At 39.4% G+C, this 115343-nt stretch carries 100 protein-coding genes and 1 other RNA gene (1 of these 101 cut by a window edge); 48 read left to right on the forward strand and 53 right to left on the reverse strand.

What is annotated here, in order from left to right; translation table 11 throughout:
* The first annotated feature begins 117 nt into the window (after window positions 1-117).
* From ABJN95_RS18130 to ABJN95_RS18145, 4 genes are all read left to right on the forward strand, one after another.
* The gene (locus ABJN95_RS18130) at window positions 118-1083 is read left to right on the forward strand and encodes a sugar phosphate isomerase/epimerase family protein (RefSeq protein ID WP_348372507.1); all 966 of its coding nucleotides are present in this window, start codon (window positions 118-120) and stop codon (window positions 1081-1083) included.
* Between the two features lie 22 nt (window positions 1084-1105).
* Window positions 1106-1822 (forward strand): ribonuclease activity regulator RraA, encoded by a 717-nt coding sequence (locus ABJN95_RS18135; protein WP_348372509.1) that lies wholly within the window; start codon window positions 1106-1108, stop codon window positions 1820-1822.
* Between the two features lie 124 nt (window positions 1823-1946).
* Window positions 1947-3689 (forward strand): PQQ-dependent sugar dehydrogenase, encoded by a 1743-nt coding sequence (locus tag ABJN95_RS18140; RefSeq protein WP_348372511.1) that lies wholly within the window; start codon window positions 1947-1949, stop codon window positions 3687-3689.
* 55 nt (window positions 3690-3744) lie between these two features.
* A complete protein-coding gene (locus ABJN95_RS18145; RefSeq protein WP_348372513.1) occupies window positions 3745-4377 on the forward strand; it encodes a 7-carboxy-7-deazaguanine synthase QueE in 633 nt (210 codons plus the stop codon).
* Between the two features lie 171 nt (window positions 4378-4548).
* Here ABJN95_RS18145 and ABJN95_RS18150 read toward each other — a convergent pair whose 3' ends face one another.
* Window positions 4549-5421, reverse strand: a complete 873-nt coding sequence (locus ABJN95_RS18150; RefSeq protein WP_348372515.1) for a hypothetical protein — start codon at window positions 5419-5421, stop codon at window positions 4549-4551.
* A gap of 44 nt (window positions 5422-5465) precedes the next feature.
* A complete protein-coding gene (locus tag ABJN95_RS18155; protein WP_348372516.1) occupies window positions 5466-6173 on the reverse strand; it encodes a class I SAM-dependent methyltransferase in 708 nt (235 codons plus the stop codon).
* Window positions 6174-6252: 79 nt separating this feature from the next.
* On the opposite strand from ABJN95_RS18155, the gene ABJN95_RS18160 reads away from it, so the two are divergent.
* The 3 genes from ABJN95_RS18160 to ABJN95_RS18170 all read left to right on the forward strand — a co-directional run bounded on the left by ABJN95_RS18160 (window position 6253) and on the right by ABJN95_RS18170 (window position 8054).
* Window positions 6253-6456: a hypothetical protein gene (locus tag ABJN95_RS18160; protein ID WP_348372518.1), complete on the forward strand. Its 204-nt coding sequence runs from the start codon at window positions 6253-6255 to the stop codon at window positions 6454-6456.
* 125 nt (window positions 6457-6581) lie between these two features.
* On the forward strand, window positions 6582-7082 hold the full coding sequence (locus tag ABJN95_RS18165; protein WP_348372520.1) for a YkgJ family cysteine cluster protein: 501 nt from the start codon (window positions 6582-6584) through the stop codon (window positions 7080-7082).
* Window positions 7083-7211: 129 nt separating this feature from the next.
* The gene (locus tag ABJN95_RS18170) at window positions 7212-8054 is read left to right on the forward strand and encodes a sterol desaturase family protein (protein ID WP_348372521.1); all 843 of its coding nucleotides are present in this window, start codon (window positions 7212-7214) and stop codon (window positions 8052-8054) included.
* Here ABJN95_RS18170 and ABJN95_RS18175 read toward each other — a convergent pair.
* Window positions 8051-9289, reverse strand: a complete 1239-nt coding sequence (locus ABJN95_RS18175) for a DUF1343 domain-containing protein (protein WP_348372523.1) — start codon at window positions 9287-9289, stop codon at window positions 8051-8053. The two genes, ABJN95_RS18170 and ABJN95_RS18175, sit on opposite strands and share 4 nt — an antisense overlap.
* Window positions 9290-9292: 3 nt before the next feature.
* On the opposite strand from ABJN95_RS18175, the gene ABJN95_RS18180 reads away from it, so the two are divergent.
* From ABJN95_RS18180 to ABJN95_RS18225, 10 genes are all read left to right on the forward strand, one after another.
* Window positions 9293-10531, forward strand: a complete 1239-nt coding sequence (locus ABJN95_RS18180) for an FtsX-like permease family protein (protein ID WP_348372525.1) — start codon at window positions 9293-9295, stop codon at window positions 10529-10531.
* 55 nt (window positions 10532-10586) lie between these two features.
* Window positions 10587-11948, forward strand: coding sequence for a pyridoxal-phosphate dependent enzyme (locus tag ABJN95_RS18185; RefSeq protein ID WP_348372527.1), 1362 nt, complete (start codon window positions 10587-10589; stop codon window positions 11946-11948).
* Between the two features lie 55 nt (window positions 11949-12003).
* Complete coding sequence (locus ABJN95_RS18190; RefSeq protein WP_348372528.1) at window positions 12004-13404, forward strand: CotH kinase family protein; 1401 nt, start codon at window positions 12004-12006, stop codon at window positions 13402-13404.
* Between the two features lie 8 nt (window positions 13405-13412).
* Window positions 13413-14189 carry an aldose 1-epimerase gene (locus tag ABJN95_RS18195; RefSeq protein ID WP_348372530.1) on the forward strand — a complete coding sequence of 259 codons (777 nt, stop codon included), beginning with the start codon at window positions 13413-13415 and terminating at the stop codon, window positions 14187-14189.
* A 39-nt stretch (window positions 14190-14228) separates the two neighbouring features.
* On the forward strand, window positions 14229-14861 hold the full coding sequence (locus ABJN95_RS18200; protein ID WP_348372532.1) for a Crp/Fnr family transcriptional regulator: 633 nt from the start codon (window positions 14229-14231) through the stop codon (window positions 14859-14861).
* 158 nt (window positions 14862-15019) lie between these two features.
* Complete coding sequence (locus ABJN95_RS18205; protein WP_348372533.1) at window positions 15020-15610, forward strand: DinB family protein; 591 nt, start codon at window positions 15020-15022, stop codon at window positions 15608-15610.
* Between the two features lie 97 nt (window positions 15611-15707).
* Complete coding sequence (locus tag ABJN95_RS18210) at window positions 15708-16886, forward strand: cytochrome-c peroxidase (protein WP_348372535.1); 1179 nt, start codon at window positions 15708-15710, stop codon at window positions 16884-16886.
* 120 nt (window positions 16887-17006) lie between these two features.
* The gene (sulP, locus tag ABJN95_RS18215; RefSeq protein WP_348372536.1) at window positions 17007-18737 is read left to right on the forward strand and encodes a sulfate permease; all 1731 of its coding nucleotides are present in this window, start codon (window positions 17007-17009) and stop codon (window positions 18735-18737) included.
* A gap of 55 nt (window positions 18738-18792) precedes the next feature.
* A complete protein-coding gene (locus ABJN95_RS18220) occupies window positions 18793-20202 on the forward strand; it encodes an MBL fold metallo-hydrolase (RefSeq protein ID WP_348372538.1) in 1410 nt (469 codons plus the stop codon).
* A gap of 145 nt (window positions 20203-20347) precedes the next feature.
* On the forward strand, window positions 20348-20476 hold the full coding sequence (locus ABJN95_RS18225) for a hypothetical protein (protein WP_348372540.1): 129 nt from the start codon (window positions 20348-20350) through the stop codon (window positions 20474-20476).
* Window positions 20477-20833: 357 nt separating this feature from the next.
* On the opposite strand, the gene ABJN95_RS18230 is transcribed toward ABJN95_RS18225, so the two are convergent.
* Complete coding sequence (locus tag ABJN95_RS18230; RefSeq protein ID WP_348372541.1) at window positions 20834-22216, reverse strand: exonuclease domain-containing protein; 1383 nt, start codon at window positions 22214-22216, stop codon at window positions 20834-20836.
* A gap of 107 nt (window positions 22217-22323) precedes the next feature.
* On the opposite strand from ABJN95_RS18230, the gene ABJN95_RS18235 reads away from it, so the two are divergent.
* From ABJN95_RS18235 to ABJN95_RS18250, 4 genes are all read left to right on the forward strand, one after another.
* Window positions 22324-23931 carry an arylsulfatase gene (locus tag ABJN95_RS18235; protein WP_348372543.1) on the forward strand — a complete coding sequence of 536 codons (1608 nt, stop codon included), beginning with the start codon at window positions 22324-22326 and terminating at the stop codon, window positions 23929-23931.
* A 1-nt stretch (window position 23932) separates the two neighbouring features.
* Window positions 23933-25477 carry a sulfatase gene (locus ABJN95_RS18240; RefSeq protein ID WP_348372544.1) on the forward strand — a complete coding sequence of 515 codons (1545 nt, stop codon included), beginning with the start codon at window positions 23933-23935 and terminating at the stop codon, window positions 25475-25477.
* A complete protein-coding gene (locus ABJN95_RS18245; RefSeq protein ID WP_348372546.1) occupies window positions 25464-27551 on the forward strand; it encodes an alpha-L-fucosidase in 2088 nt (695 codons plus the stop codon). Before ABJN95_RS18240 ends, ABJN95_RS18245 begins: the two co-directional genes overlap by 14 nt.
* Before the next feature lie 518 nt (window positions 27552-28069).
* On the forward strand, window positions 28070-28756 hold the full coding sequence (locus tag ABJN95_RS18250; protein ID WP_348372547.1) for a helix-turn-helix transcriptional regulator: 687 nt from the start codon (window positions 28070-28072) through the stop codon (window positions 28754-28756).
* Between the two features lie 193 nt (window positions 28757-28949).
* On the opposite strand, the gene ABJN95_RS18255 is transcribed toward ABJN95_RS18250, so the two are convergent.
* Window positions 28950-33320 (reverse strand): hypothetical protein, encoded by a 4371-nt coding sequence (locus ABJN95_RS18255; protein ID WP_348372549.1) that lies wholly within the window; start codon window positions 33318-33320, stop codon window positions 28950-28952.
* 15 nt (window positions 33321-33335) lie between these two features.
* Window positions 33336-38777 (reverse strand): hypothetical protein, encoded by a 5442-nt coding sequence (locus ABJN95_RS18260; RefSeq protein ID WP_348372551.1) that lies wholly within the window; start codon window positions 38775-38777, stop codon window positions 33336-33338.
* Between the two features lie 888 nt (window positions 38778-39665).
* Here ABJN95_RS18260 and ABJN95_RS18265 point away from each other — a divergent pair.
* Genes ABJN95_RS18265 through ABJN95_RS18275 form a run of 3 tightly spaced genes read left to right on the forward strand, consistent with a single transcriptional unit; the run spans window position 39666 to window position 44790 of the window.
* Window positions 39666-42440, forward strand: a complete 2775-nt coding sequence (locus ABJN95_RS18265; RefSeq protein WP_348372552.1) for a S8 family serine peptidase — start codon at window positions 39666-39668, stop codon at window positions 42438-42440.
* A gap of 12 nt (window positions 42441-42452) precedes the next feature.
* Complete coding sequence (locus ABJN95_RS18270) at window positions 42453-44279, forward strand: hypothetical protein (RefSeq protein ID WP_348372554.1); 1827 nt, start codon at window positions 42453-42455, stop codon at window positions 44277-44279.
* 34 nt (window positions 44280-44313) lie between these two features.
* The gene (locus tag ABJN95_RS18275) at window positions 44314-44790 is read left to right on the forward strand and encodes a hypothetical protein (protein ID WP_348372556.1); all 477 of its coding nucleotides are present in this window, start codon (window positions 44314-44316) and stop codon (window positions 44788-44790) included.
* Between the two features lie 163 nt (window positions 44791-44953).
* On the opposite strand, the gene ABJN95_RS18280 is transcribed toward ABJN95_RS18275, so the two are convergent.
* The 5 genes from ABJN95_RS18280 to ABJN95_RS18300 all read right to left on the reverse strand — a co-directional run bounded on the left by ABJN95_RS18280 (window position 44954) and on the right by ABJN95_RS18300 (window position 52533).
* Complete coding sequence (locus tag ABJN95_RS18280) at window positions 44954-45721, reverse strand: matrixin family metalloprotease (RefSeq protein WP_348372557.1); 768 nt, start codon at window positions 45719-45721, stop codon at window positions 44954-44956.
* A gap of 69 nt (window positions 45722-45790) precedes the next feature.
* On the reverse strand, window positions 45791-49744 hold the full coding sequence (locus ABJN95_RS18285; protein WP_348372559.1) for a hypothetical protein: 3954 nt from the start codon (window positions 49742-49744) through the stop codon (window positions 45791-45793).
* A gap of 380 nt (window positions 49745-50124) precedes the next feature.
* Entirely contained in the window at window positions 50125-50424 is a 300-nt protein-coding gene (locus ABJN95_RS18290) for a hypothetical protein (RefSeq protein ID WP_348372561.1), read from the reverse strand.
* A gap of 29 nt (window positions 50425-50453) precedes the next feature.
* Window positions 50454-50714 (reverse strand): hypothetical protein, encoded by a 261-nt coding sequence (locus ABJN95_RS18295; protein ID WP_348372562.1) that lies wholly within the window; start codon window positions 50712-50714, stop codon window positions 50454-50456.
* 67 nt (window positions 50715-50781) lie between these two features.
* The gene (locus tag ABJN95_RS18300; protein WP_348372564.1) at window positions 50782-52533 is read right to left on the reverse strand and encodes a S8 family peptidase; all 1752 of its coding nucleotides are present in this window, start codon (window positions 52531-52533) and stop codon (window positions 50782-50784) included.
* Window positions 52534-53613: 1080 nt separating this feature from the next.
* On the opposite strand from ABJN95_RS18300, the gene ABJN95_RS18305 reads away from it, so the two are divergent.
* A complete protein-coding gene (locus ABJN95_RS18305; protein ID WP_348372566.1) occupies window positions 53614-55233 on the forward strand; it encodes an MBL fold metallo-hydrolase in 1620 nt (539 codons plus the stop codon).
* Between the two features lie 308 nt (window positions 55234-55541).
* On the opposite strand, the gene ABJN95_RS18310 is transcribed toward ABJN95_RS18305, so the two are convergent.
* Genes ABJN95_RS18310 through ABJN95_RS18330 form a run of 5 tightly spaced genes read right to left on the reverse strand, consistent with a single transcriptional unit; the run spans window position 55542 to window position 60370 of the window.
* Entirely contained in the window at window positions 55542-57074 is a 1533-nt protein-coding gene (locus tag ABJN95_RS18310; RefSeq protein ID WP_348372567.1) for a LytTR family DNA-binding domain-containing protein, read from the reverse strand.
* A gap of 8 nt (window positions 57075-57082) precedes the next feature.
* Window positions 57083-57676, reverse strand: a complete 594-nt coding sequence (locus ABJN95_RS18315; RefSeq protein WP_348372569.1) for a hypothetical protein — start codon at window positions 57674-57676, stop codon at window positions 57083-57085.
* A gap of 30 nt (window positions 57677-57706) precedes the next feature.
* Entirely contained in the window at window positions 57707-59014 is a 1308-nt protein-coding gene (locus ABJN95_RS18320; protein WP_348372571.1) for a hypothetical protein, read from the reverse strand.
* A 15-nt stretch (window positions 59015-59029) separates the two neighbouring features.
* The gene (locus tag ABJN95_RS18325; RefSeq protein ID WP_348372572.1) at window positions 59030-59512 is read right to left on the reverse strand and encodes a hypothetical protein; all 483 of its coding nucleotides are present in this window, start codon (window positions 59510-59512) and stop codon (window positions 59030-59032) included.
* A gap of 3 nt (window positions 59513-59515) precedes the next feature.
* Window positions 59516-60370, reverse strand: coding sequence for a trypsin-like serine protease (locus ABJN95_RS18330; protein WP_348372574.1), 855 nt, complete (start codon window positions 60368-60370; stop codon window positions 59516-59518).
* Between the two features lie 1169 nt (window positions 60371-61539).
* Between ABJN95_RS18330 and ABJN95_RS18335 the strand changes: the two genes are divergently transcribed.
* Entirely contained in the window at window positions 61540-62352 is an 813-nt protein-coding gene (locus tag ABJN95_RS18335; RefSeq protein ID WP_348372576.1) for an endonuclease/exonuclease/phosphatase family protein, read from the forward strand.
* Window positions 62353-62410: 58 nt separating this feature from the next.
* Here the strand turns inward: ABJN95_RS18335 and ABJN95_RS18340 are convergent, their stop codons facing one another.
* From ABJN95_RS18340 to ABJN95_RS18400, 13 genes are all read right to left on the reverse strand, one after another.
* Window positions 62411-63550 (reverse strand): DUF4236 domain-containing protein, encoded by a 1140-nt coding sequence (locus ABJN95_RS18340; RefSeq protein ID WP_348372578.1) that lies wholly within the window; start codon window positions 63548-63550, stop codon window positions 62411-62413.
* 109 nt (window positions 63551-63659) lie between these two features.
* Entirely contained in the window at window positions 63660-63932 is a 273-nt protein-coding gene (locus ABJN95_RS18345; protein ID WP_348372579.1) for a CRISPR-associated protein Cas2, read from the reverse strand.
* Between the two features lie 13 nt (window positions 63933-63945).
* Window positions 63946-64887: a hypothetical protein gene (locus ABJN95_RS18350; RefSeq protein ID WP_348372581.1), complete on the reverse strand. Its 942-nt coding sequence runs from the start codon at window positions 64885-64887 to the stop codon at window positions 63946-63948.
* A gap of 4 nt (window positions 64888-64891) precedes the next feature.
* On the reverse strand, window positions 64892-66154 hold the full coding sequence (locus ABJN95_RS18355; protein ID WP_348372583.1) for an ABC transporter permease: 1263 nt from the start codon (window positions 66152-66154) through the stop codon (window positions 64892-64894).
* A 1-nt stretch (window position 66155) separates the two neighbouring features.
* Window positions 66156-66560, reverse strand: a complete 405-nt coding sequence (locus ABJN95_RS18360; protein WP_348372585.1) for a hypothetical protein — start codon at window positions 66558-66560, stop codon at window positions 66156-66158.
* Between the two features lie 4 nt (window positions 66561-66564).
* On the reverse strand, window positions 66565-66858 hold the full coding sequence (locus ABJN95_RS18365; RefSeq protein WP_348372586.1) for an excalibur calcium-binding domain-containing protein: 294 nt from the start codon (window positions 66856-66858) through the stop codon (window positions 66565-66567).
* A gap of 20 nt (window positions 66859-66878) precedes the next feature.
* The gene (locus ABJN95_RS18370) at window positions 66879-67064 is read right to left on the reverse strand and encodes a YegP family protein (protein ID WP_348372588.1); all 186 of its coding nucleotides are present in this window, start codon (window positions 67062-67064) and stop codon (window positions 66879-66881) included.
* A 131-nt stretch (window positions 67065-67195) separates the two neighbouring features.
* The gene (locus ABJN95_RS18375) at window positions 67196-67411 is read right to left on the reverse strand and encodes a hypothetical protein (RefSeq protein WP_348372590.1); all 216 of its coding nucleotides are present in this window, start codon (window positions 67409-67411) and stop codon (window positions 67196-67198) included.
* Between the two features lie 14 nt (window positions 67412-67425).
* On the reverse strand, window positions 67426-67644 hold the full coding sequence (locus ABJN95_RS18380; protein ID WP_348372592.1) for a hypothetical protein: 219 nt from the start codon (window positions 67642-67644) through the stop codon (window positions 67426-67428).
* 27 nt (window positions 67645-67671) lie between these two features.
* Complete coding sequence (locus tag ABJN95_RS18385) at window positions 67672-67821, reverse strand: hypothetical protein (RefSeq protein WP_348372593.1); 150 nt, start codon at window positions 67819-67821, stop codon at window positions 67672-67674.
* Window positions 67822-67940: 119 nt separating this feature from the next.
* Window positions 67941-68606 (reverse strand): DNA-binding response regulator, encoded by a 666-nt coding sequence (locus tag ABJN95_RS18390; protein ID WP_348372595.1) that lies wholly within the window; start codon window positions 68604-68606, stop codon window positions 67941-67943.
* A gap of 11 nt (window positions 68607-68617) precedes the next feature.
* Complete coding sequence (locus ABJN95_RS18395) at window positions 68618-70561, reverse strand: hypothetical protein (protein ID WP_348372597.1); 1944 nt, start codon at window positions 70559-70561, stop codon at window positions 68618-68620.
* Between the two features lie 84 nt (window positions 70562-70645).
* Window positions 70646-70801, reverse strand: coding sequence for a hypothetical protein (locus ABJN95_RS18400; protein ID WP_348372598.1), 156 nt, complete (start codon window positions 70799-70801; stop codon window positions 70646-70648).
* A gap of 333 nt (window positions 70802-71134) precedes the next feature.
* Between ABJN95_RS18400 and ABJN95_RS18405 the strand changes: the two genes are divergently transcribed.
* On the forward strand, window positions 71135-72019 hold the full coding sequence (locus ABJN95_RS18405) for a hypothetical protein (RefSeq protein ID WP_348372600.1): 885 nt from the start codon (window positions 71135-71137) through the stop codon (window positions 72017-72019).
* A 100-nt stretch (window positions 72020-72119) separates the two neighbouring features.
* Here the strand turns inward: ABJN95_RS18405 and ABJN95_RS18410 are convergent, their stop codons facing one another.
* On the reverse strand, window positions 72120-72404 hold the full coding sequence (locus tag ABJN95_RS18410) for a DUF2188 domain-containing protein (RefSeq protein WP_348372602.1): 285 nt from the start codon (window positions 72402-72404) through the stop codon (window positions 72120-72122).
* Window positions 72405-72541: 137 nt separating this feature from the next.
* Here ABJN95_RS18410 and ABJN95_RS18415 point away from each other — a divergent pair, with 137 nt between their 5' ends.
* Window positions 72542-72988, forward strand: coding sequence for a hypothetical protein (locus ABJN95_RS18415; RefSeq protein WP_348372603.1), 447 nt, complete (start codon window positions 72542-72544; stop codon window positions 72986-72988).
* Between the two features lie 43 nt (window positions 72989-73031).
* On the opposite strand, the gene ABJN95_RS18420 is transcribed toward ABJN95_RS18415, so the two are convergent.
* From ABJN95_RS18420 to ssrA, 3 genes are all read right to left on the reverse strand, one after another.
* Window positions 73032-73283 carry a GIY-YIG nuclease family protein gene (locus ABJN95_RS18420; RefSeq protein ID WP_348372605.1) on the reverse strand — a complete coding sequence of 84 codons (252 nt, stop codon included), beginning with the start codon at window positions 73281-73283 and terminating at the stop codon, window positions 73032-73034.
* Between the two features lie 22 nt (window positions 73284-73305).
* Entirely contained in the window at window positions 73306-73548 is a 243-nt protein-coding gene (locus tag ABJN95_RS18425) for a hypothetical protein (RefSeq protein ID WP_348372607.1), read from the reverse strand.
* A 22-nt stretch (window positions 73549-73570) separates the two neighbouring features.
* Window positions 73571-73967, reverse strand: a transfer-messenger RNA (tmRNA) gene (gene ssrA, locus ABJN95_RS18430).
* Window positions 73968-74403: 436 nt separating this feature from the next.
* On the opposite strand from ssrA, the gene ABJN95_RS18435 reads away from it, so the two are divergent.
* The 3 genes from ABJN95_RS18435 (at window position 74404) to ABJN95_RS18445 (ending at window position 78325) form a co-directional block, all read left to right on the forward strand.
* On the forward strand, window positions 74404-75609 hold the full coding sequence (locus ABJN95_RS18435; RefSeq protein WP_348373219.1) for an NAD(P)-dependent oxidoreductase: 1206 nt from the start codon (window positions 74404-74406) through the stop codon (window positions 75607-75609).
* Between the two features lie 51 nt (window positions 75610-75660).
* Window positions 75661-76755 (forward strand): AraC family transcriptional regulator, encoded by a 1095-nt coding sequence (locus tag ABJN95_RS18440; protein WP_348372608.1) that lies wholly within the window; start codon window positions 75661-75663, stop codon window positions 76753-76755.
* An 88-nt stretch (window positions 76756-76843) separates the two neighbouring features.
* The gene (locus tag ABJN95_RS18445; protein ID WP_348372610.1) at window positions 76844-78325 is read left to right on the forward strand and encodes a serine hydrolase; all 1482 of its coding nucleotides are present in this window, start codon (window positions 76844-76846) and stop codon (window positions 78323-78325) included.
* A 37-nt stretch (window positions 78326-78362) separates the two neighbouring features.
* On the opposite strand, the gene ABJN95_RS18450 is transcribed toward ABJN95_RS18445, so the two are convergent.
* From ABJN95_RS18450 to ABJN95_RS18490, 9 genes are all read right to left on the reverse strand, one after another.
* Window positions 78363-78740 carry a DUF2809 domain-containing protein gene (locus ABJN95_RS18450; RefSeq protein WP_348372612.1) on the reverse strand — a complete coding sequence of 126 codons (378 nt, stop codon included), beginning with the start codon at window positions 78738-78740 and terminating at the stop codon, window positions 78363-78365.
* 61 nt (window positions 78741-78801) lie between these two features.
* Entirely contained in the window at window positions 78802-79482 is a 681-nt protein-coding gene (locus ABJN95_RS18455) for a DUF1361 domain-containing protein (protein ID WP_348372614.1), read from the reverse strand.
* A gap of 4 nt (window positions 79483-79486) precedes the next feature.
* Complete coding sequence (locus tag ABJN95_RS18460; protein WP_348372615.1) at window positions 79487-79783, reverse strand: hypothetical protein; 297 nt, start codon at window positions 79781-79783, stop codon at window positions 79487-79489.
* On the reverse strand, window positions 79780-81192 hold the full coding sequence (locus ABJN95_RS18465) for a DUF4173 domain-containing protein (RefSeq protein ID WP_348372617.1): 1413 nt from the start codon (window positions 81190-81192) through the stop codon (window positions 79780-79782). The genes ABJN95_RS18460 and ABJN95_RS18465 overlap by 4 nt, the downstream gene beginning before the upstream one ends.
* Window positions 81193-81320: 128 nt before the next feature.
* Window positions 81321-81611, reverse strand: coding sequence for a hypothetical protein (locus ABJN95_RS18470; protein WP_348372618.1), 291 nt, complete (start codon window positions 81609-81611; stop codon window positions 81321-81323).
* A 6-nt stretch (window positions 81612-81617) separates the two neighbouring features.
* The gene (locus tag ABJN95_RS18475) at window positions 81618-82070 is read right to left on the reverse strand and encodes a Coq4 family protein (protein ID WP_348372620.1); all 453 of its coding nucleotides are present in this window, start codon (window positions 82068-82070) and stop codon (window positions 81618-81620) included.
* Window positions 82071-82126: 56 nt separating this feature from the next.
* Window positions 82127-82417, reverse strand: coding sequence for a transcriptional regulator (locus ABJN95_RS18480; RefSeq protein ID WP_348372622.1), 291 nt, complete (start codon window positions 82415-82417; stop codon window positions 82127-82129).
* Window positions 82414-83031 (reverse strand): hypothetical protein, encoded by a 618-nt coding sequence (locus ABJN95_RS18485; RefSeq protein ID WP_348372623.1) that lies wholly within the window; start codon window positions 83029-83031, stop codon window positions 82414-82416. Before ABJN95_RS18485 ends, ABJN95_RS18480 begins: the two co-directional genes overlap by 4 nt.
* Before the next feature lie 147 nt (window positions 83032-83178).
* Window positions 83179-84294, reverse strand: coding sequence for an Sb-PDE family phosphodiesterase (locus ABJN95_RS18490; protein ID WP_348372625.1), 1116 nt, complete (start codon window positions 84292-84294; stop codon window positions 83179-83181).
* Between the two features lie 91 nt (window positions 84295-84385).
* Between ABJN95_RS18490 and ABJN95_RS18495 the strand changes: the two genes are divergently transcribed.
* Window positions 84386-84745 carry a DUF1801 domain-containing protein gene (locus ABJN95_RS18495; protein WP_348372626.1) on the forward strand — a complete coding sequence of 120 codons (360 nt, stop codon included), beginning with the start codon at window positions 84386-84388 and terminating at the stop codon, window positions 84743-84745.
* 49 nt (window positions 84746-84794) lie between these two features.
* Here ABJN95_RS18495 and ABJN95_RS18500 read toward each other — a convergent pair whose 3' ends face one another.
* Genes ABJN95_RS18500 through kdsA form a run of 3 tightly spaced genes read right to left on the reverse strand, consistent with a single transcriptional unit; the run spans window position 84795 to window position 89280 of the window.
* Window positions 84795-86396: a sulfatase/phosphatase domain-containing protein gene (locus ABJN95_RS18500; protein ID WP_348372628.1), complete on the reverse strand. Its 1602-nt coding sequence runs from the start codon at window positions 86394-86396 to the stop codon at window positions 84795-84797.
* 49 nt (window positions 86397-86445) lie between these two features.
* Window positions 86446-88413 (reverse strand): DUF3857 domain-containing protein, encoded by a 1968-nt coding sequence (locus ABJN95_RS18505; RefSeq protein WP_348372629.1) that lies wholly within the window; start codon window positions 88411-88413, stop codon window positions 86446-86448.
* Between the two features lie 45 nt (window positions 88414-88458).
* Complete coding sequence (gene kdsA, locus ABJN95_RS18510) at window positions 88459-89280, reverse strand: 3-deoxy-8-phosphooctulonate synthase (protein WP_348372631.1); 822 nt, start codon at window positions 89278-89280, stop codon at window positions 88459-88461.
* 76 nt (window positions 89281-89356) lie between these two features.
* On the opposite strand from kdsA, the gene ABJN95_RS18515 reads away from it, so the two are divergent.
* Both ABJN95_RS18515 and ABJN95_RS18520 read left to right on the forward strand, forming a co-directional pair.
* Window positions 89357-89680, forward strand: coding sequence for a hypothetical protein (locus ABJN95_RS18515; RefSeq protein WP_348372633.1), 324 nt, complete (start codon window positions 89357-89359; stop codon window positions 89678-89680).
* A gap of 57 nt (window positions 89681-89737) precedes the next feature.
* Window positions 89738-89947, forward strand: coding sequence for a hypothetical protein (locus ABJN95_RS18520; protein ID WP_348372634.1), 210 nt, complete (start codon window positions 89738-89740; stop codon window positions 89945-89947).
* 4 nt (window positions 89948-89951) lie between these two features.
* Here the strand turns inward: ABJN95_RS18520 and ABJN95_RS18525 are convergent, their stop codons facing one another.
* Window positions 89952-90674, reverse strand: coding sequence for a LytTR family DNA-binding domain-containing protein (locus ABJN95_RS18525; RefSeq protein ID WP_348372636.1), 723 nt, complete (start codon window positions 90672-90674; stop codon window positions 89952-89954).
* Complete coding sequence (locus ABJN95_RS18530; RefSeq protein WP_348372638.1) at window positions 90671-91729, reverse strand: histidine kinase; 1059 nt, start codon at window positions 91727-91729, stop codon at window positions 90671-90673. The genes ABJN95_RS18525 and ABJN95_RS18530 overlap by 4 nt, the downstream gene beginning before the upstream one ends.
* A gap of 187 nt (window positions 91730-91916) precedes the next feature.
* Between ABJN95_RS18530 and ABJN95_RS18535 the strand changes: the two genes are divergently transcribed.
* The 6 genes from ABJN95_RS18535 (at window position 91917) to ABJN95_RS18560 (ending at window position 98708) form a co-directional block, all read left to right on the forward strand.
* Complete coding sequence (locus ABJN95_RS18535) at window positions 91917-94316, forward strand: outer membrane beta-barrel family protein (protein ID WP_348372639.1); 2400 nt, start codon at window positions 91917-91919, stop codon at window positions 94314-94316.
* A gap of 150 nt (window positions 94317-94466) precedes the next feature.
* Window positions 94467-95024, forward strand: coding sequence for a hypothetical protein (locus ABJN95_RS18540; RefSeq protein ID WP_348372641.1), 558 nt, complete (start codon window positions 94467-94469; stop codon window positions 95022-95024).
* Between the two features lie 117 nt (window positions 95025-95141).
* Window positions 95142-96941 (forward strand): translational GTPase TypA, encoded by a 1800-nt coding sequence (gene typA / locus ABJN95_RS18545; RefSeq protein ID WP_348372643.1) that lies wholly within the window; start codon window positions 95142-95144, stop codon window positions 96939-96941.
* A gap of 107 nt (window positions 96942-97048) precedes the next feature.
* Window positions 97049-97864 carry an RNA polymerase sigma factor gene (locus tag ABJN95_RS18550; protein WP_348372645.1) on the forward strand — a complete coding sequence of 272 codons (816 nt, stop codon included), beginning with the start codon at window positions 97049-97051 and terminating at the stop codon, window positions 97862-97864.
* Window positions 97861-98301, forward strand: a complete 441-nt coding sequence (locus tag ABJN95_RS18555; protein ID WP_348372646.1) for a hypothetical protein — start codon at window positions 97861-97863, stop codon at window positions 98299-98301. The genes ABJN95_RS18550 and ABJN95_RS18555 overlap by 4 nt, the downstream gene beginning before the upstream one ends.
* Window positions 98298-98708, forward strand: a complete 411-nt coding sequence (locus tag ABJN95_RS18560) for an MGMT family protein (RefSeq protein WP_348372647.1) — start codon at window positions 98298-98300, stop codon at window positions 98706-98708. Before ABJN95_RS18555 ends, ABJN95_RS18560 begins: the two co-directional genes overlap by 4 nt.
* On the opposite strand, the gene ppgK is transcribed toward ABJN95_RS18560, so the two are convergent.
* The 5 genes from ppgK to ABJN95_RS18585 all read right to left on the reverse strand — a co-directional run bounded on the left by ppgK (window position 98705) and on the right by ABJN95_RS18585 (window position 102928).
* Window positions 98705-99454 carry a polyphosphate--glucose phosphotransferase gene (gene ppgK, locus ABJN95_RS18565; protein ID WP_348372649.1) on the reverse strand — a complete coding sequence of 250 codons (750 nt, stop codon included), beginning with the start codon at window positions 99452-99454 and terminating at the stop codon, window positions 98705-98707. The genes ABJN95_RS18560 and ppgK overlap by 4 nt on opposite strands.
* Window positions 99455-99518: 64 nt before the next feature.
* Window positions 99519-100946, reverse strand: coding sequence for a sulfatase (locus ABJN95_RS18570; RefSeq protein ID WP_348372651.1), 1428 nt, complete (start codon window positions 100944-100946; stop codon window positions 99519-99521).
* 126 nt (window positions 100947-101072) lie between these two features.
* Window positions 101073-101888, reverse strand: coding sequence for an NUDIX domain-containing protein (locus ABJN95_RS18575; RefSeq protein ID WP_348372652.1), 816 nt, complete (start codon window positions 101886-101888; stop codon window positions 101073-101075).
* A 39-nt stretch (window positions 101889-101927) separates the two neighbouring features.
* Complete coding sequence (locus ABJN95_RS18580) at window positions 101928-102635, reverse strand: ATP-binding cassette domain-containing protein (protein WP_348372653.1); 708 nt, start codon at window positions 102633-102635, stop codon at window positions 101928-101930.
* Window positions 102636-102640: 5 nt separating this feature from the next.
* Window positions 102641-102928, reverse strand: a complete 288-nt coding sequence (locus ABJN95_RS18585; protein ID WP_348372655.1) for a hypothetical protein — start codon at window positions 102926-102928, stop codon at window positions 102641-102643.
* Window positions 102929-103236: 308 nt separating this feature from the next.
* Here ABJN95_RS18585 and ABJN95_RS18590 point away from each other — a divergent pair, with 308 nt between their 5' ends.
* The 8 genes from ABJN95_RS18590 (at window position 103237) to ABJN95_RS18625 (ending at window position 114751) form a co-directional block, all read left to right on the forward strand.
* The gene (locus ABJN95_RS18590) at window positions 103237-106260 is read left to right on the forward strand and encodes a tetratricopeptide repeat protein (protein WP_348372656.1); all 3024 of its coding nucleotides are present in this window, start codon (window positions 103237-103239) and stop codon (window positions 106258-106260) included.
* A 58-nt stretch (window positions 106261-106318) separates the two neighbouring features.
* Window positions 106319-108103: a TonB-dependent receptor gene (locus tag ABJN95_RS18595; RefSeq protein ID WP_348372658.1), complete on the forward strand. Its 1785-nt coding sequence runs from the start codon at window positions 106319-106321 to the stop codon at window positions 108101-108103.
* A 91-nt stretch (window positions 108104-108194) separates the two neighbouring features.
* Complete coding sequence (locus tag ABJN95_RS18600; protein WP_348372660.1) at window positions 108195-109238, forward strand: heparin lyase I family protein; 1044 nt, start codon at window positions 108195-108197, stop codon at window positions 109236-109238.
* Between the two features lie 182 nt (window positions 109239-109420).
* The gene (locus tag ABJN95_RS18605) at window positions 109421-110857 is read left to right on the forward strand and encodes a hypothetical protein (protein WP_348372661.1); all 1437 of its coding nucleotides are present in this window, start codon (window positions 109421-109423) and stop codon (window positions 110855-110857) included.
* Between the two features lie 151 nt (window positions 110858-111008).
* Window positions 111009-112139 (forward strand): OmpA family protein, encoded by a 1131-nt coding sequence (locus ABJN95_RS18610; RefSeq protein ID WP_348372663.1) that lies wholly within the window; start codon window positions 111009-111011, stop codon window positions 112137-112139.
* Window positions 112140-112292: 153 nt separating this feature from the next.
* Window positions 112293-112484: a cold shock domain-containing protein gene (locus tag ABJN95_RS18615; RefSeq protein WP_348372665.1), complete on the forward strand. Its 192-nt coding sequence runs from the start codon at window positions 112293-112295 to the stop codon at window positions 112482-112484.
* 145 nt (window positions 112485-112629) lie between these two features.
* Window positions 112630-113886, forward strand: coding sequence for an MFS transporter (locus ABJN95_RS18620; RefSeq protein WP_348372666.1), 1257 nt, complete (start codon window positions 112630-112632; stop codon window positions 113884-113886).
* 106 nt (window positions 113887-113992) lie between these two features.
* Window positions 113993-114751 carry an NYN domain-containing protein gene (locus tag ABJN95_RS18625; RefSeq protein WP_348372668.1) on the forward strand — a complete coding sequence of 253 codons (759 nt, stop codon included), beginning with the start codon at window positions 113993-113995 and terminating at the stop codon, window positions 114749-114751.
* 48 nt (window positions 114752-114799) lie between these two features.
* On the opposite strand, the gene mqo is transcribed toward ABJN95_RS18625, so the two are convergent.
* Window positions 114800-115343, reverse strand: the final stretch of a protein-coding gene (mqo, locus tag ABJN95_RS18630) for a malate dehydrogenase (quinone) (protein ID WP_348372670.1). The gene runs 944 nt beyond the window's last position; 544 of the gene's 1488 nt are visible here — the last part of the coding sequence; its start codon lies off the right edge, out of view — the gene reads right to left on this strand; the stop codon is at window positions 114800-114802.

Below are 115343 nucleotides of genomic sequence, written 5' to 3' on the forward strand. Positions count from 1 at the left end.
TCGTTTACTTTAATTAAATTGGTTTACCAGTTTGGTTTACCAAAAATACATATATTTGTAAGACAGGCAAGTTTTTAACACAAATTCTATCAACATAACATAATTCAGTACGCAACTATGAAGGAAAATAAAATAGGATGGTCAAGAAGGAATTTCACGAAGATATCCGCTACCGCTATGGGAAGCATACCCATATTAGGGTATGCTAATCCTCTTTTTAAAACGAACCAACTGCCAAATGATGATATCAAGATCAATTTATTCTCAAAACACTTACAATTTCTTGATTATAGTGAGATGTCGGAAGCAGCTGCCGAAATTGGTTTTGATGGTCTTGACCTAACCGTAAGACCTAAAGGTCATGTTTTGCCAGAACGCGTAACTGAAGAATTACCGAATGCCGTGGCAGCAATGAAGAAATTCGGCCTACAAACTACGATGATGACCACCAATATTATCGATGCTAGCGACCCTCAAAGCAAACAGGTATTGGAAACGGCAAGTAGCTTGGGGTTAACACATTACCGTACGGGTTGGTTGACTTATCCTGAAGAAAAAACGATTAAAGAGAGTATTGAAGTCCATGCACAAAAACTAGCAGCTTTGGAGGCATTAAATAAAGAATTGGGCTTGTATGGCGGATATCAGAATCATGCAGGAAATCATGTTGGTGCCCCTATTTGGGATATTCCTCAAATTTTGAAAAACACCTCTTCCTTACATATGGGTTGTCAATACGACATACGGCACGCGATAGTGGAAGGAGGTGGCAGTTGGCAACTTGGGCTTCGCCTTGTTCATTCCTTTATCAATAGTATCGACATCAAAGATTTTAGATGGGGGCAGAAAGATGGAAAATGGCAACCAATAAACGTTCCGCTGGGAGAAGGCATGGTCGATTTTGACACCTATTTCAAACTGCTAAAAAAGTATAAAATTAACGTTCCAGTGTCGCTTCATTTGGAATATGATTTAGGTGGCGCTGAACATGGAGCTTCCAAAATAAGTATCCCTAAAAAGGAAGTATTTGCGCAAATGAAGAAAGACTTGACGTTTTTAAGAGAAACCTGGCAAAAGGCCTAAACCCTGAAGAAAAATAAGAAACATGACCAAGCTATCAGAAAGCACTAGGGAAAAACTGAAAAAATTGAGTACCGCTACGGTGGCTACTTTTCTATTTAAAAAAGGATTGAAAAATCAGTTTATTCAAAGTGTTGTTCCGCTAAAAAAAGGAAGGCCCACCATGGTAGGTGAAGCCTTTACCTTGCGATACATACCCGCGAGAGAAGATTTAAACTCCATCGAAGTTTTCAGAGACCCAAAGCACCCTCAGCGTGTTGCGGTGGAAACCTGTACAGCAGGCTCGGTATTGGTTATCGATAGTAGAAAAGATGCACGGGCAGCTTCTGCAGGTTCTATTTTAGCCACCCGATTAATGGTTCGAGGGGCTGCGGGAATAGTAACCGATGGTGGTTTTCGCGATTCTGCTGAGATAGCGGAGCTCGATTTTTCGGCATACCATAAAACTCCTTCGGCACCAACAAATCTTACCCTGCACCAAGCCATTGCCATAAACGATCCAATCGCTTGTGGTGATGTTGCCGTTTTTCCGGGCGATATACTTTTGGGCGATGACGACGGCGTTATGGTCATCCCGGCTAAGATGGTCGAAGAAGTTGCAGATGAATGTGTACAAATGACTTTGTACGAGGAGTTTGTCATGCAAAGAGTTCGAAGTGGCCAAGAGATTATTGGGCTTTATCCACTTGTCGATGAACAAATCAAAATAGAGTTTGACAAATGGAAGGCAAAATTTGAATAACGAACACAATCGAATTACTTAGAAAAAAAGACTAATTTGTAGGGCATTAATAACAATCAGCAGTGCTATGCCATTATCGCAAATATGGAGTTATTTCTATTCTTTCAGATCAAGTGCAGCAAGAATGGGCAATTATTTATTTTATGCCCTTCTTATAATTTTTCTTTCCAATTGTAATCAGAAGAAACAAGGCGATATATCAAAAGGCAAGGTCAACGCAGACGTCTATGATACATCCGAACTTGCTATTCAACGCGGAATGGTATTGTTCAACCAGCATTGTGCAAGCTGTCATAATTTTAACGAAACGGTAATCGGGCCCAACTTGGCTGGCGTTACCTTAAATGTTTCCAAAGAATGGTTGGCCAATTTTATTAAAAACCCCAAAGAAAGCATTGATAGTGGTGATGAAAGAGCAATGGAGCTGTATGCCAAATACAAGGTATATATGCCATCTTTTCAAACGTTGAAAGAAAACGAAATAGATGATCTTTTAGGTTTTATACACAAGTTTTCAGAAGCCGAAAAGCGCAGTCAGAATAAAAGACCAGGTGGAATTCTAGATCCAATACCTGAAAAAATACCTGATTCAGATTTGACCTTAGTAATTGAAGAGTTTTTAACCGTTCCTCCAAGCTCCGAATCAGCTCCCAAAGCGCGAATAAATAAACTTTCAGCTGTTAAGACAAAAGATGGTGAACGCTTATTCATTTCCGATTTGCGCGGAAAACTCTATGAAGTGGTCGATGCTGAAGTGCATACGTATCTTGACCTTAAAGTAGAAATGGGCGATTTTATTGATAACCCAGGTTGGGGTACGGGATTGGGTAGTTTTGACTTTCATCCTGAATTTGAAAAAAACGGACTGCTTTATACCACCCACACTGAAGAAGCTAAAAAGGCGCCGGCTGATTTTGCCATTCACGACAGTATTAATACGAGGCTGCAATGGGTCTTAACAGAATGGAAAACCAAGGACCCGAAGACGGAAAAATTCTCCGGTACCAATAGGGAAATCTTGCGTGTTGACTTTGTGAGTTATGGGCATGGCTTTCAAGAGCTTACTTTCAACCCACTCGCCATTAAGGGAGATTCTGAATACGGACTTTTGTATTTATGTATTGGTGATGGTTCCGCTGCCTTAAGAGGATACGCATTTCTATGTGATAACCCTGGAAAAATATGGGGCAGTATCATCCGAATTGACCCCTCTGGAAGCGATAGTAAAAATGGAAAATACGGTATTCCAAAAGATAACCCTTTTGTTAATGACGCTGGTAAACTAGGCGAGATTTGGAGTTACGGTTTTCGAAACCCGCATCGTATTTCTTGGGATACGAGCGGTTCGGGTAAGATGTTGGCTACTAATATCGGGCAGCATAGTCTTGAAGAAGTTAATCTTGTAAAAAAGGGAGCCAATTATGGATGGCCAAATAGAGAAGGCACGTTCTTGTACGATGTGAATGCAAATACCGAAATTGTATATGCGCTACCAGAGGATGATTCTGGTTATACTTACCCCGTAGTTCAATTTGATCATGATGAGGGTAATGCTATTTCTGGAGGTTATGCCTACGGGGGTGCTAAAATTCCGCTCCTAAAAAATAAGTACATCTTTGGTGACATTCCCAACGGTACAATTTTTTATGCTAAACTATCAGAAATTATTGAAGGCGAGCAAGCTCCGATGTATAAAATAGGCCTTGAATTAGATGGGAAACAGACCAGTTTCGGCGACATAGTGGCGAATGAACGTGTTGATCTGAGATTCGGTAAAAATGGTACAGGTGAATTGTTCATTTTTACCAAGAGTGACGGCAAGGTTTACAAGATAGTTGGTTGTAAAATTCGCAACGAGTTACTATGAGAAATATACAGCCATTCCTAGTAGCTATTGCAATGGTCTTTTCTATCTTTGCCAAATGGTCAAAGATGATGTTTTAGCATTAGTTGATAATGGTGAAATGCTTCCCTTGATGGAGGAATTTTATACCATTCAAGGCGAAGGTTTTCATAAAGGAACAGCCGCTTACTTCATTCGGGTCGGAGGTTGCGATGTGGGTTGTCACTGGTGCGATGTAAAAGAGAGCTGGAATGCAGAACTGCACCCACCTACAGCCATATCACATATAGTTGCCAATGCGGCAAAGTATTCCGATACCATTGTAGTAACAGGCGGAGAGCCATTGACTTGGAATATGACTCCATTGACCAAAGCCTTAAAAACCAAAAATCTCCAAACGCATATAGAAACTTCTGGGGCCTACCCATTAACTGGAATATGGGATTGGATTTGTCTCTCTCCCAAAAAAAATAAGCTCCCTGTGGGAAACATTTATGACAAGGCCCACGAATTAAAGGTGATTGTGTACAACAAACACGATTTGATTTTTGCCGAGGAGCAGGCAGCAAAAACAAATAAAGACTGCATTTTATATTTACAACCTGAGTGGAGCGTATCTGAAAAGGTTACTCCTCTAATAGTAGACTACGTAATGCAAAACCCGAAATGGAAAGTATCTTTACAGACCCATAAATATTTGAACATACCTTAAGTTTTTAGGGTCTAAGCTGTAGAAGATATAAAAGAAAAGGAAGCTTCTTTAATTAAGAAATTTGACCTCTACAAGTTGCGATTATCAATTGGTGGGCAGAATGACCAGTATGGTCTAACTATTTTCCGTACCGAAAAAGCCATAAATACTTTCAACTGCTCGTGCTAAGCATTACTTGCCACCGTTGGACTTCAAATCCAAAAGGCATTCAGCATCTAAAGGAACAGCATTTATACTTCCCTTTGACGTGCTATGCTCTAACATTTTTAGCACACTTTTTCCGCTGAGCGAGCAACTTGACTTGAGCTCATTTTTAGCGGTCAAATCAAAAGACTTTCCAACAGGGCCAAATTGCAGTTCAGCCCGCATTAAACATCCCGGTACGTTGCAGTGATTTTCGGCATCCGCATCTTCGTGATCATTCACCGGGGTTGTACCTAAATTTACCAACCCAAACAGATGGCCAAACTCATGATTTATAGTTGCTGTTTCAACATCTGCATACGAAATCACAGCACTTAGATCGGCTAGTTTTCTAACCGTAACTTCATGAATAACCATGGTTGTATTTCGATATACAGCTCCTAGTGTAACCAAACCTTCCTCCTCATCATCGTCCTCAGCCGGAGCGTCTGCAAAATAGAGGTAAACACCCAAGGTCTCTCCATCGTTGTAAACCGTTCTGTTTTCAGATTCAAGATCGGCAATCTCTTGAATAGTTAAGGTTTCTTCTCCTGGTGATGGCAGTTCGTTAAACACCATTTCAATATCCTCTTTAAAGGTATGGGTGGTTAGATAGTCTACAAATTCGTTCATCGCTTCTTGCGTGGGTCTAAAACCAGTGACATAGGCGATTTCTACCTTAAGCTTGGTGAATTCGTCATTAGAAAGAATATCATTGGCAGATGCGCCAGCGGCGAGCAGGTTCGCTGATTTATCAACTTGTACGGGGGGTTCTTCAGTAATAGGCTCATCAGAATTTTTAGAACATGCAAAGAAAAGTCCCAAACAAAGCAATGGCAACCAAACACGCAGATGTTTCATCTTCATAGTTTTTTTCTAAAATAACGCAAAAATCATACCTTCTATTATGTTAAGAGGCTTAATCTCGCTAAATAGTCGAAATGTTCGCCCAAACTTACGATTTCACAATTTAAATCGTTGACATATGCCGCTTGTTGCAAGGTGTTTTGATCTAAGTATAACCAAGAAAACGGTTTGCTTTTTGCACCTTTATAGCTCATGGTAAAGCTTACCTCGCCATAGTATTCTTGATCTGCCGGAAGCCATCTGCCCCCATCATCATCTTCCTCGAACATATATATAATATCGCTGGAATCTAGTAAAATTTGTCCCTTTGGTTTGAGCAGTTTTTTTAAATGGGAGAGAAATTTGCCAAGACTCTTGAGTTCCCCTGCAAGGCCGATACCGTTCATGAGTAAAAGGAGTGTATCAAATTGACCTGCTGTAAAATGCATGATGTCTGATTGGATACATTTTTCAATTCCGCGTAGCAGGCAGGTTTCAATGGCTCCTTTCGATTCGTCTAAGGCAGTTACTTCAAAACCTTTGTTTTGTAGGTATAGACTATGGCTTCCAGCCCCACATCCAATATCAAGTATCGTTCCCCTGCATAGTTTCAAAGCTTTTTGCTCCAAAGCGGGCATTGCTTTGAAGTTTCTAAAAAGATAGGGTAGGGGTATTACATCTTCCTCGTCAAGAGAAGAGTTGGTAAGAATATCTTCAGTATATGATCCGCGCTGGTAGTCGAAAAGGGCATCCCCAAAAACATCCATGGAAATATTATTTGTAATTTGTGCAAATGTGGTAATTTTTACCCTTACCCCATAAATCAAGAGAGCTATAAATTTTTTTTTGTCTTTTTTAGTGATTACCGGAAATGGATTATCGCAAAAGATGGGTTTTTCCTCAGAGGTTGCAGTTTATTTGGAACGTAATGGTACCCTAAACCAGTACAGATGTGCCTATGATGCACTCCTAAAAATGTTAGTGAAGCAGTTAAGCACAGACTGCTCTTCAATGACGGAAGGGCAAAAAGAACAAATAAATGTCTTTTAAAATACTGAATTGGGTAAAAAAATTAGTGGAAAACAAGCAATCTTCTCAAAGGCTATTGCAGCGGTTTAGGAATGTTGGCGTGGCGATTTGTATGAAACTGCTATGAGCTTGTTGAAAGAATAAAAATGAAGAAAATCTTAAAAGACCTTCCCGCAAAAGCGAAAGAAAAGCATGCTGAAAACAGAAAGTATTTTGCTAAACTTCGTAAAAAGCCACCAAAACGGCTTGACTATTTGATGCGCGAATTACACGAGGCGGAATTCGAAAGAACAGATTGTCTATCATGCGCGAATTGCTGTAAAACAACCGGGCCCTTATTTATGAATGCCGATGTGGAGCGCATAGCCAAACACTTTAAGCTGAAGCCCCAACAGTTTATTTTAGAATACCTGCAGATTGATGAAGACAATGATTATGTGCTTCAACAAGTTCCTTGCACGTTTCTAGACGCCGACAATTTCTGTTCGATTTACGATGTGCGACCAAAGGCCTGTCGCGAGTTTCCACATACAGATCGAAAGAAGTTCCATCAAATCAGTAACCTAACCTTAAAAAATGTGGCCATTTGTCCTGCTGCCTTTAACATTGTTGAAGAAATGAAGAAAGTAGTAAATAGCAAACGTTAGCAGTGTACACTTTTCATAGCCAAATGGAGCAGTACGGCAGTATTTTTAAACTGCAAAAATTCACAAGTGATGGAAAACTGCATACTGAAAACTATTACTGCCAACTAAAGTTTTTTATATTTAGGGCCTATGGAAGAAATAATTAAATACTTCGAAAGTATTCCCCCCTTACATAGATCTTTGATTTTGGTGGGAGGAATTACCTTTTTTTGGGTTCTTGAAGGCATTTTGCCGCTATTTAGATTTAAATACAAAAAATGGAAGCACGCCTTGCCGAACTTCTTTTTTACCCTTACAACAATTATCGTAAATTTTCCGTTGGCGTATCTATTGCTGAAAACTTCAGATTGGACCATCGCGAATGATTTCGGCATTATTAATTGGCTGCCTCAAATGCCTTTTTGGTTGTATGTTGTATTGGGTCTGATGCTTTTAGACTTTATAGGGGCTTATATGGCTCATTTGGTTGAACACAAGGTTAAACCGCTATGGATGATACATTTGGTGCATCACACAGATCATAATGTTGATACCACCACCGCCAATAGACACCATCCATTAGAAAGTGTGATACGGTATTTGTTTACATTATTTGGAGTTTTTATCGTGGGTGCCCCGATCGGTCTGATTATGCTGTATCAAAGTTTATCTGTGGTATTATCGCAATTCAACCACGCTAATATTCAATTGCCGAGAGCGGTAGACAAGGCATTAAGTTATATTATTGTCTCCCCTGATATGCATAAGGTGCACCACCACTATAAATTACCTTACACCGATTCCAACTACGGTAATATTTTCTCTTTTTGGGATCGATTATTCGGCACCTTTCTATCATTTGACCGAGACAAAATTGTTTATGGGGTAGATACTTTCTTTAATGAGGAGGAGAATGGTAAAATCGGAGTACTTTTAAAACAACCATTTCATAAATACAAGAAACCTACAGGTTATGAGGAAATAACAAATTAGTTATATAGCAAATATTTCTCGCGAACCATTTTAAATTTTTCCAAATCTGTTTGCCATGAGGCTTTGATTTCTTTTTCCGATAATCCTGCCTCAATTTGTTGCTGTAAATTTTTGGTTCCAGCGTGCTTTGTAAATCCTGTTCTGTTGAAGAATTTTGATTTATCGGTTGAATTGTTATAAGCGTCGATTATCCATTGCAGGGTGACGTGGTTCATTCTTGAAATTTTAGACAAGTCTTTACCAAAGCAGATTTTTCCTTTTTCCTTTGGGTTTTTTGAGCCAAAATTAGGTTTAGGCGTATAGGTAAAACTGTATTGCGTACTATCTAAAAACGAGGCGCCATACCGTTGAAATTGAAATTCGGTACCACGGCCTGCATTGGCATTGGTACCTTCAAATAGCCCCAAACTCGGATACAGATTTATGGCCTGATCATTGGGTAAATTGGGCGAAGGGCGTATGGCCAATTGATACGGTGAAGTATAGGTCCAATTTTCAAGTGGAATGATCATAAGGTTTGCCTTTAACCCGTCTTTGAGCCATTTTTCTTCGTTAATCATTTTAGCGTATTCTCCAATCGTCATTCCGTAGACCAAGGGTATTTCATTCATCCCCAAAAAGCCGGTATGTTCAGCTTCCATGGTCGGGCCGTCTACATAATGGGCATTGGGGTTTGGTCGGTCTAAAACCATAATAGGAATATTGTTTTCCGCACAAGCTTCCAATACCAGTTGTAAGGTTGCGATATAGGTATAAAAACGTACTCCAACATCTTGAATGTCAAAGAGCACTATATCCAAACCCTGTAGCTGTTCCGCCGAAGGCTTTCTATTTTTCCCATACAGTGAAATCAAAGGGAGACCGGTTTTTAAATCGACGCCATCTTTCACTTTTTCACCGGCATCAGCTTGTCCTCGAAAACCGTGTTCGGGGGCAAATACTTTTTTAATGTCAACATCTGAAGCGATTAATGAATCTACCAGATGGGTATGTTTATCCGTATCAAAAATTACACTGGTTTGATTGGCAACGATACCCACAGATTTGCCCTTGAGCATCGGAAGGTATTTTTCGGTTCGATTCGCAGCCACCACAATAGGTTTTGGAGCAATAGACGTTTCCTTGGCTTTAGCTATATTCTGATTAGTCTTTTCCATTTTTTGAGGGCTTCCGCAAGCGGATAGGACCAAAAACCAAATGAAAACTGTACTTTTATAACTGGAAAAAAAAGCCATAGATTGAATTTAGAATACTTTATTGCCAAACGACTAATTCGCGGTGGTACCGATAAAATTAGTATTTCCGCGCCAATAATAAAAATAGCTATTGCGGCTATTGCCCTTGGTATTCTAATGATGCTTATTGCCATAGCAACAGGTGATGGCCTAAAGGTGAAAATTCGTGAAAAAGTAACGGCCTTCAACGGGCATATTCAAATTTATAACTACGACAACAACAATTCTGATGTATCAGTGGTGCCCGTATCTTTGGAACAAGATTTCTATCCTGAATTTACTAGCGTCGATGAGGTGGCCCATGTGCAAGCTGTGGCGAGCAAAGCGGGTGTGATTCGTACTGAAAATACCTTTGAAGGCATGATTGCAAAAGGGGTAGGGAAGGACTACAATTGGAAAGTTCTCGAAGAATATCTGGTCGCTGGTCAGTTGCCGAAATACGATGGAGACTTGAATGACCAAGTACTCATGTCGCGAATTATGGCAAGTCGCCTACAATTGAAAACCGGAGATTCATTTTATGCTGTTTTTTTTAAAGATGAGGCAGATAAATTACCAAATCAAAGAAAGTTTGAAATTACAGGTATTTATGACAGTGGTTTTGAAGAAATTGATGGGGTATTGGTATTTGTTGATATTCGGCACATTCAACGAATGAACAAATGGGAGGCCGATCAAGTTGGCAATTTTGAAGTGTTCTTGACCGATTTTGATGCGATTGAGGAGAAGACCAAGGAAATCTACGGTAAAACACTTTCCGATTTAGATACGCAAAACATTCAGAATAAATATTTTAGAATCTTTGAATGGGTTGGTCTTTTTGATTTTAATATTGCTTTGATAATAGGAATTATGATTATTGTTGCTGGTATCAATATGATTACCGCATTGTTGGTTCTGATCTTAGAGCGCACCCAAATGATAGGAATCTTAAAGGCATTGGGTTCTGCCAATTGGAGTATTCGCAAAGTGTTTTTGTACAATGCAACCTACCTCATAGGAATTGGTTTGTTGTGGGGAAATGCAATTGGTCTTGGTATTATCTGGTTGCAGAACAAATACCGATTGTTTAAATTTCCAAACCCCAAAGAATACTATGTTGAATATATACCCGTACATATTGATATTTTTACGGTCATCATATTGAACATCGGTGTTTTATTGCTTTGTTTGTTAATGCTCTTGCTTCCGTCTTATATTATCACGAAAATCACTCCCGTAAGGGCAATCAAGTTTGAATAAAACTTGAAACAATTACCGCCTTCTATATGGTGCAAATCCATAACTTTGCAAGCATATGAAATATGCAGAAAATATCCTTGAGACCATAGGAAATACCCCTTTGGTTAAATTGAACAAACTCACCGCAGAACTACCTTGCTTAGTATTGGCGAAATACGAGACCTTTAACCCAGGTAACTCGGTTAAAGATCGCATGGCCGTGCAAATGATCGAAGATGCTGAGGCGGCAGGAATTCTAAAGCCTGGAGGTACTATTATCGAAGGTACCTCAGGAAATACAGGAATGGGTTTAGCCCTTGGCGCGGTAGTGAAGGGTTACAAAATGATTTGTGTAATTAGCGACAAACAATCAAAGGAAAAAGTAGATATTTTAAAAGCCGTTGGTAGCGAGGTATATGTATGCCCCACCGACGTGGCTCCAGATGATCCAAGGAGTTATTACTCAACGGCCAAAAGACTGGCAAAGGAGATTCCCAATTCTTGGTATGTCAATCAGTATGACAACCCCTCAAATACCAAGGCACATTATATAAGTACCGGGCCTGAGATTTGGGAGCAAACAGAGGGTAAAGTAACGCATTTTGTTGTAGGTGTTGGCACAGGAGGAACCATCTCGGGAGTGGGGCGGTATTTGAAGGAGCAAAATCCAAATGTAAAAGTTTGGGGCATAGATACCTACGGTTCGGTTTTTAAAAAATACCACGAAACAGGCATTTTTGATGAGAACGAAATCTATCCGTATATCACTGAGGGTATAGGAGAGGATATTTTACCTAAGAATGTAAACTTTGATATTATCGACGGTTTTACAAAGGTCACAGATAAGGATGCCGCCATCTACACCCAACGCTTGGCGAAAGAAGAGGGGATGTTCTTAGGTAATTCTGCTGGTGCGGCCATTAAAGGATTACTGCAGCTTAAAGAACATTTTACTAAAGATGATGTGGTAGTTGTACTCTTTCATGATCATGGCAGCCGGTATGTTGGTAAAATGTTTAATGATGATTGGATGCGTGACCGGGGCTTTTTAGATGCTAAGATTACCAAGGCCATAGATTTGATTAAAAATCATATTGAAGAGCCCTTGGTAACCGTGAAAACTGAAGAATTGGTCATGCACGCGATAGAGCGGATGAAGAATTTCAATATATCTCAAATTCCTGTAGAGGATATAGATGGCTTCGTAGGTTCTGTCGATGAGGCTATTTTGTTTCACGCCATTATGGACGATGCTTCCGTATCTACAAAACCCATAAAGGAATTTATGCAGAAACCTTTTCCCATTGTTGATCGCAATACGTCAATCGATCATGTGGCAAAATTGATCAACAAAGATGTGCATGCTGTTTTATTAGATTTAGGCGACGGAAAGCACCATATCATTACCAAATACGACATTATTAGCGGACTGCATTGACTTGATAGGAAATAAATTTGAAATTAGTTTCGTTATCTTAGAGAAAAATTGTTCCATGTTGAAAAAGAGAAACCTGCGACGATTGTCGTCTCGCAGCTATTTGTTTGTATTGGTTTTTTTGGTTATTGTCGCCTCATGCAGTAGTGACAATAATCCTACCGACATTCCAGAAGAAGGTCAACCTGAACCTCCTGTTACCGGTTCAGAACCTGCGCTTACGCGTTTTTCAGTGAATACAAGCAACATTCAAATACCTGATGAACCTAAAATAGACGCAACTCTAACAATTACCGATGATGGGCAAGTAGTACATACTGGCGATATCGGTATCGAATTACGGGGTTCGTCTTCGCTATTCTTTCCAAAAAAATCATACGGCGTGGAAACTTGGGACGCCGAGGGGATGGACATAAACGTTTCTCTCTTAGGAATGCCATCAGAGGAAGATTGGATTTTATACGGCCCGTATAGCGATAAAACTCTTATTCGTAATATGCTGATTTATGATTTGGCTAGAGACATGAACCGTTATGCAAGTCGAACTAAGTTGGTTGAATTGAATATCAATAGCTTATACGTTGGGGTTTACGTTTTTATGGAGAAGTTAAAACGCAATGAACAACGCATTAATATCAGTAGACTAAAACCAGATGAGAACGTCGGTGAAGATCTCACCGGGGGCTATATTATTAAAATAGATAAAAATGATAAAGGCGGATATACTCCGCAAAATTCTTTTGAGTCTGCCTACCCTCCTAATAATGCTACAATGGAGCAAAAAATCAGGTTTTTATATGAATATCCTGACGCCGATGAAATTACCACAGCGCAAAGAGACTACATTTCAACCTATGTAGCGAACTTTGAGAATGCTCTTGCATCTGATAATTTTACAGATCCTGTAAATGGATATGCCGCCCACATTGATGTAGACAGTTTCGTCGATTTTTTCATTTTAAATGAATTATCAAATAACGTAGATGGATATCGCATTAGTACCTATTTAAACAAGGATAAGAATGGAAAATTGAAGATGGGGCCTATTTGGGATTTTAATTTAGCCTTTGGAAATGCAGATTACTGTAGTGGTGGAGAAACTAACGTATGGGCCTATAGGTTCAATGAAAGATGTCCGGGTGATTTTTGGGCGGTACCTTTTTGGTGGGAAAGACTATTAGAAGACCCGGCTTTTGTAACACTTGTACAAGAACGTTGGAACTCTTTAAGGGGGAGCACACTTTCAGATGCTACAATACTAAGTAAGGTCGATGCATACGTAAAGACCTTGAACGATGTAGGTGCCGTAAAATCAAATTTTGATACGTGGCCCATTTTCGGAACTTATGTTTGGCCTAACAATTTTGTGGGTAACGGTTATAATGATGAAATAGGATATCTAAAGCAATGGATTTCTAACCGTACCATATGGTTAGATGATGCCATTGGTAGCCTTTAATTTTTTTTATGGTTTTAAAACTCGGTGCTCAAGTATTGCAGATTGATGCTGGCGAATTAATAGGTTACGAGGTAAACGGACACCAATACATTCACCAAAAAGGAAACCCTGGATGGCGAAACTCCGATACCGAAATGTTTCCGATCATAGGCCCTACAGCCGAAGCTGGTTTTCAAGTAGAAACTCCTAAAGATATTGCCGTTCAAGATCAGCATGGATTGCTACGAGAAATGGATTATGAATTGATTTCCCAAACTGATGTAGAAGCAGTATTTAAGAAAAGTTACACCTCCAGAAGTCCTATTAAAAATTCTAAATTCCCCGAGAAATCGAACAAACAGTTTTTATATTGGACTTATGATTTCGAATTCGAAAAGAAGTTCAAACTCAAAGACGATGGACTCGAAATTTCCTTTGTAGTTTCTGGCGATATAGATACTCCTTTCATGCTGGGGTATCATCCGGCATTTAACCTGGTTACCAAGAACCCGGTGGTAATTGCTGAAGAACACGGCATTACCCTTCGGCAGGTGCTCGCTGTAGGTAGTAAAGCCTTTAAAGTCAAGGGTTATGATGAAGTTGTTTTAAAGGACAAAAACGAACTTCGAATTCGTACTGAAGGATTTGGTAATTTTATGTTATGGACAGAAGTTCCGAATATGATTTGTATTGAGCCTATTACTTTTTATCCTTACGAGGTAGCTCAAACTAACTTGCACGACGGGTTTCAGTATTTACAAGATACTTCCGAGACTTTTAAAGTTCACATCTCCGTTAATGATTAAAATTGCTGTCACCACGGAAATAAAAAAAGATTGCTAATTATGAGAGCGTTGCTAGAGCAACATTATGGATATCTTTTTGAAGATGCGCTATTGGCCGAAATTGAAGCAAGCAGCACGTATAAGCGTATTCCACAAGGGCAGACCATTTTGGATATTGGAGAACCTATCACGCACATGCCTTTACTGCTCAATGGTGCCATTAAGATCTTAAGGGAAGATGATGAAGGCGATGAACTCTTATTATATTTTTTGGAAAAAGGAGATACCTGTGCGATGACCTTTAGCTGCGGAATGGGAAAGACAAAAAGTGAAATTCGTGCGGTAACAGAAAGTGATACAGAACTTTTAATGGTTCCTGCTGCAAAGATGAAAGTATGGATGGCCAAATATCCAACCTGGCAGCAATTCATTTTAGATAGCTACCATACACGAATGATGGAGCTTTTGGAAACAGTTGATACCCTTGCATTCCTCCGAATGGATGAACGCCTCTTAAAGCACTTGCAAGATAAAGCCAAAGTCACGCATGACGATAGCATTTATACTACACATCAAGACATTGCTTATGACCTACACACCTCAAGAGTAGTTATTTCACGCCTACTTAAAAAACTAGAAAAAGAGGGTAGAATAGAAATGCACCGCAATCATATCAAAGTGTTCGATTTATAAATCAAGGTGCTAGTTCCACACTCAGAAGCAACGAGGTGGCAAGTATCAGCTTTCCAGCATATGAAAAAGTGTTGCGCTGTGATAACCCGAACTGCTATTACAACTCCCAAACCAAAATCTTTCTTCGTAATTTAACGCTGAAAACTAAAATCAACCAGATGAAAATGTTCTTTGCAAGTCTAGCTCTTTTACTATCGCTAACCCTACAATCGCAAAACGCTATGAATGATTCTCTACCCTATGCAACAATCCCAGAAGCACACGAAACCTTTACCCCAGGTACTGTAATAGCTCGGGTTATTGACGGACTCGGTTTTCGTTATTATTGGGCGTCTGAAGGATTAACGGAGGATAATTTACACTATGCTCCGGGCAATGAAGGAAGAGACATCAAACAGACTCTAGAACATATCTACGGACTATCGGCAGTCATTCTAAATGCTGCTAAGAAACAACCCAATGATCGTACCACCAGTCCCAAAAAATTGGAACCTATTGCGCAACGCAAGAAAACTTTAGAGAACCTAAAGGAGGCTAGTGAACTGTTTTCAAATTCCACTGACTTAAACGAACATAAGATCATTTTTGAAACTAAAAACGGTACGGCAAACTACCCTTTTTGGAACGGTATCAACGGTCCTATTGAAGATGCCCTCTGGCACGCCGGCCAAATTGTGGTTATGCGTCGTTCCGCAGGTAATCCTATCAACCCGAAAGTAAATGTGTTTTTGGGGAAATTAAATGATTGAGTTGAAATAAAGCCATTATTCATAATACGAAAAGAGTGTTATGACGAGAATCATAAAATGATCTATTGGGTTTAACTATTTTTGTGCAGTTCAAAGCATGCGCATTCTGCTAAAATATATACCAGTTTTAATTTTATTCGTTTTCGTAGCTGGTTGCGGAGAGGATAAATATGTTAAAACCACCAACAGGGTCTCAAAGGTTTCCACGACAATTACAGCCCTTCCCAAAAATGTAAAATTCCCAAAAGACAATCCGCCTTCCGCAGAGAAAGAACGATTAGGCAGGTTTTTGTTTTTCGACCCTATACTTTCAGGTAATAAAGATGTGGCATGTGCCAGCTGTCATCATCCGAATAATGGATACGCTGAGTTTTTAGACATTTCCATCGGAACCAACGCCCATGGTTTTGGTAGCAAAAGAAAGTTTAATTCACCAAATGATATTCCCTTTGTAAAACGTAATGCACAAACCGTTATCAATACGGCTTTCAACGGCATAGACACCCGCGAAAGATACCGTCCTGAAAATGCTCCCATGTTTTGGGATGATCGTGCGAAAAGTCTAGAAATGCAAGCTTTGGAGCCCATTAAAGCATTTGAGGAAATGCGAGGTCATGGTTTTTCGGAGACAGAAATATTGGAGGTGGTAGTGCAGCGCCTAAACGATATTCCTAAATATCAAGAATTGTTTGTTGACGCTTTTGGTAACGATAATCCAATAACTATTGAAAACCTCGGAAAGGCGATTGCTGCGTTTGAACGAACTCTGGTGACCAATAATTCACGCTTTGATAAATATATGCGAGGTGATGCCACGGCCATTCTACTTTCTGAAAAAGATGGGTTCGAGCTATTTAAATCCGTTGGTTGTGTGAATTGTCATAACGGCCCTATGTTTTCTGATTATAAAGTGCACGTTTTAGGGGTTCCAGAAAATAAAAAGCTTCCAGTCGCTGATGCCGGTGTAAAAGATAGTTTTGGTTTTCGCACTCCCACTTTGCGTAATCTTCGTTTTACCGCACCATATATGCATAACGGTAGCCTTAAAAACCTAAAACAGGTGTTGGAATTCTATGAGGATATATCTAATGGAAAGGAAAGAAACAAGCTGGTTTCGAAGGATAGGTATGACCCTTTCGTTCGCGAATTGAATTTGAGTGTAAAAGAAATGTCACTGATTATTTCATTTTTAAACACCTTGAATGATGATAGTTTTGACAAAACCATTCCTAAAGCTGTGCCTAGTGGATTGTCGGTAGGTGGTAACATTCAATAAATACGATGTAGTGCGAGCATCAACTTTAAATACGATAAATGGCTTGAGCCTGAATTTTGAACTTGCGCCAATTAGGCAACTGAGCTTAGTTATTTACACATTTAAACGTAAATTTGAGCAATGCAAAATTTTTTTCCCTTTCTTCAATGGCTAACCAAGTATAATAAAACCTACTTTATAAGAGATTTGGTCGCCGGCCTTATTGTGGGAATCATTTTGATTCCTCAAGGTATGGCCTATGCAATGATTGCTGGTCTTCCACCTGTATACGGATTGTATGCAGCAATTTTTCCGGTATTGGTTTACATGCTTTTGGGTACTTCGAAGCACCTCGGTATAGGGCCGGTAGCGATTGATTCCTTATTGGTAGCGGCTGGCTTGGGCGCCATGGCAATTTCAGGAATTGAAAACTATATCGCTATGGCTATTTTTTTGGCCTTTATGGTTGGCGTAATTCAATTGTTTTTGGGTCTTAGCCGTATGGGTTTCTTGGTTAATTTTTTATCAAAACCCGTAATTAGCGGCTTTACCTCTGCTGCAGCCTTAATCATTATTTTTAGCCAATTGAAGCATTTGTTAGGAGCCAATATTGAGCGGAGTAGTAAATTTCATGAATTGATTTTAAATGCTGTTGCAAAGGTATCTGAAACCAACCTTATTGATTTTGTCATTGGCTTGGTGGGTATTTTGATTATCATAGGTCTGAAAAGGTGGAGTAAAAAGATACCGGCTATACTGTTGGTTGTGGTGTTGGGAATTCTTGCGGTTTACTTTTTGAATCTGGAAAGCTACGGCGTTAAAATCGTGGGCGCAATTCCTACAGGATTGCCTAGTTTTCAAGTCCCGAATATTAGCTTGGAGAATGCATTGGGCATATGGCCAATTGCATTGACTTTGGCCTTGGTTGGGTATTTAGAAGCCATATCTATAGGTAAGGCTTTGGAAGAAAAAGAAGATATAGAAACCGTTGATGCCAACCAAGAGTTGGTTGCTTTAGGAAGCGCGAATATTGTGGGTTCTTTTTTCCAATCGTATGGCACAACAGCAAGTTTCTCGCGCTCAGCAATCAATTTTGAAGCAGGAGTAAAAACAAATTTAGCCGCAGTATTTGCCGTTATTCTCGTAGTGCTTACACTTTTATTTCTAACACCACTATTCTTCTATCTGCCCAAAGCCGTTTTAGCAAGCATTATAATGGTTTCGGTTTTTGGCTTAATCGATTTTTCATATGCCAAAAACCTTTGGAATAATCGTAAAGACGAATTTGTTGTGCTACTAGTTACCTTTTTGGTAACCTTATTTATAGGCATTCCACAAGGCATATTACTTGGGGTTTTATTTTCACTCTTACTAATGGTGTACCGCACGTCAAACCCTCATTTTGCAGTATTGGAAAATATCAAGGGTTCAACCTATTACAGAAATGTAAAACGTTTTGGCAAGGAGGTGATTCCGCGTGAAGATTTGCTCATTGTGCGTTTTGACGCTCAGCTATATTTTGGCAATGCAGGTTTTTTTAAACGACAGTTGTTTAAGGAAATTGATGCAAAGGGAACTGCACTCAAAGGCGTGATCTTAAACGCAGAGGCGATTAACTACATAGACAGCAGTGCAGCGCAAATGCTTATTAAGGTTATCAAGGAATTACGCAGCCGAGATTTACAGTTTTATGTTGCCGGTGCCATTGGGCCAACACGTGATATTATTTTTAGTAGTGGTATTATTGAAGAATTGCGAAAGGAGTACCTTTTTGTAAAGACCAACGAAGCGGTTGCCTACTTTGAAAATCCTGGCTGTCTTTCTGTTTTACAGGAAAAGGTGGCGAATCAAAATCGTACAGTCGGTAACTAAAGTTACCTAAGATGAAGGTTATAAGTCTTATTTTTGTACCGTTAAAGATTAAATTATGAACGTAGAACAAATATATACTGGATGCCTTGCTCAAGGCGCATATTACGTTGAAAGCAATGGCGAAGTAGCTATCATAGACCCACTTCGTGAAGTACAGCCTTATTTGGATCGTGCTGAACGTGATAATGCCAAAATCAAATATATTTTTGAAACTCATTTTCATGCCGATTTTGTTAGCGGACATGTAACACTTTCAAAGCAAAGTGGAGCGCCAATTGTTTATGGGCCAAATGCGAATCCTTCCTTTGAAACTATAATTGCTGAAGACGGGCAAGAATTCAAAGTGGGTGATTTGACCATCAAAGTCTTGCATACACCCGGTCATACTATGGAAAGTACCACATATCTGTTGAAAGATAAGAATGGAAAAGACCACGCAATTTTCTCTGGAGATACGCTGTTTTTGGGAGACGTTGGCAGACCCGATTTGGCCCAAAAGGCTGCGGATACAACTCAGGAGGATTTAGCCGGTATTTTATATCATAGCTTAAGGACTAAGTTAATGCCCCTGGCGGATGATGTTATAGTTTATCCGGCCCATGGTGCAGGTTCGGCTTGCGGTAAGAACATGATGAAAGAGACCGTTGATACCTTAGGGAATCAAAAACAGGTGAACTATGCCCTGCGGGCCGATATGACGAAAGAGGAGTTTATTAAAGAGGTTACAGACGGACTTTTACCTCCCCCCAAATATTTTCCTTTGAATGTGAAGATGAATAAGGAAGGATATGAAGATATCGCGGATGTTTTAGATAGAGGTACTACAGCCTTGTCACCAAATGAATTTGAAGTTGCAGCCAATGAAACTGCTGCCTTGGTATTGGATGTGCGTCACCAGAACGACTTCGTAAAAGGACATATTCCGCGTTCTATTTTTATTGGGTTAAATGGAGATTTTGCGCCTTGGGTTGGGGCGTTAATCGCTGATGTAAAACAGCCTATTTTATTGGTAACTCCTGAGGGAAAGGAAGAAGAAACGATTACGCGTTTATCAAGGGTAGGATTTGACGGAACTATCGGTTATTTAGATGGAGGTTTTGAGGCTTGGACTGTTGCCGGAAAGGAATTCGATACGATTACTTCCCTATCAGCCGAAGAAGTTACGCCTGATATAAATGCAAAGAACGTTGCGGTTTTTGATGTGAGAAAGGAAGGGGAGTTTCAATCAGAGCATATCGCAGAGGCGAATCACACTCCCTTAGGAATGTTAAATGATCATTTGGCTGAATTTCCAAAACAAGAAACCTTCTATGTGCATTGTGCCGGAGGGTATAGATCGGTCATTGCGGCCTCTATCTTAAAGAGTAGAGGTATTCACAATTTGATTGATATTGCCGGAGGTTTTGGAGCACTTAAAAAGTCGGGTGCCGAGGTCACCGACTATGTTTGCCCTTCTACATTGTAGCAATTATACAGCCATAGTATTTCGAAACGCTTTCTCTATTACAGGAAGCGTTTTTTAGTGCCAATTCCTAAAGAACCTCATGATATAAGTCATATTTTAAGGGGTTCAGACCACTTAATTTAGCGTTGTTAAATACATCTAAATTATGAGTAATTACATGCTTCCCTTAGTAGACTGGAGCAATGGTATCATTATGATTGGCATCTTTGCCGCAGTAGTTGTTCTGTTGATCATTGTATTATTGAACCTTATGAATAGCGGTAAGAAGAGATAAATCTATGCTACTATGACCTATAATTAGTGCTATAAAGGGTCTTTTCTTTGTATATACCGCAGTTTTACCCATCTTTTTGAATTAAATATGTAAATGTTAATGAAAACTTAAATTTTCACCAGCCTTCCCGTTAATTTTAACTATCTTTAATAAGAATTGCTTTACGCGCAATGTCAAAAATTGAGCGAACTTAAAAGGCAATTTATCTTCCCCCACCTTGCTAGGTCTCTTGAACTGCCTAAAGTATATGTCGTTATGGATTTGATATTGCTATATTCCATTTTAGTTGGTGCTGCTTTTACTATCTGGCTGGTGTTCATTATACGTATGTATAAAAAACTCAATGATTAGCTGATATCAAAGAATAGGATTTGTTAAAAGAAACTTTTCCTTTTTAGGATTTTTCAACAAATAAGATTGTACTATACGCTGTGTTTCAAGCGTATTTTTTTTGCGAATTAGGAACGTATCTAGGTCTTCATAAGAATGTATGGTTTCTTCTTTCTGCACAAAGCCGTAACCGGCATATCTGCCATTTTCTATCCATATAAAGGCTTGTTCCTCTATAGTTCTACCCCTTTCTTGTACAACAAAATTTTGGTGTTGCCCCTTTAAGTCCGCTATGGCGTCCGCAACCTTGGAATTGTAGCTATCGACTTCTTCTTTTCCTCTGCATATGCCCCCGCAGGTTTGAATATCGTAATGCGAACAGTGTTCAACGCCTTCCTGAAGATGACAGTATTTGGGGCAGAGAGTGAAGGTTTTGCATATTTCCTGAAGTGCGGTGCGACAGTCGGTAGTACTATAATAAATGGTTATAGGATTTGGTGCCGCCTTCAACTTGTTATGCGCTAAATGCAGTATGCCGTTGCGGTCCTCGTAGGAGAAAATAGCATATTGCTGAACAGTTCGCTTTTGGGCCCTATTAAAAGGAGGGTAATGATGCTTGATAGCATCTGATTCCATGAGTAGGGCAACCAGTTCGCTTCCAGAAAGTTCAAAGTCGATATCTGCCGTTTCTTGGCACATTTGTATTTCCTTGGTCGATTTGTCATAAAAATGACTCAATACCCGCTTTTTGATATTGATAGCTTTGCCAACATAGATAATGGCACCTTTTGCATTTTTAAAATAGTAAATGCCTGGCGCTGTCGGAAGACTTTCATAGACCTCGCGTGACAAGGCGGGGGGTAGGGTAGCCTCTTGCGAACGAGAGTTTAAGAATTTTTTAAACACAGCTTCAGACCCATCTGTTCGCAATAGTTTCTGAAATAAAAGTGTAGTTGCATGTGCGTCGCCTCGAGCACGGTGTCTGTCGGTTAAGGGAATATTCAAAGCGGAACACAGCTTCCCTAAGCTATACGAGTTGTATCCAGGAATTAATTTACGCGATAAGCGAACCGTACAAAGTTTTTTCCGAATAAATTCCTTACCCAAATTCTTAAATTCATTTTTAATGACATTGTAGTCAAAATTAACACTGTGTGCTACAAAAATGGTGTCTTTTGTAATTTCTAGAATTTGGTCGGCGATTTCATCAATGGTGGGCGCATCTCGTACCATTTGATTATCAATACCAGTCAAACCCGTAATAAAGTAGGGTATATCACATTCAGGATTGACCAAAGAAGTATATTCTTCAACAATTTCATCGCCATCGTATTTAAAAATGGCAATTTCTGTTATCTTGTTCCCTTTGATACCGTTTCCGGTGGTTTCTATATCAACAATGGTATACAATGGTGTTCTTTGTTGCTGTGGAGGATAAAGATAACTTCTTTTTTCAACTGCTACCAGCTAGTGTTTCAAATTGCTTATTTTTAGATTTCTCAACTGGAATTAAATCTATGAGAACAACAAAATTTTACTATAGTTTCCTTCTATTATCTGGTTTGCTTTTCAATTCTTGCGGAGATCAAGAGGTAGCGCCAAGGGTTGAAAAAAAACTGCCGAACATTATTTACATTTTGGCTGATGATTTGGGCTACGGTGATATCAGTTCGTTTAATGTTGATGGAAAAATAAATACCCCCAACATTGATAAATTAGCCAAAGGCGGAATGAAATTTACAGATGCCCATAGTCCGTCTGCGGTATGCACTCCCACGCGTTATGGCATCCTTACAGGTCGTTATAGCTGGCGAAGCAATTTAAAGCAGGGCGTTCTCACTGGAAAGTCAAAAGCGCTTATTCCAAAAAGTAGAACAACAGTGGCCTCTTTGCTCCGAAAAGCCGACTACCACACGGCCTTTGTTGGTAAATGGCATTTGGGCTGGGATTGGGGTCAAAAAGACACGACAAACTTTGGCGGCGAGGGTTGGAACTCTCAAGATTTCGATAACCTTGATTTTACCAAAACTGTTACCCACACCCCAAATGATTTAGGATTTGATTATGCCTACGGACATTCGGGATCATTAGACATGGCGCCGTATGCCTATGTGGAAAATGGAAAAGTAACCTCGGCCGTGAATCATGTTACCGAAGATACTGGAAAATATACCTGGTGGCGCAAGGGCCCAACGGCGGCTGATTTTGTACACGATGATGTGACTCCAAATTTTTTTAGGAAGTCTATGGCCTATATCAAAGAGAGATCGAAGGAAGATGAACCCTTCTTTTTATACTTGGCGTTGCCTTCACCACATACCCCCATATTACCAACAGCAGAGTGGCTTGGCAAAAGTAGATTAAACCCCTATGGCGATTTTGTGCTTATGATCGATGACTATGTGGGTCGGCTAATGCAAATAGTAGAAGAGCAGGGTCTTACAGAAAACACCCTACTTATTTTTACCAGTGATAATGGTTGTTCCCCTGAAGCTGATTTTGAAGTGCTACTGGAAAGCGGTCATGATCCTAGCGGGAAATTTAGAGGTCATAAGGCAGATATTTATGAAGGGGGTCATCGGGTGCCTTTTATAATGAAGTGGCCAGGAAGAATACAGGCGAATTCGGTTTCCAACCAAACCATTTGCCATACCGATTTATTGGCGACCTGTGCAGATATTGTTGGTCTCGACTTGGCAGACAACGAAGGCGAGGATAGTTTTTCTTTAAGGCCGTTGTTTGATGATCAGGCGCCAACAGCTTACACTAGAGAAGCTACAGTACATCATTCCATAAATGGCAGTTTTGCTGTTAGAAAAGACAATTACAAACTTATCTTTTGTAAGGGTTCTGGCGGATGGAGCTATCCAAAACCTGGCCAAGATGACATGGAGAATCTGCCAAAATTCCAATTGTATGATTTGAACGCAGACCCTTCAGAAGAGCAAAACCTTTTTGATACACATCAGGAAAAAGCAAATGAATTGGCTAGTCTCATGAAGGCATATATCAATGATGGTAGAAGCACACAAGGAACGAAACAAACCAATGCATCATTGGGTTTGACCGGAAAGGAATGGAATCAAATAGCACCTATTTTGTCGCACGAAATTATGAAGAAATAAGATGGAGAAGCTGCGCCTATTGTTAGTCGGATTTGTGTTGATTTTTATGTCATGTCAACCTGAAGAATTGGAGGAACCACCACCAAATATTGTATTGTTTTTGGTAGATGATATGGGATGGCAAGATACTTCAGTTCCTTTTTGGGATGAACGTACGGCTTTTAACGATCTGTATCATACTCCAAATATGGAGCGTTTGGCTAAGGAAGGTATGAAGTTCACCCAGGCCTATGCCACGCCAGTATGTTCGCCGACAAGGGTAAGTCTAATGACAGGTATGAATGCTGCCAGACATCGTGTTACGAATTGGACGCTACGAAAAGATGCTATTCAGCCGATGGAGAAGAACCATCAATATTTAATTTTTCCAGAATGGAATGTGAATGGAATGAGCCCGATTGGAGGAGATGCCAAAGCGGTTCATGCCATGGCGTTGCCTCAAGCTTTACACGATGTAGGATATTTTACCGTTCATGCTGGAAAAGCGCACCTTGGCGCCATAGGAACGCCAGGTGAAAACCCATTAAATTTAGGTTTTGATATCAATATTGCAGGTCATGCAGCTGGAGCGCCCGAAAGCTATTTTGGTACAGAGAACTTCGGAAATGGGAAGGAAGGCAAGGAAGTTTGGGCCGTTCCTGGATTAGAAAAGTACCATGGCAAAGACATCTTTCTTACCGAAGCCATCACCAAGGAAGCCTTAATAGCCCTAGATTCAGCCGTAACAGGTCAGCAACCTTTCTTTTTATACATGTCGCATTACGCTATTCATACACCAATAATGCATGACAAACGCTACTATCAGAAGTATTTGGAAAAAGGAATGGATTCTGTTGAGGCTAAATACGCATCAATGATAGCGGGTATGGATAAGAGCCTAGGAGATATAATGAACTATGTAGAGCAGAAGAATATTGAAGACAATACGATAATTTTATTCATGTCTGATAATGGTGGATTGAGCGCTCATGCTCGGACCGGAGAACCCCATACCCACAATGCGCCATTGTCTAGCGGAAAAGGATCGATGCGTGAAGGAGGTATTCGTGAACCAATGTTGGTCAAGTGGCCAGAGGTAGTAGAGAAAGCTTCCCTAACAAATCATCAAGTAATTATCGAAGATTTCTACCCCACTATTCTTGAAATGGCAGGTATTGATAGCTTAGAGACGATTCAAAAGGTAGATGGAGAAAGCTTTGTGCCCATTTTAAAAGGAGGAAATTACGATGGAGTACGACCTTTATTTTGGCATTACCCTAACGAATGGGGTCCTACCGGGCCTGGTATAGGGGCGGCAAGCACGGTGCGCAAAGGTGACTGGAAATTGATCTATTACCATGCTGACCGAAGTATGGAACTCTTCAATATAAAAGAGGATATTGGGGAAACGAAAAACCTAGCCGATGAAAATGCGGATACGTTAAAAGAATTGGCCACTACCTTGTCTGATTATCTAAAGGGTGTAAATGCCCAAATGCCTATTGATAAGGCAACAGGAGAAGTTGTAGCATATCCAATAGAAATCTTGACAGATGAGAAAGAGTAGCGTTTATTTCTTTCTGTTCATTGTCATGGTTTCTTGTCAGCAAGCTGAACCACCAAATGCTATTGGTCCGGTTCCTACAGAAAGACATCTCGCTTGGCATGAATTGCAGTACTATGCCTTCATTCATTTTAATATGAACACCTTCACCGATATGGAATGGGGTACAGGTGGCGAAAAACCAGCGCAATTTAATCCTACCGAATTAGATGCCCGTCAATGGGCTCGCGTCGCTAAGGAGGCTGGAATGAAGGGCATTATCATTACAGCAAAGCATCATGATGGATTCTGTTTGTGGCCGACCAAAACCACCGAACATTCGGTTAAGAATTCCCCATGGAAAAATGGTAAAGGTGATTTGCTCAAAGATTTATCAGAGGCTTGCAAAGCGTTCGGACTCAAATTCGGAATTTACCTTTCTCCCTGGGATAGAAATCATAAAGACTATGGGAAGCCAAAATATGTAGAAGATTTTCATGAACAACTTCGCGAGCTGCTAAGCAATTACGGAGAAATCTTTGAAGTTTGGTTTGATGGAGCCAATGGCGGTTCTGGTTATTATGGAGGTGCCAATGAAACCCGAAAAATCGATAATAAAACCTATTACCAATGGGATAAAACAACTGAAATCGTGCGCGAATTGCAACCCAAGGCCGTGATTTTTAGTGATGGAGGCCCTGATATTCGATGGGTGGGCACGGAGGAAGGCTGGGCAAATGAAACCAACTGGAGTGTCATGCGACGCGATGAAATTTACCCGGGTTGGCCAAGATATGTGGAACTACGCTCGGGCCATGAAGATGGAACCCATTGGTTGCCCGCCGAAGTGAATACCTCCATTCGACCGGGTTGGTATTATCACCCACGAGAAGACCATCAGGTAAAAACTTTACCGAGACTGGTGCAGACCTATTACGAATCAATAGGCAGAAACGGCAATTTCCTATTGAACCTTCCTGTAGATACAAGAGGTTTAGTACATGAGAATGATAAGAAACAACTACTGGCTTTAAAAAAACAGATTGATGCTGATTTTGAAACAGAATTGGGAAAGGGATTGAAGGTGACGGCCTCCGACGAACGCGACCCAAGTCGAACTTACAGTGCTTCGAAAGTAAATGATGGAGCCAATGACACCTATTGGGCAACAAAGGAAGGCGTAACAACTGCGACCCTCACTTTCGAATTCGATACCCCAACAGAAGTCAATCGCATCGTGCTGCAAGAATATATTCCACTAGGGCAACGGGTTCAAAGCTTTAGCATCGAAGCGGAGATAAATGGGAGGTGGTCAGCATTGGATATGCAAACCACTATTGGTTATAAACGCATTTTAAGATTTGAAACGATCAGCGCAAGCCAAATTCGCATCAACTTTTTAGCGTCAAAAGGCCCATTGGCGATTTCAAATATCGAACTTTATCGAGCGCCTAATTTTTTAGTAGAACCAAAAATGAAACGGAATAAGGAAGGGTTGGTGACACTCTCCGTTCCTGATGAAACTGTTGAAATTTTCTATACCACCGATGGAAGTCAACCATCACCTACTTCCCAGCGCTACACAACTCCCTTTTTGGTAAAAGATCCGACAACGCTAAAGATGGTAAGCTTTGACAGCCTAAGCGGCAAGCAAACTGAATCCGTAAGTCGTGATATTGACATTCCTAAAAGAGATTGGAAAGTAATTGAGGTAAGTACTGGTGAAATTGAGACTGCTGACTTTATGATTGATGAAAACCCAGATACATTCTGGTCGACAAATAAAAATCGTAGCACCCCCCAAGAAGTGGTAATCGATTTGGGCAGTCGTTACAATTTAAAGGGTTTCACCTATTGGCCCATTCAAGAGCGCTATCCCTTTGGCATCATCACCAAATACGAATTTTCTGTTAGTACCAATGCACGAAATTGGAAATCGGTGTCCAAAGGTGAATTTGCTAACATTGTGAATAGTCGCTTGCAACAAAAGGTAGCCTTCCCCACAACCAAAGCGAGGTATATTAAACTAAGGGCTTTACAAGTAGATGGCAAAGATATGCAAGCGTCATTCGCAGAAATTGGTGTGATTACAGAATGAGGCTCTGGTTAACATGCTAAAACCCGTTATGAAAGTCCATTATACGTTGGATAAAAAATATAGCGATTGATAGAATCAAACAGCTAATCACAGCCAATGTTTTTTCTTTATTTAATTCCTTCTTTAGGTTTAGTAAGATGACCTTCATATCGAGTTATTTTAGGCAAAGCTCTTGTTTAAGCAAGCAAAACCTAAAAAAAGTCTTTGAAATACGCTTACTATTAGTTTAAGGGTTGCTACCTAAGCATTGAGCGATAGAAAGTGAGTTTTGACGAGTTTTATGGTGAACTCTTCCAAATACAATTTTGGCATCCTACAGAATGCTAATTTTCAGTTAGAAGTTGGTCCAAATCAGGTCATTGAGGCGCTCTTTATCGATAATAAGCTCGCTCCAACAAAGGCACTTAGCATGGCAATCTTAAAGTATACCGTTTGTACAATTAAACCTACCATTTATACAATACCGTACAAAGGGCCATCTAGGTTTGGTTACATTTAAGAAACCAATTCAGCCCCAAATGAAAAGGTCCCACAACTTTTCCTTATCGCATTCGGCGGCTCAAGTAAAAAAGGGCTGCCAGACAAGGCTCTCAGATATTATGAAGGAGGCCGATGGGGTAAAGAACCTTATTTTGGCCATTTATCTGGTTGAGCAGAAAAACTTTCTCTATTGTAATGAAAACTTTGAAACTTTATTGGGGTCGAAGATGCCCAAGCTCTATGCACAGGGATGGGAGTATTGGTTAACCAATATATGCCCTAAAGAGCGGTTGCTTGTTAAGAATAGGGTAGGTAAGTTTCTTATCGACGCCTATGATGGCAATCCTTTGGTTTTACGGTATCATATCTTGAACAGCAAGGGCGAAAGTATCTATCTTCAACACGAGATGGTACTGCATAAAAAGAGAGGCTTACTTTTTACTTTGAACTACTTTTTTGATATTTCTGGTAAAGAACGTATAGAACATTTTTTGGGTGATCTTTCGAGTAATCTATGGTTTAAAGAGCAACCCAAACCCATTTCTAAGCGTGAAAAGCAAGTTTTGCATCTAATAGCTGATGGATATTCATCTAAAGAAATCGCAGATACACTATTCATAAGCAACCATACCGCAATCTCTCACAGAAAGCACTTGATAGAAAAATTTCAAGTTAAGAATACCGCACAACTTATCAAGAGAGCTTCAAAGATTATCGATCTTTAATTCTACCACTTCTGGCCCGAGTATACAAATGACTGTTACCGAATCGATCAACTTAAGCCGTACTCATTTTAAAGCTATTTTCTTTATTAGTACGGCTAAAGTCACTTTGAGAATTCAAGGATATCTCCTTTCTATCTAAAAGCTTTTATACTTTCGTCTATTGATTGCCAGTTTGTGATCTACCTTTTTCGTGCTAACATTTCGTACAACAAACTTCGGGTACTTTGGTCAGAGGAGAAGTGCGCATAATACGGTGATGTCCTAGCTGATCACTTACCGGACTAGGTTTTCTTGGTACTTGGGCTGCCGCCGTATTTGTACTTTGCCTTGCTCCAAATCTTGTATTGTGCTCTTTGCTAAAGGCCACTCTCTGTTTGTCATCCATCAAATCGACTGCGGCTTTTGCCGTAGTCGGTTTTTGCAAGTCGGTCATATGCTCGAAGATATTGTTTATCTGTGGAAGTGTTTCCACTACTACGATACTTAAAGAGGCATCATCAGGTAGACCACATGTTGCCAACAGCTGTATTACTTCTTGATTGCTCCATACTGTAGTTCCGTATTTGGTGGAACTTTTATTCTTTTTACTGAAATCAACCAATTTTAAGAAGTTGCCGGTCTGTGTTGCTGTGGCCTGACCTTTGAGTGTTTTTAAGGTAATGGCGTTTAAAAGATCTAATTCATTTGCAGAATAGCGTTCAAAAACATTGACCTCCTTTTTGGTTTCTATCTGAACGCGCCAATCTAATGGTCTGTCATCCAAAAGTATATTTCTATAATCCTTATTATCTGCTTGTTTAACCTGTGCGTATAATAAAGCCCACAATTCGGTTCGTGGCGGATTGGCCGTAACGTTTTTGCCATCGTGAACGGCAACCGCGTATGGCGCCGTTACCCATAGTTTATCTTCATCTCTATTGGGCATACAGGTAAGGGTCGGTGCTGGATGCTGAATGCCATTAGACTTCAATCGTCTTCCAAAGCGACCTTGTGCAGTGGCCCATACTTTCTCTGGAAGCGCGCCCTGATTTTCCGGCGGACGTTCAAAATGGCCCACTCGGAATTCGTATGTAAAAAAGCCGAACATTTCGTCACTGTTAGCATGTAATCCCGGTGGTAAGGGTAATATATAGTGACGATCACTCGAGGTACTTTTGATCATGGGTTGCATGGCATTAAGACCAGCCAAATCATTGGTGGAGGCTGGAGAGATAACACGCAGTAGTTCTGGGTCAATCGGTAAGGGCGGTTCATCCGGTGCTACGAACAATGAAGGGTGATTGTTACTTATCAATTGATCTGGTGAATTGGCCAGAACTCTGGCAAAGTAAGTGTCCTGTGAATCTTGTACAGGTTCATCGAACTCAATCCAAAGGAAGCGCTTTCTTGATTCGGAGCTGCTATATTTTTCATCCCGTACATATGGAGACAGCGCCATACCGGCCGAAGCGATTTTTGGAACCTGAGCAGGGGGGGTGGTAATGGGCAATGTCATTGCTAGCACTTCTGGATTATCTTGCTGTACGGCATGATTATCCTTGAACTGTGTTTCCAAAGTATAGCTAAGGTCGATGGTATCTGGAAATACCGGTTGAGGACCTAACTGTTCTTTTTTAGGTTCTACCGCATCGATAAAAATAATACGAGTAGAATTGCGCTGTGATTCGTCTAAGGCTTCAAAAGAAGCGGTTCTAATCATTTTTATACGCCCAATTTCCGCATCAATGGCCTGTTGTTGGTCGTCATGGGTAAAGCCATAAGTTCGTTTTACGATAAAACCATCTGTTTTTAAGGCATCCCACATCCAATCGCGATCAATTTCTAAGCTGACGCAGCAAAGCCAATGATTGATAAGGTCGCTTTTAGAGGCAAACGTTATTGATGATCCGTCGGGGGCTAGGGTATGACGAATTCTGCTCGAACAGGCAAAAACGGCCCTTTTCCCTTTAGGGGCGTTTAAGGTGAGTCCGGTACTTTCCAAATCCAATTGGTCTGCCAGCCGCTGCACATTGTTGAGCGTAGTATTATTTTGTTTGCCGAAAAGTAAGGTGCTTGCCTTGCCATCAAATACTGTTTGCACATCAGGCTGCATATAAATACCCTGTAATTGTGGTACGCCGGGTGTTTGCACCAACAAACCAGTCTCGTCATCGGAAGGTTTATATAATTGAATGCTAAAGGCTTCCCCATAGCGAATATCTAACTGCTTATCTGCTGCGTTGATTACGCCGTAATAGGCATTGGTTTCTCCTTCCGTTTCTTTATCCTCGCATACAGCTCGAATGGTCAAACGTGCCATTCGCGCTGTAGGCAATACCAGCTGAGTTAGATTGTCAATATCATCTGACAGCCCTAAATCTTGGGCCAGGTTTAGTTCATTCCCAAGATTTAAAACTTTATCAGGCCCTTGAACGTCTACATATTCTATTGGGATGTTGAGATTTGCTTCATAGTTGTCTTCATTTCCTTCGATAGCTGGGAAGGCCCTTCTTGTAGTGTACAGATGTACATAATTCTCTTTTCCATTAACGCTATCGAGCATGTCAAGCTTTAAAGTTTCAATTTCTACCACAATTTCTATTGCCATTACATCGGGATCGGCAATTCCGAGCCCCACACGATGTTCCGCATTGGCCAAATCGGGTTGCAATCCAAGATTGGATTGATTCAAAAGACGCTCTATAGGATTTGTATATTTATTGGTATAAACGACTGCGGGATACCCAAGTTTTGGTCTTCTGATATTCAGTTCATTGAGTTCTGAAGGGCCATCGGTACTTAAAATGGGATGTTCCTCATTTTCATCATCGGTTTGGAGCGCCTCTATTTCCTGTATACGGGGTTGAATGGGCGTAATATAACGTTTGAAAGCACAGGTCGCGATGTCGGAGGAAGTTTCGTTGATAGGTTCCAAGTCAATACTGGGTGAACCCCCGCTGATATCTTGCATGCGAACCCTAAATTGATAACTACTTCCGTATCGCAACTGCGAGTTTAAGGCCCCTGCGATGTACATTTGATTTAATTGATTTTGTGCGGCTCCTGTCACACCTGTTCCAGTAGTTCTTTGAATACCATTTTCGTCTAGAACCGGATTACCGTCTTTATCGAAAACGGGCACCCCATACGGATCAATATCTACATTAGTATTGGTCGTCTGATATACCGTTGCGGCATCTGCATTCGGCAAAACCATGCTATGACCATTCCAGTTGGCAAAGTACATCGGTAGCCAATAGGTTTGTTGCTGCCCTGTTACCTGTTCCGTACCATCGAGTTGTGAGGGGTAGACCTGATAAGGCAATTCTCCTTCAAAGTCACCCAGTTCGATGACTTCCCCTGACGGATCTGCGGGATTACGTGCTAGCGTCAGGGGTTGCCTGCTTGTTACCCTGTTCAATGATTCCCATGGATTTTGTGGATCTCCCGCATCTGCTAATTCTCTTACATCTATATGATATCCCCATATACCCAATGGAGCATCCAATCGTTTTGATGCATCGGTTACCGAATCATCTTGCATTAGTTGACGCATATACCATATCAAGATTTGTTCATCGTTCCAAGAGCAATGAATACCGGTCTCTTTGGTAGGATAAGAGCCATCTGCTTCTTCCTCTATGGGATTACGATGCGGCGGTTGGTGGCAATGCACTATTTTTGCGAAACCATCATCGAATTCCGCAGTTTCTTGAAATAGTTCGTCATAATTGCCATCATGTGTAGTTAAAACAGGATATAAGAGCGGTGCAAAAACATGACGTGGTTCTCCCGGTGTTAAAGCCGGAATTCTAGCTGCATAATTTTTAATGAAGTTTGGGTCAGCTGCGTTTTGAGGATTATAACTACTGCTCTCTGCTAAGTCAATATACAAATAGCCACCCTCTGGAAAGGAATCTGCTTCTATTGAAAGGGTAGTGGAGTAAATAAAGCCTGCCGCCCTAGCCAATAAAGGCTGACGTAAAATATGGGCGTAAACCTTGCCCCAGCTTACAATGTCGGAGCTTCTCTTAAAACCCGTGTAGTACTTAGCCGCTTTTACAGCACAGTGATAACTGTCATCGGTCACCGCATTTTTGGTGCGCGGTGTTGTAAAATTAATGGCGTTTCTATAACTTTTTGGTAAATACTTACTTACAGAAACTGCTCTAGGTCTAGCTTCTTGAAATTGTCTTTCCTTCGGAATATTTTGGAGATTAGCATTGGAATTCTCCATATTCGAATCGAAAATTTGCATGTGATTCGCCATGGCCTCAAAAATTTCTCGAGGATTTTCAGGGGAGACCGTACTTAACGGAGTACCAAGATTCAAGGGTTGAGGCTGCGGTAAAGGGTTTGTGCCAAAACCTTGCAGTAACTGTGCCGAAAACGAAAATTCCGCATCGGCAAAAGCAATCTCAGAATCGGGAATTGGTGGATCTCCAGGTTGCGGTGGCGCCCCTCCGATTAGTATCGGATTGAGTGGGTTATGGTCGCGCGGAAGGACCACTATATTCAAGTGTAGTTCGTTTCCATCAAAGAATTGTGGAAATGTCATTATCGATAATCGCTGATTGGGTTGCATAATACATTTCTTTAGTTAAGCGATCTGGCGTTGCTCGGACCAGGATTCTGAAAAACTTATATTAATAATAAAGGCGATGCTGATATCTAGTCCAAAAGTGACTTGACATTCCAGATCGGTACGAGAACCTTCTCCGATGGCCTTCTTGGTATATGTGCCTTTGGCTTCAATGCGTATGGTGATGGCTACAATACCACCTAAGATTTCTGCATGGCCTTCAAACAGCATAAAGGCGGAAACTTCTACAATACCGGCAGCGATGAAAATTTCGGCGCCGACCACAAAGAGAACACTCACGTTACCAGCCACAGGAAGTCCTACCACGATTTGGGCACCAAAGCCAAATTTCATTCTTAGTGACGGACCAATTTTAGTATCTGCTGCTATATCTACATTCGCTTGCCCGATTGCGTAAATCGTTGCAGCGGATATCGAAACACACATGACAGACAAGCGGGCATAGAACCCAAGAGATCCACCAGCGCTGGGCAATAACTCATTGGCATCGGTGGTCACTTTTAGCGCTGCATTGAAATAGGCCTTCAAGTTTAAACCACATTCAAGCTTAAATGGAGTGTTGGGGTCATTGTATACGGCGTCGGGTACGGGGAAACGCAGTACAGGAATCTCTTTGGAGGCTTCGAATTTATACTCCCAACTTCCAGCTTTGTTACTCATCGCGAGTTTTAGACCCTTGCCTATAGCGGCACCATAGTCTCCACTTTGCAGACTTTGTAAAATTTCGAGGAGATCCACCAGAGGTTGTAGTTCGGGTGAAAATTTAAGTTCTGGTTCTGGATAAGTCGCTTCTTCTCCATTTTTTGAATCCCAATTCCCACGAATGGTCATAAGACGTTCGATGCCCGCTAAATCAATAACCAGACCAATATTGTTCATTTTGCTTTTCCAGCTCTTGGCTACGGAATTAATATCAAATTCCAATTCCCCGGCATCTTCTACATTTCCATCATTATCGGTTTTGGCATATTCAATGTAGATTCTAAAATTACCGTCACCCACATCAATAAGTTCAAATTCCGTGGGTAAATCGAAAAGTTCTTCAGGATTATGCAGCAATTGCAAACCCTGCTGCTTGACACTATCAATAGTGTCTTGTATGTCCATAAGTTCAAATACATCTTGACCAAGGTCTTTTAGACTACTGGTATCAAACGGAAATGATCCATTTTTTTTCATGAGAATTGCCTCTCCAATAGTATCATTAACGAAGTTCTCGGCGTCTCCTATGTTGGGAAAAATACCTTTTGAATTCACAATGCGAAAAGCGTCGACAAAAAGGGGTGGGGTTTTACTTAATAACTTCGTATCCCCTTTTTTAAAGGAAGGTGTCAAGAACAACGCTTTTTGTGTATCTGTACTTTGTAAGAATCCGTAGTTTAATGTCGTATCTGTGGGTTGACGCAGCAATTCAGTAGGTTCTGCGATGCGGGTAAGAGCTCCGCCTACAGGCTCTTGTACTTTTACCGTATCATTGACCGTATCTTTAACGATTTTACCTTCCCGGATAACAGGAACACTTAAATCTGAAGGAACCGGACTCACATCTCCGTTGCTGCGTTCATGTTTTACCATGCTCCAGCTACCGTCTTTCGGAAGCAGTACGTTTCCGCGACCCGCAACCGCGAAGGTGGGGTCGATGCCATTATCGGCAAAGGAATTGCTAAAATCAAATCGACTAATGCGCATTTTCTGTGAACTACGCGCAACATCTACTTCGCAATCTAATGGTCCACCTATGGTACCTTGGCGCAGCACAAGGCGTTTTAGGGCCTCCTCGTTTAGCGGCAATCCTTTAGGAGCTAATTGCACAAAGCCCACAATACGTTTTGATGGAACCACATCTTTTTCACCGTCGGCTGTTTTCTTAGTTACAAAACCAGTGGTTGTATGTTCCAATTCGACATCAGCGTCAAAATACAAGGGTTGTAATTTTACATCAAAAATGATATCGCTACCCGTGTTATTGGTTAGTTCCTCACCGTCTTCATCTACATAAAGTTCCCCAGGTGCGATACGAATTTGATCAACGAAAGGTTCAATTTCTACGGTTTCTACTATATTATTTATATTGAATAAACCCTTTACCAAACCTGGGTGTATTTCATAATCAGGAGACCTTTCCGCTGCTATTAATGGAGGAACTGGTGGATTGGCCGGATTTGGCACAAAGACAAAATACCTGAAATCAAACTTGCCATCACTTTCAGCACGCCATCCAGAATCAAATCGGTAGGTATAGCCACTGGCGACTCTAAAAAGGGTGATGGTGCGTACTACTTTTATGGCCCATGGATAAACTATACTCTTCACTTGTATAACTTCATGGGCGCATCTGCCCATAAAAATGTCGAACTTCGCTTGACTGGTTTCCGCCAAGGCCGCTTTTGAATTTAGCCAGTTGCTGAACATATTTGCTCCGTATCCGCTCATATCCATTCTAGTCACAGGTACCCCACGATTCTTCAAAAGGTTAAAAGGGCCAGGCTGAGGATTAAAGAATTCCCCATTAAATATTTCCGTCACACTAGCACCTAATGTGCTATTGCCCGTTACTCCACCGAATAAGTTTAAGATGTTGTTGATTTGCACGGTAGTGCCCATAAACATTTTGCTGTCTCCCTCGCGCAGGGGCATTCCAGCATCCAATCGAAGCTGTAGCCCACTTTCAGTGTTATTTTCAAAGGTTATTGCGTCGCGATTGATATCGGCTCCTTCACGACTTTCACTACCTGTTCCATAAGTTTTTTCCATGGAGGCCAAGGCTTTTAGACCAAAAGGAAGTGTGAAAAACGAAAAAGCCATAAACTCTTCGTCTTCTTCACGATTTTTGACCAAAAATTCGGTAACAGGAAGTGGGGCCAGAGCCACTTGCTTCATACTATTGTTAAGGATATGTGACGGACCGCCATCATTGGGATAATAATTGAAGCCCCAATCTGGGTCGCCCGGAATGGGCCCGGGAGGTGTAAGGTTAAAAACGGGCTCCCAAGATACCTGAGGTACCGTAAAGGCTTTGACATTGGCACCAGTACTAACTACCTCCATACCATCAACCTGCACTGGAAAGAAATTTGCGGTTGCTTCACCACTAGTGTTTACAGTAGTAGATACCCGAAAATCTCGTTGGGTCAATAGATCAAAGCTAATACCGAAGAGATCAGCATTGGTACTTACATCTAGCAAGGCGAAAAGGTCTCTTCTGTAGCGGGATGTCTCTTTGTCCCATTCCGATTCATAGTGTGGAAGATCGGGAAGGTCGGGGTTAAATGCTGCTGCTGCTGTGGTATGTATTGGAGCAGCAACCTTAGTGGTGCTTCGAGAAGAAGAAGGTGTGGTAGTACCTCTAACGGTCTTTGATATATTTTGTATTCCCAAATCAGACGATGGAGCACTGATTTTAGTCAGATTACCTAAGCTTGGCTTAAAACTTACATTGGTATCAGTGGTGGATATAGTTCCAACACTTTCCTCAGATTCCTCCTCCTGAGGGTTGTCAAGGGATACACTGCCGAACGGATTATTGAGCGGTGCAAAATGGAATGATACGGCAACATTGTCGTTTTCAGTAGTATCCGAAGGAGCATCCCAAGCAATTCTACAAACCAACCATGCTGTAAATTGTTGCTGTGAAACTGCTGTAGCACCTACAGATCGGTTGGCATATTTACCTCGTATTTGCCTGTTCAATATTCCTAAATTTGCGGCATAAGGATCGGGCAGGGTTGGTATATAGGCCAATAGGCCAAAGGTGATGAAAAAGAAGCCTTTTTCTACTTTTTGAAGATCCTCTGAAAGCGAACCAAAAAATAAGCAGCCGTTGGGTTGTAGTACTTTGAATAGGGCGTTGGTAATGGCAAAGGCCATTCGGTCTGGTATTGCGGGGTCTTCATTATTGATTTCAGCATCGTCAAGTATCAGGTTGTCATCAAACAAGTAAATAAGCCTATTCGTTTTACTTACTGCAATCAACAAAAGCGAATTTAGAGATCTAATCATTGGAGGTTCTCCATTGACCCTAACTGGTCGGTCTATTTCGAAGTTCGCATTGGTCAAAGCCATCAGCAATTCATTGCCATTGGCATTACTGACATAATAAAATGGCATAAGCGAACCCTGATTTGAAAAGCTGAGTTGCACCTTGGTACCGAATGGATTTAGTTCATCTTTCCATAGGTCTAGTGTCTGACTTGCATGTGGATTTCCGGCCTGAAAATCGATCAGGAAAATTTGTCCCGGGCCTACTAAGAAACCTGGGTTAGACAAAGCAAGACCTCCACCTTCAAGTCCATTCCAAGTAGAATGTATTCCTTGGTCTTTGCAGATGACGTACATTTGTCCGATGCCCTCTGCAGCTATAGGTTGTGATACATCTATGGTTGCGACCGGAAGTAACCATCCACTGCTATTTATAGGGGCCTGACCGTTGAGACGATTGAATTGCGATTCGCTTTTTTGTACAATAAGTTCTTGTGAAGAAGCATTAAAGCCAAAAACAATGCGTTGAAGATTGGCATCGTAATCGGTCTGCAGCGATGCATTCCATTTAAACTGCATCTTCTGTCCGTAAAGCGCCCAATTGGCGTTTGATACTTGATCAATAGTTCTACCGTTTCCTGTGAAATGAAATTTTAAAACGTCTGGCATATTCAGAACCATATTGCGTGCATCCTGCCCATAGGGGCTGTTAGGATCGGAATCGTTCACTTCGGGTTGATTTAATTTTAGATCAACCGAAATTTTTGTGCTGCTGGTAACGGTCAGCTTTCCACCAATATTTTTGGGAATGGAACTCAAGGTAATTTTTCCACCATTAATGCTAAGACCTGTATAGGCATCAGCGGGAGCATTTGGAGCGAGAAATTTGGAGCTTATCCAAATACTTCCATTGGCAAGAGTATAGGTCTTTGTCGGTTTAATTCTCAGAACCGAATCGGAGGTGTCATTAAGGCCTCCGCGTAGCTTTATCTTGAATAACAAAACCGCTTGGGGTTCTCCTTGCATATAGAGCTTTATCAATTTCTCTATCGGGAAAAAGTCATACCAGAATTGACGACCGTCTTTGTTTTTAAAAGGCCCTATGGAGTGATCTACTTTGGCCCCTACTGCCCAGTCGGCAATGGAGTTGTGAAGTAAGTGTTCGCGAATCGGAGCTTCCCTTCTAAATACTTTATATTGTGTTTCACTATTTTTCTTTGTCCTGTTTTTTCTAATGTCTGCAATGACCTTTTTCTGTGTATTTTCAATTTTATTCTCAAAAAAAAGATCTGACTTTTCAAAATTGAATCCGGTTTTAATAGGAGAATGAATTTGGGATTCTAATGAGGATTTGGATAACGATTTACCAAGTTGGCTGAATTGTTTTTTGTCCTTGGGATTATCTAGAACCAAGTGGCCCACAAGACTATGTAGGGTTTCATTAAGTCGCTTTGTTTCCATCCTGTTGTTTTTAAGTTTATGGATGTCCGTACAGATTTGAAGTATGGAACTGAAATACAAAAAGTGTATTTCTTCTTCAGGAGGAAACTTTCAATAATGATCTCTTGATGATGCTATAAAACTATCCAAAATGGGTACAGGGCACAATCCCCATTTTTGGTGATTTTGATTTTAAGAGTAACAACTGAGGTGTGGTTTTGAAGTACTTAATTTCATGAAATTCGATGCGAAGGAAAACCTGTAGAGATCTCCTATTTGAAAAAAATAGAAAAGAGGCCCGTCTTGTAGTTTGTAGTGATTGAGCCGTTCATCTGAAATTCGATAACGCAATGGTCTAGGGCTGTATGAATTACTTCAACATGATTAAAGAAGGCAATAGTATCGAAAATAAAATCTATTTTCCTACATAAACTGTGCATAAAAAGGAACAATCTACACATGATTAGGTACCGCTGATACATATATCCTTGCATGATTTGAGGAATTGTCATAATGTTAAAGAACAAAATCTGTATTAAGCATTTATGCGGTTTTGTAATTGATGTTCCCCGTTGCGATTGTTAGGCCAATTAAGATGACAACGTTATGGCAAATCTTGGGTATTGGGAACGTATGGCGTACTCTCGGAAATTCTATTCCGAGCCTACTCAAAACGTGGTTTATTTTCCTTTTCATCGCACGATCACTTATCGCTTTTTATTTCTTAACAAATTCTTGAATCCTCTAGGTTACTGGAATTCCAACAAAGGAACTCCAATCTTGGGGAGACATTACACTTCCATAATCTTTTAGGTAATGGAGAGCGATTATAAAGTACGCTCGAAAGCATGGGTTTTCTGCGAAATATGACAACCAAGACAAAATATTAAATATTCAAAGCAAGTCATTATGGAAGAGATTTACAAAGACCTGGCCGAACAGGCCTATTCTAATTATTCCAGTGTCCTAGGTGACATTGACCGAATAAAAAACGACATAACCCAAGTGCGACAGGGGAAACTGGAACTGTCAGAAATACAGACTGACGAAGAAAGACTTAACAATAGAATTTCACGTGAAGGAACTGCAGAATTACAAGCACTGGAGCGTATTAATGGAGAAGCTAATTTTCAAGACATCCGTATTATTGAAAGAATAGTGGAGTTGTCAAAAGCGGTAGTACGAATTACTACTACTTCAAGACTTGGAAACACAGGTTATGGAACGGGTTTTTTGATTACACCAAACTTGATGATTACCAACAATCATGTACTTTCTAGCCCTGAGGCGGCCCGCAATTCAACCATTCAATTCAATTATGAGCTAGATCAGCAAGGTAATCCGAACAAGACAGAAAGCTTCAATCTGCTACCCGAAGAATTCTTTATAACCTCGAGTTATAAAAAAGACCCTGACAACCCGTATAGTGGTCTTGATTTTACTGTAGTCGCCATTGAGGAAGTGTCAAAAAGTGGAACAGCAATTACTGATTTTCCTGTTGCCCGTTTAGATAAAAAAGTTGGAAAGATTATCGACGGTGAAAACTGTATTGTGGTACAACATCCCAAAGGAGATTACAAAAAAATTGTCATGAAGGATATTCGGATGTTGGTTCTAAAAGATGATTTTCTCATCTACGAATCTGACACCTTACCTGGTTCTTCGGGCAGTATGGTTCTAGGGCTTGGTACGGGAGAAGTTGTCGCCCTGCACCATAGTGGTGTGCCGAGAAAGAATAGACATGGGCAATGGCTGAGAAAAGATGGATCAGTAGTACAACCAGGAGACCCTGACAACTCGATTGACTGGATTGGCAATGAAGGGATTCGCATTAGCAGTATTTTAAATATGATAGAGCGCATGCCCGTGGCCTCGTCTATGGAAAAGTACAAGGCTACCTTGGTTGGTGTTCAAAGTACCAATACAAATACAATAGCACCAACGACGGAAAATAAAATAAGCTCAACTAATCAATATCAGATGAACCATTCAAATCGTAACAGTTCAAAAACGCTATATTTTGAGATTCAACTTTCTGAGGTCAAGGAAATGCAAAACGACTGGAAAGCAAATGCAAGCAGTTTGGTACCTGGGTTGGTTTTAAGTGAGCCCTTATACCCTATGTCTACAGAAAAGTCGCACCGTAACTTCTTTTACATTCATGTCGAATCTGATAAAAGCCCATGGGAAATTGCGGCCGATCTAGAAGGCCTTCCGCAGATTGAGACTTGCACTCCAGACCTGGAAATGTCTACTGATATAAAACCAGGCCATTATGGCAGATGGACCGGTAATGAAAGTCTTGAATCATTGGACGACGGCACTGCAGATTGGGATAAGAGCGAAGGTGATTTTAAAATTAAATGGGCCAATGCAAGTATGATTAAAAAACATCTTGAGGATGGAGCGCAAGGACGTCAGGCTTATAGAGCTTGGAATAGGGAAGTTGTGAAGGCTACCAACCTTAAGAAGGAGGATTATGTTCAATTAGGTAATACAGCTGCAAACATACGGCTGGTACAACTTGACACGGGTTATACAGATCACTCCAAGGTCTTGGGTGGATACGATCTATTGCAAGATGAAGACTTTATAGATGGTGATGACGCCCGTGACGAAATGAGTGTTGGTATTCTGAAACAACCCGGACATGGTACGCGAACTGCCAGTATCATAGTAGGAAAACAATCCAATGGAACTATCGAAAATGATGGCAATAGGGGTATTGTAATTAATGAGGAAGACAAACCTCTGGTAAAGGTGATACCCTATCGAATTTCCAAATCAGTCATTTTAATCGGTAGAGGCCGTAATCTGTTCAATGCGGTTTCGCAAGCCATAAACTCACAGGCAGATATTATCTTTATGTGCATGGGCAGTTATCCCCGGCCAATGATTTATAGTATTGCCAAAACAGCCTATGAACGTGGCATAATTTGGGTATGTGCGGCAGGTAATATGGTAGAATCAGTAATAGCTCCAGCCGTATATCCTGGTACTATTGCCGTGGCAGCCTCTAACCCTAATAACGAACCTTGGAGACATACTTCATATGGTCCAGCAGTTGACATTACCGCACCGGGGGAGGATGTTTATGTGCCGTTCAAAAGTAAGAAGCAAGAAGACATTATGGTCTTCGGATCTGGAACCAGTTATGCCACTCCACATGTGGCCTCTGCAGCGGCTTTGTGGAAAGCTAAACATATCAACTTCCTAAATCAATACATTAAAGAACCTTGGCAAATCGTCGAACTCTTTCGAGAACATTTGAAGGCTTCTGCAAATACCGATCCCAACGAAAATGGAGGCCATTGGGACCAAGAGCGGTTTGGTGCGGGCATTTTAAATATAGAAAAATTACTTCGTCAAGAAATGCCTAGAACAGAGGTGAAAATCAAAGCCTTATTAGCGGGTTTGAAGCACGCCTACAAGGGCAAGGAAAAACCCGCGCAGTGGGACTTAGGTGTTCGCGAAACTGTACATTTTTTATGGAACACGGCAAGAAAAAAACTCACCCCTGGCTTTGAGAGCGCCACTCTTCATGAATCACTCACTGAGCGGGCACGAATAAGTGTTGCAGCAATGACGGGGCGACCTGTGAATAAGGTGTTTGAAAGCTATGATCAGTTTGACGAAGATCAAACAGAAAGGCTTTTAAAAGTATATTTTGAAAGTTTCAATTAAAAACTGAATATCATGAACAAGAATTACTTCGATCTTCATTTTCACCCATTGGCCAAGAACCATTTAGCGCCACAGTCTAAAGACACCTATAAAGATGGTCATCTGACCAAACCTATAAATATGTCAAAGGCTTTTAAGGATTATACAGAAGAAACCATCCTTAGACGGCTTGAAAGCCAGAGTTGCATCGCTTATTTGAGAGAGGGCCACGTCGGTCTTGGAGTGGCTGCAATAGCAGCTTTGGAGTTTGGTTTGGCAGCAAGTAAAGGATTCGTGGCTGATATATTAGAAAGCAATCTGAAAAAACCTTTTGATCTTGAATATTTTGAAGCTGTAAAGGAAGGGGAACTGTCCTACCTCAATTTGTTCTTGCAGGAAGTCGAATTGTATAGAAAACTTCGCGATGAAGCCATGCCGAAACTGCAACAAGCGGGAAGCTTGAACCTTATAAAACGCTACCCGGATAAGCAAGATCGCAAATCTGATAGCCGTCCAAAATTGGTTTTTGCCATTGAAGGGGGGCATAACCTTTGCATGAAGAAAATAGGAAACACTTTAGAATATGACGAATTCACAAGTTTTAATAATAATTTTTTCGACCCCAGCACTGTCATTTCCCGAGAGCGCAAGGATCCTGCAATGCTACTTCAAAAATTGGTCGGTTCTTTTCGAGAATCCGGCATGGACATTTTATACCTTACGTTGACCCACTTAACACATATTCCTGAACAGCATTTGGCGACTCACGCCTTTGGCTTAAAGACATTGAAACACCCGTCTTTTTATCCATTTGGCAATGGGTTGACCGCATTAGGGAAAGAGGTTATAAAACGTGCCTACGAGCTTAAAATTCAGAATGGGCAACATAAAACGACTTCAAAACAGTCTAACGGTAAAGACACTGACCTTGCGGCCCCCGTTCTAATAGATATTAAACATCTGAGCCTGAAATCACGTGAGGATTTGTACGAATTTCGTAAAAAAAACAAATACAATTCGATTCCGTTGATCGCTTCTCACGTTGGTGTAACTGGCTATTCAATACATGATTGGAAAGACAATTTGATGCTTAAAAAATGTGTAAATCATGTAGATCAGGGTATAAAAACTGTAAAGATTTACACCCAACCCAAAATGGCAGGCTATTGGGGCGGTAATATTAAAAAGGAATTTACATTTAATCCCTGTACCATCAATTTAATGGATGAGGATATTATTGAGGTTGCCAATAGTAAAGGATTGATTGGTTTAACCTTGAATATGGACTTGCTGGGAGATGAATTGAACTCCTCGAAACAAGATGACAATTACGAATTCATGACAACCGCTGATTTTATCTCTTATTTCCCTTATAACAGTCTAAAAGCGCTTGACTATGCAGGCAAAGAAGAAATGCAGGCCGAAGAAGCTTGGTTAAGTCCCCCACGTCGAGATTTACACCCTTTAAATCTTTGTTATAACATTCTACATATCATGGCGGTTATTGGGATGAAAACCATAGGCAATGATAAGCCAGAAAAATTTATTTGTATCGGCAGTGATTTTGATGGCTTTATTGAAACCACTAAAATTTGTAGCGATAGTAGACGTATGAAAGATTTGGAAGCCAGTTTATTAAAATGGCTCCCGGTTGCTGCTGTGAAATATCAAAAAGTAAATGGGGGTACCAAAGACTTGTTTGAATTTACAAAGAAAAAGAAGGTGTTAGACAAGGTGGTTGCAGCCATACTTTATGAAAATGGGAAAAACTTTTTAGAGCAGCAGGGTTTTATGGTGGCGTCTAGTGAAAATTCTGAAACTCCCCAAAGTAGTAAAAAGCAAGCCGTGGCAGCGGTATGATTGAATTGGTTAATCTATAAAAACGCAAAAAGAAATGGCAAATGATAGCATTGAAACTTCACTTACAAATACCAAAGACGGAGTAAACTACGCACCTTATGTTTTGGCTGCTGGGGTTCTTGTGGCCTACGGCTTTTTTGTTTATTATCTGATCGGAAAGGTCAATGCCGAAGATCCTGATTGGAGTAGGCTGATTTATCTGTTTTCTGGCGTTGAAGCCATAGTTTTTGCTGCTGCAGGATTTTTGTTCGGCAAAGAGGTAAACCGAAAACGGGCTGAACGAGCTGAAAAGGATGTAAAGCAAGTTGAGAAACAGAAAGATGTGGCCCAAGAGGAAGCCGTGGAAGAACGAAAGAAAGCACTCATTCTAGGAGCTATGGCCATTCAAGCAGAACAAACCGCTACTATAAATTCTGACCAGGGTTCTTTGGAAATGGCGTCAATCAAAACTCCTGTGAACAATATCGCAGAAAAGGCCAGAAGGCTATATCCCGAACTGGAAAAGTTGTAGACGGTTAAGTTTTGTACCTACAAGGATAATCCTTTATAGTACGTATCCAAACCGTACCGCTTAATTGGTTCTCGTAGTACTCCGTAGAAGAAGTTCACGCTGGGTAATACGAGAACCATTTTTTAGTTGATTCAGATAAGTTTGATGCAGATGCTACTGGGTACTATACTACAACGCCTGCTGTGTGAAAGGGCATTACCAAATGAATGGGAGTTTCGTTAATAGACAGAAGTTCTCCACTCCAAGCCAATTGATAGAGTTGTCTCAAATCTCGTATATCCGCTTCGGTCATGACACTTTTGGCGCCGTAATTCATAATGGAAAAGGGCTTGTGCTCGCCAAAGATTTCAGATGGCCATGCCTTTTCACTAATCTTTGCAAAAAAGTGGCGTAACCCAAAAATATGCCCCAATTCATGCATCATGGTCTCCACTTGCTCTTTTCTTGATTGACTGAACATTTTCGGATAGATTACCAACTGATGTCTTCCGCTGTCTGGGAAAAAGGCACTGGCCAAAACACATCCGTGCGCGTTGCATTTGTCAGAGGAAGCCACATGTATCTGAAAATCGGAATTGTCTTGGTTTTCACAAAAACGCACTGGAACGGCATCTCCCCAACCGAGTAGGGCCTCACCAAATAATTCTCTGATATAGGTTTTAATCCCTTCCGTGTTTTTATAATAATGTAAGGCTACTTCATCAAAAGTCCATCGCAATACTTGATGTTGTGCCCAAAGGGGAATAAACCCTTCACTAGCATCTACAAGTATTTCCAAAGGTGATTTATTGCCGGGTGTTTTGTGACCGGTTCGATCTGTGGTACAGATAAATGATTCACCATATCGGTGTACCCCTGACTCTGAATTTTCTAATAGCTCTTCCTTACTTTTTAAAGCGAACAAATCTGTTGATTTCGTTTTTTTTCCCATGATATTATTTTTTTAAGATTAAACTTTGTTGATACGTATTATTTGCGTTGACTGTTGCACAATTTTACGCTACTTATTACCCCCAGAGGCCAATAGTTTGCTGATTAATGGTATTACAACACCTAGACCACCTAAGGTGCCGACTAGTGTTTCAAAGTCTTTTAATAGTTCTGGTTTGCCCATGGCAATGAAAGCGATGGTGGTTAGAATGATGAGGTAAAATAAAATTCTGGTGCTTCCCCATGAACCTTTACCTCTATTCTTTTTTTCTAGTCGAAGCGCCTCGTTCAACGATACCGATGTGATAATGAAGTTTTTAAAACTAAAGTTGAAAATCGCGGGGCGATCTCTCCATACGATCAAACCTTTTTTCATTAGGGAGAAGAGTGAGTTGCGGTTTTTAATGTTGAGAAAGCCATCTTTGGCCAAATCATAGAGCAGGTAACGTTCTCTTGTCGGTAAGGCGTTCCAGATGTCGTTGTAATAACCATGACCCAGGTTTTGGGTGTGCATCACCATGCGTTGACGGTCTAATTGTTGCCCAGGTTCGTCAGGATTTTCTGTGGTGTACAACGTTTTTGACAATATGATTGGGGCCAATGTTGGCAGAAACTTACTGTGCCCTAATTCCGCTATTAACGGAGCAATGGTGCGTTCAAATTTGGTCGGTTTATCTGTGGGTGTAATTCCTAATATTCGGTATACTTTTTTCTTATTGCTGGTTATGCCGATCAATACCTGCGGGAAGGCACTTAGAATATTTCGCCAGGAGTTAAAATCATCCTCATAACTTCCTAGGGGTAAGTTGTGATCCTCCGGAGGATTTTCGTAAAATGCGAAAATCTGACTCGGGTATACTTCAGATACAAGTATGACCCTTTTCCGCTTGGAAATCAAAAATGAAATGACATTTAGTTTTATGTGATTGGCATCATATGATTTTATATTATGTTCTAGGTGTTCGATGATAAATGCCTCATGCGCTTCCAAGTTGAATTCGTCTCCATTTTTTAGATCGAAGCCGGCCAACACTGCTAAAATATCCGAAATATCTGTGTTGGTATCCACGTTGTCAAGTCGGAGCATAGAAAGGGTGGCGTCTTTGGTATAACCTGCTGTTTTAAGTATTTCTTTTGCAAATACACGTTTCCCTGAAAAGGGCAAACCAATCAATAATAAACCAGAGTTTGACCTTTCATCTAGAAGTATCTGTCCAAATTTTTTGATATAGCCCTTTTCTTTATTGGTGTCAAAATCATTAGGTCTTAAATGTCGAAAGCGGAAGGCAAAGAAGCGATCGACAAAAAAGAGGATTAAAGAAAATAATATGGCAAGTATCAAGAGTATGCCGGTCACCTTTAAGGTTGGAAAACCATAGCCTGTGTTCATAAATTTATTTCCCGTATGACCAGTGACCTGAAATGATACGTCTTTTTCTAGGGAGGACACCGTCAGCGAAAGATGATCCAAATCTTCAACACTACTCCAGGAAGCATCTACGGAGTTTTGGTAGACAAGTGCCTTAAACGAACTGACCTTCTCATCGTAAATAGGGCGCATATTCCAGAGAAATTCTCGCAGAATGGTATCGTTCGCCTTAGTATCTAGGGCTATGTTATCGTTGGTATCTTTAAATTTAATGGCTTTGGGGTAGAGGCCTCCTTCCAAATGTTTTTGGTAAAGTTTTGAATATCGTGCTTCCAATTCTTGAAATGCCGGTAACTTCTTTCGCAGCTTTTTTTCTGTTTCTTCATAGGTCTTTGCCATGTAAATTTGATTGGCTTTGAACCAAACCATATCATTGAGGTCTTGGGCCTTTTCAAAAATCAAATACGCCGGATAGACGGCCGCCAACAACAACCAGCTAAACAGAAAAATTGAATACCAATACCTGTATGCAATATGTATTTTCAAAAAATTGTACTTGCAAATGTTCTTGACTCTAGCTGGTAAAGCGAAAAACTGTCCACGAACAATTATAGCTATGCAGCATAGTTGCAGTAGAATTGCTGTTATATGGAACAGGTAATTTTCAGGATTGATCTTAATCATAATTACGTTTAGAAAAACGATGACTGACAACAGTAGAAAGTCTCGTACCCTGAATTTGATATCTCTTCTATTGCGATAAGGGTGAAGGGTGTAGTATACAATCAGATAGGTCCACATCGCCAACAGAAGAGATATAATGTAGACTTTTGGCGGAGCAACGGGACAAAATGTACCCACAATGATGGCTATCAACAAAATACCCAAAAAGAGTGCGGATAAAAGAATGTAGGTTTCTTTGTTCTCTTTTCTCGGTGTTATAAACTCGAATAGAAATTTGTCGTAGCGATAAAGGCCAAGTTTGGGATTTCTTATAATAAGGGAAAGGACGGTAATCAAAAGCATAAGCAGAAATGCCAGTAAAATTGCCATGCTTGCAAGGGTTAATACCTCTGATACCCTTGTACGAAGAAGGCCAATGTCGTATAGTGCTACAACACTTAAATTGGATCCTGCAATGGGTGCCACATTGAATAATTTACCTTCATCACGATAATTGACCAGCCCATGGGCATTTATTCTTCCAAGTACTGCAGCCTTTAAGTCATCTAATTGCCTGCTAACTTTAAAAAAATTTTCCAAGGTTGCTCTTCCCTCCTCAGAATGAAACCAAACTTCACCACTGTTGTCGATAATGGCAAACTGATATCCAAAGGGTAAGATAGGGTCGTGAATTGCTCTTAGTTGTGAACTACCCACACGATACCCGGGTAGCACATCGGTTTTGTTGTTTAAAATGTAGATGGCCTCTGCGGTTTGATCTTCTATAGAAACCACTGGCCTCATAACGTATTCGGGCACTACATCTGACTTCCAAAGGTTGACTGACTTGTCGAAGTCTTTAAAGTAGCGCCTGCTATCTAAAGTTTTGGTATTCTTAATATTATCCTTGTCGATTAGAGCAATATGGTAGCGGACCTTACCATTGGTTTGATCGATTTTAGAAATGAATTTGAAGTTGTCTATAGCTTCTAAATCCGCTTCTGAAATCTCAAAGTATTGTTGACCCACATTCATATTTAGGGTATCCGCTTTTTCTAAAGAAAGGGAATACAGCTCATTGACATTGGCCTCATTTTCTTGCTCAAACCGATACTTGATATCATTTCCCAATTCGTTCAACTGTTGTGGAACTGTATGGTAATAGTCATAGTAATGCGCCATTAAGGCTAGAAACACCATCATTATTATAGGGGCACCTACTACAACCGATATGCCCGATAAGATGACGTCATTGCTTGAGAGGCGCTCGTCTTCGGCGATAAAGAGCATTTTAAAATAGGGTAGGCCAAAGATCGCGAGCAGTAAGAAGGTGGTCAGTAAGGCAATGATCCAAGAGTCTATTTTTCGAATGCTTTCATTGTAGCGATCTGCCTTGACAAGACCCAGTATCTTAATACGCAGTTTTAGACTGGAATTTAAGGAGGTTTCGTAATCATATTCTCGTCCGAATAGCTGGTACTTGGTGTTTTCTTCGGGAATTGCATAGGCAACACCGATATTAAGCAGACTAGATCTGAATAAACTGTCAGGCGGTTTTATAGCTCCTTTAAGCGAACTTTTATAGATTTCGCTTACCGATTTGGCAGGATCATTTATAACCACAATCAACTCGTCAAAGGCTTGATCTAGTTTGATCGATTTTGTTGATTTTTTCCAGCTTGAATAGATTTCTTTCTTTAATGGAGTGACTTGCTTACGTAGTACTGAATCGCCAGACTGTGGTGTGATATTATTTTGAGCATTATAAGATTGCACATCATTGTTCAGCTGTTTGGAGATGATGTCGAAATGCGCATCTAGACTTTGTAGTTTCGACTCACGAAAGTACTGTTCATTACGCTGGGTATACGAGTAGTAACCTGCCATCAAAAGTCCGATGACGATGAGGGCGACCGTAAGTAGCCCAAATAGCCTTTTGTTAGCGACGAAGGGCTTTTGTATACTGCGCACAAAGGAAGTTGAGGTCGGCATAGGTTCTTTAAAAAGTTTAGAATTTGAGGCTTTCATTTGGCCAACCGCTCGTACTCTAAACTATTGATTAAGCGGGTCGTCATTCAAATGCCAACCAATTCAAGTTTCTTCTCTTGTAGGGAACCTTTGGTTTCGTAAATAATTACGTATGAATGCAATCAGTAAAATCTGAAATTAATGATTTAAAAATGTAGCTCTTAAAGTTTTGTGCAGACTGTATTGAATTTTGTATAAATGACATTTGGAAATAGGCTAAGCATTGCTATACATTGTTTCTAGCTACTACAGTTCGGGTCGCATGAATAGCACTAGGAGCCTCTATTGAGGAATAAAACCCACATGATAGCATCATGTGGGTTTGAAATTACAATGACGTCTTCCTATTCTTCAGGGCCGCTGCCGCCATCGTTGAAATCCTCATCAAAGGATTCTTCTGAAGTGGCTTCTTCCTCAGATGATTGAGATATTGCCTGAATCAGCCATTCTGCTGGTGCGCCAATATCTAAAACTTCAGCTTCTGAATCATCGGTGATGTCAAAATCGTCTAAGTCGCTAGAAGATTCCGCTACATCGCCTGATGGAGCACCTCCATCGGCAACAGACATAGTGTCTTCCGCGCCGGCTTCGGTTTTCAAATCGATTTCACCAGACTTTTCATTAAAATTGATATTTACGTTCATAATTATTCTTTTAAAGATTCGTCAAAAATTTATCGGTTCATAATGGCGTAACGCGCCTCAAACTGCAAAGTGCGGTTGCTGAGGTTTTTGGCCTCAATAAAGTACTTAATTCGAGTACTACTTTGTCTACAGACTTTTATTTTCCACTCCAATTGTGCGGGCCCGTCGCGCACGGGACTTTTAGGAATGCAGTACCAGACCACATGCCATGCCTGTGGCCAGCTGTGGGTAAACCATCTACGTGTGCTATTTGCAGGAACACTGCCAGTGAATTGAACACCTACTCTCATAATATTTCGATTTTATGGAAAGATTCTTTTTTTCAGACCTTCCCGGGTTACTAATTGTTTGTATTGCTTATGATGCCAGTACGCAGTAACGCGCTTGAACATTTACCGGATAGTTCTTAAGGTTCTTTATCTCAATGAAATATTTGATAAGACCAAAAGCTTGTCGGGTAGTTTTTACCTTGAACTCAATTTGCGCAGAACCATCAATGGCTGGTGCGGTAGGCACTACGGTCCAAACTACATGCCAGTGGTCTGGCCAGCTATGGGTAAACCATCTGCGGGTCGCCCCTCGAGGGAGACTGCCCGAAAACTGTACACCACACCAAGGTTGGTGTGAAGCGGTAGCCGCTACCAAAGCCCTCAGATTGGGTCGATTTCCAATGCGTTGCGTTACCGGATTGGCCCCTGCCTGCTGTGGTGAGCCCGTAGAACGTAGCAATTGACGCATTCTACGAGGCGTTAGTAAGGCCCTTCCTGCGGCTTTTTGAATTCCTTGTAAACAGGCAACGGTACCCGTAACAATGGGTGAGGCACTGCTGGTACCACTAAAGAAGTTGGTGTACCATTCGTTCATATTATTTGGATTGGCACCTCTTATCTGCCCATATCCGCAGGTAGTAACTCCACGACCCCAACCTTGGGTATCTACACAAGTACCATAGTTGCTAAAGCCTAAGCGGCTGCGATCGGCACCCCAATTACCACCATTAGTTCCTGGAGGCGGTGCACCAGCACCTACAATTACGCAACCACTGTCATGACCCGCTGTTCTGCGAAACGGATTCCGCCAGCTCGATGGAAATCCAGAAGGCCTGGTATTGTAAATAGCGTCATTTAGATTTTGAGAGCCATTACCAGCTGCTTCGACCACAATGATACCTTTATTGGTTGCATATTGCAATGCTGCAAGATCATCTGGCCACCATTCGATTGCAATAAAACCCAATTGTGTATCTCCTCCCGGATATCTTGGACCGCCCCTATGCAATTCAATGAGCATTACATCACCGGCAGAAAGATTGTCGGCCGCGCGTCGTATTGCCGTTGCAGTACCAACACCAAAGATGGAATACGCTCGTACATTAGCGCTGGGGCAAATTCCTGTAACTCCGAAACTGTTTCTATCCCCAGTCATTTCCCCAAAAACGGCCGTACCGTGATTGAACCATCTCAGATCAGCGGTATTATTATTTCCACCAAGAAGACCACCAACATTTCTGCGTAAGTCTTCATGGCTAAAGTTCCAACCCCCTTCGATATCGATAATACGAACACCGTTACCACGTCCACCGGGCAAAGTCCAAGCATAGCGGGCATCAACACCTTGTGGTGCTGCGTTCAGATAACCTTGGTTGTTCGTAAGGTTTTGCGTAATGGGAGCTTGGTCGCCCTCTGGCATATCGTTTTCGCCATCGTCGCCGAAATAGACTGGAGGCGTACAACCAGGTTTTACGTATGCCCCGTCTACTTCGTCAAGTGCGTTAAGTGAACTAGCCAGTCCTTCCAGATCTGCATCGGCCGGAGCCTCAACTTTGTAGAATTGTCGCATTTTGGAAAGGTCTTCTCCGCCTTCAAAGGCGCTAGCCTTCGAAGCGATTTCCGCCACTTCTTGGTCGGTTTCTCCGAATAACGGAACGAATTGTAGTTTTTGCCCCACTACAAAACCGGCTAAGGTTTTGGCCGACGGTTTCGATTTCGACCTTGCGGCCTTCATCACTTCCTCCGCATGAGGGGCTTCTACACTTTTTGAAACTACGATAAGTTCTGGCGGTGAACCCGAAGGCGAGTCAATGACTTTTTTTCTCCTTTTTGTTGCCATAAGATTGAATTTATAGGTAGAGATTGACCGATGGCCAATTCAACCTGATTAATAATTGATTACTATTTGAAGCGTGAGTGTTGGTACTTGAATTCCGTTGTTAGCATTTCAGCTGAGTTACAACGGAGAATTATTACATCGGAGGAAAGTCGAGGGGTTTTTCGTAAACAGCTTCGATGCTTTTTATTCGCATGAGCTGGGGGATAAGTTCTTTAAGCGGGGCATTGTCACGGATGGTTATATAGTAGTAACATTCCGTGTCGAGTTCGAGCGGTTCTAGTGAGCTAACAGGTTCGAAGGGGGCAAGTAAGGTCTTTATTTTTGGATCTTCCAAAAGGTCTTTTTGACGACAATCTGTTCGAATCACCAATTGCATTACTTACTATTCTTAAAGACGCGTATAGGGTTCTACGCCTCAAAATTATGATTTTACTGCAGTGTAAGTTGCTGGTTTTGTATGCCTTGTTTTATTTTCTGTATAATTGGAAATAATTATCTTACAATATAGTTTAAATGACATCATTTTATTTCAAAATTATAAAGAACCCTAGGGGAGGTTTTTTCCAGACTAGGCCAGAAAATAGCTAATTTGGTAAGAACTGCAAGATTGTAAAAACTCTTAGCAACTACAATCCCCAAAAATGGGGTTTTTGTTTTTTGCAAGTTTAAAAGCTAAAGGTGTCAAAAATTCAAAATGGAAAAGATGTATTAAAGTCATTAGCTTGATGGTCTTTTGTGTAATTGGAAAAGCATTAACCCATGCATTCAAACTAGAATTAGAAATATATGAAAGTGAGTATGAGGAGTGCAAAAGAACTAATTCTCAAATTGTACAAATATCGATAGACGGATCATTTAATTCACTGCATCTCAATCAATACTGTATAAATAAACGATTAGTACCATATTCTTGTTATGCATTCATTGCCGTATAGTATGATGGAATAGAAATATTTTCTTACATTTATTTTAACCCTTCTTACATCCCTCGTTTTAACTTATCATATTCTCTTCCATTAACATAGGTGGTCGTGGCTTATACTATAGCCTAACAAATTTTCTAACCTTAAAACATATAATATGCCAGCAAGAGAAAAGTGGTGGGACGATGTAATTAAATCAGACTTAGCCAATTATTACCAATCGCCAGCGAAAGCCATAGACGATGATGGTACCGACGAGGTTCCTTCAGGTTCAAAAGGGAGATTTATTTGGGGAGACCGGGTTCGAATTTTAGATACAAATGGTGACGCGAAACGGGTTAGTGGAAGAGGAAAGGAATATTGGATAAATACAAGGCATTTGGGCGGTGAACCCCTTCTCGAGGTGTATATCATCGATGTAGGTCAGGGTGATGGAGTGTTGGTGGTAACTCCTGAGGGGCACAATATCATGGTAGATGGCGGCAATACGAGGTCATACCAAAATAGCGGAAAAAATGCCGCTGACTTTGTTGATTGGAAATTCTATAAAGATTATTTATCATTTGATCAAAGAGATAATGAAGTAAAAATTCAATTGGATGCAATGATTGCAACCCATAATGATATTGATCATTTTGGGGGTTTGATGGACTTGATTAATCTTGATGACCCAAAAAACAAAGCAGAACTTGATTGCTCTCAAGTTTCGGTTGAATCGGTCTATCATGCCGGTCTTTCATGGTGGTTCAAACGTTGGGACGGCAATAGTGCCATTAGAACACTTGGACCTATCGAAAATGGCCATTATACAAAGCTCATCGATGATAGGCAGTCTGCACTTCAGGCCATACAGAATTTGGCAAATCCAGACACCGATACGTTGAACGGTGCTTGGGGAAGATTCATTAAAGCTGTTACAGAATTGAAAAAAAACAATGGCGACCCAACTGAGGTTTCAAGACTTTCCAACAAAACTCATGATTTTTTGCCAGGATTTGAATTGAACGGTGACAAATGCTCAATTAGGGTATTAGGACCAATCGAAACAGAAACTTCAAATAAGCCATCGTTAAAAAGATTTCCAGATGGGGATTCTAAAAACACAAATGGTCACAGTGTATTGGTGCGGTTAGACTATGGCGATAGAAGAATTCTTTTGACAGGAGATTTGAACACCCATAGCCAGAACCATATTATGGAAACGTATTCAGCTGGTAATAGTTTTATTGAAGAGTTTAAAAGTGATGTTGCCAAAGGGTGTCATCATGGTTCTCATGATGTCTCCTATAAGTTTTTGAAAGGTCTTAACCCGCTATGCACGGTAATTTCTTCTGGGGATGCCGAATCACACGATCATCCTAGACCAAACATTGTATCTGCCAGTGCAATTACCGGAAGGTTTCTTGAAGAAAATGATAGGTTGGTAAGCCCATTGGTTTATATGACCGAAGTGGCTAGGTCTGTAAAGATTAGCAACATAGGCTCGATGAAAGAGTACAGTGAATCACAGCCCGAGTTCCATAGTGAGGATAGGGCAACTAAAGTTCATGATACAGCGGAGGAGAAATCGAAGTATCGTCTATTTTTGGGAAGTTCACAGTCTTCACCTTTACATCGACCTAGACTTGACAAGGTAAAGGCTGTAAAGGGTCTGCGATATGGTTTGATAAATGTAAGAACCGATGGCAAAAGGTTATACTTCGCCCAAATGGAAGAGTCAGGCAAGGATTGGGCAATAGCGACTCTTTCTGAAGAACAAATTAATCGAGCTGAGTAATAATGCAAATGATTAGAATTAGTATACGCTAGCTATTATTTTCAAATAGACGATAATACCTATTAAATCAATTCAAAATGAAGTACCGGATCATTACAAGTACATCCTAAAAAGCCCTCCGAAGTTTCGAAGTATGAGAAACGTAGGAGGTCGTAGGTGGAGCCGGAGGGACTAGAACTTATTTGAGAAAGCCCAATAAATAGGGTCGTTTCAGTCTTGTGAATTTTTGTACTCACCGAATAGGTGACTTTTTCAATTAAAAATAATATTTGAATGAATAAACTTAATTAATAATGAATCTGTAATTGTTAAAAGTTGTCCCTGTAAGATCTTGAAAGAGGAATGGATGTATTATTAATTAGAATTAATTCTTCTCTATTAATTTGTTTGATAAAATTTGCGTTAACAATATATGATCTATGACATTGGATGAAATTTGGAGGAAGCTCTTCTCTAATTTGCTTTAATTTACCTCTAACAAGGTGACTTTTATTGTCACTTAAAAATATCTTAAGATAATGATCATCGGATTTGATGTATATTAAATCCGATATGTAAATCTTGGTTTTATCTTTGAGTACAACATGGTTTTTTATTACAATACTTTTAAGCTCATCAAGTTTTTGTAATGTTTGATGTTTTTCTTTCTCCAAAACCAAACCTTTTTTTCTATGACGTTTGTATAAAAAGAATATAATTACTAGCACTAAAGAAGTTATACCAAAGATTGGTAATATAGCTAGAAAGTTGTTTTCTAGTTTAATGTTTTCTTTTTCCAACAACTCCAATTCATTCTTCATTATATCAAAATTGTATTTTGCATTTAACTTTCTTATGGCTGCAGCGTTATCAGCTTGTTTCATAAGTCTTGCTAACTTTTCCATTTGTTGAAAATGATAGAGAGCACTGTCATGTTTTTTTAGTCCATAGTAACACTTGTAAAGCCACTCATGTGTGCGCATAATTAAAAAAGGTTCCTTATCTCTATTTAAATCCTTCTTAAAAAAGGTTATGGCTTTTTTGTGGCTACCATTTTTATGAAAATTTATATGCCTATTGTACTCAAGGCCTTTTACTTTGGTTTGAGCAAACCAAAAAGGGATTGACTTGTAAATTTGAGACGCCTTTAGGTTTTGGACGTTGGCCATTTCATAATTTTTTAACCAGTGAGCAAAGTATATTTCTCGCATCTGAAATATAGTTGCAGTTAAAAAATCATTTCCCTTGGCTGTCAAAAAGGAATTTTCGAAAAGTCTGTTTATTTCTTGATGATTTACTTTTTCTACATAATCTTCTGTCATCATATAAGTGTAACCAATGGAGAGGTAGCTATGCCAGAAATCATCTAATTGTGACCAATTTGTATATGCTTCGTACCTTGTGAGAAACTCCTTGGTGGCAATAGTATCTCTTGCTCTGTAGAGCATGTATGTGTTTATTTTTCGTAAAGATTCAGTAATTAGAAGAGTGTCTTTTATTGTTTCAGCAGCATTTAGCGATTTGAAGTACCCACTAAAAATCAAATCGTTATTTTTTGTATCCTTTTCTAAATAAAGTAAATCTGAAATAAGAATCTGTTTTGAAATTAGCTCCTTAGACGAAAGTTTTTTTGTCAATTTCTGCTCTCCCATTTGACTCTCAATCTTTCCAGAGTAGAAATACGAGATCTGTTTAAAGAACAAATTTCGTATTTCTAAGTCTTTTATATTATCTGCATAAATGTTTGCTTCTTCTAGGTTATAGCCTTTAAGTGCCAAAAATGTTTTATCAATGGCATTTTGACCATACCCAGAAATACACTGAAGCAAAAGAAAAAATGTGACTCTTATATACGTTCTCAATTCGGAAATTATTGATTACCACTTATTATTCCTTTGCCATTACACTCGTAACCTCCCCCGGTTACTATTCTCTCGGTATTGGAATTTTCATCATACTCTCCCATAGCGCAAGTTTTTAATAAATGTATATTCTTGCTGGCAGCTACAAAGGAGATGGATACATTATTTTTTACTCTTATTGGAAAGGTTGATGGTTTCACATATTTGGATTGGAATAATTTAGTTGAATCCACTGGGGTTAATCTATAATAGAATAGTAACGAATTTGTACTTTCACTATGTGTTATTAGAATATCATTTAATTGTAGTTCTTTGTTTTTAAATGGTGGATACCCTCTTAAAAGATGAGCTCGCATATCTAAGTTCTGAATTTCATAGATACTATCATTTATTTTTTGGCCTTTAAATTTTCCCACCACCGTGTAGAAAATCTTATTGCATGCTTGAAATTGAAGTGTTTGGTAGTTGGTTGTGTCGTTTATCTTGTAATATATTTCGAATGAATTTGCATCCAAATCTCTGCCAGAGGGCAGTCTTTCACATTTTGAAGACGTGAGACTTATTAGTATTGTAAAAAGTACTAGGGAAAGGGAAGTTTTCATTGTAAAATTGATTAAAGGTTATTAACAATATTATTTTCGTGTACGTGTTAAATTATAAGTCACCGACAAGAAAATGCCTGATTTAAGCTTTGAAACAAGTGGTATGCTTTCAAATTGGGATAGGTTGGCTTCTCCACTGTAGTTAATTCCATCATTTGAAACTTGTTCTGAAAGTTGCTTAGCCTGAGCAAAATTAAGACCTGTCGAAATACTTATGCTTTTATCATTACCGATGGTTCCCGAAATTCCCAGCATATATCTTGGTTTCTCATCCAATAATGAAACTGAGATACCAAATGCTGGCCCAAAAGCAAATGATTCACTCATTTGCCAATCAATATGCATCAAAGCAGCTATCCCCAAGTCTATTTCTGAGCCTTTTTCATTGCCTATGTCGGTATTTATGGAATCTGTTTTTATAAAATAGTAATCCCGAGGTACAATTGAATTGCCTGATAAACCGGTAGAAAAATCCACTTTAAACCTGTTTTTAACAAAAAGATCAAGCTTTTTTATGGCTACCGTATCAGATGGATTGAATCTGTTGATAACATATATCTTGGCAGTTGTTAGATCTTTTTCGGGTAGGTGAGGTGGTGACATGGATTCAAATTTTAAATCCTTTGCCTTTTTGTTAGCTCCTTCAGAAATTGCTGATAGACCTGAAAGAATTGAGGGTGCTACGCGTTTTAAGTTTTTGTAGTAAACTTGTAAATCCGCTAAGATTCTTGCAATTTGTATGTTTGGAGTAGTAGATTTTTCATTCTGATTTTTTAGGTTATCATAGAAAAACAGAACTTCACTAATCTTCAACTCAGTAAATGAAACGAAGTTGGTAGTATTTATTCTCTTAGCTTCAGCGGTAAAATTTTTCTTAAGGACTGAATCAATCCATTTTTCCCTTAACTCTTTACACTTTTCAATAATTTTCGTTGGGTCTTTGCCTACATTACCTACTTCTTTTCTATAAAATCCAATCTCAGAGAAATTTTTAACAAAAACATCTGATGTCTTAATAAGGTCTTCAACATAGCTTTCTTCTAGTGATAGTTCAGCTTTATTGCTTGGAAGTCCTTTAAACAAAGAGCCTAAAGCTTCGGGTGGCTCTGAGATTAAATCAAAATCTTCAAACTTAAAGCCTGCTTTGTAAAGAATTGGATTTAATTCATTTACAGTGACCTTAAAGTATTCTCCTTTTTTAATACCAATTTTCTTCGCTTCTATGTTTTTTTTATCACTTTTAAAATCCAAATTAATTTCTTTTTGTGCGTAGCTATGCATACAACTTAGGCAAAATATAAAAGTAAGTATAAACTTGTTAATGTTTTTGTTTGACATGACGTTTTCGTTTGGTTATTCTACTATGGTTTCGGGCTTTCCAGCACTGTTTGAGCTACTTGTTGCACCTCCACTATTGGATGTAGTATCCCTTTGAGAACGGCGAATGGAATTCGTGTTGGACGTTTTGAATGTTGAGATGTATTTTTCGTAACTGCTCCAATCAGGTATTAAATCAGCTTCAATAAGTTCATTAAGACTTTGACTTTGACCATCGAAAAAATCTAACTCAACCAGCAGTCTTAGTGAATTTAGGCGAACACTATCATTGCTGTTTCTGAGAACAAAGTTCAGAATGTCAAATTTTTGTTGTTTTTCAATACTCTCAATCTTCTCTGAGTTGTTGGGTAAAGTGATGAACCAAAATGTCAATAAAGTTATACTACCTGTAACAAGACTAGTAAGCGTTATACCTCCAAATATTTTGGAGTTGTCTATTTCTAAGACAGTTTCAGAAGATGATTCCGCGTTAAATGTTTTTAGTCGACCTATTTTCATGATTCAAAGTGTTTTCCAATAGTTCCAATTTTTCATTACATCGGCGATGACTTTTACTGCTTCGTTGGGACATCCTCCATATCCATGTACTCCTGCTACCCTTTTGTTGTTTCCCCAAGTTGGACTTCCACTATTTCCCCCACTGGTATCAAACATGTATTTAAACATTCTTTCTGTAGATTCAACTACCTTTCCGGCATCATACCACATAGTGCCTTCAGTTTTGTCTGCCGGATAGCCCGCGTTGTTTAGAATTGGAAGACCATTGAATTGCTCGTATCCGAAATATGCTCCTACTTTATCATACAATGTATTGTCGTTTAATATAATTGCTCCATAATCAAATTCCATTTGCTCATCTTGTGTCCAACCTGTTACACATCTAAAATTCGTACTTAAATCACTTCCGAATGGCGCAATATTCCCATCCATACCTGGTATTACCTCTATTTCTGTAGCCCAGTTGCCATTTGGAAATACAACATGACCGTTTGTAATGATACATCTTGGACCGATGAAGAATCCAGAAGCGACATACCTATTTCCGTCTGACATTGTACCGTATAATTTACATATCATTTTCCAAGGAAAATCAGAAGTGTTTTTAATATTGGTGCGGTCATCTGCTTGACATACGGACTCAGGCACGTTAATGAAACTACTTATCGAAGGGATGGTCAAATAGTCTTTTGCGAATTCTTTGCGCCAAGCTCTCTCAATAAACTTGTAGTTTTCCGGTGACTCGAGTTCATACTTGTTGTGATAGCTTACAAATTCTGGTGTTAACTCTTTACTATTATCCCTGATTTGTCCATCATTTGAAATACTAACATTAGGGTTTAGGTCTTTTATCTTCATAATTAATCGTTTTTGAATTCAACGCTAAACTACCTTACTATCAATCTATTGAACAAAATAATGTCGTGAATAACAAAAGAAATGACGTGAAATACAATTTGGATTTTAGAAGATATTAAAACCTTTATGTAAATGAGACACAACACTAGCAAAAAGAAGAGTGTGTGTGTCTATTTCCTATACTACTCTAAAGACTTTTTATATAATGACCAGAACCTAACTACAAGATCTTAGATAGAATTAGCTTTCCAACGACTTCTATTTTTAGTACTCCACGAATAACTCCATTTTTTAATAAGATTTGATATTAGTTAGTCCAGCATATTTATCGAAAAAAAGAAAAAACTCTATATTTTAAAAATCAAAGAGCCTCAATTTCTTTTACTTGAATTTGACAGTGTATGAGAGGCGGAACGTTTACATTTTTAAGCGAGCTTTTACGAGTGAGAAATGTAAAGCAAGAGGGTAACACGCTAAAGCGGTGTTACGTTTTTTAATTAATTGATTTTCAGAATTTTAAAAAATTTTATCTTTTTTCATAGAAAAAGTTTTGCTGTAAAAACGCTGGAAACCCCAGTAAACATTGAAAAAGTTTGTTGTAAAAAATAGTATTTGTTTCAATTTGTTATTTGTTTGGGCGACCTTTTTTCACGGATTTTATTAGATACAGTTTATTGCCATTTGAAGAATGCAGGGGAATGGAAATGGAAAAAGGAAAAATGATTTCAATATAGCAATTGCGCCCTATTTCGATTTTACTTGACGCCTATTTACAGGAACATTATAAAATCGAAATAGGATCCAGCGCAGGTAAGTTATGGTGGATTTGGGGGCTGCGCTTCTAAGAAAAATTTATCACCATTTGCTTGGAGTTTTTGGACTATTTCCAAACATGATTTGTAGTTCGGGTTAGACTCTTTACATTAAGCGGATTTTGTAAAGAGTTGCCCTTCTTAGAACAATGCTTCATGGAGTGTAAACGAATTAATTAAACTACTGCCAAGAGGTGTAATGTAAAGAATTATTAAAAAGGGAAGCTTAAATAGTCTATTATGGTTTAGCATCATAGACGAATTGAATCAAAGGGCGAAAGTAATTCACTTTACGCTTATCTATAAAATCTGAATGGCATTTTGAGTAATTTCGTTGATATTAAACTACAAAACGAAATGTTCAAAACTTTACTACTTTCTTTATTTGTTTTTTTTCATTTTACTATTTATTCTCAAATTGATACTGTTAACTTGGTTTCATGGAATATTCGTGATTTTGGCAAAACAAAAAGTAGCGATGAACTAGAAAAAATTGCCGAAATAGTTAGAAATACTGATATTCTGGCAATTCAAGAAGTCGTAGCTGGATATGGTGGTGCTCAAGCCGTGGCCAAACTATCTGATATTCTCAATAGAAAAGGTAGTAAATGGGATTATGTGATTAGCAACCCTACCAATAGTTCTAAATATGTTACGGAACGCTATGCCTTCATATGGAAGACAAAAAATATCAAAATAAAGAATAGAGGATGGTTACTTGATGAATTGAATACTCAAATAGATAGAGAACCATTTTTATTGGATTTCTATTTGAACAAGGAAAAATTCACCGTGATTAATTTTCACTCCAGGCCTTATGATAAAAACCCAGAAGATGAGATTAAGGCTTTAAGTAGTTTTATCACGGATTCGCTAAAAACACCGCTAATAATTGCGGGGGATTTTAACGTAGACGAAAAGGAATCCGTTTTTGACCTCTTAAAAAGCAAAGACTACAACTCAACCATCAGTAACCAAAGAACAACTCTAAAAAAGACTTGTAAGCGAGGGAAGTATTTGAACTATCCAATAGATAATATTTTTTATTCAGGCGATGTGAAAAAGATTGATGGAGGCGTTATTGATTTTGTAAAGCTTTGTGACCGATTGGAGCAGGCCAGAAAGCTGTCGGACCATTTGCCAGTTTTTTTAAGGTTTGGGTTGAAATAAATTCAATACTTATATGAAGTATTATCGAAACATTATTTTGCCTCGTACAAAAGTCCATTTAAATTTTTGATTTTCCTGATAATTTAATAAGGCTTTGATAGTCTTCAAATGCATTGGCAAAATCCGCGGAAAACTCATAATTACTAAATTCATACTCCTCATTAACACCAGAATCCGTTGATAATTGAATTTCCCCATATTTTACTACAGGAATTTGGTAATTACCTTTAAAGCGTTTATCTGGGGTTCCGTTCTTATTGACTTTCGCCCAAGTTCTATCAATGACTCTTGAATCTTTAGGAATTTTGCCAGTCTCGGTAAAGCGAACACTTCTATGGAAAAAATCTAATTCTTCAAAACCTATAATTGCAAATTTGTGTTTTGAAGAAAACATCACTATGAAATTAGGATAAAAATATAAGTCTGCTCCATTGGCATTTTTAAAGTACATAGCATCAAAGTCAAATTTAATATCTGGCAAACTTTTAAACCCAAATCTTACTTCTTGTTTTTTTACTAATGTTCCAGCCGACGACCTTGTCTTAACAGTATCTTGTAGACTTGCGTTTGTAATGTCCCAAATTTTATGGCAATTGATCAAATTCTTAAAAGTTTCTAAGAGCTTTTTGTATTTCAAATCAAATTCTTCATCAAAATCTATTTCAAGATTGACGAAACAATTTTGGATTTGATTTTCAAGTTCTGCAATTGCCTCTTTTTGAGCTGAAATATCAGCCTTAATCTTTGCTGGAATTCCTTTACTTACAAGGCCATATATAAATACATAGCTTGCAGTTAATTTTAATCTTGTTGCCGATAGTTTCGTTTTTACTTTATGTAAATCCCTTTTAAGTTCAGTTCTTTGTTGGTGCGCTAATAGAATAGAATCTTTAACGCCCTGCATACCTTGACTTGTAATCTCTTGGACATCTGCACTTATAATCTCCTTATCATCATAAATATGTCGTTCTGATTGTTCGAAAGGCTCAAATTGATTTTGTGGGTCTATACTATTGCCGGATAGTTTTTGTCTTTGGTAAATTCCTGTTCCTGGAATTCCTGTGTTTAAATAAGCTCCTGTCTTTCCAATATTTATATTTGCACCTTTAATGCCAATTGAAGTGCTTATTCCACTTTTACTTAGGTTTAAATGCACTCCAGGAATTATTTTAATTCTTCTTCTAAAACTCCAAGCCATAATTTTTATATTATCAAATACCTTATTCTTATTTGGACTTACTCATTCTTATCTACAAAACATAAAATCCAAAAGATATTTTCTGATTAGGAATGGTCATGTGAGGGCTTTACAGATTTTTTCTAAGCCAATCAGAACATTCTTTGCTAAACCCTGTCCAAGCTCCTTCTCCAGTTAAACATAATATTAAGAGCTCATCGTTAGAATCAATAAATTTTTTCAAATGGTCTCTTATTAATGATGCTGTTGATGAAGATTTTACAATAAAAGTGCTATCTAAGCAATGCCACCAATTTCCTAGTTTTTTAATTTGTTCAATTAAGGTTTTGTAATCTTGACCTGATTTATTCAAATCATAGCCAATTAAATAGCTTTTTTTCATATTTCTGAAGTGTTTATTTTTTTATGGTTCCTATTGACCGTTCCTCTTTGTTTAAAATGAAATTCTGTATCACCTTCTTCATGTTTGAAGGTAAATCTGCTTGTTTTATTTCAAAGCTCTTGACGTTCATATCCTCCAGCCATTTGGTCCAATACATCCTAATCACATCTTCTTCATAGGGATTTTTGACATCAGGATTAATGCCCAGCACCAAAACTTCTAGATTATTGAGGTCGTTGTTTTTAGTTACAAAGCCGAAATCTTGTTGGTCAAATTGGTCTTTCCACCCTGGCTTGTTAAAACCAAAATCTCTTATTTCTTGAGGAGTTAAATACGTAGTCTTATTCCCTTCCCTTATTTTAGTATCCTTATGGTAGATATAACCATCTGTTAAAACCACCAGAATATTTCTGTAGTCATTTTCAATACAATAGTCATTTATTTTGTTCTTGAAAAATCTCCATGTATCTGAACCAACATAATTGTCATCCTTAATTGCAGCTTCATAAATTAGCTTTGAAATACTGTCGTACTTTTTACAAGTTTGTAAAATTTCCTCCCTGGTAACATTGTTTTTATTAAAAGATATTTTTAAAGTGTTAAGCTTTTTGTTCAAGGTATTGTCAGACGGTTCAGGGTCGATAAAAACCTGAATTTTATCATTTATCTTAATCATTTTCTTGTTCATGACATGAGCTTCAAAATTCTCTGCAATTGATTTTAAATACTCCACATCTCTTAAATAGATTTCCATTGCAGGAGATGGGTATTTTTCAGGGTTTATCCTATCAGACAAGTCCAAAAGCACACTGATATTCAAGTTCTCTCGATTGGGTGATAAATTCGGAAAACCATGGTCATGAATGAATTCCTTGGTCTTGGATTCTTCTTTACATGAGCTAAAGACGGTAGATGTCAAAATCAATAATAATAGGGCACGGAAATATTTTTTCATTAGACTAGTTTATCAATTTATATAATCGACCTTCGTAACTTTCGTCTGCTATATCGTGTTCCTCTAGATGCTTTCTTTCTTCTACAGAACATTGTGATAGCAGTTGGTCTCTCCTTTTTAGAGAATCAAAATTGTCCGCTATTGCCAAAAACCAACCTTTAACATATTCTGCATGATAGGTCAAGTAGTGTTTATTGGAAAAAACAAAACCATCAATTGTTCTTTGTAAATCTTTTATTTTTCCCTCAATTCCGGAAATTTCTTCTTTTATGGGGTTGAGCTTTTCACTCTGATTAGCTATTTCCTGTTCCCCGTTTTTAATATCCTCTCTTTTGGACCTTATAAATGTTTTGATTTTGTCGAAATTATCATACTCCTTCATAATAAAATCAAAGACCAATCCCCAAATAATATAGACCACGAAACCTGCGAAAATGATGCCCCAAAACTCCGCTTTCGTGAAGGCTATTTGCACATTGAAATCAGGTGAGTTTAGAGTTTTTTCAATATCATATATTTTTTTTTCTATTTGATAGGCTAGAATTGAATCAAAGATGAAAGTGACGATAAACAAGGTTCCTATCTTCACATATGAAAGCCAGTTTTTATGTTTTTGAAACATATGTACCAAGTAACCTAAGCCCATAAATGCAAATGGAATTGTTGCCACGAATACTCCTTCAAGCCAACCATCATCTATCGCCTTTGTCAAAGCATTTGCATCAAATATTGCATTGGTAAGTTGGTCTGTATTGAATGTTTTGAAAAATGCAGAGTAAGAAGCTGATATGTAGAAAACTAACAAGTAAAAAGTAATGGGGATTAAAACAATTAAACCAAGATAAAATTGAGCCTTTGGTTTTTTATCAACGTCCTCAACATATTTTTCAGGATTGTGTTTCACGTCAGCTATTTCATTTTTAAAGATTGAAATTTTAGCTTCTAAACTTGTAATGCCTTCTTCTATAATGTCTTTGACTGTCTTTCTCTTTTTCAGTTCGATTTCATACTTGCTTTTTTCTTGTACATACGGTTCTTTTAATTCTTTTTGGAGCTTTTCATCTTCTCTGCATTTACCCTTGTAATCCATATATACATCTTGTAAACAAGCCTTGAAAATCATATGGTTTCCTTCTGCCTGTTTTGAGGAACCATAGCCACTTTCAAAAAATGAAAGCTTTATTTTTTTTACATCATCCTCTTTTGGGTTTTCTATTTCTTGTGTCGCACTTTTCTTTATGGAGAATATTTTTTTTAAAGAACTCATATCAGTCTTGCATTTTGGCTATTAATTCTTTTAGTGAGATTTTTACTTTTGCATTTTCTAGAAGAAATTCACAGATATCATCAATATTCTCTTTTAAAAACTCAAATTTTAAACAATACTTTTTCAAGGTATTTATCTCATCTTCGGTAACAATACCATCTGCCCAAATCATTAATGCTAAATCGTACAGATATTCTATTTTTTCGTCTAAAGATTCAGGAATTGCGGATTCTTGCGAAGGGTTCAACAAAATCTCGTTTAATTGACCTTTACTCAATCCTCTTTCTTCTGCAAAATTGTAAAGCATCTTTAATTCCAGAACATCAAAATTGTCATCTGCAAATGCCATTTGATAAAGCCTTAAAAAATGACTTTTTATTTCAATTGAAATATTCATTTCTGCCATTGGTTTAGTTTTCACAAGCTATATTGTCATTGTCTCTATCTAAATTTGAATAGCAGTCTCGGTCGCTATCAAAAGTTGATTGTGCTTCGGCCTGAGTGGAAAAACCCGAACAGTTCTTTGAAGCACAATTGGAATCATTGGTGCAGGAAATAATTACCGTAGATATTATTATGAGCATCAAACCTAAACAACCACCCTTGCTGCCTTTTTTAGATTTTCTCCTTTTTATGCCTTTATTTACAAAATGTCCTTGAACATATGTTCCATCCTTCTTGTAGTACCCTTTTCGGTAGCCCATAATTCTTGTGTTTTAATTGTCTAGGATAAGTCCTCAGTATCAGCAATTGGGGCATCTCTTTTTACAGCATCGATGCCGCCTTTGCAACTTTGTTTTGAATTGTACATTTCGCTTGTCGCGATGATTTCCCCATTACTTTTTGAACGAAGGTTGAAGTAAAATTTACCGTTAGAACTTTTCTTGATTTCAAATTTTGGAAATGCCATGATTTTTAGTTTTAAATTTTTAATGTTTCAAACCTAAATCCATTCAAAGACAATTCCTTACAGATATCCGTAAAGCAAAAAAGAATGCTTAAAAGGCCGTTCTTTTTGGGGGTTTATAGTTTGAATAATGATTAGTCTTCCCACCCGCAAAGTGTTCTGCCCATTTCCTTTGCTTTCTTCAAAGAGACCTCATATACTTTTGTCGAACAACGCGAAAGACCTCTACAAGACTTTGTATAGTGATACTTTTTGCTTCCTTTTCCCTTGCAGATATAAACATCACCATCATTAAAAGAAGCACTTGCAAACGACAGTATACTTATTATAAGCGATATCACTAATTTCATTCGTCAGAATACTTTTAAATAGAAATAGCTCCTAAAGCTGACATAAACAGTAGTATTGCGGCGATTATGGGAATAGCAATTAACCACCAAACTAATGTTGAAGTGTTTGACCTGTTCCTTTCCAATTTTTCATGAATTAATCTTAGTTGACATAATTGCGCTAATTGTATATGCTTCTCTTCCCAATGTTTTTTGTTATCAACAAACTTTTCAAGTGGAGTCGGATTTTTCATTTTGTTATCTTTTTATTGAAAAACAACTTAATTTTTACACCCATTTTTGTTGCAAGTGATTTTGGCACTTGTACTTACCCAATGACCAGGGTGATCCGTTGTATCAAAACCACATCCTGTGGTTCCTCCCTTGTATCCTTTGTGGACTTCTTCAGTTGGTGTGTGCTTAACAGCCATAATAATTTGTTTAAGATTAATAATGACCAAACCTAATGTCATTACAAGACAATCCCTTACGGAATTCTGTAAGAGACTTGAATCTGTTTGAAAATTGAAGTTTTAGGAAAGGTTAAGGCTCAAATTTTACCTTCCTTTGCGAGTTTGAAGAGTAGATTTGTGGTATTCTTGGCTTCGTATTCATCATAAAGCCTGCTTATTCTTTTATCAATGGTACTTTCACTATTAGGTGTTCTATTTTCCTTTTTAAACTTGTCAGAGACTTCTTTCTTGGTAAGACCGTTAGCAAGTTCTTTCAATATAGCACGGTCAAAATGATCCAGTTCAACAGAATTGTTCGCAGAAGTCAAATTTAGTTGTGGCGATACATACGTTCTGTTATGAAATACTTCATGAATGGCATTGACCAACTCAACCATTCCGCTACGACCCTTACACACATACCCGTTAATTTTATGCTCTTTAAAAAGGGCATTGATCTGTATGGGATTGTTTTCCATAGAGTGGACAATAATTTTTAATCCGGGTTGCTGTGCTCTTGCCGCTTTAATGAGTTCCCTGCCAGAAGTGAGCTTTCGGTCGACATGGTCTTTTTCGAAAAACAAATCGGTAATCATTAACTCGAACGGCTCATTGTTTTTTAGGGCCACCTTTAAGCGGGTAAATGCCTTATCGCAATAGAACTCGTTTTGTAATTCTTCAATGGCCAATTTTTCATGCAAGGTTTCAGCGATACCTTGGTTTTCTCCCTGAAAATCTTCTGCTAATACTACTTTTTTGAACATGGCGCACTTTATTACTTAGGAATTCGGATTTCGGCCCGAAAGCCTTTTCCATCTTCTGTATCAAAAGTAATGCTTCCTCCTATGGCTTGAATACGCTTTTCTGTATTCTGAAGTCCATTTTTTCGTAACAATGCTTCTTTTGATGCTCCGATCCCATCATCTTCATAATAAATAAAGAGTTCTTTGTTTTGGTCTTTGAATAAAATTACGGTCTGGTTGGCTTTACTGTGCCGGGCCATATTGATAACCAGTTCTTGCAAGACCTTAAAAAGTATCGTTTTAGTTTGATGACCTACCAATGACCAATCCAGTTCTTTACCGCCATCAAAAGTCATCCCAACTTCAGTCGGTTTCTTATATACCAAAGTTGCTTTAAGGCCCTTCCAAAAATCAGGGCCAGTATCTACGGTATTGATTTCACGGGAAAAATTCCTAATCTGGTCATAGACAGATTCCAATATATCTAAAACCGCTGATTTATCCGCATCACGCTGCACCATTAGCATGGCCTGGTTGAGTTTACCACCATGATCATCATGCAATTTTCGGGAGAGTTCCGTTTCCGTTTCATGAATAGCCTCTAACTTTTCAACTTTGCCATTTTGTTTTAACCGTTTTGTACGTTGTTTAAAACCGAATAAGGAAAGCCCTAAAACCGAAGTAATAAAAAGTAGACCACCCAAATACAAAATCTTCTGATTTCTTTGGTGGCTGGCCTCAAGTTTTTTTTCAGCATTTTCTTTTTCTAAACGAAGAATGGATTCTTGTTTGAGTTTGTCATCATACTTGTACTTGGCAAATTGGGTCTTTACTTTCAGTTCTTGGGCATAGAGACTGTCCTGTAAAAAAACGTAGCGATTGCGAAGATTGACATTCTTGGGTTTTAGTTCCATTAAAAACTTAAGGACATCTTTTTCTGCTCGTGGTATTTTTAAAATTTTGGAAAGTTGAATAACCGAATCAAAATATATCGTTGCTTTTCTTGGATTGGTTTTGCTGTAAAATTCTCCTAAGTGCGTATAGCTGGCTATTTTTCCTCGTCTATCATTTTGGTCTTTTCTAAACTTTAAAGCGGTATTTAAATTACCTAATGTATTTTCTTTTGAACCAATTAACCATTTGCCATAAGTTAGATTGTCTATTACTCTTGCATACTCTCTCGGAATTTCGAGTAATAACGTGTCAGCGCTAATCTTCTCTAATAGATCAATGGCCTTTTCATAGTTTTGGTTATCAATATAGGCGGTGGATAAGTTATTTTGGTAAATCAACCTATCTTTTTTAGAACTGGTCGTTTTAATGGCGCTAACCGAGTATTTAATGGCATCCTGATAATTCAAAAGTTTTCGATGATTAGTGGCTATGGCATTTAGACAAGAAGCTATAAATCTTGTATCTTTTTCTGGATGCATATACGTGATAGCTTCGGTTAAAGTCTCTTTACTTCCAAAAAAGTCATTTTGATTTTTTTGGATAAGCCCCATACTCATCAACCGTCTTCCTACTTGACTACTATCCTGTAAGTTTAGGAAGCTAGTTTTAGAAAAATTATAATAGAAGAACGCACTATCATAAACTTGCCTGGTATCAAAATAATAGGCTAGCGCTTGACTGGCTTTTCCCGTAAAATAGGTGCTTTTTATCTCCTTAGCCATACGTAGTAATAGCAGATCATAATGATATGAACTATCTATTTGTTTTAGTTCGTAGTGAAGGTTGCTTTTGTTATATAAAATAGTAAGTGCTAGGCTATCCAGTTCTATATCGACTGACTGTCGATACGTACTATCTATTAATCTAAGCCTTAGAGATAAATCAAGGTCTTCGTTATTAATCCGCTCCAACAAGCTCTGAATTCTTTTTTGTTGAACTTTGGTTTCATCAATTTTTTGAACTTTGTTGCATCCAAATAAAATTAAAAGAATCAAAGAAGTTATAATGCGAGTATTTATCATATTAGGAAAACCTTGTCTATAAATGTAAGAAAATAAAAAAGCCATATCCGAAGATATGGCCCTTTGAATTCTGATGTAAGACATCTAACCGTTGCCCCTACCATCATTTACATCCCCATCGTCCCCTTCTGTTGCCTGAGTCTCATAAAGAGTATCTGTCTCAGCGATAGTGTCTTTGGTACATGAAAACAAGAATGTATTAAAAACCAGTGCCATTACGGCTATAAATATGCGTTTCATAAAATTTGTTATTAAAAATTTGACATAGGAGTGGCTGTCTGGGATTCTCCCAGATTCATTTTTACCAACCCCGTTTGAGCTTGGAGTACTCCGTTTTTTGGAAAGTGGAAATCTTATGCGGTAGCTTTTAGCTACTTTCCATTTGGCTAAATACTAGCCGCATTATAGATTTCCGTAAGAATGATTTTTCTAGAAATACTATGTTAGCAATGCATAGTGAATCATTCTCTAGGACAAATTTATATGAGGTAAAATGTTATTTTTATAAGTAATTCCAAGAATTCCAATAGTTCCCAAGAATTCGGTAGAAATTCCAAAAATTCCAACCAAGCCATGGAAATAAAGACTAGTGATAGCTATCGGAAAGAGGTATTAGCCAAGTACAGAAAGGAAAAGGGAGGTGAGATGAGTAGTTATCTGACCAAACCCACGCGGAAGCAAATAAGACAAGCTTGTCTATGGTTATTTGACAAGAGGAATTCTAATCATGACCAACATACCTTAAAACGGTTTTTTCAACTCAGAACGGAAGAAGATGGAATGTTAAAAATTCAAAAATTTGATGCGGATAGATTTATACCCGTTGTCAATTTTTTAAAAGGAAATACAAATAGCACAAGTATTGAGAATCTAGAACTTATAAGCTGGCTTATAGATTTTCAACCTAGGCCTTTGCAGGAGTATCTAAAATTCAAAGATTCAATTTCTGAAGAAGATGAATTAGATCCTAAGAAGGAGACAGAAAGGAAGAAACAAGAAGAAGAGGAAGAAGAAAAAAGAAGGAGGAGCAAAAGGATACTAATAGTTTCAATCAGTATCTCTTTTGCAGCTCTTTTACTCATTTTAATTGGATTTAAGTATCCGATGTCTTTTAATGGTAAACCTTCTGAATGCATGACATGGGCGGATTCACTCTATGTTCAAGTTTCTTGTGATAGCGGACCATTTTCCCTATATGGAACCAAGGTAGATACATTAGACCAAATGAAATTGAAAAAAATGAGAAAAGTAGAGGTGGATGTTGCATATAAATTTTTCTCCGATACTGGTGAGCCTTTGATTTGGTACTATAAAAAAAGTATTAAGGAGATCGAATATTATACAGCACCGGGCTTACATCCAACTAATGGAGAAACATTGCGTAAAATAACGCCCTATATTATTGAAACTTATGTGCCTATACATTTCAATAAGGAAAACTCTTTTATAAAGCAATAAAAACAAGAATAGCTACTATTCTATTTCTTACAGAACTCTTTACAAATTGCACCTTCTGTAAAGAGTTTATTGTGAGGTAGGTTTTTTTATCATTGATATCTTAATCAGCATAACTTATCCGCTCTCGAATACCACCACTGGCGCGGTGAATAACGACATCAGCTTTGTGTTTTTTAGCTAAACTTTTGGCTTTGCGTATGGCGGTGCTCTGTTTTCGATGTTTGCTCGTAACACGTTTGTTGCCTTCGCGACGCACTGCCCAACCTTCTTGGTAGGGGACTACATGTTGATGCCAAGTTCGGCCTCGCTTGCTTCTTTGAGAGCTGTTCAAAAAGACTTCTATGAGGTCGAGTAGAGTGCGTAACCAAGATTTGCCGTTAGCCATAGGCAAATTTAAACTTCTTTTGTTGCCTTTTAGGTACTAGCTCGCCAATAGTTTTGGTCTTACTACTTAGTTAAAGCCACTTCTCAAAAGCAACCCTTTAACCCTAACTACATCTAATTAAGGCAAATACATCAATCATGAAAAAATCACTTTCTTATTTTCTGCTTCTGCTGTTGACCCTATTTTTTACAACATGTTCAAATGAAGACACCTCACTGGAAGAGGGGCCAACAAGTTCTGGTACCAATGGTCTCCAAGGCAGTTGGACCTGGGTGGCTTCCACGGGCAGTATTGCCGGACTGACCATCACACCAGAAAGTTCAGGGAAACGCATGCAAGTAGAGTTTACCGATGAAGAGGTCTTTAACAAGTTTGTAGATGGGAAAAAGGTATATACTTCCCCTTACGCCTTGCAGGAAAAAGATAGTATGGTTCAATATACCACTTTAGCCCTTTTCGAAGGAGTAGGTTTGGGTTTCGATCACCAGGTAGAGCAGCAGTTCAAGTTAGAAGGCGGAGACAAGCTCTGGCTTATCGACCCTTGTTGTGATAATTTTTTATTTGAATTTGTACGTTTAAAATAGTCGTAAAAACTTTAAAGGAGCGAAAAGCAAGAAGGGCTTAATTTCATAGCCATAAAAAACGCTTGTTGCGAAACGCAATTCCGGAACCAGATTTCAGGTACCGTTCGAATGCGTATGCTTTTTGTTTATTAGCGAATAATGACAAATAGACCAATTCTACGGGTAGTTTGTCTTTGGTATAGCATACTTCACCTTTTCTATGCGCAACCAACCTATTGGTGATATTAGTTGTGTAGCCCGTATAATATTTTCCATTGGCACATTTCAGAATATATACTGCGTAAGGGAGTTCCATGGTTTGGTGTTGACTTCCAAAACTACGGTGTCTCACTGCAGAAAGTAAGCACCTCCTTTGCATTTGCTTCGCAAAAGCTTTGGAGCACTGGCAATCTCAATTTATGATTTAGGAATGGATCGGCATCCACTGCTCCTACGCTAAAGCTACGGAACACTGGCAGTAATAATTTATGATTTAGGAATGGATCGGTATCCACCGTAGCCCGACTGTTCCGCTGGTTACCTTGGTAACTAGAATTAAAAAGCCCTCCTACGTTTCTCATACTTCGAAACTTCGGAGGGCGTAGGTGGAGCCGGAGGGATTCGAACCCTCGTCCAAACAAGCAATGAAAATGCCTTCTACATGCTTATTTTCTGATTAATTTTCGACGCAAGCCTGACCAGAAAAAGCCTAACTAACGCTTATCTTCTTAAGTTTTAGTGCTACTAACGAAGTACTAGTAACCTTATATCGACATTTATGGTGCTCCTAATTGAATCGCCGTCGACAGAGGCTATTCAGGAACATCTCGCTTCTCTACCTTGTAGAGACGAGGCTAATCTTACTATAATTCAGATTAAGCGGCAAGAGCGTAATTATTATCGCCAATTAAAAGTGTGAAATATGAGATTAACGAGCTATACATCAGCGCTCGACATGCTTACATTGCCATTGGTCTCGCTGTCAAAACCAGTCGGCCCCTTCAATGAGTTCGAATAGCTTTGCTATTCGTAAACGATTTAAATCCTGCGTAGCTCAAACACTGTGCAGAGCGAAGGATGAAAATGCTACTCCGTCACTAAAGCTCTGGAGTACGTTTCTCAATGATTTTTTTCAAAGAACTATCTTGGGCGTTTACCCCTACGCTCTCATTGCAATCGAGCTCCGTGGTATCGGGCTATACGCTGTATTTTTTCAATTGATCACCCTGAGTACTGGTCTACATTCTGTAAAAACCCCTTCGGAGGGTCGCCAATTGAAAAAGATGCCGCTACTATCCCTAACGCACCACCCGTCATTGAATAGACGGGCCGCCAAAGATACCCCAAAAAGTATTCCAAAAAAAGTTTTGACATCGCCCTGTCATCTGTTAAATTTGACACTATTACCACACCAAAAGTTACAAACCCAAGAATATATGAAGTTCGGAATCATCAGAGAACGCAAAAACCCACCAGATAGGCGGGTAGTACTATCACCTGAAGCCTGTCAAAAAGTCTTAGAGAACCATTCAAAAGCAGAAATAATCGTAGAACCTTCGCCCATTCGTGTTTTTAAAAATGCGGAGTACAAAGACTTAGGGCTCGAAGTGGCTTCCAAAATGGAAGCATGTGACGTGCTTCTTGGGGTCAAAGAAGTACCCATCGATGCCTTGATTCCGAACAAGAAATACTTTTTCTTTTCGCATACTATAAAGAAACAACCCTATAACCGTAAATTGCTAAAGGCGATTCTCGCCAAGAATATCGAACTCTACGATCATGAGGTCATTACCAATCAAAAAGAACAACGTGTTGTTGCTTTCGGAAGATATGCCGGAATTGTAGGAGCCTATAACGGATTCAGGGCATTCGGACTCAAATACGCACTTTTCAAGCTCCCCAAAGCGGAAAAGCTGGCTGACCAGCAAGCATTGATTTCGGAACTGAACAAAATCAAACTACCCCATATCAAAATCATGCTGACTGGTAGGGGAAGGGTCGGAAACGGGGCTCGTGAAATGCTCGATGCCATGAACATCAGAAAGGTAACCGTGGGAGCGTATTTGGAAGAAGAATTAAACGAACCGGTGTATTGTCAAATCGATGCTTCTGAATACAATAAACGCAAAGATGGAGTGCGTGGTAATAAGGCCGATTTTTTTGCCAACCCTGAAGCATATAAAACCAACTTTACACGCTTTACACGCGTAACCGATTTCTACATCGCTGGACACTTTTATGGTGATGGCGCCCCTTATTTATATACACGGGAAGATGCAAAACATCCTGACTTTAAGATTAAGGTTGTGGCTGATGTGAGCTGCGATATTGACGGGCCGGTTGCGACCACCATTCGCCCCTCTACCATTGCAAAACCCATTTACGGATACGACCCCAAAACTGAAAAGGAAACCAACTTCAAAAATAAGTCTGCCATCGCCGTGATGGCGGTAGATAATCTGCCTTGTGAGCTTCCACGAGATGCCAGTGTGGGTTTTGGTGCTGCATTTGTAAAGCATGTGATTCCTGCTTTTTTCAATAAAGATGAAGATGGTGTACTCCAACGGGCCCGCATGACCAAAAATGGAAAACTAACCAAACGCTATTCGTATCTGCAAGATTATGTTGATGGTAAGGAATAGATTTGTTGTTCATTCGAAGTTTTGTATTTAGGATAGCTAATACCGTATTTGTTGGAAAATAAAATAGTCTTCATTAGTAGTTTAGGAAAGATTACGTTCTTCTTGATGATTGTTTTCTCGGTATTCCTATGTACAGTAAAGAGTACGAAAAGAAGTTCCAACCGTATCCTTGGCTTCATGCTACTTTTGGTGGCATTTGATTTATCTGGGTTTTTTATTGGTGGGTGGTTTGAAGAACATCTTAGCTTAAATAGCCTTAAAACAGCGTCTTCGCTCTTACAAATGCCAGTATTTTTGTTTTATGTATTATCGGTTTGCTTTTCAAACTTTAGATTTAGACCAGTACATCTGCTACATATAGTTTTGTTCGTTGCTTTTTTTACCCTCTTTAAAATCACCTCTTTATCGAGCGCATCTTTCAGGCTCTATGCCGTATTCGGTGAACTTCAATGGTTTGCTTATATGATTGCAGTTTTTGTAAGTTTAGATAGGTATAAAAGAATTCAGCTAGAAAACAATTCTCAAGCAAATTCCAAGGCCTATCAATGGTTATTTCAGTTTACCGTATTATCATGCGTTGCGCACGGTTTTGTACTTCTGAAGTCGTGTCTTCAATATGTTGGCCTAGACCACCTAGTTTTAGATGTAAATAGTATTATAAGTATTTCGACCTTAGCAATTACAACGTGGTTTGTTTTAAAGGCGCTTTACCATCCACAATTGTTTACGGGTGTTGAAACAAATTTAAGAACTGTAAAATCTTCATTGCGTAAAGGTGACAGCGGCTTAAATCACAAGCTGTTGAAAGCCGAGATTGAAAGACTTCAGGCTTTTATGATAAATGAAAAACCCTATTTAGATTTTGAACTAACGCTGCAAAAGTTAGCGACCCAGTTTGATACGCCAGACAAGGAGTTATCTATTCTTATAAATCATCATATGGGAAAACACTTTTTCGATTTTGTAAATGAATATCGTATTGAAGAGGCTAAAACTATTTTGATCAATCCTGATGAAAAAGACCAGACCATTTTAGAAGTATTATATCAGGTGGGCTTCAACTCTAAATCTTCATTCTATACTGCCTTTAAAAAGCTAACGGGCAAAACACCAACTGTTTTTAGAAAAGAGCGACTGTCTCTTTAAATAATTTCAAAAAAGAGTCCGACTTTCTTTATTCGGACTTTTAAAACGGTTCAATCCTTCACTTTTGTTGCAACTTAAACAGCACAAAATGAAATTTTATAGCGCACTTCTTGCATTACTTTTCACGACAATCACTCTTAGTCAAAAAACAGATGCAAGCTTAAAAGGAATCGATCGTGGTATTACAAACCTTATGCAGCAATATGATGCCATAGGTCTTTCGGTTGCAGTGATACATGATGGTAAGATTATTTATGCAAAAGGTTTTGGCTATCGAGATATTGAAAATAAGTTACCTGTAACCGAAAACACGGTATTTCATATAGCCTCAATGACCAAGGCTTTTACAGGTGCTCTGTTGGGAATTTTAGAGTCTGAAAATAAGTTGTCTCTAAAAGACAAGCCAGCCTTGTATGTGCCCAACTTTCAATTTTGCAATGATAAGATGAACAATTTGATAACTATTGAAGATTTATTGAGTCACAAAAGTGGTTTAGGAAATCATGGTGCCTCTATGGTAATGTTTCCTGATTCAAATAAACTACGAACGGTTCAGCGATTGCAGTATCTAAAACCAGAAACTGAAGTGAAAAACAGTTGGGAGTATAGTAATATTGGGTACACGCTCGCCGGTACTGTTGTAGAACAAGTCACTCGTAAAACTTGGGATACCAATATACTAGAGCAAATTTTTAGACCTTTAAAAATGAATTCTTCATTTACCACTTTGAAAGCAATGAAAGCATCAAATAATTATGCCACTGGTTATGCTATGAACAAAGAGAAAGTGGTCAAAGTACCCTATGAAAATTACTATTCGTATACGCCTGCTGGAGCCATTAAAAGTTCGGTAAAAGACTTGTCAAATTGGATGTCAGTATGGTTGAATAAGGGGAGGTTTGAGGGACATCAAGTGATTCCTGAAAATTATATTTACCAAGCTTCTCGACCTCAAAATCTGAAATACGATGAGGAGTATTCAGAGGATTCATTTTTATTTACCGAAGGTTTCGGTTGGCGCATCCGTTCTTGGAATGGTCACTACCGCTTACGTCATGGAGGGAATACCAATGGGTTTAGCACAATTATGGAATTATTTCCCTTTAAAAAGATTGGTGTGGTTGTTTTATGCAATAAAAGCAATACAACACTTCCCTACATCGTATCTGATTATATTACAAGAAAACTTCTCGACTTATCTCCAGAAAAGGAATATCCCGTGCTAGTACATGATATGTATCAGGGTGATGTAGCAGATAAGCCCTTTAACAAGGCCAAGATGCCAACTCATAAACCAAAGGATTTTATAGGCAATTATGACGCAAAAGGATATGGTAGAATCAAAATTATTAACGAAGAAAATGGTTTGTTTGCCCAATTGCCAACGTTCAAATTTAAATTGGAACATATTGCTTATAATAACTTTTATTTAAAAGGCCTATCTGACTTTAAGGAGTCTTTTAATCCTGAATTCACCGTGAAATTTGTTCATGACACTAAAGGCAATATTGAAGCGCTAGAATTAGTAGCTCAAAAGGAGCCAATACAGTTTAAAAAAGCTTTCGAATGAATACTAGGCTGTTGACTTTATCTTTAACCTTAATAGCTCAAGACTTCGAAAAGAATTTAATTTCGATGAAAAGTGTTACTATTATTCCAAGACTATAAGCCACCAAATCTTGAAGGCTAAAACTATTACCGAAAACCAGATTTGCCCATAGGTTGCCTTTGAGTCTCAACACTTCTAGGAAATTAGTTAACTGCAAAAACTCAATGGTGTATGCAATGACTAGGGTGCATAAAGCAACTACCACCGAATTTGCCTTTATAAAACTTTTAAAGAAGCAGTAGAGTAGTATCACCACCAAAAAGTCTCCGAAAGTATGCCGAATGAAACCGCTTTTTAAATAATAGGCTATTGCTGCTTCAGTTAAGAAGAGAAGGATGAAGAATAAGAAATAGGTTTTGTTGAATCTTAGTTTCATACGGCTTTGCTATTTATGAACGGAGACTTGAGACTCCTTGCGATTTACAGTACGCCCTTTCTCAATGTTCTTTTTTGATCATAGGAATTTTCCGCACTTGCAATGCCGACTGTAATACAGAAAACAATATCCAGAGAAAACCGCCAAAGGCAAAAGTGATCAGCCATACCTTGGGTTCTTTTAGGCTATGTGCAATTTGATACATCAAGCTCAGCGGTTTGGTAGTGATATCCCAAGAGTTGAATCGCAGAAATCGTCCGAGGTATATGCCGTAGCCGCTCAACACACAGACTTTGAACAGGGTGTATTTTGCTACCCGACTGCCATACCGTTGCCGAATAAGGGCAAACATATCCAACATAGATAGCAGTCCTAAAAGCAATCCGTTAAAGGCAAAAACGAATACTAAGAAGAGATCTAGCCAAACCAAACTTGACCGGTCACTGTGCAGGTGAACCAAGTCTGTAATGATGTATGGACTGTTTGGCAGGAACAACAACCAAGTTGCAAATGCTAAAAACTCAACGATTTTTAAGGAACGTAACTTGCTACTCCTTTTGAAAAGCTGGGTTATGGCAAAAGGAATTCCCGCAAGAAAAAGATTCCATACCAAAAAGAGGTAAAACGAACTTTCGGTAATTTTTATTCGGCATAACAATAACAGTAAGGCAAAGCCAATGGAGAGGCTTAGATTAAAATACAAACTGTTGTGATTTAGAGGTGTTCTATTTTTGATTTTCATTTTATTACGGATTTAAAAAATTAATGTAGAGTACTGCAATCGGAAAATTCATCAGCACAATGATAAGGGTCATCACATGCTCATGGATGTCTCTAAAATGGGCCATGGTGTTTACCAGGAGAATAAATAGAATTATAATGGTTTGCAGTAGGTAAAGCACCAGAAATACAATTCCAAAAGTAATGATGAGCTCATTATCTGACATTAAGGCGGTAAGCATCAAAACCGTCCCTATAAGGAAGCTTAGCGAAGCAATACGAACCGCCACACGGTTCCATCGATGTTTGAAAAGCACGATCATTCCGATTCATTTTTAGTGAATTGATAGAGGGAGTATTCTTGCCAGGTTTTTTTAGCTTGTTCTTCTAAAAAGGCAGTATAAGTGTCGCTAATATTCCGTTTCTCAAGGTCGGTCAACCTGATCTTGTTGGCTTCTGCGTAGTGGTAAAGTTGCTCGCTATTGCCTTTTCCTAGACGTATAAGATAGCTAATATCGGGCTGTGCTATGTGTTTTAGATTATACCAGGTAATCATTTTATCCCATGGAATGGCTGCACTGACAATCAAAAAGACAAAGGCGGTCGCAATATTTGTACGTACTAAATAGATGAAATTTTTCACTTGGGCGACTTTGATATAAGCAGTTACCAATCCGGTAAGGGTAAGTAGTAGGTAAACAAATACGCCGATGCGTTTGTAGGTGAGACCTAAGGCTTCAACATAGGTATAATTCTTATAGCAGGTAAAAGCGACCAAGAGCACGTTGAGGCCAATCCATAGATACGTTAGCGATTTGATACGCTTATTTCCCTGAAAAAAATTGAGGTTTCCTCGGAAGAAATACAGAATAAGTGCAATCGCACATACGATGGAAAATAGCAATGCGTAAACACCTTGGTGAACCGATTGCGAGTATTCTGCATTGCTAATGGTAGTCTTCTCAAGCAGATAAACAACATCCGTTATCAGAAAGAAGAGTAGGAGGAGGTTAAGGGCTAAAAAGACCATGCTTCCTAAAGTATGCTCCCCTTCTAAGGTTTTCTTTTCACCGATTAAGACCAGTTCGGTGGGTTTTTCTAGTTCATTTTTCTGTGCTAAATCAAATGCTACTAGTTCCTCTGCATCGAAAGGGCGTAATAAGTGAAGGAAAATAACATACCCCAATAGGGTGAAAAAAAGCCATGGAATGCTTATAAAATCGAGATGTATTTGCGCAATAAGACTCCCAAAGATCGGATTGGCATTGCGATAGAGCATTCCAAAAATGAATAGTAGCGCTATCGCGGCAAATGCCCCTTTAAATCGGTTGCGTAATTTAGGCGAGCTTGCTTTTCGTTCCTTTTTTGCTACCCCTTGTTCACGCTCCTGTTTTTGAACGAAGTTCGCTATCGATGCAACAAGCATGTTGACAATTCCTAGAAACCAGCTCAGATAAATAGAACTTTTCTGGGAAATCGATTTTCCTACAAACACCATAAAGGCCATCAGGTGAACGAAAATGGTAAAAGCGGAGGGATTGAGAAAAACGAATATTGAGGTACCTATATAGGCAGAGGAGTAACCCCAAGAAACGGCTCGGGCCCTGCTCAGGGCAGAGACCAATACAACTACCAAAATGGAAATGAGAAAAAGATTCAGGCCAAAACTTTTGTTATAAAACAACAGGCTAAATGCTAGGGCCGAGACGATTGATTTAATATGAATATTCATGATTTAAAAATTTTAAGAATGGATAAATATGATTTGAGTCGAACGAAAACCAAGACAACTACAAAACCGATTACGAGTATGAATTGCTTGTACATTGTGCTTATATGAAATGGTTTTGGTTTCATTATTTACAGAATTTCTAGATAAAAAATTACGATAGGAATGTTTAGCAGTACTACCAAAATGGTCTTCAAGTGCTCGCGATAATCCTTGAGTGTTCGCATGGTATTAAAGAGTACCAACAACAGGAAGATGGTATTTATTAGGGCAGCGAACAGCGTGTAGAAATAACCGATAGCTACAAAGCCATAGTCGCTGCTGGTTTTAAATAGTAGTAAACATATGGTGCCTAAAACAAAGCTTGTAAAGGCCGTTAGAACAGCCATATAATTAATCGAATGTTTAAATCTGTTTTTCATAATGATCTAGTGAATTAAAAAAGCATCTTTGATACGTGCTATAGGTTGACCCAATAGCTTATAGAAATCAAGCTGATGAAAGGAAAGCGCCGCCTTACCGCAGCTATATTTTGATAAGAATAGCTTGAGAAAATCAGGAAATAGCAAGCTGCCTAAAAAAATGACGGAAAACATATACATACTTCGCTTACCATTACCCAACAAATAGAATTGCATACTAATTTCTTCGGGTACAGTGGTTCCTGTTCCTGTGAGTACGTGAAACACATCATGACTTTCAAGTTTTTCCTGAAGGTCAAAATTGTTGCTTTGCAAAAAGCGACCTGTGTGGTATGCTAAGGTATTTTTAGGATATTGGAGTAGGTCTTCAATACCCAAATCCCAAGCATTATTCTTTTTAAGAGATTGGTATGGCACTAAACTCCATTGATATAATTTTTCTAAAACCACTGCTCTCATATTGTTTTTATAAAGTACTTTGAAATTCAAAGTAAATACTCAAAAAAAAGAGTCAATTACTTTCCAATCAATTTTTCAAGGGCGTCAATGTGTTTTTTAAAGGCTTGTTTGCCCAATTTGCTCGCCGAATAGCGGGTATTTGGTTTTCGACCTATGAATTGCTTTTCTACCAGTATGTATTCTTCTTTTTCAAGCGCTTTCGTGTGACTCGCTAGATTTCCATCGGTAGCTCCCAAGAGTTCTTTCAGCATATTGAAATCGGCATAGTCGTTCACCATCAAGATCGACATAATACCTAGTCGTATACGGTGGTCAAATGCTTTGTTTATATTATTTATTATGCTCATTTATTGCTATCTCCAGTATCATATTTAAAATGCATTAGGGTTCCATATAGTATATGGCATACGCCAAAGCCCAATGCCCAGAATAAAAGTCCGTAGCCGGCAAAGTAGGCCGAAAGCAACCCTAAAATAATTACGGTGATGCCTAAATAGCGTACATCTCGTAAGGTATACTTGCTAGCATTCAAGCATGCCATTCCGTAAAAAATAAGCGTGGAAGGCGCTATCATTACCCAATATTCTAGTCGTATTAATAACAATACGAAAATTCCTCCCGTTAATAAAGGAATTAAAAAGTTGGCCAGCAATCTTTTCGAAGAGGTATCCCAAATATGTTCACCGCTGCGTTTTGCTTTTCTAAAAGTTAATAAGGCAGCGGTAAGCACAGCGAGTATGGCAACTCCGGCTGCAACTGCTATTAGTGCCTCTTGAATAGCTTCATAGGTATCGAACTTCCAATTGCTAGGATAAAGAATTAAATACCCTAGATAAGCTCCTATTAAAGCATACACCCCGGCCATGATGCCTGATAGGCCACTTAACGAGATAAACCGAGACGAGCGGCTCATCATATTCTTGATTTCTGATATGTCGTCTAAGTATTTATTTGAATCCATATAATTATCAATTAAAAGCCTGAATAATTTTCCGAAACATCATACTCCGAAGCTAAGAATTAGCGGAAGAGTATAAAGTACTTTGAAATACAAAGTTAAATTAAATATTTCAATTGATCGCAAAGAAGGATCAAAAAAGTATGAAATTTACTTTTCAACGGAAATTTTCCACTCGACAACGGGCTGCTGTTTTGGCGCAGTAAAGGCTCCCAAAGCTTTTAGTCGTAAATCGATACCCTCCTTCGCTACCAAGGTCTTAATCAATAATTTATAGGTGCCTTGCGCTTCCACAGTAAAAACCGGCGAGCTGTTGTAGAAATTATATTCCATTTGATTTTCAAAGAGAAGGTCGCTACTGGAGTTATTTTCAAGCTCCACTTCCAGCACTTGGGTTTTGGGTAGGTAAGTGGCCTTATTTATTTTTATACTGGCCTGAATCAAAGGAACGAGAAACTCGGGTTTTCCTACCAAAAGTGAATTGTATACGGCAACGGTATTCCCTTGAAAAAGGGCTTCTTGTAAACTTTCAAGGCTCTTTTCTTTGGCGAAGACCAAAGTAAGCGGTCGGTCATTTCCTTTTTCAGTATAATCCCAATCAATGAGTCCGTGAATATCACTTGTACCCATGATGGTGAGGTTTTGATCAAGCGCTAAGGCCAAGGCTTCCTCTGAATAGTCTACTGAATTGATCACTTCGATACCATGCAGTTCACCCTTTCTAATCCGTTCTTTTTGAAAGTTGCTAAGTATAGGATTTCCCTTCGAATTTTGCGCATGCCATGCCGGATGATTCCAGAACACAAAGGCATTTTGCTTTTTAGCTTCCGAGAAGGCCTTGTCGGCTTTGTTGGTCACCAACAGATTCGCATCTGAAATAAAAACAGCATTGTTATGCCCCATGGGAGCCGAGCGCGTAATTTCTGAACCATGCACAATCAATAGCTCGTGTTCTTTGGCCTCTTCCAGCGCCAAATCATAAGATCGGTTTCTATTCGGATGCGGAATGTCATCTTTGTGCGGTTGGTACTCCAAGTGCTCCGTCAGCGATATGGCATCCAAATTTTCACGCAGGGCTTCTTGCACCCGTATCGTAGGCCAGACATTTCCGTCGGAAAAAACGGTGTGAATATGTAAATCGGCTTTTAACGTAAGGTATCCATCGATATTAGGGTAGGTGAGGGCGTGTTGGCTTGAATGCGAATGCTGCGCTTTTAGAACGCAAATACAACAAAGAAAGCAAAATAGGGTGGTTATGTTTTTCATATCAAATAGCGTTGTTTTAAAAGTATGTGGTTCTCCTCTCTGAAATTACAAAATACCTATATGTTTTGATCAAGAAATTGTAAATTTAAATGTGAATCCGGCCGAAAACTACATTTTAACCCAGCCCGAACCTTTTCGCAGTATTTTACTGCATTTGCAATTGGTGATCGAGCATACGATTGCAGAGGTTGATTTGAAATACAAATACCGAATTCCCTTTTATTACCTTAATGGCAAACCATTTTGCTACATGAATCAAAGTAAAGATTATGTGGATTTAGGCTTTTGGAGCGCGGCAAATTTGACGAAACATGTAGCTCTCATGGTCACGGAAAAACGCAAGGTGATGAAATCACTTCGCTACACCTCTTTGGAAGATATCAATGATACGATATTGATCGAAGTGCTGCAAGATGCCTATTCGGTTCGGAATAAGAAATTTTACAAATAGGGTCTAACCCTTAGTTTATAGACTTAAAAATCAACTAGTTTAACTCCTCCTACTGCGCTATCCACCCATTTTCTTTATACACCTGAATGTATTGATTACTCAATTCATCGGAGTCCTTGTACTTTGTTCGCAACTCCTGAAGTTTTGGTTTTAATTTGTCTACCACGCTAGTGTAGGCAGGGTCTCCATAAACATTGTTCATTTCGTTGAGATCCTTTTTGCGGTCGTACAGTTCCCATTCATCCACGTCGTAATAATAGTGAATGAGTTTATATTCTTTGGTGGCAATACCGTAATGACGTTTTACTGCATGTTCTGCAGGGTATTCATAATAGTGATAATACACAGCTTCTCTATCCCATTTTTCCCGTTCTCCGCTTAGCAAAGGAACCAGACTTTCCCCTTGCATATCCTCTGGCGGTACGAGGCCTGCGACTTCCAAAAAGGTCTGTGCAAAATCTAGATTCTGAACCATTTCATCTTCGGTAGTTCCCGGGCTAATCACATTGGGCCATTTGATCAACAGGGGCGTTTTGAATGATTCTTCATACATAAAACGCTTATCGAACCAGCCGTGCTCGCCAAGATAAAACCCTTGGTCGGAAGTATAGATCACAATGGTATTCTCGCTCAGTTTTACTTGGTCGAGATACGCTAATAACCTTCCTACGTTTTCATCCACTGCGGCAATGGTTCCCAAATAATCTTGCATATAGCGCTGATATTTCCATACCATTAAGGTCGAATCACTCATGGAGGGATAGTTCTTTCTAAATGCCGTACTTATTGGCTTATAAATCGAATCCCAAGAAGCGCGTTGCTTTGCTGTCATTCGGGCCAAACGATTCGGTAAGGCCCTATCTTCTATGCCCAAAGCTTCAATGTCGCTTGAATTAACCTTATTGTCGTAGATCAAGGTCATATGCTTGAGAATATTCATTTCGGCACTTTCGGCTGCCTCGCCTCTGGTACTATAATCATCAAACAAGGTTTGGGGAAGCGGGAACGTTTTTTTGGTAAACTCCTGGTAGTGTCTTTTTGCGGGTAGCCAAGAGCGATGCGGAGCTTTATGCAGGTACATGAGCAGAAAAGGTTTTGCGGTATCCCTTCGTTTTTCAAACCAATCAATGGTAAGATCGGTAATGATATCGGTTACATAGCCTGTGATGGTGGTATCTCCTTTTTGTGTATTAAAAACCGGATTGTAATAATCGCCCTGTCCGGGAAGTATTTTGAATTCATCAAACCCTTTGGGATTATTCCCAAAATGAAGTTTGCCAAACATTGCAGTTTCGTAACCGGCTTTTTGAAGTAACTGCGGAAAGGTAACATTGGTGGTATCGAAAGGCGACCGATTATCGATTTTTCCATTGATATGTGAATGTTTCCCCGTAAGAATTACGGCTCTAGAAGGGGCGCATATCGAATTGGTAACCGAGGCGTTTGTGAATAACATGCCTTCATTGGCAATACGGTCTATATGTGGAGTTTGTATGAGCTTGTCATCGTAAGCACTTATGGCCTGATACGCATGGTCGTCAGACATGATAAATACGATATTAGGCCGTGTGGGAAGTTGCTTTTGGTCATTTGTCGTATGGCATGAATGAAGAGCAAGGACTAGAAATAGGAATATACCGTTGAATTTCATGCTAAAGTAGATTTACTTGAAATTCCAAAGTACAAAAAAGAAGTGGATGCTACATTTTCTTTAAAACAACCAAGGAGTTTCTTTGAATATCAGTAACATGTTTAAAAACCTTTTTTAACCCTTCATAGTCAGCCGCTTGTAAGTAGTAACTGTTGAGGGCCAAATCAAATGCGATACCAATTTGATTATTGCTAACTTTTTGATGAAATTTTAATGTAACAAGATTTTCACCCAATTTTACGGCTTGATCTTTTGGAAGTTCTTGTACTTCGTATCCCTCTGGAATAACGATGTTCACATCGTATTTATACCGTCTGGGGTGTCCGAAATCAACGGGATATGTTCGTTCCTCAAGGGTAAAAGGATTTTTGTCAAAAAAGCGAATCAAAAACGGATTAAAGTAAATGACCTCTCCATTAAGAACGTTGTGTACTTCAAATTCAAATCGCTCGGCAACTTGTGAATCGGTAGTTCGTTCCGCTATCATTTTGTATTTCGTAATTTCAAAATCTCCTGCGACATCTTTCTCCCATTCCTCCAAATATTCATCTTCAGAATAGGCATCAAGAATTATTCTTCTATCAACGGCATCATATCCGACACTGATCATATCTAGAACGCCATATGCTTTTTGTTCTTCGAGATTAAATTTGACATACGCCCGAACCTGATCTCTGTTTTTCGTTTCAGCCATGATGTCTTGCCAATAACTTTCGTTTTTAAAGTCCATCACACGACCGTAATGGTTAAGTGCTCGAAACGGCAGCATTCCGAAAGTGAGATATTTGTTGGTGGCATCCAATAGGTAGTCTTTTCCACCAATAGTAACCTTGGCGACTGCATAGTTGAAATCGTTAATGACTGGATGTGTTTTTTTAGGTAAGCCTTGCCCTCTTGTTGATAGCAGCATCAGGTTAGCTTTAATATCGGCAGCATTCAATAAATTGATTAATGACATATTGATTTCAGATACATTCCCTGTTCCCCTTTCAAAGGCTTCTTTTACCCTTGCCTTATTAAAAATTCCATATTCTTCATTCCAATTGTAATGCTTTTGCACAAAGGCATAGATGTTTTTTGCCCTTGTCAATTCGTCTCCTTCTGTTAGTAATTTTTCTGGAACCTGACTTTCGAAAAAACCTTTTTTTGATAGCTGCCTTCCAATATTCTTATCGCTTCTAAACTCCCGGTCAACATCCTTCCAAGTCTTCGTATACTTATCCGTGGTACCGTCGAAACGATTATACTGTGAGAGTTCAAAGTCTAGCCGTGAAATGTAATTTGATGCAGCTAACATAAAGTCCTCTTCCACCTTAAATGCCGGAATGTCTTTCATCGCGTACTTGATTACTTCGCAATCTGCACTCTGCGTAAATCCGTCAATATGAAAGCAATTCTTCTGTAATTTAGAATCGTTGACTTCCAATTTCAAACTTCCAATTAATGCTCGGTTGTAAACGTAGTTGCCTGGTATTTTGGCATTAAACTCACTGTAAAGTTTTGGAATATGTGATTGAAAATCCCACCCTCTAAAATTATAGAAGAACGGTGAAATAATGGTATAACTATATTCTAGTATACTCCCTTTTTGAAGCTTAGGAAAAGTAAAGGTCTTTTCAATTCGGTATTCATTCAAGTCTTTTTCGAAGATCTCGCTGGGTAACACATTGAACTGATTTGCTCCATTATGAGTAACTGCTTTTACCTTTTTTAGCTTTTCTACAAGCATATCACTTTTACGAAGTAGTATCGAAATGGTAGCTTCATCAAAACCCTTCTCGTCAAGTATTTTGATTTTGGTATGATATTCTTTCACCAATCGAATACGGTCGTCAATGACTTTAAAGTAGTTATCACCTCTTTCGTATAAAACCACCGCGTAAGCATCTGGGTCTGTAGCATAAGAGGTCATGTTCTTCTCCGCATCGGTTACCTTTCCAAAATTATCTGGCATTTGAGCATAGGAGAAAGAAAAACTTAATAGTAAAACAAGGAGGAGCGCGTTCTTGGTAGCCATGGTTCGGGTTGGTAAGTACCCTTAAATAACTTGTATTTTGGGGAATTATTGTAAGTTATTTACGGTTTTGCGCAGCAGCGTCAAATTCGTCAATAACTGTTCCAAATGATCTAAATGTAGCATATTGGCACCATCGCTTTTGGCAATAGAAGGATCAAAATGGGTCTCCATAAAGAGTCCGTCAACACCTGTTGCGATGCCCGCTCGAGCTATGGTTTCGATCATATCGGGTCTTCCCCCCGTGACTCCCGCAGCTTGGTTGGGTTGCTGAAGGGAATGGGTTACATCTAAAACAACGGGAGCATATTGTTTCATGGTGGGAATACCACGAAAATCAACAACCATATCTTGATAGCCAAACATGGTGCCGCGATCGGTAATCATCACTTGTTCGTTACCAGAATCGATCACCTTGGTGACGGCGTGTTTCATACTTTCGGGACTCATAAATTGGCCCTTTTTCAAATTGACCACCTTACCCGTTTTCGCAGCGGCTACTACCAAATCAGTTTGTCGGACTAAAAATGCTGGTATTTGGAGCACATCAACATAGGCCGCAGCTTTTTCGGCGTCTGATACTTCGTGAATGTCGGTAACCGTTGGAACCTCAAACGTTTCTGAAACTTTTCTAAGGATTTTTAAGGCTTTCTCATCGCCGATGCCTGTAAAGGAGTCCACACGGCTGCGGTTGGCCTTTTTAAAACTTCCCTTGAAGACATACGGAATCGCTAGTTTGTCAGTAACAGAGACTATTTTCTCGGCTATTCGCAACGCCATTTCTTCACCCTCAATGGCACAGGGTCCGGAGAGGAGAAAAAAGTTATCGCGGTCTGTGTGTTTTATATGAGGGATTCGTGAGAGATTCATATCTTAAAATTTACACAAAGATAGTGTTTCCGTCTGGTTTCCTTTTTAGATTTATTCTTGACAATACGCTGAACAGATGATTAGAAATCTACTTTTTATTACTTTTTTAACCGCTTTTTTTGTGACTTCCGTACTGCGGGGTCAGATACGCGAACAAGGCAAGATGTTTGATCTTGTCAATTTGGAGCGTCATCAGTTTAAATTTAATTTATTCGGCCCCGGACTAAGTTATGAATTGGGTCTTTTTAAGGGCGTAAGTGCTTCCACTAGCTTTGGTCTTGGAATTGCATCCTATCAGGAAGGATATACCTTCGGATTCGCTTGGCATACAAGGTTGAGGTATTATTATAATTTCAAGAGAAGAATTGACATGAGAAAGAATGTTTCCGGAAACTCTTGAGATTACTTTTCTGCCGCACGTTCGATATTCTGGGGTCCGCTACAAATTTCGAATAATTTGGATGGTCCTGACGATTTTGGTTTGGCTTTTTACGGAGCTGTCTATGGTATTCAACGTACCTATCCGAAGGGCTTTAATTTCAATGTCGAACTAGGGGCAGGATATTATAGGGGCGATGGTGTTCTCAACGGATATGGCCCCTTGTTCAATTTTACATTTGGCTGGGTCGCCACTAAAAGAAAATCTAGGAAACCTACTTTCCAATAGCGCCTTAAAACATGATTTTTTTAATAGCATCCATATAACCGCGACTAACTCGCACCACATCACCATTTTGCATTGTCACATCATAGCTCTTTCCATATTTATGTAGCTCTTTAACCTTTTCCAGATTAATGATGGAAGATCGGTGTACTCTCAAAAACGTTTTTGGGTTTAATTTTTCTTCGAGTCCCGAAATTCCATAATTGCTCACTAGGGTAGCCTCTTCAGTATGTAGTTTCGAATAGTCACCATAAGCTTCTATCCATAGGATATCAGTTACCGCGATGGTGATTAGTTTCTTATTTTTTTGCACGAGCACGCGTTCAGGGTAATCTTCGCGTTCCATGATAACGCTTTGAGCCAAGGCCCCTACATCTTTAAACCCGCTTTCCAGACGCTCTATGGCTTTTTGAAAACGTTCTTTCGTATAGGGTTTTAGGAGATAGTCGATCGCATGTACCTCAAAGGCCTGAATCGCATATTGATCATAGGCAGTCGAAAAAATAATCTGCGGAATCTCTTCCAAATGGCCCAATACTTCAAAGCCAGTTTTTCCTGGCATTTGAATATCGAGAAAAACCAAATCAGGTTTGAAACGATTGATTTCTGTAATGGCATCAACACCGTTATTTACTTCGGCAAGTAACACCAAATCAGGAAAACCCTTTAAGTATTCTTTGATCAGTACGCGTCCCGCCTCCTCGTCATCTGCGATCAAGACTTTTTTCATATTGCAAATTTTACGGTCAATCCTTTAGGAGAATTATCCAATAATTCTAAATGACTTTGATACATTTTTTGCAAGCGAAGTTTGGTGTTGGTCAATCCGACTCCTTTGCCAAAAACATTTTGCTTGTTTTGAATGCCAATTCCCGTATCGGAAATTTCGAACTTCAACTTACCCTCTTCCTTAAAAATATAGATAGAGATGGTACCACCCTCGATTAAGCTTGCCAGGCCGTGTTTTACAGAATTTTCAACCAAAGGTTGCAATAGCATAGGGGGTATTTTTTCCTTCATCAGATCTTTAGAAACTTTAATATCAACTTGCAAGCGATCTTTGAACCGCTCTTTCTCAAGGTTTAAATATTTTTTTACGAAGTCCAACTCTTCTTCTAGGGTGACGACATCAGTTTTTGAGGCCCGAAGTTGGTAACGGAACAAATCGGAAAGTTGCGCGATCATATTGCGGGTTTTTTCATTTTCTGCCGGAACGGATGCATTGATCGTGTTAAAGACGTTATACAAGAAATGAGGATTCAGTTGTGCTTTGATGGCCGCCAGTTCACTTTTAAGGGCAGCTTGTCGTAATTCTCCCTCCAAAATCAACTTTCGTTGGTTTTCTTTGTAGTACTCGTAGGCGTGTAGCATTCCGAATTGGATGAGGTAGAACAATGCGGGTATATAAACGTCCCATACAGCCGAAGCCCCTTCTAAGTGCCCAAAACCCAAGGTTTCGGATATAGAATAGTATACCTGTTGTGTTCCGAAAACGAAAATGGGCCAGGTAACCAAATGAATAAGCAAGCGAAAATAGAGCTTTCTTCCACGAAACTGTTGAAATACGAGATACCAAATCGGAACCGTAAACAAGAAGAAGATGAGATACTGTAATCCACAGTTGTCTATAAATCGAATAAGACTGAAAAAACTGCTGTCCGATTTGTCACTGCTTCCCCAATTAATCCACAGGGTAACGTAATATAGGCTTGCAAAAAAGAAATAGAACATTACGAAAGCAATGACTTCCCACTTCTTTAATCTCCAAAAAAACTTCTTTTCCATGGTAAGATTCTTTTGAGAACAAGATAAAAAGATATTGGCATGCTACCTCAAATTTTCAGATGAGTTGACCTATACGCAGTTGAATTGACCGGTCAACTTAGCCCATTATAGGGCGGTTCATCAGGTTCTGGTTTTTAGGAAGGGGCAGAAGTCTCAATTTTGAACCAGTATCAAATATCAAATGGTCATGAAAAATATATGTTTACTTATTTTAAGCTTCTTTAGTCTTTCGTTAAGTGCTCAATCCCTTAAGGGCAAGGTAGTAACTGAAACAAGGGAAACAGTTCCTTATGCTGCCGTTACTTTAAATCGACTAAACGATTCCACGCTGGTAAAAGCTGTTATTACCAACGATTTTGGTCTGTTCGAAATAACGAATGTACCTAAAGGAATGTTTCAGTTGAACATTTCGAGCATAGGCTTTACCCAGTATCAAAAGGAGGTCAACTATACAGGTAGTGATATGAATCTCGGAACTACTGTATTGATGGAAGCTGTTGAAAATCTAGAGGAGGTAACCGTTACCGGTCAAAAACCTATGGTACAGGTAATGGCAGATAAAACCGTATTCAATGTTGAAAGTACGATCAACGCCACAGGTACAAGTGCTTTTGAATTGTTGCGAAAAGCGCCAGGGGTTATTGTCGATAATGGTGGTGGTATTATTGTGGAAGGCAAGTCAGGGGTGCAGATTTTTATCGATGACAAACTCTCTGTTTTGCAGGGCGAAGATCTGACCAATTACTTGGAGAGTCTTCAGGCTACAGATATTGAGGCAGTTGAAATCATAACCCAGCCTTCCTCGAAATATGATGCTGCCGGCAATGCGGGAATTATTAATTTGAAGTTGAAAAAAGACAAGAGCCTAGGTGTTAATGGTTCAATAACAGCTGGTTTAACCGTTGGCGATTTTGCGCGAAATAACACCAGTGGAAATTTTAATGTCAGAGGTAAAAAAGGAAATCTATACGGCACGTACAGCAACCGTTTTGGAAAAAGTACGGGATTTTTGAATCTCTTGAGAACGCAATCTGGTACCTTCTTTGAATCACGTACCAATAGTGTTTTCGATCGCAATAGTAATAATCTTAAGCTGGGATATGACTTTTATGCCACTCCAAAAAGTACTTTGGGAGCCATATTCAATGGAAATTTCAATAATGGGTTCACCGAAAATAACTCGAGAACACCGATACGAAGCGTTGGTGCTGTTACAATTGACAGTATACTGGTAACCAATAGTCAAAACTCAAATACCTCTTATAATCTGAATGCGAATCTAAACTATCGTTATGCGGATACCCTAGGAACAAGTGTTAATGTAGATTTAGATTATGGTAGATACAATAGCGATCGGGCTGCCAGACAACCGAACGTCTATTTCAATGGAGATGAAACTCAGATACTCCGTCAGAACTTTACGAGTCAAAATACCCCAATAGATATTTCAATTGTTACGTTCAAGACCGACTATGAAACCAACCTATTCAATGGAAAGTTGGGTCTAGGAGTAAAGCTTTCATATGTAAATACGGATAATACCTTTGATTTCTTTACACGGATTAATGGAGTTGATTTGCTCAATTCGGAGCAAAGTAATCAATTTGATTATACGGAGCGAATTAATGCGACTTACCTTAATTACAACTACAAATGGACCAAATGGAATCTGCAAGTGGGTTTGCGGGTAGAGAATACAATTTCAGACGGCAATCTGCTTAGCATGCAACAAAACCAAGATTCTAGGGTTGAACGTAATTATACCGATTTTTTCCCATCCGGTGGGTTGACCTATCAGATGAATCGTAAAAACCAATTTGCACTGACCTACAGTAAACGAATTCAACGCCCCAATTATCAGTCTTTAAATCCGTTTGAATATGTCATTGACGAACTATCATTTCGAAAGGGCAACCCTTTTCTACAACCCCAGTATACCAATAATATCAAACTAGCTCATACGTTCAACTATCGTTTAACAACCTCATTGACCTATACCTATATCTCTGATTTTTTTGCTCAGGTCACGGTAGCTGATAGTGGTGGAAGAAATTTCATTACCCAACGGAATGTGGCAGATAATGAGGTGGTAAATTTTGGAATTTCTTATCCAAAGAAGATTAAGGAATGGTGGAATCTTTATTTTAGCTTAAATGCATATATCAGTAATTATAAGGCGAAGAGCCCTGAATTTCTTTCCGTAAAACAAGAAACCCTTAGTTTTTATGCTCAAAACACCTTCACGCTACCGAAAGGATTCAAAATGGAAGTGTCTGGATGGTATAACTCCCCGAGCGTATGGGGCGGCACATATCAAACAGCGGCCTTAGGATCTTTAAATATCGCACTTCAAAAAAAGTTCTTTAAGGAAAAGTTGAATGCAAGATTGGCTTTTAACGATGTTCTCTATACCATCCCGTGGAACGGTACGACTCAATTTGGCAACCTGTTTATTGACGGTAGTGGCGGTAGTGATAGTCGTCAAGTTGCCTTTAGTTTAACCTATGATTTCGGACGTAGCGAAGTCAAGAAAGCGCGTAAACGTAAAACAGGTTTAGAAGATGAACAACAGCGAATAGAGAATTAAAAATTCGAGATACAGGCAGATAAATTGTTTTAAAAGCAAATGTGGAACCACTTCTTAAGATACTAATGCACTATGGAGGTGTAAGTTTCGTTAGCGTATAATGACCAATGATAAAGACATTGGCTGAAAATGATCCCAAATCAATCTGCTATGCATAGAACTATCCTCATTACCCTGCTTTTTAGCAGTATGTTCATAACCGCCCAATTTGGTAAAAACTGTGAGCTTCGACAATTCAAGCTCAATATTGCCAATCCCGGAATTGAATATGAGATGGCCCTAGGGGTCAACACTACTTTTGATATCAAGGCGGGTTTACAAGTGACGATAGACCCATCGGTTTCGGAGATTTATCAAGATTTTGAGTTTTACCCGGCGGTCGCCCTGCAATACCGCTACTACTATAACTTTGAACGGCGCCAGCGAAACCGCAGACCGATATATGGCAATTCGGCAAACTATATCGCTCCGGCAGTTGCCATTTTTGCCCCCGGACCGCGAACTGTAGCAAATGAAGTCGTAAAAGGAGCTTTTGGGTATGCGGGGGTAGCAACGGGTTTACAGCGCAGCTATAATTCAGGTTTCAACTTTTCAGCCGACATTGGTGCAGCCTATTATTTAGGCCCTTTTCAAGGAGGTATTTACCCAATTGCCAATTTGAGTATCGGATGGATCCTAAGTGAGAAACGATGGTGTGTTGGCAAGTAGTAAACTCCCTCAATATCAGTAACATAAAAATAACATAAGTTTGGCTTGCTAAGCCGAAATTAGCAGTATCTTTGCAGGCTGAAAATAGTAGGCACCTACTGTTTTAAATAAAAAATTATGTCAACAACAAAGAATATTGCCATTATTGCCCACGTAGATCACGGTAAAACTACCTTGGTAGACAAGATTATGTATCACTGTCAATTGTTTCGCGACAATGAAAATACAGGTGATTTAATATTGGATAATAACGATTTAGAGCGTGAAAGAGGTATTACGATCACCTCTAAAAATGTTTCTGTGGTGTACAAAGATACCAAGATCAATATTATCGATACCCCGGGTCACGCAGATTTTGGTGGGGAAGTTGAACGGGTACTGAATATGGCAGACGGTGTTTTGTTATTGGTTGATGCCTTTGAAGGCCCCATGCCGCAAACACGTTTTGTATTGCAGAAGGCCATTGATCTGGGTTTAAAACCCTGTGTTGTTATCAATAAAGTAGATAAAGAAAACTGTACTCCCGAGGAGGTTCACGAAAAGGTTTTTGATCTCATGTTCGAATTAGGCGCTGAAGAATGGCAGTTAGATTTCCCTGTGGTTTATGGTTCAGCAAAGAACAACTGGATGAGTGATGACTGGCAGAAAGAGACTGAAAATATCGAACCGCTGTTGGATATGGTCATTGCACATATTCCAACCTTTGAACCGACAGAAGGCAGTACGCAAATGTTGATAACCTCTTTGGATTTTTCTTCGTTCACCGGAAGGATTGCTATCGGAAGACTAACTAGAGGAAGCTTAAAAGAGGGGCAACAAATAGCTTTGGTGAAACGCGATGGAAGTGTAGTAAAATCGAAAATCAAGGAGCTTTTTGTATTTGAAGGTTTAGGCCGTAAAAAGGTACAAGAAGTTGCCACTGGTGATATTTGTGCCTTAGTAGGGGTTGAAGGCTTTGAAATAGGTGATACGGTTGCTGACCTGGAAAACCCTGAAGGCCTTAAAACTATTGCCATTGATGAGCCTACCATGAGTATGTTGTTTACCATTAATGACAGTCCGTTTTTTGGTCAAGATGGTAAGTTTGTTACCTCGCGTCATATCAAAGAGCGATTGGAACGCGAATTGGAAAAGAACTTAGCACTTCGTGTAAACGAGACTGATAGTGCCGATAAATTCCTGGTCTTTGGTCGTGGGGTATTGCACCTTTCGGTATTGATCGAAACTATGCGTCGTGAGGGTTATGAACTACAAATAGGACAACCACAAGTAATTATAAAAGAAATCGATGGGCTGAAGTGTGAGCCCATCGAAAGCTTGACTATTGATTTACCTGAAGAGGTATCTGGCAAGGCGGTAGAAATGGTATCTATCCGGAAGGGAGAGATGACTAGTATGGAAGCTAAGGGTGATCGCATGGTCTGCGAATTTTTGATTCCTTCTCGTGGTATCATCGGTTTAAGAAATCAGTTGTTGACTGCTACTGCTGGTGAGGCTATTATGTCGCACCGCTTTTTGGAGTACCAACCTATGAAGGGTGATATTCCACAACGGCAAAATGGTTCTTTGGTTTCGATGGAAAAGGGAAAAGCAATTCCGTATTCCATTGATAAACTACAAGATCGTGGAAAGTTTTTCGTAGATCCAGGTGAGGATATTTACGAAGGGCAGGTGATAGGTGAAAACTCACGAGGTGATGATATGACCATTAATATTACCAAAACCAAGAAGCTTTCTAACGTACGTTCTTCCGGTGCCGATGATAAGGCGAAGATCGTTCCTGCGATTAAGTTTTCTTTGGAGGAAGCCTTGGAATATATTCAAAAAGACGAATACGTTGAGGTAACCCCGAAGCATCTAAGACTTCGAAAAATCTTCTTGACCGAAGTTGATCGCAAGCGAAATAAGATTGATTAAATAGAGTAATTCAAGATTTATAAGACCTCAGGTGAAAGCCTGGGGTTTTTATTTTTCCTACTTTTTGTCACACTTGCTATCTTTTAATGGTCTAATTTATAGAGACTATGAAAGACACACTAGAAGCACTTGTAGAAAAGGCACAAAATGGAGACCAAAAGTCATTGGAAAGTTTGATTATTGAAATCAAAGATTTGGTGTATAACCTGGCCCTTCGCATGTTGTTATATCCAATGGATGCCCAAGATGCTACCCAAGAGATTTTGGTTAAAATCGTTACACATCTTAGTACATTCAAAGGAGATAGCAAATTTCAAACCTGGGTATACCGTGTAGCTACCAACTATTTGTTGTCGGAGAAAGGTAAAAGAGGTAAGGGCTTTGCGGTGAGTTTTGAGGCTTATGCGCAGCAGTTGATAGATGCTGGTCATTCAGAAACCATAGCCTATACACAAAATAAGGGCGAACAACTTTTGCTTGAGGAAGAGGTGAAAGTCAGCTGTACGCATGGTATGTTGCTTTGCCTGAACGAGTCCAATCGGATGGTATATATTTTGGGTGTCATTTTAGAATTTAATAGCATCGAAGGTTTCCAAATACTTGATATAACTCCAGAAAATTTTAGGAAACAATTGTCTCGTTCAAAAACAAAACTGCGCAATTTTTTAGATGCGAAATGTGGTATAGCGAATTCGAATAACCCTTGTCGTTGTTACAAAAAAGTAGATTACTTAATCAACAGGAAGATAATTGACCCCAAAAACTTGCGATTCGCTACACAAAAGAAACGTAGCATTGAACTTGTAGAAACCATAAAAACGCTTGAAAAATCGGCAGCTATTTATCGTTCAACTCCCCAATATGCAACTCCCGAAACCCTAGTACAAAAAATGAAAGAAACCATAAAGCTATTAGAATCATGAGTGCTACTAAATTAGATACCAAACAATTCATCATAGCTACTGTACTAGTGAATATTTGGGTACAGCTATCTGAAACTATTCGTTATTTGATTTTCGTGGTACCAAAATTAGATGCAAATGCCCATACCGTACCCGAAGCAACAGGGTGGGTACTTCTTATATGGATAGTTTGGGGAACACTGCTTTCGGGCCTAGTCGTGTTTTTATTTTGGATGTGTGTAACTGTTTTTGGCAATTCGATGCAGACCATTTTGAAGTCGACTACCATTTCTTGGGCCTCTGTTTTTGTTCTCTTTTGGGTAGGAGTTTCCAACATGGGGTTCTCAAAATGGGAGCTGTTGTTGACAACCCTTCCGTTGAGCTGGATTGAAATATTTATTGCCACCTATATCGCTTCGAAATTGTACCAGAGGCACCTGAAAACTGAAACGATATGATAAAACCTAAACTTATTCCAATTCCTGAGAAAATGCAAAAATTCTATGGTAAGGGTTTAATGTTACATCCTAAAAGTACCATGGTAATCGAAGTGGTCGAAAATATTCCCAGAGGAAAAGTCATGACGATTCATGAGCTTACAAAACAATTGGCTAAAACTTATGGTGCAGATGTAACTTGCCCCATGCGTACCGGAAATTTATTGAAAAAACTGGCACTAACAGAGGCCAAAATACCTTTTTGGAGAGTTGTCAAAAAAGACCATACGATGATCAAATTCGATAACCATGGGCATTGGGCAACTTTATTAGAACAAGAGGGTTTTGAATTGGAGTTTACAAAATCTAGCCAATTAAAAATAGTGGTCAGCGCCAATCAACTATTGCGATGTACTGAGGCCACTTAATCCTTTGGAGCTTGATGTAAGGCGGCTGCCGCCGCACCAATAATACCTGCGTGATTACGCAGTTCTGCTGGAATGACCGGAGTTTCTATATGGATACAGTCTTTGTATTGATCAAAATCCTTAGATGCACCACCACCCAAGATTACCAGATCTGGTGCAATGATCAATTCTACATACTCCAAGAATTTATTGAAGCGCTTACCCCATTGCTTATACGAAAGTCCTTCGCGTTCTTTGGCTGAGTCAGCTGCCCAAAGTTCTATCTTCTTGTATTTTTTATAGGGAATTTGCCCCAGCTCGAAATTGGGAATCAGCTCCCCATCGAAGAAAGCACCGCTACCTAGCCCAGTGCCAATTGTAATCATGACCACTAAGCCTTTTTTGCCTTTTCCTATTCCATAATTCATAGTGGCATAACCGGCTGCATCAGCATCGTTGACGACGGTAACCGGTAAACCAGTGACTTCACTAAAAAGCTCCTTAACATTTAGGCCGAGCCATTTTTTATGAAGGTTTCCCGGTGATTTGCAGATTCCGTGTTTGATTACGGTTGGAAACCCAACGCCAACGGGGCCTTTATGATCGAAGTGTTTGACGATTTCGGAGACCACTCTAGCCATATCCTTGGGTTTTCGACCTTCGGGGGTAGGTATTCTGTGCCGTTTGGTCAACATTTTACCCGTTACAGAGTTCACTAATGCTCCCTTTATTCCAGAGCCTCCTATATCAATTCCTAATACTTCCATTGGTTGGTTATATGATTCGCGAACAAAAATAACAAAAAACTTTGCTTGGCGTTCGCTAAATCGTTTAGGGCGAATTGTATTCGATTGAATTATAAATACCTGAATTTCCTTTTTCCAGCAAAGGCATTAAATCGGCAACGACCTTCGTATTTTCTGAAGCGATATTTTTGGTCTCATTGGGGTCAATCGAATGGTCATACAATTCAATCGTTGGTTGACCTGATCTGAAGTATTTCGTAAGGCGGTATTGGTCAGTGCGCATTGAGATGCCGTTTTTGAAATAACTGTAGGCTACCGCTTTTTTTTTGGTGTTCGATCCGGTCAAATTTTGGGCAAAACTCTCCCCGTCAATGTTATGACTTAAGGGAATTCCGCAAAGTTCCATCAGCGTAGGATAGATGTCGACACTTTCGACTATAGTGTGTATTTTTTTGCTTTGATTCTCCAGCCTGGGTGAGCTAATAATAAGTGTACTTTTAAGTGCATTTTCGAACAGCGTATGTTTGCCCCAAATACGCTGATCTCCTAAGTGCCAACCATGATCTCCCCAAATGACTACAATGGTGTCTTGGTCTAAGCGAAGGGTCTCTAGTTCTTCAAGAAGTTTTCCTATTTGAGCGTCAATGTAACTGATAGAAGCCAAATACCCTTGCCGTAGCTTTCTGGCGTAGTCGTCGGAAACTGATGCAGACAAACTTGCTTTTTCTTCTCCTAGTGCATATTGATTGAATTCTCCACTTTCATGAAGACTTTGTAAGTGTATGTTTTCAGGAATTCTTGGATTTTCAGAAAGTGGAATGCTATCACCATGATATAAATTCCAATACTTTTTGGGGGCATTGAAGGGCAAATGAGGCTTGAAAAAACCAACTCCCATAAAAAAGGGCTGCCCTTTTTTTTTGAGTTCTTTTAGTTTGCTAAGGGCTAGGTTTGTAGTTAGCCCGTCTGGGTAACCCTCATCATCGACTTCTCCTGCTTCATAGGGTTTTACTTGTTTTTTAAGAGACTGTCGGTTTTCACCGTTAGCATAGGCGAAGAAAGCATTCCAGCCAGTCACCCATTTGCCTGGGTTAAAAAGAAGTTCATCCCAACTATGGGGAAGCTCTCTTATATCAGAAACCGGTTCCTCGTAGCCGTATAACAATCCATCAGCAGAATGCGTGATTTTTCCAATGCCAACGGTATGATATCCATTTCTTCTGAAATGATGTATAAAACTTTCTGGATTTTCGCCCTCGGCCTTACCAGAAATTTCCAATTCAATAGCACTGTTCTTTAAATGCTCCGGTTTCGAGGGTCTCTGACCTGTCATCAACGCATATCTTGACGCACCGCAGGTAGGTGCCTGCACATAATGATTCATAAAAAGAGAACCTTTATTGGCCAGTGCATTCAAATTTGGAGATTTTGCAATACTGCCATAAACGCCCAACTCATTTCTTAAATCGTCAATGGCGATAAATAAGACATTGGGTGGTTTTTTTTGCTGCACTTGCTTTTGGCATCCAATTAAGAAAATCGCAATCAAGAATAATTTGCAATATGTGGGCATGCTTTTCAACAAAGGCAGTTTGTAAAAAAATGAAATTTAGTTTCTTTGAAGATAACACATTCTAAGCTAAATCAAGTCGCCTCTATCTTTCAAGAAATCAAAAATCAGAACATCTACTTCAGCGATTTTATCCTTATCACTGTAGTTCAACCAAGCTATTTCCTCAATCTCTGAATCGGGTTCTAGTTCACCGGTGTAATTGCCAAAATAACAAGTCATCCGCACCAAAATACCCGGTTTGTGCCCATCAGCTTGTGCTTCAAAAATGCCAGCAAATTTTAAGGATGTAGTTTGCAGGGTAACGCTAAGTTCTTCTTTGATTTCTCGTGAAAGTGCCTGCGCGTCGCTTTCATTCAATTCTCTTTTTCCTCCGGGTATATAGAATTTCTCTTTTCCCTTAGTACGCGTGCTTAAGATACGTCCATCGACCAAATGTAACCATGCTAGTTTGTCAATGATTTGTGCCGTTGGCTCGATATAATAATCTATAGAATTCAAAGAATGATTGGGGTCGATCATATCTAAGATTTTATCAATTAACCTACCAGATGCCGTTAGCGTACCAAGTTGCTTATTTCTTCCGATAGCACTTGAAATTGTTTCATCGCGATTGCCAAATTTATAGCCGTGCTTTTTTGTCCACAATACATTGAGCAAATGCGACATCATAACATTACCAAGCTGATCAATAGAGACAGCTATTCGTAATAAGTATGCTCCAATACCTTTTAAACCTTTGGTAAATAAAGACTGAAATAAGCCGTAAACAAAACCTAAGGGGCCAGTAACTGCTAAAAGAACAATGGAAATCAAGAAAAGTAAAATGCCAATAAACGCATTCGCTTTCTTATCAGGTTGATAGACTTGTTTTTTGAGAATCATAGCTATTTGAATTAAACGCGTTTAGCGGTATGCTTTAACTCAAACCGCGCGCTGTATCACTTCAAAAACCTTATTGCCATCACACTTCAAGGTTTTGGAAGGGTATTTTAAGATAAGCGCATAATCATGTGTTGCCATGAGTATGGTACGACCAGCTTTGTTAATGTTTTGTAGCACTTTCATGACCTCAACACTTGTTTGCGGGTCAAGATTACCCGTGGGCTCGTCGGCAAGAATAAGTTCAGGATCGTTGAGCAACGCCCTTGCTATGGCAATTCGTTGCTGTTCACCGCCAGAAAGTTCGTGAGGGAATTTAAATCCTTTGGTTTTCATACCAACCTTTTCAAGAACATCTTGGATTTGCACATCCATTTTAGCGGCATCTTTCCAACCCGTCGCTTTCAAAACAAATCGCAGGTTTTTATTAATCGTACGGTCAGGGAGGAGTTTGAAATCTTGAAAAACAATACCTAGTTTTCTGCGTAAAAAGGGAATGTCTTTTTCACGAAGGGTTTTTAAATCAAAATCTACAATTGTTCCTTCCCCCTTGTTTAACGGCAAGTCGCCATAAAGTGTTTTCATGAAACTACTTTTTCCACTACCTGTTTTTCCGATTAAATAGACGAACTCTCCTTTTTTAACCTCTAGGTTCACATCATTTAGTACTAAACTTTCCTTTTGAAAAATAGAGACATCTTTCAGTTCTAGGATAGTTTCGGGTACCTTGTCTTGCATCGTTTCTGTCATGGGTCTTACTGTCTTTTTTCCTTCTCCTGTAACCACACCCAGTAAATAACATCTCTAAAATCTCGCTGGGCGGCTACTACTAAATCAGGTAGTTGATCAAATTCACCTTTGGCCAAAGTCAATATGGCCTTGCGCGCACTTAAAAGATTCCATTCAGATTGGGCCATTACATGTTTGAGTGTGAGTTTGGAAAGCGCTGAGATTACTGATTTATGTTCCTCAGGGGCATAGTCCGCAACGATTTTCTCGTTGATATCTCGTTTCAGTATAGCAATTTCTTCCGAGCTGTACATCCCTTCGTTGTTGATATAAAAGTAATAAGTTCAATTGGATAACGAATTACCGTTGGTCGAAATATTTTTCCTTTGTATGCAAAGTCGCGCTGCGCTATACGTTAGATTAGGTGTTTTTCGCTCTTTTACCGTAGTGTGCAAAACGTAAAGCGATAAATAGATATACTTTGGCGCAATAATTGCCGTTATCTAGAATAGTAAACAACCTCTGGGCAAACCCTTTTGACACTTTTAAGTAAGACCTTAAAAGATGGTGATGCCCCTTGAAGTAGTTAAATCTCGAGTAGCGAGTAAATAGTTAGAACACTATGTTTAAAAAGTCAATCACCTTAATCCCCTTTTTTCTAGGGATGGTTTTTTTAGGAATTTCCCAAGAGACCAAAATTTACACACACGAAGACAAAGATTATCAAGACGCCTTGGCACTCTACAACAACGAGCAATACCAAGCTGCACAGACCATTTTTTCTAAGGTCAAGAACACCTCTGAAAATCTAGAAACCAGAGCGAATAGCGCTTATTATGAAGCCAACGCTGCTGTGCGGTTAAACCAGCTGGGGGCTGATAATTTGATGGAAGATTTTGTGGAAAAATACCCAACCTCTACCAAAAGAAATTCTGCCTTTGCTGATGTGGCCGAGTACTATTTCGAAACAGGAAAATATCCGTATGCGTTAAAATGGTACAATAAAGTTGACCAAAACGCCCTATCGCGTGGTGAGATGGACAAGTTTAATTTCAACTATGGGTATTCTCTATTTGCTTCTAAAAAAACAAGGGAAGCAGAGCGCTACCTAAACAAGGTTACTGATTCGCCAGTATATGCTAGCCAGGCAAAATACTATTTGGGCTATATCTCCTATCAAGAAGATGATTACGAAGCGGCCAATGAACGTTTCGATGAAATTACCGACCCTGATATTTTAGAAGAGAAGATGAGCTATTACCAAGCCGATATGAATTTCAAACTTGGTAAATTCGAAGAAGCCATTGCCTTAGCAAAAAAACAGATGGCAAAGGGTGATCGCAAGGAAAAATCGGAATTGAGCAAGATCATCGGAGAGAGTTACTTCAATCTAAAGCAGTACCAAAATGCCATACCGTACTTGGAAGATTACAAAGGAAAAAGGGGCAAATGGAATAACACTGATTACTATCTTTTAGGATATAGTTACTACAAGCAAGGTGATTTCGCGAATGCGATTCAGCAGTTCAACAAAATTATCGGAGGAACAAATAGTGTTTCGCAAAATGCCTATTACCACCTAGCAGAATGCTATTTAAAATTAGATAAGAAACAGGAAGCCCTAAACGCTTTCCGCAATGCTTCTCAAATGGATTTTTCTGCAGAAATACAGAAGGATGCCTATTTGAACTATGCGCGATTGAGCTATGAAATCGGTAACCCATATGAACCGGTTCCACAGGTGATTTCTTCCTATTTGGAAAGGTACCCGAACGATGCAAATGCCACGCAAATGAAGGAGCTATTGGTCGATTCGTACATCACCTCAAAAAACTTTCAGGGGGCTATGGAGTTGCTTGAAAATAACAAAGGTTTTGCAAGCAAGACGACCTATCAAAAAGTGGCTTTCTATAGAGGGGTTGAACAATTTATTGATACCGATTATGCCGGGGCCTCCGAAAGTTTTGGCAAGTCGCTTGGTAGTGCTGAAGATGCTTTATTCAAAGCGAGAGCTAGTTATTGGAAAGGTGAATCGGAATACCTCTTAAACCGATTTGATTCGGCATTGAATAGTTTTATGGAATTTCAGCAAAATCCCACGGCCAGATCAACTGATGAATACAAAGATATCGACTACAGTCTAGCCTATACCTATTTTAAACTGAGGAATTATCCTAGCGCGATATCACATTTTACCAGCTTTACCGGTTCAGGCACTAATGATGCACAAAAATTAAATGATGGGTATTTAAGGTTAGGCGATAGTTATTTCGTGACCAGCAAATATTGGCCGGCAATAGAAACCTATAACAAATCGCTGGCGCTAACAGGCCCTGAAAAAGATTATGCCGCATTTCAAAAGGCATTGAGTTACGGGTTTGTAGGTAGAAATGCTTCAAAAATAGAGGGATTGGAAAGTTTCGTTTCCAGCTATCCGCGATCAACATTGAAAGATGATGCCCTTTTTGAATTGGGCAACACCTACATAAGCGGAGGGCAAGAAAATAACGGACTTCAAACCTACGACAAGCTTATTAGTGGATATCGTGGTAGTTCTCTCGTGCCTCAGGCAATAATGAGACAGGGCTTGGTACACTATAATGCAAGTAGAAACGAAGCGGCTCTGGCAAAATTTAAAACTGTTGTTCGTGATTATCCCAAAACTCAAGAGGCGATACAGGCTGTAGCAACCGCGAAATTGGTTTATGTTGATATGGGAAGAGTTGACGAATATGCAGCATGGGTTCGAGATCTTGATTTTGTAGAGGTAACCGATACTGAACTTGACAATGCCACTTTTGAATCTGCCGACAAACAGAATCTTGAGGGAAGGACCGATGCCGCCATACGGGGGTATGAAAGTTACGTCAAGCAATTTCCCAATGGACTACATGCTACCAAGGCAAACTTCAACCTGGCCCAATTGTACTTTGGAAAAGGGCAGAAAGATAAGGCCTTACCCTTCTATAAATATGTTGCCGACCAAGGTGCAAGTGAATATGCAGAGCAGGCCTTAACGCGGGTTTGCGAAGTGTATATCGGCAATAAGAACTATGCGTCAGCATTACCCTATTTGGAACGTTTGGAAAATCAGGCCGATATTCAACAGAATAGAACGTTTGCCCAGTCGAATCTGATGAAAGGTTACTATGAGCAAAAGAATTATGAAAGAACGATTGCCTATGCCGAAAAGGTGTTGAATACACCTTCTATAGATAATCGTATTAAAAGTGATGCCCAGACGATGATCGCCCGCTCAGCGATTAAGACCAATGATGAAACAAGGGCAAAAGAAGCCTATGCAAAGGTTTTGAAAATCGCCTCAGGTTCACTAGCAGCAGAAGCATTATACTACGATGCTTATTTTAAAAACCAAGATCAAAACTATGAGGCATCTAGTGCTTCAGTTCAAAAATTAGCCAAGGATTATTCTAGCTATAAAGAATGGGGAGGTAAGGGTTTAATTATTATGGCGAAGAATTTTTACGCCCTAGGTGACGCGTATCAAGCCACCTATATCTTAGAAAGTGTTACTACGAATTTTAGTCAATATCCTGAGATCGTTGCTGAGGCTAGGGGCGAACTTTCGATTATCAAGGCGAAAGAAGCGAAGAGCAATTCATCGATAAATCCAAACGATAACTAGAGAACAACAAAAAGACACCCGTCTTCGGGGGAATGAAATAGCAAATTAAGAACACAAAATGCAAAAGCAGATACTAACATTTCTTTTTATACTAAGCCTTTTTCAAATGGGATGGGCCCAGGTAAAGGATTCAACGAATATCGGTACCGAAACGGTAACCGTTACCAAGGCGTATACACCGACTATTTCCGATGCCTTCAAAATTAAATCGCTTCCGAATTTGAACGATTCTATTGCACTTCAGAAAAAGAAAATCGACTACAGTATATTTTCAGTACCCGTTGCTTCAACCTTTTCACCTGCAAAGGGTACGGCGTCCAAAGTTAAAAAGACGCCGCCACCGGTTTTATATAATTCCTACGCTTCGGCCGGGGGAGGTAATCCTGCAAACATAATGGCCAAATTTTATACGAGTCGCACCATCGACCGTGAATCAGGTTATACAATTGGACTAGAACACAATTCTTCAAGAGCAGACATCAGCGGTGTGGTCTTAGACAACTTTTATTCGAATAGTGAACTGGAAGGTTCTTATAAAAAAAGAGACCGCGATTACGACTGGGGTATTGATCTTGGTTTTCAACATCAATTATACAATTGGTATGGTACACCAGAGGGGTTATTTTCAAATCCCCCTTTTACTGAAACCTTTAATCAAGTAGACGCGCGTCAGAACTATTTTATGGGTGAAATAGGAGCCCATATCAATCTCGAAGATTCCTATTTCAAAAGAACAGAAATCAAATACCGACGCTTTTGGGATGCGGTGAAGTCAGGTGAAAATAGAGTGGTTTTTATTCCTGAATTTGAGTTTCCTGTTGCTGATGAAACTTTCGGAATAAAATTTAAGGTTGACTATGTAAACGGAAGTTTCGCCAATGCAAGTCTCAATAATGCAGAGAACACCCAGGGTATCGACTATAGCCATTTACAAGTAGGTGTGAACCCTAGTTTGACCATGTTGCGTGACGACTTGACCCTTAACCTAGGAGTGAATTTGGTATATGGTTTGGATGGCGAACGCAGCGATAGTAATTTTTATGTTTATCCTGCGGTGACGGCTTCTTACCGCTTGTTAGACGAAGTGGCCATCGCTTATGGGGGTATCGAAGGAGAGCTAAGACAGAATTCATATTATGGCTTTGTTGAGGAGAACCCCTATGTCTCTCCAACACTTACCATTGCCCCCACCGATAAGCAATACGATGCCTATTTTGGTTTAAGAGGGCAATTATTTCCAAACCTCAGTTACAATGTAAAGGCTTCCTACAAGGCAGAAAATAGAAAACCCCTATTTAAACTGAATCCTCGTAACGACTTCCGATCCGATGACAAACAGTACTATTTGGGCAATTCCTTTGAAGTTTTCTCTATAGATGGTATAACCATTGGTGACGATGTCAGAACATTTGGGGTTTTTGGCGAATTGAATGTCGATGTGAATCGCAATTTTACCTTAGGGGTAAATGCAGAGTACTTCAATTATAGCACTGAGACTGGTAATCCGGCATGGAATTTACCTGATTTAATAGGATCTCTGTTTTTAGATTATCAAATAGGCGAGCAGTGGTATTTGGGAGCAAACTTATTTTATGTTGGCGAACGACAAGACTTTTCAACAACAGTAGTCCAAAATACACTACAACAAGACTTTCCTGCAACCATAATCAATCTAGATAGTTATTTTGATGCCAATGCCCATATTGGGTATCGTATTACAGACCAGCTTTCTGTTTTTGTGCGTGGTGCAAATTTGGCCAACAATAATTATCAACGGTGGGCGAACTTTCGGGTACAAGGACTGCAAGTGTTGGGCGGGGCTACCTATAAGTTTGATTTCTAAACAAAACTTCATCTGTTGCATGGTTAGTTTAGGTGCTAAGGCCAATAAATGGAGTTAGTAGTCGTTTTACTACTAAATAGGCTAAGCGGCGATGCATAAAATCTTTATAAAACACCTTGTAGCAGTATTTCTCCTGGTAATACAATTTAGTTGTAGTACCGATGCTGCACCCGTAATCGAAGGTGAAACCCCTATTGATGCTTCGTGTAGTACTGAAGATGTACTTGACAATTTTGTCGATGAAATTGGTAATGATATTTACATCTATAATGATGGTTCGTTGTATGTGAATTCTAATGGTAATTGTGAATTTCAGTTTCAATATTTTGACCCTGATTTTGAGTCGCAAAGCTATACTACGAATGCTACTGGAACTTTTTTACTTAGTGATTCAGACTTGATTCCCGTTAAAAACAACTTTTTTGAAGATTTTGAAAAGCAAAGGTTTATTGACCTTTTTGTCGATGATGTGAATGATACAGATTTGTACTGGACCAGCTTTACCTTGCAGAGTCCACAGGCAAAAACGGTTTCAGAGTATGTGGCACTAAGCAAATGTATTCTAGAAGAAACCTGTGATTTTTTAGACAATCGAATTGCTATCGTCGAAGACCCAACGAATTCTGCTAATAAGGTGCTTGAATTTTATAGTGTCGCTCCAACTGCCGATATGGTTGTTTCAAAGTGTAGCCTGTCGTCGGTATTAGGTTATTTTAAAAAAGGAGATGATCTATGGTTTGAGGCCAATTACTATATAAAAGAAGGAATGCCTTTTACCTTGGTAGATTTCGAAAACTCCTATTTTGAGGGTTCTCCAGGCCCACGTGTAGTGATTCGCGACAACAAATTAGAGTTTGAAAATAAATTTGGTGCCAAGCTGCGATTTGAATCCAATTCGGCTGCTGCCATTGCTATAGGAGAATGGTTTACGGTTAAACTGCATCTCAAATTCAGCAATACCGAAGAAGGAATTTTGGAACTTTGGCAAGATGGCGTGCAAATCGTATCCGCATCAGGAATTAATCTACCCACCTCAAATGCTATCCAAAATGTTCTTGAGGTAGGTATATCGGCCACAAGTAGCAATACCGTGTTATTGATTGATAATCTTCGTATTTCAGATACCGCATTTTGAAGTAGGGTTTTTAATAGACTAAATGTTTACATGTTTACAAATCTGCAATGCCGTAATGCGCACGAATAGCGATTTTGTTTTGGGCCATTGGTCGATAAATTGGAATTTCTTGACCGGTTTTTATTCGTAAAGTAATATATGAACCTTAATTTTAACCTGCTATAAAAGAAAATTCTTGTTTTATGCCGAAATCTGTTTCTAAGTTGATTGGAGTATGCAGTGCACTTTTCCTATTTACCACGCTATTGATTATATCCTGTAAGTCTGAAGATACGGGCGACAACCCTGTTGTACAATTAGATTCTGATGGCGATGGCATTCTTGATGAACAAGAGCTAGCCAACGGTACGAATAGGAACAATGCCTGTGACCCAGAACAAAGCGCAGGATATACTGGGTATGATGCAAGCAGCACAGTTTGGCTAGCAAGCGATTGTGATAAAGATGGAATTACCAATGGAGACGAACTTGCTGCAGCTACCGATCCGTATGTAGATCAAATAACCGACACAGATGGTGACGGTATCGTAAATAGCGATGAAGTTTTAGCGGGAACAGATGCAAACGATCCCTGCGATCCGAAGCAAGAGTCAGGCTATACCGGGCACAATACTTCAAGTACGTTATGGTCGAATGCCGATTGTGACGCTGATGGTTTCTCAAACGGCGAGGAAATTAGCAATGCAACAGACCCTTATTTTGATGAAACGGTATACCCAACCGCTGAGTTTCTGCCCTTACTTTCTGATTTGAACCTCTTTGAGGGAGATGTAGCGGATTTGAAATTCAATAGAACGGTACACGAATACACTTTGGCAACGCCGTTGTATTCAGATTACTCCTATAAATTACGTTCGATTTCGCTTCCGAAAGATGCAAAAATGACATATACAGGAGAAGGACTATTTGACTTTCCTGATAATACCATTATTTCAAAGACCTTCTATTATTTGAATGACGAAAGAAATCCATCTGCGGGAAGACAGCGTATTGAAACACGTCTCCTAATTAAAAAGAATGGACTCTGGCAATTGGGTAATTATTTGTGGAATACCGAGCAAACGGATGCTTCGTTGAGCATGGACGGACCAATTGTGCCCATAAATTGGATTGATAAAACAGGAGCCGATCGATCGGTTAATTACCAAGTTCCTATTATGATTAATTGTACACAATGTCACAATAGAAATGGCACCACCATCCCAATTGGACCTAAAGCCAGAAATCTGAATTTTGTTCAAAACGGAAGTAATTCCCTGCAGACTTTTATCGATAACGGATTGTTAGATGGAGCTCCGAGTATTTCTGAAATTGAGTCTTTACCAGTATGGTCAGATACCTCTTTTACGCTTACTGAACGTGCGAGGGCTTATATGGATGTCAATTGCGCGCATTGCCACCAACCAGGTGGTTTTCACGATTCCAACGTCGGTACACGGCCTGATCTGCGCTTTGAAACCGATTTTGCCGACAGCAATATTGACCCATTCAAGGCTGATATACGCAATAGGGTCAATACCGATCCTGCCTTCGGGCCATCGATGCCATTGGTCGGCATTACGGTCATACACACTGAGGGCGTTCAATTAATTCATGATTACATTGATTCACTTGATTAAGTGTATGTTACTTAATAGATTAGGTTTCAATAACCTTATGAATTTCGGTACTACAGCTAGAAATAGGCACGTCTTGTCGAAGGTGGGGTTAAATAGTATAAAAACTGCCTTTTAATTTCCTATTTTTAAGGTAGTTATAACACTTTTCCCAATGTATACGCAGCCGCAAAAGCATTTGGTATTTATCGTTGGTATTCTCTTTACGGGTCTTATGACATCTCAGAATGTCGTCAAGAATCCCAGTTTTGAAGAATATGTCAATTGCCCGAAGCATTTGGGCAATTTCGATGCTGATGTTAGTAATTGGTCTACTCCTACTGAAGGTTCTACCGATTATTTTAACGGTTGCAGCACGGCCATGGGAACACCCAAAAACTTTAATGGCACGCAACCGGCCGATTTTGGACAGGGCTATGCTGGTTTGTATTTGTACGCCCCTGATGATTATCGTGAATACTTGCAGGCAGAATTATCTGAACCCCTAGTAAAAGGTGAAAAGTATCAGGTATCGTTTTATGTGAGCCTTGCGGAAAGATCAGACATCGCAATTAAGGAATTCGGTGTTTTGTTTTCTAAGGATAAAATGAATGTTTCTGGCAAAAAAGAACTTTCAAAGAGAAAGATGTACCAGCAAAAAGGCAACGACTACAACTTCATGGAAATAGGATATAGTAATTTCTATGCTGATACGAAAGATTGGATTTTAGTGCATACGCAATTCGTGGCCAAGGGAACGGAAAGGTATCTTAATATGGGCAATTTTAAAAACAATGCCAGAACGCGAATGTTTAAGACGAAACGCAATGCAAAGCAAGGTGCTTATTATTATGTAGATCTGGTACTTGTTGAGCCGGTATCGCAACTAAAGACTTCAAATGGCGATTTGGCAGACAACAAACCGTCAGGGGAGGCTTTTGCACTTGACAAAACACACGTTTTTGAGAATCTTTTGTTTGATTTTGATACCTTCACGCTTCAGGAAAAGGCGAAAAAAGAAATGCTAACGCTCTACAATCACCTAGTAGCAGATACTACCTTACATATTACTATTTCAGGGCATACCGATAGTGTGGGTTCGGATGCCTACAATCAAAAATTATCGTCAAGAAGGGCATTCGCCGTAGCCAACTATCTTCAAAAATTGGGTCTTCCGAAAAATCGAATCTTATGGAAAGGTCATGGTGGCACTCAGCCGATCGCTACGAATGACAATGAAGCAGGCCGCCGGCAAAATAGAAGGGTGGCCTTTGTGATTACTAAAGGCGACCAGATCAACAAGTAACGACTTGATCTTATTTTCTAAATGCCTCCTTGTGACTTAGTTGGTGTTGACTAACAATCTAATACCTAAGGCAAAATTTACGTATTAACTTGTTTTTGCTTATTGTGGCACCATCTTTGAATTAGCCTAGATAATTAATTTAAATTTTAAGTAATGAACAAAGGAACAGTAAAGTTCTTCAATGACACCAAAGGTTTTGGTTTTATCACTGAAGAAGGCGTTGACAAAGATCATTTTGTACACGTATCTGGATTGGTAGACGAAATTCGTGAAGGCGATGCAGTTGAATTCGATCTACAAGAAGGAAAAAAAGGATTAAATGCAGTAAACGTTAAAGTAATTTAATATATACGCCGTAGTTTTTTAAGACTATGCCCCGACCAATTGGTTGGGGCTTTTTTTATGTAATTTAGCGCACTTCTAACTATCTAAATCTTTAAATATCCAGCGAACTGAACGTTCTTCACTTATCAACCCGGCCAAAAGCCCTGTGTTTTACGGCTATGTGGTACTTCTTATCGGAACTATTGGTATTTATTGTAGTATACCCGGGCAAACTATTGGGGTTTCCGTTTTTACTGATCCGGTAAAAGATGCTTTAGGGCTTTCGAGAAATCAATTTAGCAATGCATATATGATCGGAACGATTGCCAGTTCATTACTTATAGGAAGGGCAGGTATATGGTTTGATAAATACGGCGCGCGTTATGTTGCATTCTTTGCCGCTTTGGTTTTGGCCATAGCGCTATTTTTATGTTCCTGGTCGGTGCGCATGAGTGAATTTTTTAAGCATCTTCTCAATCAAGATAGTTGGGCAATTCCTTTTGTTATCATGACCTTTTTGTTCTTCTTGTTGCGCTTTGCAGGTCAAGGTGTTTTGACCATGGCATCGCGAAACGTTATCATGATCTGGTTTGATAAGAATAGGGGAAAGGTCAATGCCTTTAGTAGTGTCGCCTTGTCTTTCGGTTTTTCGTCTTCGCCCCTATGGATAGACGCCCTTATTGAGCGTAGCGGCTGGCAAGGAGCCTGGCAATACTTGGGGTGGGGGTTATTGGCAATGAGTGTATTTATTTTCTTTTTATATAAAAATAAACCTGAAGCGTATGGCCTGCTGCCTGACGGCCTAAAAGAGATTCGCGAATCGGAAGAAAAAACGGTTTTAAACCGAAAGCAGTTCACCTTAAAAGAGGCAACAAAAACCCGCGCTTTTTGGATGTATGCTTTGATCTTGGCTTTCAATAGTTTCTTTATTACAGGGCTTACCTTTCATATTGTTTCCATATTTGCGAGTGAAGGCTTCCCAAAAGAAGATGCAATATCCATCTTTTTACCAGCTTCGGTAGTCGCCGTTTCGATTTCAACGATTGCGAATTTTTTAAGTGATTACCTGCAACTGCGATTGTATTTGTATCTCATGATCGCAGGTGGTATCGTAGCTTCCATAGGGTTTTTGTATTTACCCACAGCCGCAGGCATTCCCTTATTAGTTTCGGGTTTCGGAATGATGAGTGGCTTCTTTGCAGTGTTGAATACCATCGCTTGGCCCCGTTTTTATGGCCGAAATCATTTGGGGGCTATCACCGGAAAAGTGATGTCATTTTTAATATTGGCAAGTGCTCTGGCTCCAACTGTTTTCAGCCTGTGTTTTACCACTTTTGGTTCGTATCAATTGCTGGGTTGGTTGGGCTTGGCCTTTTTGGTTTTCTTGGTTTTCGGGTCTTTAAAGGCTAGGAATCCGCAGTAAAATGGGTTGTGCTTATCGGTAAATAGAACTAAGTAAGTGAAGATAGTTGTCTTCTGTTCTTTTCGATGTAATATTCTCGTAACTTGCAGAAAACCAATTATTGACTATGGATTTAAATCTAGCAGTACTTATTGACGGTGATAACATCCCCTCGGCCTATGTAAAAGAAATGATGGAGGAAATCGCCAAATATGGCAACCCTACCATCAAACGCATTTATGGTGATTGGACCAACCCCCGTCTAAACAAATGGAAAACAGTATTGCTAGAAAACGCTATTACGCCCATACAGCAATACGGTTACACCCAAGGAAAAAATGCGACCGATTCTGCCATGATTATTGATGCGATGGATATTCTTTATTCAGGCAAGGTCAATGGCTTTTGTTTGGTAAGCAGCGACAGTGATTTTACAAGATTGGCAACGCGACTCCGCGAGGCGGGCATGCAAGTATTCGGCATTGGGGAGAAGAAGACCCCAGATCCTTTTATTGTAGCCTGTGATAAATTCATTTATATCGAGATCCTAAAAAACCAGACGCAAGATGATGCCGTCGATTCTGAGGAAAAATCGAAAGAAGCAGACAAATTTGATAAAATTACATCAAAGCAACTGCGTTTGATTGCTACTACAATTGGGGATTTAGCTGACGACGATGGTTGGGCTTTTTTAGGTGATGTAGGTAGCTTGCTGCAAAAGAAACAGCCAAATTTTGACTCTCGAAATTATGGTTTTCAAAAACTAACGCCTCTTTTTCAATCTATAAAAGCTATTGAAGTAGAACGGCGTGAAGATTCAAAAGGTCGCAAGAAACTGATTTATGTCAAGATGAAAGAGCAGAAAAGGCCTCGTTCGCGAAAGTAATTTTGACAGCTCGCTCCTTGAAAAAGGAGAAGGGCTTCGTCTTTCAAATTAACCTAGGTCTTCCAATTTTAGGACAGCGGTAGAATACGCCCTTGTTTTCTTGCATAGCTCTCCGTCTGTTATCAACGACTTGCCATAACAGGGAATCATTTCAGTCAATTTTGATTGCCATTGCTGTGAGTTTAGTTCCTCAGGAAAGCATTTGTGTAGGAGATTCAACATAATCGAAACGGCCGTGGAAGCGCCGGGAGAAGCACCTAATAAAGCGGCAAGAGATTTGTCTGAACTCGCCACTATCTCGGTTCCGAATTGAAGTTTACCGCCCTCCTTTTTATCTTTTTTGATGATTTGAACCCGTTGCCCTGCGGTAATCAATTCCCAATCTTCAAATTTAGCTTCCGGATAGTACCGTAGCAAAGCTTCAAACTTTTCTTCGGGAGATAGTAACACCTGTTCAATCAAATATTTGGTGAGCGAAATATTATTGATTCCTGCTGCGACCATAGGATAGATGTTATGTGCATCTAAGGATAAGGGCAGGTCGAGGTATGAACCGTTTTTAAGGAATTTTGTTGAGAAGCCCGCATACGGT

It is taken from the genome of Maribacter sp. (assembly GCF_039974175.1).
Taxonomy (GTDB): Bacteria; Bacteroidota; Bacteroidia; order Flavobacteriales; family Flavobacteriaceae; genus Maribacter_C.

Excerpts from the sequence above, each read along its gene's own strand:
- ABJN95_RS18130 (WP_348372507.1), top strand. The coding sequence starts at position 118 with ATGAAGGAAAATAAAATAGGATGGTCAAGAAGGAATTTCACGAAGATA.
- ABJN95_RS18135 (WP_348372509.1), top strand. The coding sequence starts at position 1,106 with ATGACCAAGCTATCAGAAAGCACTAGGGAAAAACTGAAAAAATTGAGT.
- ABJN95_RS18140 (WP_348372511.1), top strand. The coding sequence starts at position 1,947 with ATGGGCAATTATTTATTTTATGCCCTTCTTATAATTTTTCTTTCCAAT.
- ABJN95_RS18145 (WP_348372513.1), top strand. The coding sequence starts at position 3,745 with ATGGTCAAAGATGATGTTTTAGCATTAGTTGATAATGGTGAAATGCTT.
- ABJN95_RS18150 (WP_348372515.1), bottom strand. The coding sequence starts at position 5,421 with ATGAAACATCTGCGTGTTTGGTTGCCATTGCTTTGTTTGGGACTTTTC.
- ABJN95_RS18155 (WP_348372516.1), bottom strand. The coding sequence starts at position 6,173 with ATGGATGTTTTTGGGGATGCCCTTTTCGACTACCAGCGCGGATCATAT.
- ABJN95_RS18165 (WP_348372520.1), top strand. The coding sequence starts at position 6,582 with ATGAAGAAAATCTTAAAAGACCTTCCCGCAAAAGCGAAAGAAAAGCAT.
- ABJN95_RS18170 (WP_348372521.1), top strand. The coding sequence starts at position 7,212 with ATGGAAGAAATAATTAAATACTTCGAAAGTATTCCCCCCTTACATAGA.
- ABJN95_RS18175 (WP_348372523.1), bottom strand. The coding sequence starts at position 9,289 with ATGGCTTTTTTTTCCAGTTATAAAAGTACAGTTTTCATTTGGTTTTTG.
- ABJN95_RS18185 (WP_348372527.1), top strand. The coding sequence starts at position 10,587 with ATGAAATATGCAGAAAATATCCTTGAGACCATAGGAAATACCCCTTTG.
- ABJN95_RS18190 (WP_348372528.1), top strand. The coding sequence starts at position 12,004 with ATGTTGAAAAAGAGAAACCTGCGACGATTGTCGTCTCGCAGCTATTTG.
- ABJN95_RS18195 (WP_348372530.1), top strand. The coding sequence starts at position 13,413 with ATGGTTTTAAAACTCGGTGCTCAAGTATTGCAGATTGATGCTGGCGAA.
- ABJN95_RS18200 (WP_348372532.1), top strand. The coding sequence starts at position 14,229 with ATGAGAGCGTTGCTAGAGCAACATTATGGATATCTTTTTGAAGATGCG.
- ABJN95_RS18205 (WP_348372533.1), top strand. The coding sequence starts at position 15,020 with ATGAAAATGTTCTTTGCAAGTCTAGCTCTTTTACTATCGCTAACCCTA.
- ABJN95_RS18210 (WP_348372535.1), top strand. The coding sequence starts at position 15,708 with ATGCGCATTCTGCTAAAATATATACCAGTTTTAATTTTATTCGTTTTC.
- sulP (WP_348372536.1), top strand. The coding sequence starts at position 17,007 with ATGCAAAATTTTTTTCCCTTTCTTCAATGGCTAACCAAGTATAATAAA.
- ABJN95_RS18220 (WP_348372538.1), top strand. The coding sequence starts at position 18,793 with ATGAACGTAGAACAAATATATACTGGATGCCTTGCTCAAGGCGCATAT.
- ABJN95_RS18225 (WP_348372540.1), top strand. The coding sequence starts at position 20,348 with ATGAGTAATTACATGCTTCCCTTAGTAGACTGGAGCAATGGTATCATT.
- ABJN95_RS18235 (WP_348372543.1), top strand. The coding sequence starts at position 22,324 with ATGAGAACAACAAAATTTTACTATAGTTTCCTTCTATTATCTGGTTTG.
- ABJN95_RS18240 (WP_348372544.1), top strand. The coding sequence starts at position 23,933 with ATGGAGAAGCTGCGCCTATTGTTAGTCGGATTTGTGTTGATTTTTATG.
- ABJN95_RS18245 (WP_348372546.1), top strand. The coding sequence starts at position 25,464 with ATGAGAAAGAGTAGCGTTTATTTCTTTCTGTTCATTGTCATGGTTTCT.
- ABJN95_RS18250 (WP_348372547.1), top strand. The coding sequence starts at position 28,070 with ATGAAAAGGTCCCACAACTTTTCCTTATCGCATTCGGCGGCTCAAGTA.
- ABJN95_RS18255 (WP_348372549.1), bottom strand. The coding sequence starts at position 33,320 with ATGCAACCCAATCAGCGATTATCGATAATGACATTTCCACAATTCTTT.
- ABJN95_RS18260 (WP_348372551.1), bottom strand. The coding sequence starts at position 38,777 with ATGGAAACAAAGCGACTTAATGAAACCCTACATAGTCTTGTGGGCCAC.
- ABJN95_RS18265 (WP_348372552.1), top strand. The coding sequence starts at position 39,666 with ATGGAAGAGATTTACAAAGACCTGGCCGAACAGGCCTATTCTAATTAT.
- ABJN95_RS18270 (WP_348372554.1), top strand. The coding sequence starts at position 42,453 with ATGAACAAGAATTACTTCGATCTTCATTTTCACCCATTGGCCAAGAAC.
- ABJN95_RS18275 (WP_348372556.1), top strand. The coding sequence starts at position 44,314 with ATGGCAAATGATAGCATTGAAACTTCACTTACAAATACCAAAGACGGA.
- ABJN95_RS18280 (WP_348372557.1), bottom strand. The coding sequence starts at position 45,721 with ATGGGAAAAAAAACGAAATCAACAGATTTGTTCGCTTTAAAAAGTAAG.
- ABJN95_RS18285 (WP_348372559.1), bottom strand. The coding sequence starts at position 49,744 with ATGCCGACCTCAACTTCCTTTGTGCGCAGTATACAAAAGCCCTTCGTC.
- ABJN95_RS18290 (WP_348372561.1), bottom strand. The coding sequence starts at position 50,424 with ATGAACGTAAATATCAATTTTAATGAAAAGTCTGGTGAAATCGATTTG.
- ABJN95_RS18295 (WP_348372562.1), bottom strand. The coding sequence starts at position 50,714 with ATGAGAGTAGGTGTTCAATTCACTGGCAGTGTTCCTGCAAATAGCACA.
- ABJN95_RS18300 (WP_348372564.1), bottom strand. The coding sequence starts at position 52,533 with ATGGCAACAAAAAGGAGAAAAAAAGTCATTGACTCGCCTTCGGGTTCA.
- ABJN95_RS18305 (WP_348372566.1), top strand. The coding sequence starts at position 53,614 with ATGCCAGCAAGAGAAAAGTGGTGGGACGATGTAATTAAATCAGACTTA.
- ABJN95_RS18315 (WP_348372569.1), bottom strand. The coding sequence starts at position 57,676 with ATGAAAACTTCCCTTTCCCTAGTACTTTTTACAATACTAATAAGTCTC.
- ABJN95_RS18320 (WP_348372571.1), bottom strand. The coding sequence starts at position 59,014 with ATGTCAAACAAAAACATTAACAAGTTTATACTTACTTTTATATTTTGC.
- ABJN95_RS18325 (WP_348372572.1), bottom strand. The coding sequence starts at position 59,512 with ATGAAAATAGGTCGACTAAAAACATTTAACGCGGAATCATCTTCTGAA.
- ABJN95_RS18330 (WP_348372574.1), bottom strand. The coding sequence starts at position 60,370 with ATGAAGATAAAAGACCTAAACCCTAATGTTAGTATTTCAAATGATGGA.
- ABJN95_RS18335 (WP_348372576.1), top strand. The coding sequence starts at position 61,540 with ATGTTCAAAACTTTACTACTTTCTTTATTTGTTTTTTTTCATTTTACT.
- ABJN95_RS18340 (WP_348372578.1), bottom strand. The coding sequence starts at position 63,550 with ATGGCTTGGAGTTTTAGAAGAAGAATTAAAATAATTCCTGGAGTGCAT.
- ABJN95_RS18345 (WP_348372579.1), bottom strand. The coding sequence starts at position 63,932 with ATGAAAAAAAGCTATTTAATTGGCTATGATTTGAATAAATCAGGTCAA.
- ABJN95_RS18350 (WP_348372581.1), bottom strand. The coding sequence starts at position 64,887 with ATGAAAAAATATTTCCGTGCCCTATTATTATTGATTTTGACATCTACC.
- ABJN95_RS18355 (WP_348372583.1), bottom strand. The coding sequence starts at position 66,154 with ATGAGTTCTTTAAAAAAAATATTCTCCATAAAGAAAAGTGCGACACAA.
- ABJN95_RS18360 (WP_348372585.1), bottom strand. The coding sequence starts at position 66,560 with ATGGCAGAAATGAATATTTCAATTGAAATAAAAAGTCATTTTTTAAGG.
- ABJN95_RS18365 (WP_348372586.1), bottom strand. The coding sequence starts at position 66,858 with ATGGGCTACCGAAAAGGGTACTACAAGAAGGATGGAACATATGTTCAA.
- ABJN95_RS18370 (WP_348372588.1), bottom strand. The coding sequence starts at position 67,064 with ATGGCATTTCCAAAATTTGAAATCAAGAAAAGTTCTAACGGTAAATTT.
- ABJN95_RS18375 (WP_348372590.1), bottom strand. The coding sequence starts at position 67,411 with ATGAAATTAGTGATATCGCTTATAATAAGTATACTGTCGTTTGCAAGT.
- ABJN95_RS18380 (WP_348372592.1), bottom strand. The coding sequence starts at position 67,644 with ATGAAAAATCCGACTCCACTTGAAAAGTTTGTTGATAACAAAAAACAT.
- ABJN95_RS18385 (WP_348372593.1), bottom strand. The coding sequence starts at position 67,821 with ATGGCTGTTAAGCACACACCAACTGAAGAAGTCCACAAAGGATACAAG.
- ABJN95_RS18390 (WP_348372595.1), bottom strand. The coding sequence starts at position 68,606 with ATGTTCAAAAAAGTAGTATTAGCAGAAGATTTTCAGGGAGAAAACCAA.
- ABJN95_RS18395 (WP_348372597.1), bottom strand. The coding sequence starts at position 70,561 with ATGATAAATACTCGCATTATAACTTCTTTGATTCTTTTAATTTTATTT.
- ABJN95_RS18400 (WP_348372598.1), bottom strand. The coding sequence starts at position 70,801 with ATGAAACGCATATTTATAGCCGTAATGGCACTGGTTTTTAATACATTC.
- ABJN95_RS18405 (WP_348372600.1), top strand. The coding sequence starts at position 71,135 with ATGGAAATAAAGACTAGTGATAGCTATCGGAAAGAGGTATTAGCCAAG.
- ABJN95_RS18410 (WP_348372602.1), bottom strand. The coding sequence starts at position 72,404 with ATGGCTAACGGCAAATCTTGGTTACGCACTCTACTCGACCTCATAGAA.
- ABJN95_RS18415 (WP_348372603.1), top strand. The coding sequence starts at position 72,542 with ATGAAAAAATCACTTTCTTATTTTCTGCTTCTGCTGTTGACCCTATTT.
- ABJN95_RS18420 (WP_348372605.1), bottom strand. The coding sequence starts at position 73,283 with ATGGAACTCCCTTACGCAGTATATATTCTGAAATGTGCCAATGGAAAA.
- ABJN95_RS18425 (WP_348372607.1), bottom strand. The coding sequence starts at position 73,548 with ATGAGAAACGTAGGAGGGCTTTTTAATTCTAGTTACCAAGGTAACCAG.
- ABJN95_RS18435 (WP_348373219.1), top strand. The coding sequence starts at position 74,404 with ATGAAGTTCGGAATCATCAGAGAACGCAAAAACCCACCAGATAGGCGG.
- ABJN95_RS18445 (WP_348372610.1), top strand. The coding sequence starts at position 76,844 with ATGAAATTTTATAGCGCACTTCTTGCATTACTTTTCACGACAATCACT.
- ABJN95_RS18450 (WP_348372612.1), bottom strand. The coding sequence starts at position 78,740 with ATGAAACTAAGATTCAACAAAACCTATTTCTTATTCTTCATCCTTCTC.
- ABJN95_RS18455 (WP_348372614.1), bottom strand. The coding sequence starts at position 79,482 with ATGAAAATCAAAAATAGAACACCTCTAAATCACAACAGTTTGTATTTT.
- ABJN95_RS18460 (WP_348372615.1), bottom strand. The coding sequence starts at position 79,783 with ATGATCGTGCTTTTCAAACATCGATGGAACCGTGTGGCGGTTCGTATT.
- ABJN95_RS18465 (WP_348372617.1), bottom strand. The coding sequence starts at position 81,192 with ATGAATATTCATATTAAATCAATCGTCTCGGCCCTAGCATTTAGCCTG.
- ABJN95_RS18470 (WP_348372618.1), bottom strand. The coding sequence starts at position 81,611 with ATGAAAAACAGATTTAAACATTCGATTAATTATATGGCTGTTCTAACG.
- ABJN95_RS18475 (WP_348372620.1), bottom strand. The coding sequence starts at position 82,070 with ATGAGAGCAGTGGTTTTAGAAAAATTATATCAATGGAGTTTAGTGCCA.
- ABJN95_RS18480 (WP_348372622.1), bottom strand. The coding sequence starts at position 82,417 with ATGAGCATAATAAATAATATAAACAAAGCATTTGACCACCGTATACGA.
- ABJN95_RS18485 (WP_348372623.1), bottom strand. The coding sequence starts at position 83,031 with ATGGATTCAAATAAATACTTAGACGACATATCAGAAATCAAGAATATG.
- ABJN95_RS18490 (WP_348372625.1), bottom strand. The coding sequence starts at position 84,294 with ATGAAAAACATAACCACCCTATTTTGCTTTCTTTGTTGTATTTGCGTT.
- ABJN95_RS18500 (WP_348372628.1), bottom strand. The coding sequence starts at position 86,396 with ATGAAATTCAACGGTATATTCCTATTTCTAGTCCTTGCTCTTCATTCA.
- ABJN95_RS18505 (WP_348372629.1), bottom strand. The coding sequence starts at position 88,413 with ATGGCTACCAAGAACGCGCTCCTCCTTGTTTTACTATTAAGTTTTTCT.
- kdsA (WP_348372631.1), bottom strand. The coding sequence starts at position 89,280 with ATGAATCTCTCACGAATCCCTCATATAAAACACACAGACCGCGATAAC.
- ABJN95_RS18515 (WP_348372633.1), top strand. The coding sequence starts at position 89,357 with ATGATTAGAAATCTACTTTTTATTACTTTTTTAACCGCTTTTTTTGTG.
- ABJN95_RS18525 (WP_348372636.1), bottom strand. The coding sequence starts at position 90,674 with ATGAAAAAAGTCTTGATCGCAGATGACGAGGAGGCGGGACGCGTACTG.
- ABJN95_RS18530 (WP_348372638.1), bottom strand. The coding sequence starts at position 91,729 with ATGGAAAAGAAGTTTTTTTGGAGATTAAAGAAGTGGGAAGTCATTGCT.
- ABJN95_RS18535 (WP_348372639.1), top strand. The coding sequence starts at position 91,917 with ATGAAAAATATATGTTTACTTATTTTAAGCTTCTTTAGTCTTTCGTTA.
- ABJN95_RS18540 (WP_348372641.1), top strand. The coding sequence starts at position 94,467 with ATGCATAGAACTATCCTCATTACCCTGCTTTTTAGCAGTATGTTCATA.
- typA (WP_348372643.1), top strand. The coding sequence starts at position 95,142 with ATGTCAACAACAAAGAATATTGCCATTATTGCCCACGTAGATCACGGT.
- ABJN95_RS18550 (WP_348372645.1), top strand. The coding sequence starts at position 97,049 with ATGAAAGACACACTAGAAGCACTTGTAGAAAAGGCACAAAATGGAGAC.
- ABJN95_RS18555 (WP_348372646.1), top strand. The coding sequence starts at position 97,861 with ATGAGTGCTACTAAATTAGATACCAAACAATTCATCATAGCTACTGTA.
- ABJN95_RS18560 (WP_348372647.1), top strand. The coding sequence starts at position 98,298 with ATGATAAAACCTAAACTTATTCCAATTCCTGAGAAAATGCAAAAATTC.
- ppgK (WP_348372649.1), bottom strand. The coding sequence starts at position 99,454 with ATGGAAGTATTAGGAATTGATATAGGAGGCTCTGGAATAAAGGGAGCA.
- ABJN95_RS18575 (WP_348372652.1), bottom strand. The coding sequence starts at position 101,888 with ATGATTCTCAAAAAACAAGTCTATCAACCTGATAAGAAAGCGAATGCG.
- ABJN95_RS18580 (WP_348372653.1), bottom strand. The coding sequence starts at position 102,635 with ATGACAGAAACGATGCAAGACAAGGTACCCGAAACTATCCTAGAACTG.
- ABJN95_RS18585 (WP_348372655.1), bottom strand. The coding sequence starts at position 102,928 with ATGTACAGCTCGGAAGAAATTGCTATACTGAAACGAGATATCAACGAG.
- ABJN95_RS18590 (WP_348372656.1), top strand. The coding sequence starts at position 103,237 with ATGTTTAAAAAGTCAATCACCTTAATCCCCTTTTTTCTAGGGATGGTT.
- ABJN95_RS18595 (WP_348372658.1), top strand. The coding sequence starts at position 106,319 with ATGCAAAAGCAGATACTAACATTTCTTTTTATACTAAGCCTTTTTCAA.
- ABJN95_RS18600 (WP_348372660.1), top strand. The coding sequence starts at position 108,195 with ATGCATAAAATCTTTATAAAACACCTTGTAGCAGTATTTCTCCTGGTA.
- ABJN95_RS18605 (WP_348372661.1), top strand. The coding sequence starts at position 109,421 with ATGCCGAAATCTGTTTCTAAGTTGATTGGAGTATGCAGTGCACTTTTC.
- ABJN95_RS18610 (WP_348372663.1), top strand. The coding sequence starts at position 111,009 with ATGTATACGCAGCCGCAAAAGCATTTGGTATTTATCGTTGGTATTCTC.
- ABJN95_RS18615 (WP_348372665.1), top strand. The coding sequence starts at position 112,293 with ATGAACAAAGGAACAGTAAAGTTCTTCAATGACACCAAAGGTTTTGGT.
- ABJN95_RS18625 (WP_348372668.1), top strand. The coding sequence starts at position 113,993 with ATGGATTTAAATCTAGCAGTACTTATTGACGGTGATAACATCCCCTCG.